Genomic DNA, 109197 nt, shown 5'->3' with positions numbered 1-109197 from the left:
CTCAACGGCGAAATCAAGCGACGCACCGAGGTCGTCGGCATCTTTCCGAACGACGAAGCCATCGTCCGTCTCGTCGGCGCACTGCTGCTCGAACAGAATGACGAATGGGCCGTTCAACGCGCCAAGTATATGACGCTTGAGACCATGGCCCAAATGAGATGAGCCCCAAATCAGCCTGCCCCGCTGTGGCACGCTGATATCCCCTTCCGACCCATGTCGGGAAAGCACGGCCATCAGCCGCGACCTACACCACCTCCCGGGACACGATCGTATCACCTTGTATTCCGGACTAAACTTATGCCGACAGCGTTGCGATAGAGGGCATTCGGAACCAGCATGCGGCTATTCCGGAAGGTCGGCACTCGCATGACGTCATCTGACCGACATCGTGGGGTTATTCGACAAAAATTGCGAAATGTCCTTGATCCAGTTTCCGCTGTTAGATCTAGTTGTCGCCGGCAGTCCTTCTCCTTCTCTATCATATTTGCTGGAGCGTGCCGCAAGTCCGACAAGAGCTGCGCCTAGGCCAACAGCTCTGTGCTGTCATTGACGGGTTAGGAACACGTCAATGATCAACGAGGCTGGAGCCTTATACCCGGTGTTCCTGCCTCAAATGTAAGGGCATGACGAGTGCCGCCCTTTCCTTCACTTGACCAGGTGGTTTCCGATCGAGGAGCCGCCATCGACCGTCAGAATGCTACCGGTCGCGAACCTCGAACGATCGGACGCAAGAAAAAGCATTGCTTCAGCAATCTCTTCAGCTGTCCCCATCCGATCCATGACGGCACGGGCGTTGAAATCGCTGCGAAGCTTCGCGGGGTCCTTCGCTTCGGCGAAGATTTTCGTGAAGTAAGGAGAGTCGATTGTCCCTGGAGCGACCGCGTTGACACGAATTCCCTCTTTCGCATGATCCATGGCCATCGCGCGCGTCAGCGAAGATATTGCTCCTTTCGATGCTACGTAGGCAGTCCTGTCCGCGATTGCTGAGGTTGCGGTGTAGGAAGTCGTATTGATGATCGAACCTCCGCCGTTCCGTCGCATAACAGGAATGACGTACTTTGAGCAAAGGAAGATCCCTTTGACGTTTACGGACATAATCCGGTCCCAAGTTTCTTCAGGAATGGTCACCACATTCCCCGTCGTTCCGAACCCGGCATTATTGACGAGCACGTCGACCCGGCCCCACTTTGCGGTCGTCTTCTCAACCATGCTTTCCGCGTCCTTGGCGGACGAGACGTCGACGCGAACACCGAAAGCCTTCGAGCCGATCTCGTTCGCCACACGAACCGCGGCGTCTTCATTGACATCAGCAACAACCACATAGGCGCCGTTCTTTGCGAAAAGCTCGGCTGTCGCACGACCAATGCCGCTGCCGCCCCCTGTGACGATACAAACTCTTTGATTCAAATCCATCGACCATCTCCTCATTTTTGGGTGCCTTAGAAGACATTTTAGCAGACAATCTGTCAATTGTGAAAATCCAGTTGACAGATTGTCTGCTGATCTGTTTATCTAGGCTCGATCGAATTTGGCCGTGGGAGGACAATATGGCCGATACCAGCACTGAGGCGCAGTTGACTTTTAAGGCAGCTATGCGTCGGTTCACATCAACCATCTGCTTGATCACGACCGAACTCAACGGGGTCCGTCATGGCATGGCCGCCACCGCGGTCCAGTCGGTTACCGCGGACCCACCAACTGTTCTTGTCTGCATCAACCAATCGGCTTCGGTGAATCAGCCTTTGAAGATCTCCGGGAAGTTCGCCGTGAACATGCTGCATCTTTCACATGCCGATCTTGTGCCGCTGTTCAGTGGGCAATTGAAGGGTGAAGAGCGCTTTCATTACGGCGAGTGGCTGTCTCTCGACGGCATGCCGGTCCTGTCCGATGCGCAGGCGGCGTTTGTCTGCAAGCTAAAAGATGTCGTTCACGTTGGAACGCATGATGTTGTGCTCGGAGAAGTGCTCGAAGCACGGTTCATCGAGTCAATCGCGCCGCTTCTCTACGAAAACGGTCAACTCGTCAGGTCGTCGTCCATCAGTGGATCGGCCGCATAGTAGGTGGCTTTAACCACCAATCACATCACTCATCGAAAGCCCAAGGGCGGCAAGGAGAAAAGCGTGAGCAATATGGCACCCGCAAGAGAAATTCATGGACGTGAAGTCACAGAGCGCTTTGAGCGCGGACTAAAGACCCGGCGCGAAGTCTTGGGGGGGGGCTATGTTGATGCGTCGGTCAGCAAAGCCACCGACTTCAATTGGCCGATGCAAACCCTCGTCACAGAATACTGCTGGGACGCGATTTGGAATCGGCCGGGCCTGGAGCGCAAGCAGCGCAGCATCCTCAATCTCGGGATGATTTCGGCCCTCAATCGTCCGCATGAGCTGAAACTGCATGTTCGCGGAGCAATCAACAACGGTCTTACCAAAGAGGAAATTCGGGAGGTTTTCCTCCAGGTTTCGATTTACTGCGGTGTTCCTGCGGCCATCGACAGCTTCCGCGTGGCAGCGGAAGTTTTCGACGAGATGGGCATCTAGTTATTCAACGCATTTGAGTGGGCTGAGCATCATCCGTTGCCAGCCCGAGGAGGGACTACAGTGACCGCACAAGACGATTTCCGCGCTGCCGGAAACCCAATGTTCAATGATAACAAGCTCAAGCTCGGCGTATTTGGCACGAATTGCTCGAATGCATGCGCGATTACGCTCGCTGAGACAACGTTCGAACCTACCTTCGACCACAACGTCGAGATTGCAAAGAAGCTTGAGGCAGCCGGTTGGGAATGCATGGTGCCGATTGCACGCTGGCGTGGTTTTGGCGGTCCTTCAAACTTCAATGGCGTGAACATGGATACGTTCACCTGGGCGGCCGCTCTCGCGGCGGTCACCACGAAGCTCCAGTTCTTCTCAACGACTCACATTCCGACGCTAAACCCGATTGTTGCAACCAAGATGGCGACAACAATCGATCACATCTCGAAGGGTCGATACGGCCTCAATCTCGTTACCGGCTGGTTCACTCCCGAAATGGAAATGTTCGGAGTTCCTATGATGGAGCACGACACCCGCTATGAATACGCCACTGAATGGATGGATATCGTCGAGACGCTCTGGAAACGCAATGGCGTTACCTTCGAAGGCGAGTTCCTCAAAGTCAAAGACGCCTTCAGTGAACCCAAACCCTACAACAAGGCGGGTCGCCCGCTCCTGATCTGCGCCGGCGCCTCGGGCAAGGGACTGCATTTCACCGCCAAGTTCTGCGACTTCAACTTCGGCTTCATGCAAGACATGGAATCCGGCGCTGCCTGGGTCAAAAAGGTGAAGGACCTGGCGCGTACTGAATATAACCGTGATCTTGGCACATTCACAGCTTGCCCCGTTATCGTTCGCGAAACGGAGAAGGAAGCAAAGGAATACTACGACTACTACGTCAACCAGAAGGGTGACTGGGAGGCATGCGAGAACATCTGTGAAGTTCTGCAGGTGCAATCTCAAAACCATTCTGCCGAAATGTATCAAAAATTCAAGGAACGCTTCGTCGCTGGCTGGGGTGGATACCCGATCGTCGGCAATCCAGAACAAGTCGCCGACAAGCTCGTGGATCTCAGCAATACAGGCGTCAACGGCGCCTTGCTGACAATGGTCGATTACAACGAGGAACTTCCCTTCTTTAACGACCGTGTCATGCCGCTGCTCAAGCAAGCCGGTCTGCGCAACTGAACCAGTCCTCGGGACGGCGATTGCCGTCCCGACACGAACTCTGCCAGATTCTGGCAGGATTTTCGCGGCTGGCGGCCAAAGGGGCCGGCGGTTGAGCGGAACCACAAGGGGAGGAGGCCCTGAATGCTGAAGAAAATCGTTGCAGCGCTTTTTACGCTGTCGAGCCTTTATCACATGAACGGCGTGGCGAAGGCTGACGGCCTCGATTCGTTGCCGCCGGACCAAAAGGCGCTTTACGAGAATATCGATCCCGCCATTCCGCTCGGGGGGACGGTGTACAAAGATTTTGTTCCAAAACGTCCACCGCCGTGGAAAATTGGTTATGCATCCACATATGCCGGTAATACCTGGCGCGCGAACATCCTGGACGAATTCACCAACGTATTGCTTCCGAGATATAAGGAAGCAGGCCTAGTCTCCGATCTAATCGTCACGCAGTCTGACCTCAAAGACGCTGTCCAAATCCAGCAGATGCGGCAGATGGTTGACGACGGTGTTGATGCGATCGTCATTTGCTGCTCGAACATTACCGCACTTAACAAGACCATAGAGTATGCTCATTCGAAAGGCGTGCCAGTCTTCTCAGTCTCGGGCTATGTCACATCACCCTACGCAATCAATGCCACAGAGAATAACACCGACGGTGGCTACAAGGCTGCTGAATGGCTTGCCAAGGAAATCGGTGAAAAAGGCAACGTCCTGATGGTATCGGGCATCCCCGGTTTCGCATCATCGGACAGCTTCGACATCGGCGCGAAGAACGCGTTCGATAAATTCCCCGGTATCAAAATTGTAGGCACGATAGCTGGCAAATGGACCGACCAGGTCGCCCAGGTTGAGGTTCAGAAGTTTCTTGCCACCAATCTTGCTGAGGTTAATGGCATTCTCGTTCAGTCCGCTTCAGAAAACGGTGTCGTGAACGCAGTACAGCAATCCGGCCGCGACATGATGCCTATCGTGCTCGGGGGTGAGGCTTCGGCAGCCTGCTACTGGCGTAAGAACCCTGATTTCATAAGCAAGAGCTTCCATTTCTGGCCGCCGCGGTCTGATGCCCGCCTTGTGTGGGACGTCATGATGCGAACGCTCGAAGGCCAGGGACCAAAGATCCAGTCGATTCTTCGTCCTGCGCTTCCTTACACCATTGATGACGTGAAGGAAGTGCTGAAGGAAGATTGCGATCCCAATTCCACGGATTGGATCGAGCCGAAGAACAACGGCTGGTGGCCTGCAGACGTCGCTGCAAACTACTTCGAACGTCCTGAAGATCCGTTAGCTTGGCGGCCGAAGAAGTAATGAATGTTCTCCGGAAGGAGACCTCCCAGCCTCCCGCGTCGGTTTCTATAATCGGCGCGGGAGGTATCTGCGATTTGATTGGAAATAGTGTGCTGGACTTTCACAGAATTCAACGTTTGCCGCCTTATGTTTTCGAACAGGTCAACCGTTTGAAAGCAAGCGCGCGAGCGGGCGGCGCCGATATCATTGATCTCGGCATGGGAAACCCCGACCTTCCCACTCCTCAGTCGATCGTCGACAAGCTGTGCGAGGTCGTGCAGGATCCGCGCACCCACCGCTATTCCTCCTCCAAGGGCATTCCGGGGCTGCGCCGTGCCCAGGCCGCCTATTATGCCCGCCGTTTCGGTGTCAAGCTCAACCCGGATACCCAGGTGGTCGCCACCTTGGGCTCCAAGGAAGGCTTCGCCAACATGGCGCAGGCGATCACCGCGCCCGGCGACGTGATCCTCTGCCCGAACCCGACCTATCCGATCCACGCCTTCGGTTTCCTGATGGCGGGCGGCGTGATCCGCTCGATGTCGGTTGAGCCGGATGAGAGCTTTTTCCCGCCGCTGGAGCGGGCGGTCCGGCATTCGATCCCGAAGCCGTTGGCGCTGATCCTCAACTATCCGTCGAACCCGACGGCCCTCGTCGCGACGCTCGATTTCTATAAGGACGTCGTCGCCTTCGCCAAGAAGCATGACATCATCGTGCTTTCCGACCTTGCCTATTCCGAGATCTACTTCGACGGCGCTCCGCCGCCATCGGTTCTCGAAGTGCCGGGTGCAATGGATGTGACCGTCGAATTCACCTCGATGTCGAAGACCTTTTCCATGCCCGGCTGGCGCATGGGCTTTGCCGTCGGCAACGAGCGGCTGATCGCGGCGCTCACCCGCGTCAAGTCCTATCTCGACTACGGCGCCTTCACGCCGATCCAGGTGGCCGCGACCCATGCGCTGAACGGCGACGGTTCCGACATTGCGGAGGTTCGCAACGTCTACAAGCGTCGCCGCGACGTCATGGTCGAAAGCTTCGGGAAGGCCGGCTTCGACGTGCCGCCGCCGGCTGCCACCATGTTCGCCTGGGCAAAGATCCCGGAAAAGTTCCGTCATCTCGGTTCGCTGGAGTTTTCCAAGCTGCTGGTCGAGAAGGCCGACGTCGCCGTTGCACCGGGTATCGGCTTCGGCGAAATGGGCGACGACTACGTCCGTCTGGCGCTCGTCGAGAACGAACACCGCATCCGCCAGGCTGCGCGCAACATCAAACGCTGGCTTAGCGGCGACGAGAAATTTGAAATCAACGTAATGAATCAGTGAAAGGATACCCGATGCCAATCTTCGGATCATGCCAATGCAAAGCGGTAACGTACCAGGTTCAGGAAATTGATGGACCCATGTGGAATTGCTTCTGTCAAACATGCCGGAAGTCACACGCCGCTGATCACAATACCGCTGCGAAGGTGAAAAGCGAGCACTTCAAGATCCTTACAGGCCAAGATACGCTTCATAGCTTCGAATCGACGCCTGGAAAGCTGCGGTGGTTTTGTTCGGTATGTGGCTCGCACGTTTATGCGGAGCGGCCGGCCAGCCCGGAGCTCAAAGTCGTTAGAGCCGGCACGTTCGATACCGATCCTGGAAGTGTGCCGATGTCAAACGTGTGGGTATCGCATGCGGAACCTTGGCTCGCCCATGATCCATCGAAGGCAAGCTCACCAGAGTTCCCGTAAGTGACCGGGATACTACCTGTCGTAACTGAGGTGGAGCCACGGCGACCGTATATCAAGCGGCAACGCCTCATTCCGTGTCCAGGAGGTTCTAACGCAAACGTGCTGGGTCGGTAAAAGCGGCAGGGATTGCAGACAGTAGGTGCGCTTGCACGGCGAGCCCACCCATTGAGAGAATAAAGTCGTACGAGACAGAAGACTTCTGCGAAGCAATCCAGCCTTCGAGGTTGGGAAATTACGGGTTGTGAGGGCTCAGGACACCGCAGGACTATTTTTGCCCCCACGGGTCCTCAACGACCTCCATTGCGGTGTGAGTGAAAATTGTAAGATTGTCTTATGCGAGAATGTTGGGAGTCCTGTGACATGAAAGTTGTTGTAATAACGGGGAATTTATCGCGCCCCTCGAAAACCCGGGCCGTAGCAGACTTCATGGTGGATCGGGTGCGCGCGTCCGGCAACGAAGCAAGCTGCTGGGACCTTGTCGACCTTCATCCGCACCTTGGGGCAACAGTGTTGCCCTCCAGCGCCGCTGAGATTGTTAAAGCGGCACTCAACGATATTTTGGCTAGTGACGTGCTAGTTGTTGGTAGTCCGGTCTACAAAGCATCTTACACTGGGTTGCTGAAGCATTTATTCGACCTTGTCGACATGAAAGCGCTTAAGGGCCGCTATGTGATCCCTTTTGCAACCGGTAAAGCATCGAGTCACAAGCCGCTCGTCGAAGCCTCGATGGAAGCCTTATTCGACTTTTTCGAAGCGCAAATACATAGCCGTTTCATTTTCGCTCTCGATGAAGATTTTCAGAACGATGCTCTTTCTGAGAACCTGCGCGCGCTTGTCGACAGAGAGCTCGATGCCGCGCGTCGCGCCGTCAGCCCATAATAAGGAGGAGGATTCCATGTCTTTTTCGAGCATAGATGAGGCGATCGAGGCGATCGAAGCGGGCGAGATGGTTATCGTGGTCGACGACGAAAACCGGGAGAATGAAGGCGACCTAGTCGTTGCTGCCGAAAAAATAACAGCTGAGCACATCGCTTTCATGATGAAATATGCGAGAGGCCTTATCTGCGTGCCACTTCCAGCCGAACGTCTCGACAAACTCGAGATCCCCCTGATGGTCACACGTAATTCGGACTCACTGCAGACGGCATTTACCGTTTCCGTCGATTGCAAACACGGCACAACGACAGGGATTTCAGCCGAAGATCGAGCAGCAACCGTCAAGTCGCTCATCGATCCGCAGACGCGGCCGGAAGACCTATCGCGACCGGGTCACATTTTTCCTTTGCGTGCAAATCGTCTCGGTGTCCTGGGCCGTCCTGGCCACACCGAAGCTGCCGTGGATCTTGCACGACTTGCCGGCCTGGCGCCGGCTGGCGTAATCTGCGAGATCGCCAATGACGACGGAACCATGTCTCGACTGCCAGATCTCGAGAAGTTCGCAATCGAACATGGCCTGCACATAGTAACGATCGACGCTTTGATTGAGTACTGCAGGAGTCGTGATACGAGGGTAAAGCGTTACGCGCAGTCCTTTATGCCAACGCGGTTTGGGGATTTCAAGGCAATTGCTTATCGCGATAGTTTGACGGGAACGGAACACTTAGCTTTGACACTTGGCGAGTTGTGCGAGAAGGAAGACGTTCTGGTACGGGTGCATTCTGAATGTCTGACAGGTGAGGCGTTCCGGTCCATGCGATGCGACTGCGGTCAACAGCTCGAAATGGCTCTTCGGGCGGTCCAGTTAGCGGGCGCTGGTTGCGTGATCTACATGCGTGGGCAAGAGGGGCGTGGCATTGGCTTAGGAAACAAAATTGCGGCTTACAGCCTGCAGGATCATGGTCGTGATACTCTTGAGGCAAATTGGGAACTCGGCTTCGCATCTGATTCCCGCGAATATAACGCAGCGGCGGATATCATCCGCGACCTCGGTATCGGCAGCGTTCGGCTTCTGACCAACAATCCTACAAAAATAGAGGCGCTGCGAACGTCAGGCGTCATCGTGTCGTCTCGCCAGAGTCTGATCGCCGCATCTAGCGCGTCCAACATCACTTATTTTAAGACAAAGCGCGATCGGTTTGGCCACCTGTTGGACCAGGACACGTCAGCTGAACACGTCGGCCGGAGCAACGTCTTTTCAGTGTTTGGCGCGCAGGTGTTCTCTGGACCCCTTGGATAACGGAGCCGCCCTCGCCACTTACCTGCCGGTGATTGTAGGGGGCCGCCTTTGACCGGCAGAGTCCTAGAGCTTTTGCGTGGGCCCTGCCAGCACATCATTCGTGCAGGCCTATCGGAGTGATGTGGCCCGCGATTGCATCGAAAGCAGCGTTCGACCATATCTCGTCTTGAGCACGGCTGTTCCGACGGATCGCATTTAATCGCGGTCCGTCTTGTCTTTCGAAAAGTCTCGCAAAACTAATGCTTCATGCGAAGGATCGGCTTAATGACTTTGCCGCTCTCGGAATCAGCCATCGCCTCGTTGATCTGGTCGAGGTCATAGAACTGAACCAGTTTGTCGAACGGGAAAAGTCCCTGCTGCCAATACTCGATCAACTGCGGGACGAACTCGGACGGAACGCTTTGTCCTTCGACAACGCCGATCAATGTGCGGCCGAAAAGGAAGTTCCCGATATCGATCGTGCCTTCAGTGCCGAGAGCGGACGAGCCAACGAGACCGCATGTTCCCGGCGTACCAAGGCAGTCGACTGCCTGACGGAAAACTCGCGGCGAACTCGTGCATTCCAAGCTGAAATCAACGCCTGCGGGGACGATCTTCCTGATCGCGGCAACGCTGTCCAATTTGCGGGCATTTATCGTGTGCGTCGCCCCGAGTTCGCGCGAAAGTTCCAGCCGTTCATCGTTCAAGTCGATCACGATGATGGTCGCGCATCCGGCGATTTTCGCGGCCATCGTAGCCGCCATGCCAACCGCACCAGCACCGAACACTGCTATTGACGAGCCGGGCTTCGGCTTGAGGCAATTCAGTACCGCGCCAGCACCGGTCTGAAGCCCGCACCCGAGCGGTCCGATCAACTCGAGTGGAACATCCTTTGCAACCTTCACGGCGTTTCGTTCGCTGGCGATGGCGTAGGTTGCAAATGACGACTGCTCGAAGAAGCAGCCACTAATCTGTTTCCCGTGAGAATCATGGATCGGGCAGGTGCCATCCGGACGAGTGCCGCGGAAATTGCGACCGAAGAAGTCCTCGCAGTAGAAAGGTGTACCGGAAAGGCACTTTTCGCACTTGCCGCAATAGGCGTAGCTCAAAGCAACGTGATCACCGGGCACAAGATCTTTAACTGCGCTCCCGACGGCCTCGACGACGCCAGAGCCTTCGTGTCCCAACACAACAGGTTGAGGTACGTCATATCCCTGGTCCCTGACCACCAGGTCGGTATGACATACCCCCGATGCGACGATGCGGACCAAAATCTCGTCTGCACGAGGTTCCTCAATCCCTATGCACTCCAAGATCAAGGGCTTCGCCTTTTCGCGCGAGACCGCCGCATATGCCTGCTTCATGTAACTGTTCCTCCAAGGCTCACAACGCAATTCGCGCGAACGTACTCATCGTCAGACAATCAGTCAATAATTACTCTATTAAATTAGATCAGTTCAACCGGAGCAGGGCTGCATTTTTGCAAAGTCACGAGTGAACGCTGATTTGAAGTGATCAAAGGGTTCCGATGCATGTTCGAAAGGGAGCATGCGTCTTGTCCCGCTTTGGGCTGAAAGATCGGCAGACGAAAATTTAGTAGCAACGTGTGAGGCGAGCCGGATGGCGTCGCTTGCCGACGTCGAGCCGGTTCTGAAGGCTATCGACAGCTTCGAGACACCGGTATTGCCAAGTTCAACCGACTACAAACGATGCTACTGCCAGCCAGGCTTAACAGACAGTACCAACCAGGACGTTAGTCTTCTCGATGATCGAGAGGTCCGACGCAATCCGGTATACAGTTGGCGCGGCGGTCGGTGACTCAATAGCGAGCGTATCCTGGATCGTGAGGCGTTCGATGCCCTGCTTTAGTGACCTGATCGTATTCCCGTGGGCCACCACAAGAACCGATTTCCCTCTCAACAAGGGGGGGAACGCTTCGCTTATCAAAAAGGGCAGAACCCTCGCGCTTATGTCCCGTATGCTTTCTCCCCCAGGTGGTGGAGTGCTGTACGAGCGGCGCCAAACCTGGACAACATCCTGGCCCCACCGCTCACGTGCCACGTTCTTGTTGATGCCGGTGAGCTGTCCGTAGTCGCGTTCGTTCAACTCGGTTCTCCTGATTGGCTCCAGCAGATCGCCGTTGGTTTCGTTCAAAATCGCTCTGCAAGTGTCGACTGTGCGCAAGAGGGCAGAGCTAAACGCAATATCGAACGAGATGCCGAGGTTCGCGAGCAGTGAGCCGGCTCGCCTGCTCTCAGACCAGCCCTCCTGTGTGAGCGGCACGTCGCTCGTACCCGTGAACTCCCCGCGCGCGTTCCCTTCGCTTTGGCCATGCCGGACAATCACCAGAGTGGACATTCATAACCCTCCCATCGATTTAGCGAACACGAATATTGTCGCACTATCGGACAATCCGTCAAGTGCGACTATGTGCAAGTGAAAACAAAACGATGTCGAAAAAACAAACGTCGAAGTTTATATTTATTGACAGATTGTCTGATAGCTCATACCAATGCACTCCGCCGTATTGAGGAGAGTCCGGCACGGCTTGGGAAGGCAAGGCTCTCGCCTTAACAGACAATGCCGCCCAGAGCGGCCGGAGGAGGAATTTTCATGAAGAGACGTACATTTCTACAAGCGAGCGGGGCAATTGCTGTAGCCGGCACGTTCGGAATGCCGGGGATTCTTCGCGCCGACGACGCGATCAGTCTCCTACCTGACACTTGGCCCTCCGAAGGCGCCAACCCAATTGTCGACGCGGGTAAGTTCAAGAAGTCAGGCCCGTGGAAGATCGGACACAGCCACTACGGCCTCGCTGGTTCAACGCATACCTACCAGACGGCGTTTGAAGCCGAATATGAAATAAAAAAGAACAAGGATCGGATCGCTGATTACCAGTTCCGGAGCGCTGATCTCAATGCCTCCAAACAAGTTGCCGATATCGAGGATCTGATCGCCCAGAAGGTCGATGCGATCATCATCGCACCGCTAACCACCGGTTCCGCCGTCGAGGGCATCAAGAAGGCAAAGGCTGCTGGCATTCCAACCGTAGTCTATCTCGGACGCGTCGACACCGAGGAGTTTACGGTTCAGGTCCAGGGCGACGACTTCTATTTCGGGCGCGTGATGGCTCAGTTCCTCGTCGACAAGCTTGGCAACAAGGGCAAGGTATGGGTTCTGCGTGGCGTCGCCGGGCATCCCATCGATGCAGATCGTTATGCAGGCGCCATGGAAGTCTTCAGCAAGTCTGGACTTCAGATCACGTCGACCCAGCACGGAAGCTGGTCTTATGAGGACTCAAAGAAGATCGCCGAAAGCTTGTATCTCTCCGACCCAGATGTCGCGGGCATCTGGACCGATGGAGCCAACATGTCTCTTGGCGTTTTGGATGCCTTGCAGGAGGCTGGCGCCTCAACGATCCCGCCAATCACGGGCGAAGCACTTAACGGCTGGATGCGTCGTTGGAATGACGAAAAACTTTCCTCGATCGGTCCGATTTGCCCACCCGCTCTGTCTACTGCCGCGCTACGGGCCGCCTTCGCCTTGCTGGATGGGAAGCCGATTCAGCGTAACTGGACGAACCGCCCCAAGCCGATCACCGACGAGACGCTCTCCCAGTTCTATCGCGCAGATCTCACTGATGCGTACTGGGCGCCGACCGAAATGCCGAACGAAAAGCTCCTTGATTATTTCAAGGCTTGATGAACTACGGGCACGATCACTCGTGCCCGTATCCCTGTCGAAGATGGAAATTCCCATGAGCACGCTTGTCGAGATGGTCGGCATCAACAAATCGTTTGGTTTCACGAAAGTCCTTTCGGACGTTCGCTTTTCCCTGGAACGTGGCTCCGTGCACGCTCTGATGGGGGAAAACGGCGCGGGGAAGTCCACCCTGATGCGTATTCTGGCGGGGGTATATCAGCCGGGCGCAGGAAGTGTTCGGCTCCGCGGGGAGGAAGTCAATTTCCGTTCCCCTAAGGAGGCACGGTTGGCGGGAGTGTCGACGGTGTTTCAGGAGTTTACCCTGATCCCCAATCTCACCGTTGCTGAGAACATGTTCCTGGGCCACGAACCTCGTCGCATTGACGGTTCGATCGATAGCGTCGAGGTAGTGAAACGCGCTCGCGCTTTGCTGGCTGACGTATTTCCACAGCTCGACGCAACCGCGATCGTCGAGACACTGACTGTCGCGCAGCAGCAGGCAGTAGAGATCGCGAAGGGACTTACGTCGAACGCGGACGTATTCATCTTCGACGAGCCAACGGCGGCGTTGAACTCGACCGATGTCGCGCATCTTTTCAAGGTTATCCGCGACCTTAAGGCTCAACATAAGGCTGTCGTCTACATCTCTCATCGCATGAATGAAGTCTTCGAACTATGCGACACCATCACCGTCATGAAAGATGGCGCTTGGGTAAGGACTGCAAGAGCGCAGGACTTCAACTTGCAAACGCTGGTAGCGACAATGGTTGGTCGCGAACTTCAGAACTTCTTTCCGCCGCGCTCGCAGGCCACCGGAGCGGCAATGCTGGAGGTTTCGGACTTGCGCCTCGACGACAGCAGCTCGACAGTCACTTTCGTTGTCAGAAAAGGTGAAATCATCGGGCTGGCAGGGCTCGAAGGACAGGGCCAGCGAGAGATAATGCGTGCCATTGTGGGCGTTGAATCGCCAAAGGCCATCGCCGTGTGGCGTGCCGGCCCCGACAACAGCATGCACGTGGTGAATGTAGGGTCAGGGTTCGCTCGCGCGGTCGCATCAGGAATCGGTTTTATCCCTGAGGACAGGAAGCAGGAAGGGCTGTTCCTGCGCCTGCCTATCTACGACAACATCGCGCTGGGAAAACAGCTCAATCGGAATATGGCAAGCGTTGCGTGGCGATCGGCGTCGAGGGTCCGCGAGGTGATCAAGTCGTTACGAGTTGCGGCCGCCGATCCCAATGCGCCCGTAGGTAAACTCTCGGGCGGGAATCAGCAGAAGGTGCTGCTGGGCCGCTGGTTGCTCTCCGGAGTGGACATCCTCGTTATTGAGGAGCCCACGCGCGGCGTCGACGTCGGTGCAAAGGCAGAGATTTACAGATTGCTGCGGGACTTCAGTGATCGTGGCGGTGCGGTCGTGGTTTCGTCGCGCGAGCACGCTGAGCTTATAGGGCTCTGCGACAGCATTTTGGTCGTTCATGACAGGAAGATCGTCGGGCAGATGTCCGCAGAGGGGGCGACCGAGGAAAGAATCCTCGAGACTGCGCTGGGGGCGAGTGCGTCACCGGATCCCCGTGCTGCGGTGCATTGAGGAGGATAACTTATGAATTCATTTGCCAGTCGCCTGAAGCTCCCTTATCGCGCGGGAGCGATCGGGCTTTCCATTGGAACGCTCCTGGTGATGGTTGTCGCCTCGGTAATATTATTGCCGGACTTCATGGATCCGGAGAATTTGTCTAATCTCCTGGCGCAATCGACGGTGCTCGTCATCTCGGCTCTCGGTCAGACGTTCGTCATTCTCACTGGCGGCCTCGACGTGTCGGTTGGGTCCGTCATCAGTCTAACGACGACGATCATGACGCTTGATCTTCCTGAGATAACCCGCGTGCTTATCTGCATCGCGGTGGCGATGGGGTTCGGAGTAGCGAACGGTTACGGTGTCGCGCGCCTCAATGTACATCCAATCATCATGACGCTGACAACAATGGGCATCGGCCAAGGTATCGCGTTGATCATTTTGCCAATCCCAGGCGGGCGCGTGCCGGAGTGGCTTTCCGGCTCGGTAGCCGGATCCATCGGCCCCGTACCTAACTCATTGTTTTGGTTGATCACGGCATCGCTCTTCGCATCCTGGATTCTCTATCGTCGTCCCTTCGGCCTCTACCTCTTCGCTTCCGGCGGCAATGACTTCAACGCACGGATGAACGGTGTTCCCGTCGAGCGCACCATCATCAAAGCGTATGTTCTTTCCGCTCTATTCGCATGCGCTGCGGGGATGTTTCTTGCAGGTCGCCTTGCATCGGGTGATCCTAAGGGCGGCGCTTCATTCGGGATTGAGTCTGTAACGGCTGCAGCATTGGGTGGGGTCCACCTCGCCGGGGGCATCGGAAGCATTGTGGGAACCGTCGTTGGCGCGGCGATCCTCGGGACAGTGAATAATGTGATGAATCTGGCCAACGTCTCTGCATTTCTTCAGTCGGTCGTCAAGGGTGTGTTGCTTCTCGTACTCGTCGTTTCGCAGCGACGCAAAACAATCGGACTTTGAAAGAAATGGACTTCTCGATGACCACATCAGACTCGAAAACTGAAGCACCATCTCGCTCATTGAGGGGTAAGAGCGCCATTTCGTGGATACTCGGGCTACCGCCCGCATACTATGTGCTCGCAATCCTGGTTGCGGTTGCTCCAGCAGTGAGCGCCACGCTCATAAATCCCAACTACTGGTTTGTAATCCTCAAGCAGTCAGCGCCGCTCGGGATCGCGGTGCTCGCCCAGTCGCTTGTCATGCGGGTGCGATCCATCGATCTCTCTGTCAGCGGTATTTTCGCGTTCGCGATTTATCTGGCCAGCTCGGGCCAGCTCAACAACTATCCACCGCTAATGACCGTCCTCATGCCTGTTGTGATTGGGCTAGCTGTGGGGGGTGTAAACGGAATACTCGTAGCATACGTGCGCGCTTCTGCCGTTATCTCCACACTAAGTGTTTCGGCCATTCTGATTGGGATCGTCCAATACATGAGCGCCGGCCGCGCGCCCGGTTCAACGCCAAGCTGGCTTCGAATACTTACGAGCGGCAATATCCACGGCCTTTCCTATTCCGTGGTCCTGTGGATCGTCATCGCCGCCCTGATTTCTATCGCATTTCGCTTTCTCATCGTCGGGCGTTACTTCAGGGCCGTCGGCGACAATCCGAGGGCGGCGGAAACTACAGGAATTCCGTTGGCACGTACGATTTTTGTCTCGCACACGCTCGCGGGCGCCCTGACAGGCATCGCGGCCCTGGTCCAGGTATCCGCGTTGGCGGTCGGCACCATCAAGCCAGGCTTCGACACCTTCATGAATGCTCTCGCCGCCACGATCCTCGGCGGTGTGACGTTCGGCGTCGACCGGGGCGGCGTCGCCGGGCCGTTCGTTGCCGTCGTTGCCTTCAGCTTCCTGTTCGCGATGCTGACCGTCTTCGGCATCCAGGAGCCGGGCAAGCTTATCGTCCAGGGCGTGATCATTGCATTTGCCGCAATCATCTACGGTGCGCGCGCGGGTCGCGTCTAGTCCGTCGGGCCGATCAAGTCATTCCCGTAGCAATTGCGGGAGAACGCAGGAGAATATAATGGTGAAAATCACTGCGGCTGTCGCCGTGAAGCCAAAGAGCCCGCTGGAGTTCCGTGAACTCGAACTGGCTGACCCCGAAGGCAACGAGATCCTGGTTCGCACGGTTGCGAGCGGGATCTGCCACACGGACTTGCTGCTTCGCGACGGTATTTTTGGCCCGCCGGCACCGGTGATCCCGGGGCACGAAGGCGTCGGCGTCGTCGAGGCGGTCGGACCAGAAGTTCAGAGCCTCAAAGTGGGTGATCACGTCGCACTGAGCCAGAGCTCATGCGGATTCTGCGCCGACTGCCGCCGTTCTCACCCAATGAACTGCCAAAATTATACCCAGTACAATCTTACGGGGCTTCGTCCGAATGGTAAGAAGGCATTGCTCTGCGATGAAGTTGGCATTGGCAGCAATTTCGTGGGCCAGTCGTCCTTTGCGACGCATATCCTTGCGACTGAAAACAATGCAGCGCTTTTGCCGAAAACAGACCTCGACCTTACCGACGCTGCGCCACTCGGGTGCGGCATGGCAACGGGTGCAGGAACAGTGATAAACGCGATGAAGCCGGAAATAGGGTCGACGATAGCCGTTTTCGGCGCAGGTGCTGTCGGCATGGCCGCCGTGATGGCCGCCAAAGTTCGTCGGTGCAGCAAGATTATCATCATAGATCTGAATCAGCAGAGGCTAGACATGGCCATGGGGCTTGGTGCCACACATGCGATCAACGGCAAAGATCCCGACGTAGTCAACCAGATCCATGCGCTGACGGGCGGCGGTGCCGACTTCGCGATCGACGCAGTTGGCATCATTCCGGTTATTCTGAACTCGATCAAGTGCACCCGTGCCGGCGGGCACGTTGTCTTGCTCGGCCTCGACGCGCTCGGGAACGACATTCCCATCCCCCTCGATCTAATGGTGTTCAATCGCAAGATCCAGGGTGCGATCCTTGGTGATCAGATTCCACAGCTGTTCATTCCGCAGATGATGGATCTTAATCAGGCTGGGCTTTTCCCCTTCCAAAAATTGATCACCAAGTATCCCTTCGAGAAGATCAACGAAGCGATCGCGGACGCCGAAGCCGGGCGAGTGATCAAGCCGGTCGTCGTTTTCAATTAGGAGCCAGCGCAAATGACATCGAAGAAGTCAGAGGAACAGCACCTTGTCGTTGAATTCAAAACCACGTCCCAAAATCGAAATCGCGTAAAAGAACTCCTTCAGGAATTCATTGGACCCGCCCGCGAAGAGTCTGGTTGTCTCTACTACGACCTCTACCAGCGGTCGGACGATCCGAACACTTTCATCATCTTAGACGGCTGGCAGAATGAGGCGGCTGTCGTTGGCCATGGCGAACATCCTAATGTCAAGCGGGTGCTGGAGCCTCTTCTTCCACTGTTGGTGAGTCCACCGTCGATTAATGTAAATACCCGTATCAGCGACTGATCGGGCGCAATGGCCATTTCTACGAGGCGCGCGCCCCGAGCGCGCAGGTTTGGGGAGACGAAATGGATACGCATCGAGTTGTCGTAGTCGGCGGTGGCTTTGCCGGACTCCAGTTAGCGAAGGACCTCAAGTGTCCCGACACTTCCATAACGATCGTCGACAGGCGCAACCATCACCTCTTTCAACCGCTCCTCTACCAAGTTGCCACGACTGTATTGGCAACCTCGGAGATAGCCTGGCCCATCAGAGCATTGTTCAGAGGACGAAAGGATGTATCGACGCTGCTGGGCGAGGTTGTTGGCGTTGATACCGAGGCACGCGTAGTATCGCTCAAGGATGGGAATGCTATTCCCTATGACACGCTCGTTCTCGCGACAGGTGCAAGGCACGCCTATTTTGGCCGGGACGAGTGGGAGCCGTTTGCGCCCGGGCTAAAGGCACTCGAAGACGCGACGACCATCCGGCGGCGGCTTCTTCTCGCGTTTGAGAAGGCCGAATTGGAGGCTGATCCCGAACGGCGGAAGGCAATGCTCACGTTCAGCATAATCGGAGCAGGCCCGACAGGCGTGGAGATGGCTGGGATTATAGCGCAACTGGCCCAACGAACCCTTGTTGAGGAGTTCCGTAGCATCGACACCAGATCGGCGCGCATCCTTCTCATCGAGGCAGGTCCACGTGTCCTACCCGTGTTCCCGGAAGCACTTTCGAGATATGCCGAGCAGTCGCTAATCAAGATGGGCGTCGAAGTGAGAACAGGCATTCCCGTGACGGCATGCAACGAGAACGGCATCGCGATCGGAGATGAGTTCGTTTCAAGCCGGACCGTCATCTGGGCTGCGGGGGTGCAAGCGTCGAACGCCGCCGCCTGGGTCGGTGCTGAAAAGGACAGGGCGGGTAGGGCGGTCGTGCAGCCAGATCTGACTGTTGGCGGTAAGCCCGAGATTTTTATTATTGGAGATACTGCCTCCGTGAAGGCCGCTGATGGAACACCCGTCCCCGGAGTGGCTCCCGCCGCCAAACAGCAAGGCAAATATGTCGCTTCGGTAATTGAAGCACGACGTCTGGGTACACCCACTCCAAGTGCGTTCAGATATAGGCATCTGGGAAACCTGGCTACCATCGGGCCGAATTCGGCTGTTATCGACTTTGGGAAGATCCGGCTCAAGGGCGGAATTGCATGGTGGATTTGGGGGCTTGCCCATATCTACTTCCTGATAGGTACGAGGAGCAGATTGGCAGTGGGACTAAGCTGGCTATGGATCTTTGTTTCCGGCCATCACTCCGCACGTTTGATCACGCAAAAAGAAACCTTAAAGGATGAGGTTTAGTCGCTAGCGCGAGCACGCCCGAGTCTGCTGGGCCGTGAATGGAGACCATCAAAGGCCAGACATTTGGGAATCGGTTGCAAAGCGATGGTTGGCAGCAGGTAACAATTCTGTCGGAGTTCCATATATAACAATGATTGATCTTCGCACTATCAACTTAGGCGACTTCGACTGCGTCGAATTCACGGCGAGGACTGGCCGCGACAAGTCAATTGCCCTGTCCGCCTGTCGTTAGCGATAGGCGGGCCTCATGCTTGAATACCGTTTCGGGAAGGAAGTGATGATGTGGAGAGTTGAGAGTGTCCCCCTCTAAGATTGACCATTTCTCGCTCAAAGGTACCTGCAGCGAGGAACTCGCGGCAGCGCTTTCGAGGCTTTCCCCGCAATCTGAAGCGCATGTACATGGCGATAAGACGATCGCCTACGATGTACATGCGATTACCAATGGTCCGATTGCAGTTATTGCCGCGCACTACGAGGGCGACCTAACCGTCCAGCACCGGGGACCGGCGGAGGCAAACATCATCATGCTTCCACTACATGGGCGATCGGTCGTTACCGTTGACGGCAGACAAATCCCGTCAGAGGGAACGCGGGGCGTTTTCGTGAACAGTATGTCGGCGAGTACGACCCAATTCATTGGGCCCAGGAAACATTTGGGGCTTAGGATCGCCCATGATGAGCTGACGCGCCGTTTGGGATGTCGGCTCAATACGCCAATAAGAGGCAGCCTCGATTTTTCGCCAGAAATCGACCTATCGGTCGGGTTCGGCTCCCTTTTGGTTCAACTGGTACCAGTGCTGTATGCTGGATTACGAGACGGAACCCTCCTTCAATCACCGATAGCACTTCATCACCTCACTGAAACGACGATGGAGCTTTTGATCGAAGCTGCGCAGCATCGCTACTCATCTGAGTTATGCCGCGTTGCTGAATCACCCTTACCCAAGGCCGTTAAGCGGGCGGTCGACTATATGCGTGCCAATGTTACTCGGCCGCTATCTCTTGAGGAAATCGCAACGGCTTGTGGCGTAAGCCGACGCACTCTTCAAAGCGGTTTTCGCAACTTTCGGAATACGACCCCTCTGGCATTCCTGCAGCACCTACGGTTGGAATTAGTGCATCAGGAACTGATGACAGGCGAACCTGGCCTCTCGGTCACGCAGGTCGCTCTGAAATGGGGCTTCGTGCATAGAGGCAGATTTTCTGCGGACTATCGCAAGCGCTATGGGGTACTTCCCTCGGAAACATTGCGTATATCATAAGCAGATTGCGCCGACCGAGCTACGATCAGCCGGCACGCTCGACCGTCCTCAAGGCTTGCAGCAACAGCACTCTCCAGAAAAGCCGACTGCCTCGGCCCAAGATCTGTCTTGCAGATGATCCCCTGAACGCGACGATGTTCCGATCTGCGCAACGCAGTTCAAGACCACTACAGGAGTTAATCTTATAGTAATTATGCCGAGGTCATCTCACACATAGCGGTCAATGTCGCAATGTTCTGGACCGCGTCGCTAATGGAAGCCGGTGTAATTTATAGTCGTCTATGAGGAACATATGTCGAGACTGCCGCTATCTCTACTTTTAATGATTTTGGCAATTATCCCGTTGACGGCGTTCGTAATCATCGGAGTATCAACATCACTGGGATATTACCGAGAATACTCTACCTTCCGCAGCGCACAAACAACGCAGCGACTTGGGCGGGAAGGCGGATTCCTCGCCCAAGCTATAGCGGCGGAAGCGTTTGCAGGCGCCGACGTGCGTCGGGCAAAGCAAGCTGCATCGGACAGGGCTTTTACAGCGGTCTTTTCCGCTTACGACTCTTGGAAAAAGGCATTCGACGATCCGGCCATAGAACGGGCGGTACAGATCATTCGTGAAAGGCGGGACAATATCGATAGCTTCCGCCGGCGCGTCGATGACGGAACGGCTAGCGAGGCGGAGGGAGCTGTTGCTTTGCGCCCAGCTGCCCTTGCGGGCTTGGAGCTCGTCCGTCGCACTGGGGCGACTGTCAATGATTTGGATTTAGCACGCCAAATTACCGGTTTTCACGCGCTCATGCAGATCACGGAAGCTAGTTTGCTGGAGATCAGGCCCGGCCGAGCCTACGTCAAAAATTCAGCCATGTCCGTCGATCTATTTTCGTCCCTCTTACAGTCAAAAAATCTAAAGCAGCTTTATGTGCCTGCGATGCAGGAATTTCTCCCCGCCGATCTCGTCAAATCTTATGACGACTTCGAGGCCAGCGCCGCAGGCAAGTTCATCGCGGGCGTTCGCGATCAGATGTATGCAAACCAGCCGGGCGTTTCCTTCCCCCCCGAGACGTTGGATCGATGGAATGAAATCACCCAACAGCGGGCTGCTTTGTTGACCGCACTCATTATGCGCACCGGCGACGAGTTGGACGAGATGGCATTTCAGCGTTACGCCGATCTTCGCAATGCCTTTATCGGCTACTCCGGCGCCACGCTTCTGATCATGTCTACGGTACTCATTTTGTGCATTTCGGTCGTTCGGAGAATTTCAAGCTCCATTCGGACTCTGACAAGCCGAATGAAGGCACTCGCAGAAGGCGATACGTCGGCGCCGGTGCCCTTGACGATCCGACGCGACGAGATCGGGGACATGGCGCGTTGCCTTGAGTTTTTCCGCGGCGCGGCCATACAGAAAAGTAACCTGGAGACATCCGCGGAAGCTGAGCGCATTCGTTCTGACCAAGAGAAGCTGGATATTCAGGTAAGGGCGGAAAAAGAAGCAGAAGAGCGCCTCATCCGAGCGACGACGGCATTGGCAACCGGGTTGAAGCGGATGGCGGATGGAGACTTGATTTATGAAATTGAGGAGCCGTTAGCGCCACAGTTTGAAAGTTTGCGCAGGGATTTCAACGCTTCCATTCGTCAGCTCCGGGACGTGCTTGTTACCGTCGGCCATTCAGTCGAAACGGTCACGAATGGCAGCTCGGGCGTCTCGGCCGCATCTGAAAATCTTTCAAGACGCACGGAGCAGCAGGCGGCTTCGCTCGAGGAAACTGCAGCGGCGTTGGAGGAGATAACCGTCAACGTTGCATCGACCACGAAGAGGACGGCTGAGGCGCGCGGAGCCGTCCAACAGATGCGAGATCATGCGGAAATGTCCGGTCGGGTTGTACGCGATGCTATCGGCGCCATGAATCGCATTGAAAACTCCTCCAAGCAGATTTCCCAGATCATCAGCGTCATCGACGCGATCGCCTTCCAAACGAACCTCCTGGCGCTGAACGCCGGCGTCGAAGCAGCGCGTGCTGGCGACGCGGGAAAAGGCTTTGCGGTTGTTGCCCAGGAGGTCAGGGAGCTTGCACAGCGCTCAGCGACAGCGGCAAAAGAAATCAAGGATCTCATCGGCAATTCAGCTCTTGCCGTCGACGAAGGCGTAAGGCTCGTGAGTGAAACCGGATCGGGCCTGAGAACGATTGAAGAGCTTGTGCAGGATGTAAATCTTCATATGGACGCAATCGCAACGGCCTCCCAGGAACAATCGTCGGGCCTGCGCGAGATCAACGGCGCGGTTAACCATATGGACCATGCCACTCAAGAAAATGCGAGCATGGTCGCGGAGATGAATACTGCAGGATCGCACCTCGCTCAAGAGAGCCAAAGCCTAGCCGCACTGTTGAAACATTTCCACTTCAAAGACGAGAGCGGGAAGCCACAGAAGGTCACGGGCGAACTTGGGAAGAGCTTCCCGCCCGGTCAGACAATGGTTGACCGCGGAGACTATCCGATGCGCCGTGGTAACCTGGTGCTCGCGCCTTCGAATGATGATTGGCAAGCGTTCTAAATGATATGGGCGGCGTCGCCGACCACATGCAAATACACGTCTTTGATGATTCTGAATGAGAGCGATATCCCGGTGGGGTAGCGGCATGGTACTCCGCCAAATGACTTGTGCGGTCCTAACAAAATGCTGGCTTGACGCATGATTGCTCAGCCACGTGACAAAGCAGGACAGGCACATGAAACACGTACGTCAATCGGAACGCACATCCCGCCCCGAACAGCCTGTGGAAGTGCAGATGCCGACTGATGCTCAAATCGACCAGGGGCGTGGAGCCTTCCGCAACGCGGTCAATGCCAGCGCTCCGCTTGCCACGGGCACGGCCCCGCCATTTTCGGAAGCCTCCGTTGTCCGGCCATCGCACGGTCACGACGCAGATGTCGCAAGTCTGAAGCAACCGTTTGAGAAGGCTTTCCGGGCGAATCCCCGGCATCCTGCGACAAACATCGACTTGCCATTCAACGCCGAAGAGATGTCCAGTGCCGTCGTACTCGACGCGATCCCGTTACCCGTCTTCTTCAAAAACAGAGATGGGATACACCTTGGTTGCAACAGGGCCTTCGAAAGCTTCTCCGGCCGCTCAAAGGGAGATATTATCGGAAAAACCGTTTTCGATTTGGTGCCCGCACCCATAGCCGAGACGTATGCCGCGTTGGACGAGGCGCTTTTTGCAAATGGCGGTGTTCAGCAATATGAAGCAAAGGCCACCACCGAGAATGGTGGTGTCGTTGATCTTTTACTCAGCAAGACCGCAATCACTGATATCGCTGGTAACAGGATCGGCTTGGTTGGCGCGATGTTGGACATCACAGAGCGAAAACGTGCGGAGCATGATCTCAAAGAGGCTCTTGAATTCGCAGAGGGAATTATTGCCGCCATTCCTGACGTTCTGTTCGAGGTAAATGCCGACGGTCGCTACCTGCAGGTCTGGGCAAGGAATCAGGAGATCCTGGCGCAGCGAAAAGAAGTGCTGCTCGGCAAGCTTGTCCGCGATGTGCTCCCTCCAGATCAGGCCGACATCGCTATGCTGGCTCTTGAAGAAGCCGATGAAACCGGCGCCTCCTACGGTCGTTGTGTCCGTATAGCCCTACCAAACGGCGAATCCCGTTGGTTTGAACTGTCGGTCGCAAGGCGACCAAGCAGCAATCACTCAACCGTCACTTTTCTGGTGTTATCTCGCGATATTACCGAACGAAAGCACGCCGAGGGCACGACTATTGAAGCTCGGGCTCGCCTCCTAAGTGTCCTGCAGACCATTCCGGATATGGTATGGCTGAAAGACGTAACAGGCAAATATCTGTTGTGCAATCATGCCTTCGAAGAATTGGTCGGCAAGGCAGAAGCGGAAATCGTCGGGAAAACGGATTATGACCTGTTTACTCCCGAACTCGCCCAGTTTTTTCGTGACAAGGATGAGGAGGCCATGCAAGCCGGCCGTATTCTCATCAATGAGGAACGGTTTACCGCTCACGAGGACGGTCGATCAACGCTTTTGGAGACTCGTAAGGTTCCGGTATTCACGGGGGGAAAGCTGATGGGGATCCTCGGCGTCGCCCGCGATATCACCGAACTGGACACGTCCCGTAAGAAAATCCATCAGATGGCATTCTACGATTCTCTGACCGGCCTGCCTAACCGGACACTTTTCAATGAACGGCTACGCGAGATGATCGGGGACGCGGCTTCGGCGGGCCAGCGAGCCGGGGTGATGCTGATCGACATGGACCATTTCAAAGCGATCAATGACACTATGGGACATCCCGTCGGTGACGAGTTGCTGCGGCAGGTGGCGACACGCATGAAAAAAGGCGTCCGTGCCAGCGACACCGTGGCGAGACTCGGTGGAGATGAATTTGCAGTCTTGCTGCCCAATGTTCAGGACAATGACGATTTGGCTCAAATTGCCAGCAGAATGCTTGCCGCATTCGGCGAACGCTTCATGCTTTCCGACAGGGAGATCTTTGTATCCTGCAGCATCGGGATATCGGTATTTCCAAATGACGGCGACGCTCCCGACGATTTGGTGAAATATGCGGATTCTGCGATGTATTTGGCGAAGCGCTCGGGGCGTAGCAACTTCCGCTTCTACTCAAAGGATCTCACGATTGGGGCTGAAAAGCGCCTAGCGCTAGAATCAGACCTACGCCTAGCTTTGAAACATGAGCAACTTGAACTCCATTATCAGCCAAAGGTCCTATTGGACAACGGAAAGGTGATCGGTTCAGAAGCACTGCTACGATGGCATCATCCGAAGATGGGAATGATCCCTCCGGGAGAATTCATAGGTGTCGCCGAGGAAACGGGATTGATCATCGATCTTGGACGATGGGTGCTGCATGAGGCGTGTTGCACGGCTGCCGTCATGAATGCAGATGGACTGCCCCCGCACAAGATTGCGATAAATTTGTCTCCTAAGCAGTTTCAATGCCCGCGTTTGTCGCAAACGGTGGCGGACGTATTGCAGGAAACCGGTTGTCGTGCGGAGTGGATCGAGGTTGAAATAACTGAGAGTCTCCTGCTCCATAACTGCGAGGGCGTTTCGACGACACTCTCTCAATTGCATGCGAGCGGAATTTCCATAGCGATCGATGATTTCGGCACCGGCTACTCATCTCTGAGCTATTTGGCTAACTTTCCCATTGATACCCTCAAAATTGACCGGTCATTCATCAATCGATCCGACAAGCGAAGTAGAGAACTGGTCAAGGCAATTCTCTCAATTGCGCGCTGCCTAGGGCAAAATGTAGTCGCTGAGGGCGTGGAGACGGTCGATCAAGAAAAATTCTTGGCTGAAAGCGGCTGCGCTGTGGCACAGGGGTTCTACTATAGCAAGCCCATCCCGAAGTCCGAACTTCTCGCTGCAAACGCAGTGCTCGAGTTCTCTCGCGGTGATTCCCATCTTACGCCGATGCCCGCAGAGGAAGGGGTGGCACTCATGCGCTTGCCTCCCGCATCTGTTGGGACCCGAACCGCGTGAAGCCTACGGCTAACAGCGCGCAGGATCCACGCCACCTGCGGCGCTGTTTATACCGCACTCATCCAACGGAAGCCCAAACTACTCTGGGCGATTGGATAAAACGCGGACCAATAGGAACTACTTAAAACTTCAGGTGCTTTGATGTTCCGAAATATGCAGGCCCTGTACCGAATTGCGCGACGAAACATACGTTGACGTGTTTTCGCTTTCGATTGCCATTGCAAAGACTTGCCCAGTACAATCTACTATTCTGCGTCAATATCGTCAAAAGCATAACCGTGCAAAAGCTCATCCCATTTCCCCATCCGAATAGAAGTTCTGCGGATTTGAAAAGTTCAACTGCGAATTCGAATGGCTCCGGACATTTCGACATCATCCAATCGCTGAAATCGGAACTTCACGATTTGGCTAGTGCCGTAAATCAGTTGGAGGCGCTATGTGAGTCATACCGATCCCAAGCTGATACGTGCTCGCAACCTGACTGAACGACTGAGCGTCCGCGCTTGTCATCGTATTCCCTATGACCCTCTCTGGGCGTGGCGGCCAGTGGTTCGTTGAATCTTGCCAAACGTTCCCGGATCCCACCACTTCCCGAACACGGGAGCTTCAATTCGATCAACTCGAAACTTTCGGCCATTTGAACGGGTGGCGGAAAAAAACGCCAGCGATTGCGCCGTGATTTCGTAATGGTTCTGCCTATTTGCTGAAGGCGGTCGGCCGATTGGAATGCTCCATCAGACCTCAACTTACCGGCAGCAAGGACTGCAGGTTCGATAGCTTCTTTTCGTGGATGAGGATATACGGATCCTCGAACTCTACCCGCATCTTGTCCTGGTTGGCGACGAAGTAGGGGCTGAGGTACGGGTCGAATGCATGCGCGCGAAGACTACGAGTTTGGTCTCGGCGGTCTTGGCTTCCTCGACGAAATGGCACTCTCGTTGCTAACCTTCTCCATTGCGTCGACGAGGAACGGCCGCGCAAGGTCGATGCCACGCTTCGGGTCCATCGATTCATCCCGGACGCTCCCGCCTTGCGTAATAGACTGGATTTTTCATTTCTGCCTGGGTTTCAAACCTGTCTCGCCGTGGTGTTGCTGCATCCCGTCCTGCCCCGGCTTTTGGTCCTGCCAGGCTCGCGCTGCCCGCAACGGCTTTGCCGTCCTTCACTTCGTTGCGGCCCTGCGGGTGCTGGCCGCACTTGCAGCCTGGCTTTTGGACCGCCGTAGCAGGTCGCGATGGCCGCGACCTCGAACGGAGGTTCAGAGATGAACAGGCAGCAATCCAATCAACGATCCGATATCTACAGCCGCATCACCACCAAGATCATCGCCGATCTCAAACAGGGCGTCCGTCCATGGACCAAGCCATGGACGACGGGAGGCTGGACAGCCGAGGTCAGCCGGCCACTGCGCCACAATGGCCAACCCTACACCGGCATCAATGCTCTGCTCCTCTGGTCTGAAGCCATCGCCCGCGGCTTTGCATCACCAAGGTGGATGACGTTTCGCCAGGCAATCGAGCTCGGCGGCGCCGTCCGCAGGGGCGAAACCGGCACGACCGTCGTCTTCGCCAGCTCTTTCATCCGCGCCGAGACGACGGAGACAGGCGCCGAAATCGAACGCGACATCCCCTTCCTCAAAACCTACACCGTGTTCAACACCGACCAGATCACCGGCCTTGATGGCCTTGCCCATTCCATCGCGCCTGACCAGGATTGGATGAGCCGCATCGGTGCTGCCGGCCGCTTCTTTGCCAATACCGGCGCCCTGATCCGCCATGGAGGATCGGCGGCCTATTATGCTGCTGCCCGTGACTACATCCAGATGCCGTGCTTCGACGCCTTCCGGGACGATGCATCCTATGTCGCCGTTCTCAGTCACGAGATGACGCACTGGACCGCTGCACCGCGAAGGCTCGATCGGGATCTCAGCCGCTATGCGAAAGACAGGAGCGAACGCGCCCGCGAAGAGCTCATTGCCGAACTCGGCAGCTGCTTTCTCTGCGCCGATCTTGGTATCGTCCCCGAGCTCGAACCACGCCCCGACCATGCAAGCTATCTCGATGACTGGCTCAAGGTTCTCGGCAGCGACAAGCGTGCCATCTTTTCAGCGGCAGCTCATGCCCAGCGCGCGGTCGACTATCTGCATGACTTGCAGCCGGACCTCAACGAGGAGGAGGCGGCGTGAGCCGTCTCCTTCTTAGCCACCCGGACGCCGCCCACTGCCGCGACCCGACGGCCGCAAGCTCCTATCCCGCGAACCGGCGTCTAAAATCGTCAGGCATTGACCTCGCGCAGCTAGTGGGGCGTGTTCACCGGCATATTGAAGTGACGCGCGAAGTATTCCGACGGCGTCGTCATGCGGCCCGTGGTGAGAACCAGCGCATCCCCTCGACCGTCGATGCTGAAAATCACGCGACTGTGCAGGCTTGCAACCTCCTCCGGCAGATCCTCCCTTAGCATCGCGATGGCGGAAGCCATCGTCCGCCGAGGGCGAACGAGAACGATGTCCCGCGCGAACGAGTCGTCGTGCGTAGCATCGAGAGAAGCGTTGATGACAGCGGGTCGTCGGATGATCTATTTGGAACTAGCAAAAAATATTGCTTTGATAAATTTGCGCTGACAGCTTTGGCCGCGGCCTCAACACGAGCGGGTGCCTGCAGCCGCTGGCGCGCATTGGAAAGATGGAGGCGGACGGTTTGAATGGATAAGTTTCAGTCTCCTATGGATAGCACCGTCACTATCGCCGTCGGATAAAAGCTGCAAACAACGTCTTTCCTGTTTCGTCAGATCCTGCCTGGGATTAGCGATCTCTCCGTCCAAACGCGTTGGACCCGTTCATGAAATCTGTTTTCGCTTGGCGCGTAATGCCGGATAGACACTGGAGAGCCAACCATCGGCGCCCTCACCGGTAGGTCATGTTCCAGCCGAGTTCGCCGGTGCGCAACGCGCTCCATATGCTGAGCGGCGACGGAGATAGGGAACGCACGGGCGGGGGCAGTCGGTCCCGCCTCCCTTGACGGCCGCTATGCTGAGGCTCCTGCGGCTGCCCTTGTTCCGCCCTTAGCGTGGCGAGAATTCCCGAAATCCGCCTCACGGCGCCGCTATGCTGATTTCTCCGATACTCTTCATTGTTTGATTGCAACCCGCCTGCGGACGGGTTGCCTGATCGTCCCTGATGACTACCGGCAGCCATGCGATCGGGCTGGCGGATGATTCGCATCTCACTCCATTAAAGCCGAAGATCAGTCAGTTTAACCCCGCCTCCTGGCTGGCGCGGAAAGAGCTCAGCTTGCTCAGGAGGTCCTGAGAGATCTCGAATTGCCGCGCCGTCCCCCGGCCCATGGCGTTCTTCCCCATCGTCTCCACCAGCATTCCCCGCTTTACCAAAAGGTCGACCGTCTCCTTCACACCGCTGCGTGTTAGCTCGGTAATCTCAATTATATTAGAGAGGGTTAGCTTCTGATGGGCCTGAGTCATCGTATAGAGGATCGTCATCATGCCGATCTGCTTCAGCCTCGCCTGCGGGGTCTCGTCCTCCAGCGGATGGTCGAGGATCTCATGGAGAATGAGTCCCGAGAAGGCAAGGTTGTGCCATTGCGTTTTAATCGCGCTTGTCATGTCATTTAACTATGTTATATACGACAGTATAAACGCGGGCAGGCAGATTGAGTCTCCCGAAACGCAATAGGGCGCCATCGTCTCGAAGGATCCTGTTCATGAAAAGCCTTCTCCTGAATTCACTGCTTACGGTCTGCTTCGTTGCGCCACCCTATCTTATTTTCGGCAGTAACGCGCGGGCCGAGGATTGGGGATGCCAGGTTATCCTATGCCTTTCCAATCCCGGCGGGCCGACGCAATATGCCGAATGCCGGCCGCCGATCCAGAAGCTGTGGCGGGAGCTTGCCGAGGGGCACTTATTCCCGACCTGTAGCGGCGTCGGTTTTCAGAGTTCGCGGCCGGGCTATGAACCCTATTATTGCGATGCGGGGTACAAGCTCACGACTGATAGCGGTCGCGGCGGTCGGCAAGCAACCTGCGTGTCGACATCGCCGCAGCCGGTGAGCAACAGCCTCTGCTGGGATGGGAACGACTATACTTCCCGCGACAATTCGGTCCTGTCGCCACATTGGCAGCGCGTGGACGGGCACCGCCAGTGCATGGGCTATCCGATAAGTCGTCCGAATGTGCGATCGCAGCCGCACTATGTCGATGTCACCATCGACGGCGCCGGTAAACAGCGCGTTTGGTACTGACCGATGGGTGCTGCATTCGTCGAAATCGCGCAAACCTGTGCGCCGATGGTTCAGGTCGAGACGCTGGCCGGCATTGTCAGCCTCGAGAGCCGGTTTCAGCCCTTCGCCATCCGCATCAACACGGGCCCGCCGCTGGCCGCTCAACCCGTATCGAAGGCGGAGGCGATCGAGGTTGCCACGTCCCTGATTGCCGATCGCCAGGATATCCAGATCGGCCTTGGCGGCCTTGGCATCGAGCACCTTCAGAAACTAAAGCTATCCGTCGCCGACGCCTTCGATCCCTGCCGGAACCTCAAGGCCACGGCCACGCTTCTCGACGGATACTACCGCGCCGCATTACGCGCGGGGGATCCGGCTCAGGCCGAAAGGGTGATGCTCCAGTCCTATTATGGCCGCGATGATCCATCCCTCGGCGCCATGGCCAAATATGACGAGCAGGTACGCCAGGAAGCAAAGCAGTTATCGCCAACGCTTGCCTCGCTCACCATTGGCGAACGCGCTGACCAGGACGGGTCGGGCGGGCAGCCACAGGATGAGGTGGTACCAGCACTTCCCGAACCGCCTTTACAACCCTCCCAAGCCGTCGAGGCCCCATCCTGGGACGTGTTCAGCTCAAGGCGGCAATCCTCGGTTCTCGTTTTCCAAAATGATCGATCGGAGCAAAGTGAATGATCTTCAAAGCCAGACTTCGCCCCCTTGCCGCATCCACGCTCATGGCGGCCGCCATTGTCATCTGCCTGGTCGAGCCAGCGTTCGCCCAGGCCGCCGGCATCGAAACCGTGCTGCAGAATATTGTCGACATGCTGACCGGCAATATCGCCCGTCTGCTGGCCGTTATCGCCGTCATCATCATCTGCATCGCCTGGATGTTTGGCTACATGGATTTGAGGCGGGCCGGCTTCTGGATCATCGGGATCGGCGGCATTTTCGGCGCCACCGAGCTGGTCAATACCATCGTGGGGAATTGAGCGCTATGGCGAGCATTCCGAGTCTCGAAGACGACACGTTGTTTCTCGCCTGCACGCGCCCGGCAATGATCGCTGGCGTGACGATGGAGGCGATGGGCGTCAACATCATGCTGACGACCATCCTTTACATCACTGCGGGATCAATCGCCTACGCGCTGGTCGGTATCGTTTTCCATGTCCTGTTTCGCGCGCTCGTCAAGCACGACCACAATATGTTTCGGATCCTCATTGCGTGGATCGAAACCCGTGGCCGCTCCCGCAATACCGCGTATTGGGGCGGCGCCACGCTCTCGCCTCTGAAGCTCACCCGGCGTTATGACGAAAGGGATCTCAGCTTTGTCTAACATTGCGACGCTCCGGTCGCGCGAGCTAGGGCCGGAAACCTTCATTCCCTATGTCAGGCATGTCGACGAGACGACCATTGCGCTCGAATCCCGAGCGTTGATGACAATGATCGCTCTCGACGGCGTTTCCTTCGAGACATCAGACGTCAGGAATCTCAACGGCCTGCACCGCAGCCTGAACACGCTCTATCGCAATATCGCCGACGAGCGACTGGCGCTCTGGACGCATATGGTGCGCCGCCGCGACAATGCCTATCCCGAGGGACGCTTCGCCAATCCCTTTTCCGACGGTCTGAACGCGCGATATCGGGAGCGGATGGTGAATGAAGACCTGTTTGGCAACGATCTCTACCTCACCCTTGTCTGGCATCCCGGGCGGGATCCCGCCGAAAAGGCCGCCAAGCTTCTCTCTCGACTCAGCAAGGCGCGCCGATCCGATGCCGAGCTCGACGGGCAGGCTCTGAAGCATCTGCGTGACCGGGTGGCGGATGTCGCCGCCGGCCTGCAGCGCTTTGGGCCGCGGCAGCTTACCCTCCACGAACATGACGGCATCCTTTTCTCCGAGCCGAGCGAAGTTCTCCACCAGATCGTCGGTGGACGGCGGGAGCCGATCGCATTGACGGAGGGACGAATTTCCTCGGCGATCTATTCCGACCGGGTGATTTTTGGGCGCGAAACCATTGAAATCCGTCACGAGGCCGACAGCCGCTATGCCGGCATGTTCGGCTTCAAGGAATATCCGGCGACGACGCGCAGCGGCATGCTCGACGCTATCCTGACCGCACCTTTCGAGCTCATCCTGACGCAGTCCTTCGCCTTCACCTCAAAGGCCGATGCCCGCACGATCATGGGTCGCAAGCAGAACCAGATGGTCAGTGCCGGCGACAAGGCAGCCTCGCAGATCGAGGAACTCGGTGAGGCGATGGACGATCTCGAATCCAATCGCTTCGTTCTCGGGGAACATCATCTTACGCTTGCCGTCTTCGCTCCCTCGGTCAAGGAACTGACCGATCACATGGCGAAGGCGCGCGCCTATCTCACCAGCGGCGGCGCGGTCGTCGCCCGCGAGGATCTTGGGCTCGAGGCTGCTTGGTGGGCACAACTGCCGGGCAATTTCCGCTATCGCGCGCGCTCGGGAGCGATCACGTCGCGCAACTTCGCAGCCCTTGCTCCCTATCATTCCTATCCGGCGGGCAAGAAGGACGGCAACGAGTGGGGACCGGCGGTCGCCATGCTCAAGACCGCGTCCGGCTCGCCCTTCTATTTCAACTTTCACCACGGCGACCTCGGCAACACGTTCGTCTGCGGCCCGTCGGGTGCGGGCAAGACGGTGCTGTTGAACTTCATGCTGTCGCAGCTCGAAAAGCACGATCCGCATATGGTCTTTTTCGACAAGGACCGCGGCGCGGATCTCTTCGTGCGGGCGGCCGGCGGCACCTATCTGCCGCTGAGAAATGGTGTCGCCACCGGCTGCGCGCCGTTGAAAGCACTGGAATTCACTGCGGAAAACAAAGTATTCCTCACCGGTTGGATCGCCAAGCTGGTCCGATCCGGACCTGGCGAATTATCGATTACCGAGTTGCGCGACATCACCTCGGCGGTCGACGGGGTGGCGGACCTGCCGGTGGAGCGTCGCTCCATCGGCGCCCTGCGCACCTTCCTCAACAATACCGATCCCGAGGGCATTGCCGCACGTCTGCGACGGTGGGAGAGGGGCGGGCCGCTTGGCTGGGTCTTCGACAACGAGGCTGACGATATCGGTATCGGCCCCAGGTTCATCGGCTACGACATGACCGATTTCCTCGACAATGAGGAGATCCGCACGCCGTTGATGGCCTACCTGTTCTATCGCATCGAGCAGCTGATCGACGGGCGTCGCATCATCATCGTCATCGACGAGTTCTGGAAGGCGCTGCAGGACGAAGGCTTTCGTGATCTCGCCCAGAACAAGCTCAAGACGATCCGCAAGCAGAACGGTCTCATGCTGTTTGCGACCCAGAGCCCGCGCGACGCCATCGTATCGCCGATCGCCCACACGATCATCGAGCAGTGCCCGACCCAGATCTTTCTTCCGAACCCGCGCGGCGACCGCGCCGACTATGTCGACGGTTTCAAGCTGACCGAACGTGAATTCGAGCTCATCTCGCGCGAGCTCTCCGTCGAGAGCCGCCGGTTCATCGTCAAGCAGGGGCACAACAGCGTTGTCGCCGAGCTGAACCTCAACGGCTTCGACGACGAACTTGCCATCCTCTCCGGCCGGACGGCCAATGTCGAGCTTGCCGATGCTATCCGTTTGGAGATCGGCGAGGGACGGGAGGATTGGCTTGCCGTGTTTCATCAGAGGAGGAAGACAGCATGATCCGAACAGGAACGATGCGGCCATTATTTGTATCGGCCGCTCTTTTAGCGTCGGCGATGCTGGCGTCGGCCCAGGGCATCCCGGTCATCGATCAGACATCGATCGCCAAGCAGATTGAGAGCATCACGCAGCTGAAGTCCCAGCTCGACGCCTTGAACCAGCAGCTCCAGCAAGCCCAGCAGCTCTACGGCTCGCTGAACAAGATCACCAACATGGCCGACGTCGCCAACCTGCTGAACGATCCGTCGATCCGCAAGGCGCTTCCGCAGGACTTCAACGCAATCGAGGGCCTGTTCCAAGGTTCCGGCAGCGGCGTCTTCGGCAGTTCCGCTTCGAAATTCCTTCAGGATAACTCCAGCTATCGCACCGATGCCGACGATTTCTATGCGCAGGAACTGTCGCGCATCCAGAACCAGAACGCCGGGCAGATGAGCCTCGGCCGGCAGATCTACGATGCGGCGACCAAGCGCATCGGCGGCATCGATGAGCTTCGCCAGAAAATCTCCGGTGCTGCCGACGCCAAGGACATCGCCGATCTGCAGGCCCGCCTCCAGGCCGAAACCGCCTTCTTGCAAACCGACGTCTTGCGCATGCAGGGCCTGCAGATGGTCCAGCAGGCCCAGGTGCAGGTCGATGACCAACGCAAGGCCGAGGACTGGCGCAAGCGCATGGACACGATGGGAGCGGCGCTCAAATGAAGTGGCTTCTTTTTAGCGCGGCAATGCTTTTTCTGGCGGCCTGCTCCCCGCAGGCGGAGAAGATTTACACGGTCGATGAGTTCATGGCGGACGATGCTCTGCTCGCGAAAATCATCGGCGAATGCCGTAACAATCCCGGAGAACTCCGTGATACGCCCAATTGCCGCAACGCCGAGGCGGCCGACGGCAAGCTGCGGCTGGAGCGGATGGGCAAATCGTTGGGAGGCTGACGATGTATCAGGTCTTCAGCTTCGTCGACGGGCAGTTCAAGGCACCGCTCGAGAACTTCATTTCGTCGGGCACCTCCAATATCGCCAGCTGGGTCAGCGGCCCGCTGACGGCCGCACTTACACTTTATGTCGTGCTCTACGGTTATCTCGTTCTGCGCGGCTCCGTGCAGGAACCGATCCTCGAATTCGCTTTCCGAGCGATGAAGCTCGCCATCATCGTCATGCTGGTGAGGAATGCCGGCGAGTATCAAACCTACGTCACCAATATCTTTTTCGATGCGCTGCCGCACGAAATCTCGCAGGCGCTGAACTCCGGCGCGGCGCCGAGCGCCTCCACATTCGACAGCCTGCTGGATAAGGGCCAGAGGTGCGCCAAAGAGATATGGTCGCGGGGTTCGTGGCCTATCGATATCGTCACCGGCGTGGGCGGCCTGCTGGTTATCGGCGCAAGTTTTCTTGTCGCGGCGATCGGTTATATAGTTTCGCTCTATGCCCGGCTGGCGCTTGCCATCGTGCTGGCAATAGGTCCGATCTTCATCGCGCTCGCCATGTTCCAGTCGACCCGCCGATTCACGGAATCCTGGATCGGCCAACTCGCCAACTTCGTCATCCTGCAGGTGCTGGTGGTGGCGATCGGCTCGCTGCTGATCACCTGCATCGACACGACGTTTACGGCGATCGAAAGCTATAGTGACGTGCTTATGCGGCCGATCGCGCTCTGCGCCATTTGCGTTGCCGCACTCTACGTCTTCTACCAACTGCCCGGCATCGCTTCAGCTCTCGCGGCGGGCGGGGCGTCGCTCACCTACGGCTACGGCGCCGCCCGCGATGCGCATGAAAGCACGCTCGCCTGGGCGACATCCCACACAGTCAGAGCGGTCGGCCGAGGCGCGCGTTCCGTTGGCCGCCGCCTGACTCCAGGCCGGACCGAATGACGGCCACCAACGCTTCAGACAATTGAACAGGTTTTTTTGGGATGCTCCGTATCGTTTTATCGTTTTTGCTGACCGCCGGTCTCGTAGGCTGCGGTTCGATTTCCCACCCGTTGCCCAAATGTGATGGTTATTCCCGCCGGCCGCTGAACCGCGCCATGTGGCAATGGCAGGACAGTGGAGGCGAGCAGCCGGCGACCCGGGCCGTTCCCGCTGAGCCGACCAGTCACGCCGCCGCCTATGTGCCGGAACCATCTTCAGCCACACCGGCCGCTTTCGCGCATTTCGATGTCGCGGGCTCCTACCGTCCATGCGAGGGCGAATGACATGGTGACCACGAATAACCTCAAAAGTTACTTCGACAAAGCCCGCCGGTTCGATCAGGACCGGATGATCCAGGTCGAGCGTTCCGCCCGCATCGCTTGGTTCGTCGCTGCTTGCGCCGGCACGCTTGCTGCCGTTTCCGTCTTTGCCGTTGCCGGCCTCACTCCTTTGAAAACCGTCGAGCCTTTCGTCGTGCGGGTCGATAATTCCACAGGCATCGTTGACGTAGTCTCGGCGCTGACGTCGGCCGCCGGCACCTACGACGAGGCCGTCACCAAATATTTCGCGGCCAAATATGTCCGCGCCCGCGAGGGCTACGTCTGGAGCGAGGGCGAGGAGAATTTCCGCACCGTCGCCTTGCTGTCGACGCAGCCGGAACAGACTCGATTTGCCGCAGTCTACCGCGGCAGCAATCCCGATTCCCCGCAGAACATTTATGGCCGCAGCGCCACGTCGCGGATCAACATTGTTTCCATCTCGCTGATCAACGCCAATGTGGCATCCGTCCGCTATATGAGGACCGTGACCCGCGGTGACGAGGTGCGCACCACGCACTGGGTTACGACCCTGACCTTCTCCTATGCCAACGCTCCGATGTCCTCGACCGACCGGCTGACCAATCCGCTCGGCTTCGTCGTCAGCGAATATCGCGCCGATCCGGAGGCCATCAATTGAGACTGCACTTTCTCCTTCCGCTCATTCTGACCACCGGGTTTTCGTCTGCAGCGCTCGCCCTCGAGACGCCGCGCGGCGCCGCGCAGGACAACCGCATCCGTTTCGTCGACTACCAGCCCTATAACATCACCAAAGTCGTCGGCACGCTGCGGTCTTCGGTGCAAATCGAATTCGCCGCCGACGAGGAAATCGCTCATGTGGCGCTTGGCAACAGCGTTGCTTGGGAAGTGGCGCCGGCCGGCAACATCCTGTTCCTGAAGCCCAGGGAAAATCAGCCGGTGACGAATATCTCGGTCGTGACGACACGACGGGACGGCTCGACCCGCAGCTACCAGATGGAACTCACTGTCCGCGACGGAAGCGTTGAAGCCGGTCAGAACACCTTTTTCTATGTGAAATATCGCTATCCCGCTGATGAAGCGGAGCGGCACCGCCAGGAAGCAGCTGCGCGCGCGCAGGCGGCGCAGGCCGGTGAGGCCGATCGCGTGCTTGCCCTTCACGAAGCCTATGGACCGCGCAACTGGCGTTATTCGGCGCAAGGATCCCAAGCGCTCGAACCGCAAGCGGTCTATGACAACGGCAAGGTCACGACCTTCGCCTTCGCCGGCAACCAGGAAATGCCGGCGATCTATATGGAAAATTCCGACGGCAGCGAAAGCCTGGTCTCGAAGTCGGTCGACGGCAATCTCGTCCTTGTTCACGCGATCAGCCGCAAGTTCATCCTGCGCCGGGGCGGCGACGTGCTTTGCGTCTTCAACGAAGCCTACGATCGCGTCGGCATCAATTCCGAGACCAACACGACGTCACCGTCGGTCGAGCGCGTCGTCAAAGTGCCGCCCGGCGCGGCGCAATAGGAGGTGACATGGCCGAGGAAGAGATTGCCCAGATTCCGGGCGAGCGGGCCGAGACGGCGGCCGGTGGCCGGCTCGACAATAACCCCACCCTCAAACGCGGCACTGTCGCGTTGGCGATCGTCGTCTTTGTCGCCTTCGCTCTCTGGTCGATGCGAGGGCAGGACAAACCGTCAGACGGTGCCCAGCCGGAGCGCGTTGTCATCCGGCAGACATCGGATTTCGAACCGGCGAAGGAGCCACAGCCGGTGGCGACACCGCCGCAATTTCAGCTCCCGACGCCTGTCGCCGCCGAGCAGGCGCCGACCGAGGATGACAAGCTGCTCGACGCTGCCCGCCGTGCGCCGGTCATCGCCTATGGCGGCGAGAAATCGCCGGCCACGCGGCGGCAGGATCAGGGCGAGGCGTCGGATCAGGCCTCGAATTACGTGCCGCTCGGCGCCAATCCCGGCGGCTTCGCCTCGCAGGGTGAAAACGAAGACCAGCGCTTCAACCGCTTGCTGACGCCGACGCAGTTGCAGGGATCGCGCGCCGGCACGTTGGGCAACCGCGATTTCATTGTCGCAATGGGGACATCCATTCCTTGCGTTCTCGAGACCGCGCTCTCCTCCGATCAGCCAGGGTTCACGAGCTGCGTCATCAACCGGGACGTTCTCTCAGATAATGGCCGTGTGGTGCTGATGGAAAAAGGCACGCAGATCGTCGGAGAATATCGCGGCGGTCTTCGCCGTGGCCAAAAGCGCCTGTTCGTTCTCTGGAACCGGGCGAAGACGCCGAAAGGCGTGATCATCACTTTGGCTTCGCCGGCGACCGATGCGCTTGGCCGGGCCGGCATCGATGGTTATGTGGACACCCATTGGTGGGAGCGGTTCGGCAGCGCAATGCTCCTGTCGATCGTCGGTGATGCCAGTTCCTATGCCAGCAGCCGGCTGCAGGACAGCGACGTCGAAGCGCAAAATACCACCAGCGCCGGTCAGCAGGCCGCGGCGATCGCCGTCGAGCAGTCGATCAACATTCCGCCGACGCTCATGAAACATCAGGGCGAGTTGGTTTCGATCTTCGTCGCACGCGACCTCGACTTCTCAAGCGTTTATCGGCTTCGCGTGACCGAGCCCCGCAATCGCGTCTACGACCGTGCTGTCCTTGGGGATTTCAGCCCCTCCTCGAAGCTCGTGACAAAATAGGTTCGGCAATGACTGAAGCTGCCGACTCCGGCGTCGTGCGCGAACTGCTTTCGCCACTATCACGCTTCCTACGCGACAAGACGCTCTATGAGGTCGTCGTCAACCTGCCGGGACAGGTCGTCACGGAGGGTAGGGACGGATGGCAGACCTATGAGATGCCCGAACTTTCGTTCGACCGGCTGATGCGTCTCGCTCGCGCCGTCGCGAGCTTCTCCGATCAATCGATCGACGAGACGCGGCCGATCCTGTCGGCGACCCTGCCGGATGATGAGCGGATCCAGATCGTCATCCCGCCGGCAACGACGAAGGGAACCGTCAGCATCACCATCCGCAAGCCGTCCTCCGTGTCGCTGACCCTTGAGGATCTCGATCATGGAGGATTGTTCGCCGACGTTTTGCGGGTCGACGGCGACGCGAGCCAATCGGACCAAAGGCTGTTGGAATACTATCGCATTGGCGCCTACAAAGCGTTTCTCCGGGAGGCGGTGTTTGCAAGAAAGAACATCATCATCTCCGGCGCCACCGGGTCGGGAAAAACAACTCTATCGAAAGCGCTGATCCGCCACATTCCGCAAAGCGAGCGGATTATTTCGATCGAAGACACTCCCGAGCTGGTGGTCCCGCAGCCCAACCATGTTCGGCTCCTTTACTCCAAAGGCGGGCAGGGGCTCGCCAAGGTCGGCGCGAAGGACCTGCTCGAATCCTGCCTGCGCATGCGGCCCGACCGCATTTTGCTGCAGGAGCTGCGGGACGGGACGGCATTCTACTACATCCGCAATGTCAACTCCGGCCATCCTGGCTCCATCACCACGGTCCATGCCGACTCGGCCCGCCTCGCCTTTGAGCAGCTGACTTTGCTGGTCAAGGAGTCGGAGGGTGGTGGGGACCTCGAACGGCACGACATCCGCGAGATGTTGACGATCGCGGTCGACATCATCATCCAATGCAAGCGGATCGACGGCCGGTTTCGGGTGAGCGAGATCTACTATCGAGACGCCGCGACTGACCTCGGCCGCTCTTCGTCGGATCGAGCTTAACGGGTTGCGTCCGGGCCTCAAACAATTCTGTCGGTCTCGACCGTCAGTCCAATTGTGCGGCCTTCTCACGCAGGACCACTGAAAACGCGCGGAGCCCCTGATGGTCCAGTGCATCAATGAATTCGTGAACCGCCGGCACCGTCTTCCGTAAATTCAACCGGCCGCGCCTGATGCTGTCGATCAATGCGCTCGAAAACGTGGAATGGAGGCCCACGAGGAAATTGTCTGGCGACACGCAGGCCACCCCATGAGGCCGAAGGTCCGCGGCTGGGAAATCCTTGAGATTCCACGTGACAATCAGAGAAGCCTTTCCGGCGATGGCTGCAGCTAAAACATGACGATCATCCGGATCCGGTAGCGAGAGGTCGGGGATGAGAATTCGGTGGTTGCCGACATCGGCATCGGGCAAAACTTCCTTGATCCGATCACGGGTCGCTTTCAGACGGGCGAAGGGTATATCGGGTGAGCCGATGGCCAGATTGCGAATCCACTCGGCGTGGATGTCGTCGGTCCAGCGTGCGTCGACGAGACCGTCGAAAGCACACTGGACCAAGACATTACGCAAATGGAAAGGGTAGAGGACGCAGGCATCATAGACCGCGACAGGCGGCTTAGAGGCCATGATTGACGATCAGATCCTCTGTGTCCTCGGCCAGCGCGTCGAGGCTTTTCTGGCGAGCATCGAGCTTGTCCTTGAGCGCGAGAACATCCTTCAACTTGGCTCGGCGGTGCTTGCCGACATAGCGGAAGGGCAGATCGCCGCGATCCATGCGCAGCACCACGAGAGGACGTGAGATGCCGAGGATGGTGGAGGCGTCGGTCGGGCTCAATTCCTGATCTTCCGTGAGCACGGCAACACGCTTGCCGCGCAACAGATGATCGAGGAGTGCTTCGACAGGTGCGAGAGCCGAGGCTGGGAGAGAAAGGGTTTGAAGTTGTCCACCTTCACGGCGAATCCGTAGTTCCAGTTGGTCGCCCTCCGCCAGATTTGGCATAGGCGCGACGGCCTTGCGGTCGCGATCCGACAATTTGGTAAATTGAAGAACATGGCTGGTCATGGCGAACACCTCTGACCATGTATATAGGGCAAGTCGCTTATAACTGCAATAACTGAAATATGCTCCGCTTTCCATCTCCGATTTCTGGGTGCCATAGGAGCGCGCGGCGAACAAGCTCGACCCGCCAACTTGAAGCGTGGGTTACCCGCCAACCGCAAGCGCTCCGCTTTCGATGTGGTCATGCAATGCAAAGGGGGCCGCCTCACCAACTATGCAGAAAAATAGGGCCGCTGGAAAACCAGGGCCCTTTAAGGTGTGAAGGTCAATAACCTCCAGAGGGGAACAGCTGATACGATGGCACTGGGAGGAAAACCATCGATTGCATCAACTGGAGGCAATATGCTCATATTTTGACCGCTTGGTAAACATTTTTTGTGCAGTGCAGCTATGCAGAAATGGCAGAGAGTTCTCTGGGCCGATTTGACCGGGATATAGCTTCACGCAGTCGAGATCGCCCGCTCGATGGCTTCCTTTTAGGGCGTCTACGTCGCTGACCAAGGAGGCTGGTGTGGATTATGGCAGCCGCGGCATTTCGCCGTCGGCTACACGCCAGATCCACGGCGTCATCTCGGCTCTCGCGGCGATCATCTCATTCAATGCAACGTCGTAGTCTTCGTCGGCCTTCGTCGGAACGATGAACATGGCGATCGGCGCTGGCCTTGCCTCCGGTAAGGTCACGGAGGCAATCGGCTGGTCGCGCGAAAGATCGAACCGGAGTCCTTTCACGCTCCTTCGCTTCAGGCTGGAGAGCCGCTCCAGGAGACGCTGTTCATGGATGGTTTCGAACGGGATCCAGTTCTCGTTGACCACCATCAGCGCCACTTCCTCGACCGAAGCTATCCCCGCTCCCGAAATGCCGAACGTGGCGATGACGATGAGATGAAACCCCTCGTTGGATCGCCACAGTTCCAGTTCGGTTTCATATCGGGCATTCAACCGTTTCCACGCCCCCTCATCGAGCATGAAGGGGAAAGGCAGGTGGCGCACCAGCATCTTCTGGCCATCGCGCGCTGAGGAAAATTCCTTTACCTCTCCGACGGTCATCATCAGTTTCCGCGGACCGGGACCGGTTAACTGGGCGCCGGCCAACATAGCCGCACGCCGCGCTGAAATCCCCTCTTTGTCGTCCTGATGAAACACTTCCGGGACAAACAAGATATCGCTGAGAGGGCCGCCGCGGACGATCATCTGCTTTGCCGCGTTCACCAGACTGCTGCGCACGCGCCCCCAGCCGCGTTTCCCGGCCCATAGCGAGGTCCATTCCGTCAGCTCCCCCATGTCCCAGAGATAATGGAGCATCGCCCTGAGCGAGAGCTTCTTGGGCTCGCTTCGCACAGTCTCCGACGGCTCCGAAGGCGATGTCGACGTCGATCGGCCCCCTCGTTTCGACAGCGAAAAATTGAGTTTCAGCGTTGCCGCACCGGTCGCCGCGTCGATTTGGATGGCGTTGCCGATCAACGGCCCGAGGCCGGATAGCTCATACGGCGGGTCGTAAGACGAGCAGCCGGGATCATGCTGCCGGCCTGAGAGCGGCATGCGTTTGATCAGGAATTGGCCATCCATCCGGGCAATGTACATCGGCACCGGCGGTTGCCGACACGGGCAAAGTGGCCTGAGCTTCTGTTCGTAAGCGCGTTCGAGCTGCGGCAGAAACTCTGGAGAACTGTCGTCGAACGCCTGGTTGCCGATCAAAAACTGTCGCACGTCGTTCCTCCCTTGCCTGGCCAAAGGCTGATCGAGCCGTAAAAGGAAGGCGTAGCATGAGCTTCGCGGACTTTACTAGCGCAAAATAGTTAGTATGTAAATGTTACGGCCGCTGGGGCCGATTTCAACGCCAAGGCAGGAAAGAAGATACGTGCATTCCAGCCTCCAAAAATTAAAATTAACGATCATGATAATTAGAAGTCAACGGTGCGTTGATTAGAAGTCAGCCGGTCAAAATGTAGAGGCTGCGCCAGCATGAAGTGAGTTCTAATCGCGTGCTACCCAGCCCTTCGAGCCGGCCGGCACTGAACCGCCGATCACCTTGCCGCCTTCCGACTGCCCGATGGCTGCCGGCGTCTCTACATCGCAGCTGACGCCGATGCGGCCGGCCGGCACGTATCGAGGGATTGAGCTACCGCGCCCAGGCGCTGGGGATCCTGCCGCTAGTGCTTGCCCCGGAGTTCGGCGACTTCAACGAGGATCTGCGCCGGCTCAGTCCGGAACGGCTCATCGCTAATCTCAGGGCGCAGCTCGTTCTGAAACGCTCTGGCCTTTCTGCCCGCATGATCGAGCCGGACGGGGAAGGTGAGGGCGTGAGGGCCTACAGGATGGCAGGTCTCTGCCGGTCGCCGCACGGGTAGGCGCCCGCCCGCGGGCCTGCCGAGAGGCGACCCTTACCATGCGGCGGGCGGGCCTTCAGCGGGTCGCTCAGGTTTCTTCCCCTGGCTTGGGCCGCGTGCGGCCCGCCATTCCTGGCACAGCAAGAAACCTCCCTTCCGCCGCCCGGCGCTTCGCCGCGGCGTCAGGCGCCGCGGTTCCGGCCCGTCTGCCGCGTGGACAGGGATCGCCGTCAGGCCGCGAGAGGCGCGGCCCAAATCCGACGGAGACCATCTGAACCTAAGTCTTCCCATCGACGACGCCTTCGAGCCCCGCCCCGCCTCGTCCCCAACCGACCGTTTCATCTACGAGATGCAGATCTACGGCCATCGCCCCTTCCAGGATGAACCGGACCCGCGTCCGCTGCCGGAGGAGCCGGTCGTCCAGTCGGCGCTGACCGCCATGTTCGATGCTCTATTCGAAATGCTCGGCGATACCCGCCTGGAGCCCGATCTCGAAGACCTCCTGTGGTCGACGGTCAATCTCTTCCACCGCGCCGGCGAGCGCATCCAGCGGGAGCTTCAGCGTAATGAGGATAGCCAACGCAACGGTCAGCGCGAGCAGGACGGCTCGGAGGTCAAGAGTGTCGAGTTGGAGCGCCTCGTTGCCGAAGGCATCACGCTGCTTGAGCGCCGCAATGCCTTCGAGTTCATGCGCGCCTATGCGGGCGACCACTTCGAAGCCAATGCGGCTCGGCATGGCGGCCGCGGACGGGCTCCAAGGTCAGCCACGCCAACATGACCGCGGCGATGATCGACTCCAGAGACTTTCCATCCGCCCGCCGGCGCGCCGAGACCGAAGTGCTGATCCCGGCAGGCACCAAGATCGCCTTCGGCGGCGGCATCGACTACAATGATCACGAACGAATCTGGGCGAAACTCGATCAAGCCCTCGCCAAATATCCCGACATGGTGCTGCTGCACGGCGGCTCGCCGAAGGGCGCCGAACGTATCGCTGCCTGCTGGGCAGAAGCGCGCAAGGTGATACAGATCGCCTTCAAACCGAATGGACGAAGCACGCCAAGGCCGCACCGTTCCGCCGCAATGACGACATGCTCTCGGTCATGCCGGCTGGCGTCGTCATCTTCCCCGGCTCCGGCATTACCGGCAATCTTGCCGACAAGGCCCGCCGACTTGGCATCTCCGTTTTGGCAAGCGGCGGGAGATGGCGCGTAAGCGCCATCTGTCCATACGGCTGAAGGAGATGCTTGCATTTCGCAAAAATTGTGTACACATTTGCCGCTGAAACGGAGCTTCGCCATGACCCAATCTCGGCAGCAGATACCATCTCCCCGCCGTGTCGGCGTGCGGGAATTTCGCGGCAACCTGACGTCTTTCCTCAAGCAGGTCGAAGACGGCCAGCGGTTCGTCCTGACGTCGCATCACAAGGTTGTCGCCGAAATCGGCCCGCCGTCAGCCGGCGTCGTCATGCGGAAACCAGGCGCGTTGCGCGGAAAGATCAAAGTTGCCGATGACTTCGATGGTCTGCCGGCGGATGTTCTGAAGTCCATGGAAGACGGGACGTGAGGCTGCTGCTCGATACACATGCCTTGCTGTGGTGGCTGAACGACGACGAGAAGCTAGGGAACCATGCGCGTCGCCTTATTGGCGATCCCGAGAATGATGTCCTCGTCAGTGCTGTCTCCCTTTGGGAAATCACTGTGAAGCTGCGCATCGGCAAACTTGATGCCGATATCGAAGAGATTGTTGCGATTTTGCCGGATCAAGGTTTCGACCGGCTGGATATCTCGGACGCGCATCTTATCGCTCTCGCTGCTCTTCCACTTCATCACCGCGATCCTTTCGATCATCTGCTCATGGCGCAAGCCGTGGCGGAGGGAGCGTATTTGGTTTCGGACGATCAAAATGTCGCGCTTTATGGCATTCCGTTTGTGACTTGCTCCGATCCTGTTGCCTTGTGATCTCACCGAGCTTGGCTCCGCGGATGAAGCCGGCTCAGATCGTTCCGGTTGCGTGTTTGCCAATGGCGATGTACCTGGCGACCCATCGGCGGCTCAGGTGCTTGGGAGCGGGCACGTTTGGGGAAGATCACTCATTCGACGCCCGCGTGAACAGCTTCACCCGGGATTGGAGCACGGTGTGCAGACGGCAATGCGGTGCCGCGGCGACCTCGCCGATCAGCAGAAATGTTATCGAGGTGCTCACAGCCTGCCGCAGCCGGGAGCGGGCGAGGGTATTGTGTTGATCGACATGCGGGCGAAGCGTCCGTGGAGTGTGCGGCCAATATCCCCCAGTGCTTGGACCGGGAGGCCATGGTTTGTTGTCTCCTTCGATTGCCCCGAACCATTCCCGTTTTATATCGCTCGTATAGACGACCGCCTGCTTTGGCGGCCAACCCCTGAAGGGGTAAGACTCGCCCGAAATTTTTGCAAAATTCGATTTCGGTTCGTTTATCCTGGTGGAAAATAGAATTTTGCAAAATTTTCAGGCGAGCTGACCGCAGCAGGTCGGCCGTCTCTTCGTGCGCCATCGGGAATGGTCCCGAGCAACCGAAGGAGACAACAACCATGGCCACCACGATCGCAACGCTCACGCAGAAGACCGACGGCATCCTCGAAGGCGTCTTCGCCACGATCCGGGTCAACGCCCCGATCGCCATCGTCCCAAATGCCAGCAAGGCAAGCGAAGAAGCGCCCGACTACCGCGTCATTCACCGCAAGACGGGCTTCGAGATCGGCGCCGCCTGGAACCGCATCGCGCGGCAGACCGGCGAGGAATACCTCTCAGTGAAGCTTGAGGCTCCCGAGATCGGTGTGATCTTCGGCAATCTCGCACCGGCACCCGGCGGCGATCCTAGCAAGAAGGTGATCCTCTGGAACAGCCCGAACTGAAGAACAAAGCGAGCGGCCCCGAGCAATCGGGGCCGGCTTCGCCGTATCTCAGGTTTTGCGCGCAATAGCGGGATTGAAAGCGGGCATCGAGCCCGCCTTCAATCCTCCTGTCGTGCCACACGAGACCAAGGACCCTGTCTGCTCAGATACTTGAAGTCTGCCGTGAGGCTCGTGCCGCCTCAAGGACTTCGCGGCCCCTCCTATTTTCAGCCGGCGCCCTGAAGGGCACCGTCAGAAAATCGGTTCCTCCGCTCGCCGGCTCCGCCGGTCGCTGACGCGATCCTTGACCCGGCCCGATCCTCACGACCCCGGGCGTCATCTTTCACATTTCAGGAGACGACGATGACGATTGCACTCGAAATTCAGGTTGAGGAACTGCGGGCCGAGCTCAGAAACGCCGATCCGGCTGAGCGCCGCCAGATCGAAGCGGAGCTGGAGATCGCTCGGGCCGAACTGAGGGTAGCGATCGCCGAGCAGGAGGGCGCCATCGACGCCGCGCCACCCTTCTGAGGCGGCGTTTGCCTCCTCGCCTGGGCCGGCACGCCGGATCGACCGGCGCGTCGACCCGAAGCTGCGCTTCACGCCGATAATTACCGGCAAGGACCAGGAAGACTTCCGCGGACAGCCCGGACCATGGGTTCCCGTCCGACATTTGTGTTCGGCCTATAGCCGCGCGCCCGTTTTGATCGGAGAAGTTCGAGGAACATACGGACTGCATCCTCCTCTCTGTCGAAGTGATGCACCATGGCTTGTCCGATCGTTCCGATGCGTCCCCATCGCCGCGTCAGGCATGGTGTGCCGAACAACGTCGGTTCGATTGCGAGCGCGTAGAAGCGCGCCATGTTTTTCGTCGCGTCCCTGCGTTCGATGTAGAGCTGATAGGGTTGAGTGAGCATGACGGAGAGTCGCCTCTTCCAGCTTTTGCGTCTAACGACACTTATGAATCGGTCGGCCCACACCGATTCATTTTTGTGATGATCGTTGAAGCCGAAGATCATGGATTTGGGCGAGCCGGCCAATCGGCGGCCGGGTGCTATTCGCTCCGCTCACGGAGCCCGAACACCGTCTCCGCCTCCGGTCACGCCCCCTCTCGCGGAATGACGTGAGCGAATTGCCCAGCCGCAGGGCGGCGGTTCTATCCTCGACACCTCCTGCCGGCTCACGCCGGAAACGGTCGCGTCCCCTTCGGGTCCGCGGGTCTCTTCTCTCTCTGACGTCCAATTTTACTCCAGCAAATCCGGCGTCAAGGACGGCGCGTCTCCCCCAATTTTTCCGCTGCTGCGTTTCACTGCGCTCTGGAAAAATCGGTTCCCCCGCTTGCGAGCCGCGTCCCGCGGTCCTTGACCCCTCTTTGCAAGAGAGTGGCCGATCTCCGTCATCAACGAAGGAGATCACATTATGACAACCGATCAGAACCTCATACTCTACACCAAGTTTGCCGGCTTCCGGCTCGTCGTCCTGGCAAACCGCTTCGGCTGCGACAGCGATTTTTCGCGAGAGCTTCACGATCGCCTGGTTGAGGGGCTCGACGCGGCAATCGATCGGATCAGCGTCATCATGGAATTGGAACGAAGTGTTCTCATCGGGGAGGATGAATTCGCCGAATATCAGCTGGAGGGCGAGATCGAGATTTTCGGGCGCTTCACTATCAATCTGCTGGACGAACTCGAAATTGATTACGACACGCATGAATTCCGCGTCAACGGCGGCGATTGGATGAGCGCTTGGGCTGCCGACGACACTGGCGTCGATATCAACTATCCTGAGCTCGTTGCGCTGATTGCGGACGAACTCGGCTCGCTGGCGCCGATCATCAAGGATATCACGTTGGCAACTCGCATCCCGGTCTATGCGGGGCGCGTCGTTTGGTCATGGTGGTAGCAGCACCATCTCACATACTGAGAGGCGACAGACGAGGTTGCCTCTCAGTTGCCGATGGCCCTCAAGTGAGCCGAGGAAGGACGGCTGCGAAGTTTCACAACAATCGCAGTAATGTTGTAAATGCTGTAAATTCCAGCGATAGCAAGGAAGCCCAATGCCGAAGCCAAGCGGGACGTATTCAACCAGTGACCTCTCACGTAAATCCGGCGACATCATCGCCGAGGCGCTGCGTCATCCGGTGACGATCACCCAGCGGAACAAACCCCGGCTGGTTCTCCTCAATATCGAAGATTATCAGCAACTGATCAGGCAGGCAGACCGACGCACCGTCGGCACTATCGAAACGATGCCCGATGAGCTTTTTGCCGAACTCGAAAACGCCGTCGACGCCTATGCCGGCGAGGACGAGGTGGGCCGCTCATAAAACCACGATCATAGCACCGGTTTGACGAAACGATTGACCTTCGCTGCCTGATCCATCTCCTTTCGCCGGAAGTAGATCGCCCGGCCGCAGCGGATCGGACTATGCCCCTGGACGATGATGATCTGCTCGTCCTTCCTCATCGACTGGGTGATCTCGTGCGGCATGATCAGCGGCCGGCGCTGGAAGTTGACGTTCTCGGATCTCCTGGATGCATTGTTCTTCGTGTCCCAGCCGATGTTGCGGGAACTGCCCTTCACCTCCACCGTCATCTCGCCACATTGCGCAGAGAGGTTGCGCGCCGTGTCGAGCGCCTTGATCGCTGCGTAAGAGGCGAAAGCGCAGCCATCGATCCATGACGTCGCGCCATCCTTCCCGAAATGCCGCTCCAACTGCCCGACCGACTGGTACATCAACATCATCGAGATGCCGTACTTGCGGCCGCGGTCGCGCGCCTCCTCGAGCACCCTCATGTAGCCGAGCAGATCGACCTCATCGAGCATGAACAGCGCCCGGCGCTGGAAGGCGCCGTCGGCCTGCACCATGGCGTTGATGAGCGAGCCGATGATCACACGAGCGATGCCCGGATAGGAGCGCAAGATCGATGCGGAGATGTTGAGGAAGACGTCCTTCTTGCCCGAAACGATATCGCTCGGTTTGAAGGCATTGCCGCAGACAAGCGCGGCATAACTGTCGAGCGACAGCCACTGCGTATCCTTCGATGCGGTGGAATAGACGCCGCTGAAGGTCTGCTCGGTCATGTTGGTGAAGACACCCAGAGTTTCGCGGATGAAGTCCGATTGCGAGTTCTCCTGAATGTCGCGCAGCATGGCGAGCACCGAGGGCTCCGGCTCCGAGACGATCTCCCTCAAGCTTCGCAGATTCCGCCGGCCGGCATATTCCGGCGACAGCATCACATGAGCAAGCAGCCCCGTCAGCAGATTGTGCGCCTGACTCTGGAAATAGGAGCCCGTCGAGCTTTCGAAGCGCACGCTCTCCGATAGCAGCATATGCGCGATGCCGACAATATCCTCTTCCTTTTGGCGCGACGTCTCTATCCCGTCAAGCACGTTGAAGCCCATGATCGGGTTTGTGGGGTCGAGCACCATCACCTCGCGCCCGAGCGCATGGGTGCGGTGCTCGACGACCATGGGCGCCACCTCGGTGGAGGGATCGAGGCAAATCAGGGGCCCGGTATATCTGAGCGCCGTCGGCACAACGTTGCTGGTCGTCTTGTATCCGCCCGATCCCGCGAAAAACAGCATGTGGGTGGAATCGAAGTCCTGCTTGTATGTCAGCAGCGGCGCCTTGCCGCCCTGTCCCCATGTGCCGCGATCGTTTGCATCGAAGGGGAGCTGATGAACAATTTCCTTGTCGACCCGATAGCGCTCGCCGACGACGATCTCCCCATCGGGCGGAAACAGTTTTGCGGCCGCTGCCATGGACAGCCAGTCGGCGTCCCCGAACGTTCCGCGCCGGGCGCGGTTGATCTCATCCGGCACGACGACGGAGATGCGGGCCGATACCGCCACTGCCAGGAATCCCGCGACAGCGCCGAGGACTGCGACCATATCAAGATAGGATAGCGCTCGATCCCATGTGATGACCCCGGTTTGCACCGAAGGTCCAAGCCGCGCGAATTCGCGCATGGCATAGGAGGCGGAGACGCCCAGATAACACAGAAGGCTTGTCATCGCGACCGGCCTTCGCCGATGCAGCGGCAAGGCCCAGACGGTCAGTAGCCCGGCGAGCGGCCCGAACAGCAGCGCCGGCACAGGTGCGGCTCGCAGGAACCAGTATTCCATCCTTCCCGGCATGCCGGCGGCGAGCCCAGGCCAACGCCAGCCTGCAATGTAGACTGCAATTGCCGTGACCACGACAGGCGCGAAAACGAACAGCAGGCTCGGATGCGGCTTCCCTCTCGCTATCATTCAGCCACCTCCTCGATACGCGACGGAATGCCGTTCAACGAAGTGATTTTGAAAGCGTCTTCGCCGATATGGCTGAGGCGCCGATGCTCGGGCGAGCCCGGCATCAGTCGCGCCAGTTCGATGAGTCCGCCAAGCAGGAACGCCCGATCCGCCTTCGACAGTCCGGCTTTGATGACGATCCCGCCGAGCAGGATTTTCTCGCGTGTGTCGCGTTTGCGTTCAGCCGTCATGTGGAACCTGGCCCTGCGCTCCAGCGCTGCTATCTGCCGGTCGGCGCGTTTGAGGAGCGGGGCCAGCACCCCCTTTCTTTTCCCCTTTGCGAAATCGCGCGGCGATCTCCTCGATGATCCGGTCGACCTCCTCATCGGCGATCTCCATCTCTGCCAAGCCGGATTTCGTCGCGGCGCGGGCAAAACGCTCGGCCGATTTAACTATCAACAGACGTTTGCGTTCGCGCAGCTTCTCGATTTGCGCATCGAGATCGGAAATCGATGATTTGATCGCCATTCCTGGTTCCTTTCCGGTTCAGATAATCGAACACGAAGCGATTATACTAACTAGAAGACGATAGTAAAGTGAGGTACGTTGCAACGGGAAAGACGGCATCGGCCTTGTCAGGCCGATCTGTTTGAGGGCGCAATATACGTCGCTGTCGCGACGTGCTTGGGCCAGTCTGGAGACGCCAGTGGCGATCATGTTCGTCAGAGCGCAGGTGATCAGTAGGGGATCGGGACGCAGCATCGTCTCGGCTGCCGCCTATCGCCACCGCGCCCGGATGATGGACGAGCAGGCGGGAACGTCGTTCAGCTATCGCGGTGGGGCGGGCGAACTGATGTATGAGGAACTGGCGCTGCCGGATGAGATCCCGGATTGGCTGCGGTCGGCGATATCAGGTCAGTCCGTCAGCAAGGCCAGCGAAGTGTTTTGGAATGCCGTTGACGCCTTCGAGACGCGGGCAGATGCGCAGCTCGCCCGCGAACTGATCATCGCGCTGCCGGAGGAGCTGACGCGGGCCGAGAATATCACGCTGGTGCGCGAATTCGTCCGCGACAATCTCACCTCGAAAGGAATGATCGCCGACTGGGTCTATCACGACAAGGACGGCAACCCGCACATCCACCTGATGACGACGCTCCGGCCGCTGACGGAGGAGGGGTTCGGGGCAAAGAAGGTTCCAGTGCTTGGTGAGGATGGTAAGCCGCTGCGCGTCGTCACGCCGGACCGCCCGAACGGCAAGATCGTCTACAAAGTCTGGGCGGGCGACAAGGAAACGATGAAGGCGTGGAAGATCGCCTGGGCGGAAACGGCCAACCGGCATCTGGCGCTGGCCGGACATGACATCCGCCTCGACGGTCGCTCCTATGCCGAACAGGGCCTCGACGGCATCGCGCAAAAACATCTCGGGCCGGAGAAGGCGGCGCTGGCGAGGAAGGGCAGGGAGCTCCACTTCGCGCCGGCCGATCTCGCCCGCCGCCAGGAGATGGCCGATCGGCTGCTTTCAGAGCCGGAGCTTTTGCTGAAGCAGCTCGGCAATGAACGCTCTACCTTCGACGAGAGGGAAATCGCTAAGGCGCTGCACCGTTATGTCGACGATCCCACCGATTTTGCCAACATCCGCGCCAGGCTGATGGCGTCGGACCAATTGGTCATACTGAAGCCGCAGGAGATCGAGGCAGAGACAGGAAAGGTGTCGGAGCCCGCGATGTTTACCACGCGGGAGATGCTGCGCATCGAATACGACATGGCGCAGTCGGCGCGGGTTTTGTCGGAGCGTCGCGGCTTCGGCGTTTCCGAGCGGAATGTGACGGTGGCGATCGAACGCGTGGAGAGCATCGAGAGCGGCGATCCCAAAACTCCGTTCCGGCTCGATGCAGAGCAGGTCGATGCTGTCCGTCATGTCACCGGTGATGGTGGCATTGCCGCTATTGTAGGCCTTGCCGGCGCCGGCAAATCGACGCTGCTTGCTGCCGCACGTCTTGCCTGGGAGGGCGAGGGACGCCGGGTGATCGGTGCAGCCCTTGCCGGCAAGGCGGCGGAAGGGCTGCAAGACAGTTCCGGCATCAAGTCGCGGACACTTGCCTCCTGGGAACTGGCCTGGGCCAATGGCCGCGATACGCTCCATCGCGGTGATGTGCTGGTGATCGACGAGGCCGGCATGGTGGCCTCGCAGCAGATGGCCCGTGTGCTGAAGATTGCCGAGGAGGCTGAGGTAAAGGTCGTGCTGGTCGGCGACGCGATGCAGCTGCAGCCGATCCAGGCCGGTGCTGCCTTCCGGGCAATTACCGAACGCATCGGCTTTGCTGAGCTTGCCGGCGTGCGCCGCCAGCGTGAGGCCTGGGCGCGCGATGCCTCGCGTCTGTTTGCCCGCGGCGAAGTCGAGAAGGGCCTAGACGCCTATGCCCGCCATGGCCATCTGGTCGAGGCAGGGTCACGCGAGGAAACGATCGATCGCATCGTCTCCGACTGGGCTGCTGCGCGCAGAGAGGCAATCGAGCGATCAACGTCTGAGGGCAGGGATGGCCGTCTTCGCGGTGATGAACTGCTGGTGCTCGCCCACACCAACGACGATGTCCGCAAGCTCAACGAGGCGCTGCGTGAGGTGATGGCCGGCGATAATGCCCTCGGCGAAAGCCGCAGCTTCCGGACCGAGCGCGGGGCGCGAAAATTTGCCGCCGGCGACCGCATCATCTTCCTGGAGAACGCCCGCTTCCTCGAGCCGCGGGCCAAGCACTCCGGGCCGCAATATGTCAAGAACGGCATGCTCGGCACGGTCACCGCGACCGGCGACAAACGCGGCGATCCGCTGCTGTCGGTTCTGCTCGACAATGGCAATAAAGTCGTCTTCGGCGAGGACAGTTATGACAATGTCGACCACGGCTATGCCGCAACGATCCACAAATCTCAAGGGTCGACCGTCGACCGCACCTTCGTGCTCGCCACCGGCATGATGGACCGGCATCTGACCTATGTGTCGATGACCCGGCATCGCGACCGCGTCGATCTTTATGCGGCGAAAGAGGATTTTGAGCCGAGACCGGAATGGGGACGCAAACCGCGTGTCGATCATGCCGCCGGTGTCACCGGCGAGCTTGTCGAAACCGGCGAAGCCAAATTCCGGCCCGAGGACGAGGATGCCGACGACAGCCCCTATGCCGATGTCAGGACGGACGACGGAACCGCCCATCGGCTCTGGGGCGTCAGCCTGCCGAAGGCACTCGAGGAGGCCGGCATCCAGGAAGGCGACACCGTGACGCTGCGCAAGGATGGTGTCGAGCGGGTCAAGGTCCAGATTGCCGTTGTCGACGAGGAGACAGGTCACAAGCATTACGAGGAGAGAGAGGTCGATCGCAACGTCTGGACGGCCAGCCAGGTCGAGACCGCTAGCGCACGACAGGAGCGCATCGAGCGGGAAAGTCATCGGCCGGAACTCTTCAATCCGCTCGTCGAACGCTTGTCGCGCTCCGGTGCCAAGACGACGACGCTCGATTTTGAGAGCGAGGCCAGTTACCGCGCACACGCGAACGACTTCGCCCGGCGCCGCGGGCTCGATCATCTCTCGCTTGCCGCAGCCGAGATGGAGGAAAGCCTTACCCGGCGCTGGGCCTGGATTGCCGAGAAGAGGGAGCAGGTGGCCAAGCTCTGGGAGAGGGCAAGCGTGGCGCTCGGCTTTGCCATCGAGCGGGAACGGCGGGTCGCCTACAATGAAGAACGGAGCCAGACGATGGTCGAAGCGACATCCAGTGACGCGCGAACTGCATCCCACTCCGTCTCGGGCGCAAGTGCTGCTGAAACACGCTATCTGATCCCGCCGGCCACGTCCTTTGTCAGCAGCGTCGAGGAGGATGCGCGGTTGGCGCAGCTTGCGTCGCCGGCCTGGACAGAGCGGGAGGTGATCCTGCGGCCGCTGCTGGAGAAGATCTACCGGGATCCGGATGCAGCGCTCGTCTCGCTGAATGCACTGGCGTCGGATATCGGAGTCGCACCCAGCAGGCTCGCCGACGACCTTGCGGCAGCCCCTGGTCGGCTTGGCCGGCTGCGTGGCTCCGAGCTGATCGTCGACGGACGCGTGGCGCGTGAAGAGCGCAATCTCGCTGTCGCGGCCGTGAAGGAACTGCTTCCGATGGCCCGTGCCCATGCGACCGAGTTCCGCAGGAACGCCGTACGGTTCGAACTGCGCGAGCAGACGCGCCGCGCGCATATGTCATTGTCGATCCCGACGCTCTCCGAACGCGCCATGGCGCGTCTTGTGGAAATCGAGGCGGTGCGCAGCCAGGGCGGGGACGATGCCTACAAGACGGCCTTTGCGCTTACCGCCAAAGATCGATCGGTGGTGCAGGAGATCAAGGCGGTGAGCGAAGCTTTGACGGCCCGCTTTGGCTGGAGCGCATTTAGCGCGAAGGCGGATGTGATCGCTGAACGCAACATAGTCGAGCGCGTGCCGGAGGATCTCACGGATGAACGGCGCGGAAAGCTGATGCGGCTGTTCGAAGCCGTGCGGCGCTTTGCCGACGAGCAGCACCTCGCCGAACGTCGGGATCGCTCAAAGATCGTTGCCGGCGCCAGTGTCGATCTGAGGACAGAGACGGAGAAGGGGGTGGGGAAGGAGAACCTTCCCATTCCCCCGATGCTCGCCGCCGTCACCGAGTTCAAGATCCCCGTTGACGACGAGGCGCGATCTCGGGCTCTTGCTTCGCCTCTCTATCGTCAGCAGCGTGTGGCACTGGCGAACGCGGCAACGACAATCTGGCGCGATCCGGCTGAAGTCGTCGGCAAGATCGAGGAACTTCTCCAGAAAGGTTTTGCCGCCGAGCGCATTGGAGCCGCGGTGACCAACAATCCTGCCGCCTATGGTGCCTTGCGTGGTTCGGATCGCCTGATGGACCGGATGCTGGCCTCTGGCCGAGAGCGGAAAGAGGCGACGCGGACCGTGCCGGAAGCTGCAGCGCGTCTGCGCGCGCTCGGTGCGGCCTACACCAATGCGCTCAACTCAGAACGCCAGGCTATCACGGACGAACGGCGGCGCATGGCGGTTGCCATTCCAGCTCTTTCGAAAGCTGCGGAAGAGGCGCTGGTGCGCCTGACGGCCGAGGCGAGGAAGGACAGCAGAAGGCTCGGCGTCTCCGCCGCGTTCCTCGATCCGGGCATTGGCCGGGAGTTTGCGGCCGTCAGCCGGGCGCTCGACGAGCGCTTTGGTCGCAATGCCCTCGTCCGAGGTGACAAGGATCTTGTCAACCGCGTGCCGCCACCGCAGCGCCGAGCTTTCGCGGCGATGCAGGAGCGGTTGAAGGTCCTGCAGCAGACTGTCCGTCTGCAGAGCAGTGAGCAGATCATAGCGGAGCGGCGCCAAAGGGCTGCTAGCCGCGCTCGCGGCATCAACCTCTGAGACTCGAAGAAAAGCGGGGTGACGAAATGGTTGGTAGATTGGAAAAGCACTACGACCTGATTGTCCCGAGATCGATTTTCCTTTGGGTGGCGAAGTTGGACGAAGCTATTGTTCGTCGCTTCCGCAGCGGTCGTTGTGGAGGCGATTGCAGGTCTCACCAGATCGCGTGTCGTCTGCGTGACGCCACTCTATAGCCCCCTCGGACACGGACGTGGCCAGAAACAAGCCTGCTTCCAGCAGCGCGCGGATGCCACAGAAGGTGACGTGGTCTCGCGCTGAGACCCTGAAGAACAAGCTTTCACTTGTCGGCCTTATGATCGCGCCTCCACCTTCGAAAGCTAGAAACCTGTCAGGTCCCACGGAGACGAGGGATTGGTAGAAGTCCTCGATTTGCGTGCAGATCTTGTCGGCAACGTGCTGCGTGCGCGAGATAGCGACACACGCTTCGGCGACGTGTACGCACTTTGGAACATCTTCCTCATCCGCGAATGATGGCGCTCGTGGCAGGACCAGATGCGCGTTGCCCGGCGGACTCAGCTCAACGAAGTGATGGACTTCGCCAATCGATTTCTTCATGCTGTTCCTGCCTGTTTGGAGAAAAAGGGCTTTTCGAGATGGCAAAGCGCTGAGGGCTGCTCAACGTGATGGAGCGCTTTCTGCTGACGCGAACGTTGTTCCAGTTGAGGCTCGTGAAGACGTGACGCAGTTGCGCTCACGCGACGGTGAAGATGAGGAGCCGCTAAAGGGTCCAGGATCGCCCCGATAGCCGCCTTGCTTCGGATTCCGGGTAAAGGCGGTAAGGAAGGTCCGCATAGACATATTCTGCCGGAATCGCGGGTGGGGACAGCTTCGATAGGAACAGGTCGAGATTCTGCTGACTGTTGCTGGAGACAAGCGTGTAGAAATTGCCGCTGTTCCAGGTGACGAATGAGTGTCCAAAGAACCGGCGTAGTGTTTCGCTCATCTCCGAAAGGGTGACTTCGTTTCGATCCATTCGCGTCAGCACCGTCTCTTCCTTCGCGCGAATATCTGACGCGCTGAAGAAGCGAGCTTTGAAGCTATGGTCCTTCTGGCGTTCCCGCCGGCGATATTCCTCGTCGTCTTCATGCCTGAACTTCTCGACGAACATGAAGAGCCCGTTGGTCTTGAGATGCTGCGAGACGAAACGGATCTGATCGAAGCGATTTGGCGAATACATCTGGAAAGTCGTGTCCTCGAGGATGATATCGAAACCGCTGCCAAACTTTCGGAGCTCCACGTCTTCTTGGACCCTTTGCGATGTCAGATGATGAAATGGTCCGTGAAAAAACATGGCATGAGGAGGAACGCCATAGGCATAGAAGCTTCTAAGGTTCTCGACGTTGGGACTGCATGACAGTGTTTCTATCCTGCCCTTGCCAAGTTCGCCGATCACACGAGCCATCGTCCCCTCGGCTGTACCTAGCGTGTAGAGTTGCAGTTGACCCTTTCTGGCCCGCGCGTATTTGAGGATCGCGCCGCCTATGCGGCACTCCTCTTCGAGGCGGTAGGGTATGCTGCTCAAGTAGTGCTTATCGAATGGACCTTGGCGCAGCGGATGAAGGGCTGAAAAGCGCCTGAACGTCATGTCCACTGGGAACAAGCGGCGATCGAGCTCAGGCGGACGGATAGGCATTCCGGCCTCACCGGATGCGGTGGTCGAAAAAAACTCAGAAAGCTCGTTAAGGCGCGGGGCGCAGTCGCACTCCTCAATGAAGTCGGCAAATTCACGCATGCGAAAGCCTGCCTTTCTCTCGCACCATCGCGTTGTTGGGATTCAGGAGGGAAATCGCGCATCCCGAAAAGATTGTGCCGTCAGCGATGATGTCGGCAGAAGATGATCGCGAACGTCATGTTTTCGCATCCACGATTTTGATTGGTTTTCATGAAATTGACATGAAATTCGACCTGAGGTTAAAGCCTGGCTTGTTGACAACTTGGGGTGAGGTAGGGTCGCTAACACACCGGTTTTTCAAGGGAGCAGCTGTCGAGTGGGGATCATTCCATCAATTCACCCCGAGAGGATGAAGAAGTCACAAGGGGAGATCATCCTTCACCAGCAAGGCCATTGGAGCCATGCCCGCGCAGATGTCGTTCGCCGGCGCAGTCTCGGGCGACAGGTTATCGACGTTGTCGCGGATGACCACCTGATCTTCCTCAACATAAGGGGTACGGCGGCATCCGGCGAAAACTTTCTGGACGGACGAAGAGTCGAGTTCAGTCCGCGTCCAGACGGCTCGCTTGTTTACATTCCGCCCGGTTGCCACTGGAGCGGTTGGGATGAAGGGGATGCTGAGGGTTGTTATCTTATGATAACCGTGACGCAGGATTTTTTTTCAAACCTCACGACTAAGCTGCCGCGCGTCGGCACCTTGCGTCCGGAGCTTGGATTTAGAGATCTGCCGATCCAATGCTTGGCGCGGCAGATTGCCGGAGAACTTTCACACGACGATTCCATGGGGAGTGTGATCGTGGAAGGGCATCTCGCGGCTATCTTCGGACTTCTGCAGCGCCGCTCCGGCACATCTGGCAGATTGTCTCGAGGAGGATTGTCGCCTACCGTTCTCAAGCGCGTGATAGGGCGGATTGAAGCTCACATCGATCGACCTCCAAGCGTGCGCGCTCTGGCTGAAGAGGCGGGATTGACCTACGAGCATTTTTCCCGCGCTTTCAAGCAGTCGCAAGGCTCGACGCCCTATGGCTTCTATAACCAACGCCGTCTTGAACGCGTGACCGACCTTCTCCGCACGACTGCGATCAGCGTGACCGAGATCGCCATCGCCTGTGGCTACTCCAGCGGGAGCCACCTCTCGACCAGATTTCGCCGAGAGACGGGATTTTCCCCTGCCGAGTACCGGGCGCTCTGGAAGGAGTAGCCTGGTTCTGAACTAGAGATAATATCAAATTCGTGAAAGCCGCCAGCTCTTCAGAAGAATAGCATGTCCCCATGAACCTGCCAGTAGGGAGTGTGGATGAAGTGGGCGCAACAAAAAGCAGCGGCATAGGGTGTTATGCCTCTCGCGGCATCTATCTCTTCTGTGTTCTGGCGTCGGCCACTGGCCGGAATGTCTACTTCGTGCTGGCGGCATGGGTTGCGACAGATGTCAGCAAGAGCGCGAGCGCTCTCGCCATCCTTTTGGCGCTCGGCAGTGCCGCCGAGTTGCTCACCAGCAACGTTGGCGGCGTTCTAGTTGATCGATTTGATCGTCGCTTCGTCTGTATCGCTTGCGATTTATCAAGGTTGATCCTCATATTTTCAACGGGTATTGGTCTCATGTTCGGTGACCCACTTAGTGTTCTTTGCCTATCGTGGACCATCTTCGCGTTCATCGACAGAACCTATTCGACTGCGCTGCAGGCCATCATTCCAGACATCGTGCGTCCTAAGAACCTCACTTCATTCAATTCGGCGTCTTATATTGCGATGCAGGCGGGCAATCTCATCGCCGCTATCGTCACCGGGTACAGCTTAACCGCCATCGGGATGAATCTGACGTCGATCTTGCCTGGCGCCTTTTTCGGCCTATCACTGTTGGGGCTGCTGGCACTGCTCGGCCGACAGCCGCCTTCTCGTTCTCGATCGGATTTGCAGGCAAAGAGCATTCGTCGGATGGATCTGTTGCCGACGACCTTCGTCGTTCACCCACTGAAGACCATCGCCGTCATGTATGCGTTGACCTATGCGATGGGCATGCTTGTGAGTGTATTGGGCGCCGCATATGTCACTCGCGAACTCAAGGGGTCGGCGCTAGAGTTCGGTTATCTCGAGGCAGGTTGGGCCCTCGGTTCGATTGCGGGCTGTTCAACCCTTCTTCTCAGAAGGGCGCGTTCGCGACGACAAAGCATCCTCTTCCAGGCGGCGCTTGCTGGCATTGTTCTGTTGGGCTTTCCTGTTTTCCAGAGCTTTTTGTCCGCGCTCGTTCAACTGGTGTTGCTTGGCTTCTGCTACAATGTCACGCGGATCCTGATCGATGTACGGGTTCAATCGACTGTTTCGATTGACATGTTGGGGCGGGCGCGAAGCCAGATCCACACGATCTGTGTTTCGATAGGGCTTCTTGCGTATGGCATCATCGGGACGATCGGAGACGCAATTCCACCTTCGGGGATTTTCGGCCTCTTCGGGGCGCTGATGGTGACCGTCGCGCTCTTCTTTCACTTTAACATGGATCGGGGAGCGCCGGTGGAAAGCCGGTGCGTCTGAGGATGGAGACGTCGCCCAATAGCGACCTGGTTTCAAAAGGTGAGGTGTTGACCCTCATTTTTGAATTATTCCCTTGGTTGCGTCAGTTTGAGCAGGCATCGCTGAACGACTACGCAAAGGCGGCTTTCTCGGTTGGATCGGATCAATCGGGCTGCGTCGCGCGAAGCCAGGCAATGTCTCTATTGCGGTCACGCGTGGCGGCCGTCGCGCAACGTCAGGGTTATTCAGCAGGGGCCGTGACGCGCTTTCAAACCGAAATCGAAGTCGCTCCGGTGCTGCAGTGTGGCCCCCACCTCCACCTGTTGATCGAGCCTGACGCCTTTTACACCCATCTGTTCTCCCTGATGGGACTTCGCGCGCATGGCAGGACATCCTATATCTCCTACGCTTGCTCGACAGTGAAGTTCGTGGAACGCGGTCGCAAGGGTCCGGCCTGGCTCCACGTCGATGGCGATGCAGTCAATGTCTTCGGCCTGTCGCGCAGCAAAATGATCCCCTACAGCATTCTTGGCAGAAACGGCTGCTACAGATTCCATCTTCAAAACGTCGACAGGCCCGGTCATGACTCGGAGGCAATTTCCTGCTTGCGAGACCTTTTGCCTCTTGGCGAATTCCAGTCGGCGGCAGAGGCGATCAAAGCGGCAAATCTTTGCCTCTGGAAGCGGTATTCTGACAGCCAGGTGGACTTTCTTCAGCTTGACGATAGCGACGTTGCCGATCTGGTCGCGGACCACCTTTCCGATGGCCGGTCCTGGCTGCGAGCCTCGTTGATCGAGGACCGAGCATTCGCGATGCGCCTCATCCATTGCATCGATCAACTCGCTGACACGGCTTGGCGAGGCTGGCTGAAAAACTCGACGCATTTTTTCTGGGGCTGCATTGAAGGGCGGCTTTTTCCACTTTGGCTGGATGGCAGGGTCCTCCGGTCGAAGGAGACAGATGATGTCTGTGTTGAATTCTCGCCGCCAAGTCTTGTGGAGGCCCTGAGAACTGGCCGGATCGTTCCGAACCTTCTGCTGATGTTCATCGTAACGTCGATCCTGCCTGGCGTGCGTGTCCTGGGTGGAAGTCGGCATACGATCTATTATCCGTTGATGCGCTGGGCATTCTGCGAGGCGTTGAGGAACAACCATCGTGACACACAGCTTCTCAACGCACTGTCAAAGGACGAACGGCCGGGGGTTTGGGGCCATCGCATCATCTCCTCGCCGTGCGAGCCGTTTTCGCTGCTGAATGCAGTTAGCCGCGGGGGTATTGCAACGCTTCTCGAGCAGTTCGGCAAGATGAGCATTATCGACGCTTGCGGGCCCTTTTCCAGCTTCACCCAGGACCCCCTATGGGCGGAGCTTGCGGTGGCATACTCCTCCCGGAGGGTGGGCAGACACTCCTCGCAATGGGCGTTCCGCTGATCGCACCTCCTTTGGTTTTCTGTCCACTTTACCGCCCGAAGCGTGACCTCTCGCTTTTGAGACAAGTGTCCGCGCGTAAAGCGAAGCTATTGAATCTTGTAAAGAATTCGGTTGCGCGGCGGGCGGATTTCAACTAGGTTTCGCAGCGAGGCAGTACGCGCTGCCTTGGGGATTAGAACCCCCTGTTAGCGGTTGGTGTCGGCCGATTCGGCACCACACTCCTTGACCTTCGGTCGAGGAGCCTGTGGCGTATGTCCAGGTTCCTCGGAACTAAAGGCCACAGGGCCGTCTAGCACGGTGTTCTAACTCCCCGATCAGTGGGTTGAGCGAGTTTTCAGCGGGGGCGCACCGCGTGAAACTCTCCATCGGGGTGACCACCATGAAGCGCTATGTAGCAGCCCAGGTTCGGACTTCGAGACCTGCGCAAGCCAAACAGTCGGATGTTGCACGCGAGTCGGTACATCCAGTCGATCGGCATGTCGGACAGCAAATCCGTATCCGCCGAATGCAGTCGAATGTCTCCCTAGGGGATCTCGGCGCCGGCATCGGGGTGAGTTTGCAGCAGGTACAAAAATATGAAAGCGGTAAGAACCGCGTCAGCGCTTCGATGCTCTACGAGCTTGCCAATTGCCTCAAGATCCCGGTTTCGAGGTTTTTCGAAGGCCTTCCAGATCCCGAAACCACTCAGGGCCAGCAATTCATAACAGAGATCGATGGGAAGATTGCCTACATATCCACGGCGGAGGGACGGCGTCTGATAGACGACGTTTTGCTCCTTTCTCCGCGTGTGCGCAGCCGGGTCGTTGCCCTCGTCAGCTCGATTGTCGATGAAGAGATGGAAGAACACAAGGACGTTTCCCCATAAAAAGACCAACAAGAGCGCGGCCGCAAAAATTGGTCAGCGGTTCGTAGAGTTATCGCCGCATACTGCAGGTTCTAAAAAGCGATCTGGCCAACGTTCTTCTCTCGGTCAAGCACAGTGCCAAAACCGGCACTGCGGTCGGCAAGATCGTCAAGGATGTCTGCCGCCATTCTGCCATCGGCGAGCACAGGGAAGGGGAGGCGATCGCGTGCAGGATTCGATAATGCCTCGGTTCCACCGATCACAATCGGACGCAAGCGTACATTTTCCAGCTGTCCGCTAGATCCAAAATTGCAGGTCGCGATGACGCTCCTCCACACTTCCGGCGGGCTCCATTCCTGTTCGTCCTTTTCCGTATGGAAGAGGAAGTTGCCAAGGCCGTAGAAAATTGGCGTATTCCGATATATCTCAACCCCTTGAAGGACCGGAGCGCCATGGCTGACAAAGAGGCCTGCGCCCGCGTTAACGCAATCGTGCGCAAATTCGCGGACCCAGACGGGGACTTGCTGCCAGTTCGGCTCCCAATGGTGATGATGCAAATACACGATGACGAGCGTGTCGCGGCCCGCTTCTTCCGCGATCGCCGAAAGGTGAGCCCTGGCGCTGTGCCGGTCCATGACGATGCGGCGAGCGGTCTCATCTGATCTGCGAAACACGGTTCCATAGAAATCAATTTCGTCTTGGCCATGAAGATCAGGCGGATCCTCTGGCTGGGCATAATTCGCGCGCTCCAAGGGCGAACTTAGAAGACGCTCCTGAATGGAGCGAAGCAAGTTGAATGTTCCCGCTTCCAGGTCGAATACCCTGGAGACTTTCAGACTATTGATGCCGGGCCTTGCTATCCTGCCCTCAGTTGCGTCCTCGGCGTACATGAAAGACGGGCCTGGCCCGGCATCCATGGCAATCAGCGCGACATTTCGGGATCCGAACGTCATTTTCTGTGCCGTGGAAGCATGATGCTTGTTGTGGCCGATGCCGGCATGCAGGAAATTGTGTGCCGCAACCTCCTCCAGCGTCGAGAGGATCCCCGGCGGTCCAAGATCGAAAGCATGGTTGTTCGCCAGAGCCAGGCTATTGAAACCGAGCTCCTTCAACGCCGCCAAGACATCCGGCGCTGCAGCGCCGAAATAGCTGCCTTTGAGCGGCCATCCACCATGACGACCATAGATAGTCGTCTCGAGATTGGTGAAGGCAACATCGCTTGCTTTGAGGATCTCGGCGATCTCAGCGAGCCGTGGATCGCCGATCGTTCGAAGATCATGACGGATGAGCGACTGGCCGGTGACAGCAATGGAAAAGGGTGCGGACATATGGTCTACCTTCGATCTTTGGGACTGCCGACTGCTCACGCACTATGGCTTCGGGGGAAATGCGTGTCGGAAAGCCAGTGTCTAGTTCGATGTCTGCGGCGAAACATCGATCTTGAACCATTGCTCGCTCAGCCGCTTCAGGGTTCCGTCGCTCGTGGCGGCCTCGATGGCGCTATCGAATGCCGCAACCAGTTCGCCGTCATCTTGCCGGAGCCCGACGCCGACACCCGGGCCCCACAGGCCACCGGAGAGCCGCGGGCCGTAGAGCGTCGCAATCCCGCCATCCGTGCTGTCGAGGAAGGCTTTCCAGGTGAAATAGTCGGCAAGACCGCCATCGATGCGCTCAGCCACGAGATCGAGATGCATGTTGTCCTGGGAATCGTAGCTCCTGATCGTCGCGACCTTTCCGAACAGTTCATTGAGCACCGCTTCCGAATTCGATGATCGCAATACGCCCAAAGTTCTGCCGTTGAGAGCGGCTCGAAGCTCCTCGATCTTTGCCTGCTTTTCAGGGTCGATAGTTGTGAGGTCGAGCTCGGCCAACGTATCCGTGGGCGGAAGATTGAGATCTTTGCGTATGACAACTTGGTTGAAACCTCCGGCGTAGGGCTTGGAAAAAGCGATAGATTTCTTCCGCTTCTCAGTTATCGCCATCCCCGACATGATGGCATCGAACTTTCCAACGGTGAGCGCCGGTATGATTCCGTCCCAGTCCTGAGGCACGAAAGTGCACTCGAACTTCATCCTCCGGCAAAGATCGCGGCCGACGTCGATGTCAAAGCCGGCGAGCTCCCCTTGGGGGGTGATGGCATTCCAGGGCGGCGAAGCACCTTCAGAGGCGATTGTCAGTGTCTTCCTGTCCATTGCTCCCGCGTTGTTGGCGCAGACGACAAGAGACAGGGCAAGCAGAAGTGTTCGTTTCACGACGATGTTCCTTTCATTGCTGAGTTTGATTGTTGGCGTCCGGGATGTGGGCTGGCGTCAAGTTTCAGCCGAGGCGAGAGGCGGCTTTCCGTTCGCTCTTCGAGGTACAGGTTGCGCCGGCGGTGGACGGTTTGCCGTCGGCGTCCAACGCGTCTCCAGCATCTGGAAACCTTGCGTGATCAAGAGGGTAAGCAGCAGATAGAAAGCCCCCGCGGCAATGAAGACCTCGTATGGGGCGAATGTCTCCGACACCAGCTGTCGGGCGAGCCCGGTCACCTCAAGCAGCGTGATGGTGCTTGCAAGGGAGCTTGCCTTCAGCATTCCAACCACCTCATTTGCATAGGCGGGAAGAGCGATCCTGAGGGTCAAAGGGAACACGATAAGACGGGCAGTGTGGAAACGGGAAAGGCCCAAGGCTTTGGCCGCTTCAATCTGCCCACGCGGGACCGCCTGGATCCCGCCGCGCAGAACTTCTGTCGTATGGGCGGCGCTGTTCAGGGTGAAAGCAATGAAGGCGCACCAGAACGGCTCTCGCATCACGGCCCATAGAAAGCTTTGGCGGACGAGGGGAAGCTGGCCAATCCCGTAGTAAATCAGGAAAAGCTGAACCAGAAGTGGCGTGCCGCGGAACGCATAGGTATATGCCAGCACGGGCGCGGAAGCCCACGGATTTGATGATGCCCGTAGGAAGGCGAGCGGGACCGAGACGGCGAAGCCTGCGGCAAGCGATGCGAATGTCAGAACCAGAGTGAGAAGAAGGCCGCGGGGAAGGGTGAGAAACGCTTCAAGCGCGATGGTCATGCTCATTGCCTCAACCTTTCATCGCCGGGAGCGAATAGCGGCGCTCCAATAACCGGAACGAAAGAAGGGACAGGCTTGTGAGGGCGAGGTAGATTGCAGACGCTGCGAGATAGAAGGGGAGTGGAGCGCGCAGTGAGCCTGCGCCTATATAGGCGACGCGCATGACATCCGTCAGCCCGACGACGGAAATCAGCGATGTATCCTTTATCAAGGAGATGCAAAGGTTACAGAATGCCGGCAGAGCGATCGGGATCATCTGGGGAATGATGATCAGAAACCAAATCTGCGCGTTCGAAAGCCCGAGCGCCGCTGCAGCCTCTCGTTGGCCTGGTGCAACCGCGTTGATCGCACCACGGAATATTTCCGCGGCGTACCCGCTGAACACGACGGTCAGTGCCGCGACACCGGCCGCAAATGCATTAATCTCGATGTAGCCACCGGCAATCGCGCTCAAAAGGGCGGTTCCGCCGAAATACGTCAGGAGGATGATCAGAAGTTCCGGAACACCCCGGATGATGCCCGTGTAGGCCCGCATGCACGATGAAACCGACTTACGGGTCGAGTTGCGGAGAACGGCAATAAGCAAACCTAATAGGGTCCCGAAAGCGCAGCTCAAGGCAAACACTAAAAGTGTGTTCTTCAATCCAGATAAAAATTGATCTACAAATGCGTACAATGCAAGTCTCCAATATTCTTGCGAGCGCACCGAAATAGGAAAGGTATTCTCCCGACATATACAAAGGGCTTGCCGAGATTTAACCGAGGGTAGATTGGATTCATTAGCTTAACCGGCGCTCTAAGTTTGGCGTATGTCAAAAATATACTTTGACTTGCCGCCGTCAATTTATAAGATTCAGGAAGTTTTGATAAGCGCAGCTTATGAGGCGCGTCGCTCGACCACGATTGAGATTCCCGGCCATGGACGTCACCGACTCCGGAGTGAAGATCCGCCACCTTCAAATATTGCGGGAGGTTATGCGCGCCGGCTCGGAAAGGCTCGCAGCGCAGATGTTGCGAATAACCCAGCCGGCGGTCAGCCAAAACATCAAGCAGCTAGAGGAGACTGTCGGCTTCGCGCTCTTCCGCCGGGAAAACAACAGACTGGTGCCAACCGTCAAGGCATGGGAATTTCTACGCACAATCGACGCGGCGTTTGCCGGACTTGATCGGATCGGACCGTCAATCGACTTCCTGCGGAACAACGATACGCGAATGATCGGCATCGCGGCGCCAAGCGCTTTCTCCTTCGCGACCTTGCCGAAAGTGGTCAAAAGGATTCGGGAGAGAAGCCGCTCTTACGCCGTTCAGGTGAAATCAGGAACTTATGAGCAGATTGCAGATCATGTGTTAAACGGCCGCTCGGATCTTGGCATCTCCCGATTGCCTCTTGATGAGCGCATTCTTGATTGGGTGCCCGTCGGCTCGGCCACCAACGTATGTCTTTTTCCGGCCAACCATCGATTTGCGGCACAGCAGCTTGTCACTGCCGAAGATCTTGCTAGTGAGGCGATCATCGATATCGACCCGCAAATTGCCTCTCACCAAATGAGCGTCAATGCCCTTCGATATATGGGAACCGCTCCTGACATCGCCGTGGAATATGACGCCAATGGCCATGACATTGGCTATGTCATGGCAGGGATCGGCGTTTCGATTACGAACGAGATCATTGCGAGCGAATATGCTGAATTCGACGTTGCATTCCGCGAATTTCAGCCAGGGGCAACATATCACTACGTCGTCGTTTGGCAAAAAGATCGAAAGCTGAGTGATAGCCTAAGATTTGCATTGGAAGAGATAGTCGCGGCTTTGACAGATCGGGCTGCTTGACGATCGCATCGAGGTATGACCCTCGCACCGTAAAACAGATGTTGCGAGTTCATGCTGAACCGCGAGTTGTGCGCGTAAGCTTAGAGCGGGATGATTTTAGGTAGACCCGTGAGAAGGATTCCCTATGACGCAAATCAGATTCATCCTTCTGGCCGGTCAGGAGGCTGAGCTGGATGGCGAGACCTGTTTCGAATAACCGCGAGAAGTTGTAGAAGCGGTGATACAGGAGGGGTGTGGTGCCGGGCGGCGTCCAAGCGCTTCCGCATTGGCATCAGCATCGCGATCGATTGGGTGCGGCGCGTGACGCGACGGACAGCGCAGCCCGGCAGGATGAGTAGCCACAAGCCGCGAACGGCGGTGGCTTACCTAAGCCACCGAGCAGATAGTTGCGCCATATCGTAGAAGAACATCGCGACAATCGGAACTGCGTCGGTTGGCAGAAGCGGACCGGTTGTTTGTGCGATCATTGGTGCCATGTTCTCTTTAAGTGATTCTGCAGTTATCTTAAAATGGCGGATGACACTTCAATTGGACGCAATATCGACTAGAGCAAATCCTGTTCAATCCGGCTCATATCCAGCAGCCCTGAAGTAGTTTGCGCATTCTGTCGGCGTGAAGCGGAGCATCAATGCGCCTAGGACGTCCCATAGAGCATCGATCTTTCGTTCCGCGCCCTCCGTGGTTGACTGCGGCCCCTAAACCGGGACCGCGTGCCGGTGGCGACGGAAGCTATGAGATCACATGCTCAATGCGCTCGAGGTGGTGCTGAGGCACGATCTGAAGGGGTTCCTCGGCCGCTGCGATTTCCTCGACCGTAAGTCCGGTGGCGATGGCCAGGTCCTCAAGGCTGTAGCCCTTCGCAATCCTGGCTTCGCGGCGACGAGCGGCTGCGGAGGTGTTGTCGGCGGTAGCAAATTGATCCATTCCAAACTCCAAATCACGTTGATGTAGCGGCTGAGGGGGATCTGTCCCCGATGGGTTGGCTCCTTCGTGGTGCCGACTCGGTCAGAGGTTAGCCGCAACCTGCCGAGCCGCTTGGTTTCTCTTCGCAGACGACGCTCTTGCGTGGCTTCCGCCGCGATCTTGTTCTGCGTTCGGATGCCGAGCGCTCCTGCATTAGCGCTGTTGTTCTAGTCCTGCTTTCTATGACAATCAATCCATGGGTTTGCTCATAGGCACACGACGAGCCGTACCAACTGCCTGGGAAGAATTGTCCGCTACTGATTAACTGCGGTCGCAGATATGCCTTGCGCGATCTCATCGTCGAAGTGAACCATCTCGCCCGAGGCCATGTGCAGCGCGTCCGCGACATCGCCGAAGCGCGCCTCACCATAACGGAGGCCGGAACTTATTGAATCGGCGCCCGTTCGTAAGGACCGACATTAGGAGGATCTCAGTGGCAACCACATCCAAAGCCCGCAGCCAGGATCGTGCTCGCGTCGCAGGTGGTCAGGATCACGAGGTGAAGTACGAAGCCCGGAAGGAAGGCATTTCCAAGGAAGCGGTGAAGAAGACCGTGAAGAACGTAGGCAACAGTCGCAAGAAGGTCGAAGCCGAACTCGACCGGCACTAATCCGGGTTGGAGAGTTCAACCGTGAGGGTCCGCAGCCATAAAGTCAGCGGCGGAAACAGCCGCTGAAAGTCTGGCTCCGACGGATCATAACGCAGCGGCGGAAGGCGCCTGACTGCAGGAGTTGACGACCCCGCAGGAAGCGTTTCGGAGCAAGGCTATCGAAGCTGCGGGATACAGCGCCGTCGAGCAAAGCCAAAAGTATTGGGACGCCGGAGCGTTTCTTGCAAGGGGCGGAGCCGCATCGCATGAGGAAGGGGCTGGCGAGCGAACCCAACGAGCTCCAAAGTCGCGATACGCGACGGCGTCGGCTGACTTTACCTGCAGAACAGAATTCAGAGGCCCACAGACCGTGGGGCACCGCGTGCGGACGCCGGTCCCGACCGGTCCGTTCAATCGACTTCTAGAAGCTGCCATCCCGTTTTTGGGACCGGCCAGCATCGTCGATCTTCTCGTGCTCACTGCGCTGAATAGGAAGCGCGGTCGGTATTAAGCCATTCTCCCGTAACGCCAAAGGCGAGCGGCGGAGCGCCGATCAATCGCCCGAGTCGGGTCTCCAGTGTTTGAAACGATGCTCAGGGAAGCGGTCGACGTGAACCTCGCTTAAATCCTGCGGAGTATTCCATTGCCGACATGCCAGTCGATCAGATCCCGAAACAGGCTTAGCGAGTGCCACGTGCATCGTCGTCCCGATGTGGACTGTAGACTAGCTTCCTGCATAGGGCGATGCGATCCTGAGTTGCGTTCATGTGTCCTCTCCTTCGCGACGGAGAGACCCTAAGCTATGCCGACTAGGCGGCTGCTATGGTGCCGGAAACGTTGGCAAAGTCGGTTAATCGGCATAGTTTGCTGGTCAGTATAAACGTGCTTTTGCCGCGCGCGGCAAAATGCAGTTTGAAGCAGCGTCGCGATCGTCGCCCAAGTCCTGCCGCCGCCTTCCGAGCCGGGTTCATAATGCCGGATTTCCGACGTTTGAAGCAAGGGTCACCTATCCCTTCCATCCACTGGTTGACCAAACCGTCTTGGTAACCGGCAGCCATGAGCACGAAGGCGTTCACTATCTGCTCATTCTGGCACACGGTGGTTCATTTCAAATTCCGGCATGGATGTTTGATCCTGCGGCAAGTTCGATCGAGATCGTAGCTGCGCCGCGCCTTTCGGCAACCAAACTCGTTGAACTGCGCGCCAAGCTTTGTTGCCTGACTATTCCGTTGCGGTCGCTGCGGTCGCCGATTGCACATTCAATACTCCGGGAAAGGCGGCGCAGCGATATGTTTGTCGCGGCACGTTCGGCGCCATGGCGGTCGGCAACTGTATCGGGTTCGGCGGCATGCGGGTCGATCGGGCCGTGGCGCAGGAGGTGCTCGAGCGATTGCAACCTCCGGGAATCGAGGCGGCCTTGCGGGCAATGGAGGCGCACACGCAGCGTCATAGCGACAATCAACAGCAACTCGAGAACTTAATCAAGCAAGCACAATACGAGGCTGCCAGGGCGCGCCGCCAGTATGATGCTGTCGATCCGGGCAATCGGTTGGTCGCCGGCGAACTGGAGCGGCGCTGGAATGAGAAGCTGATCCTATTGCGTGATCTCGAGGTCCAGTTCGAGATGCTCTCGACCGACCGTAACACGCCTGCTTTATCGGCCGACGACCGTACAAGATTGATGATGCTCGGTAGCGATCTATAGTAAGGCATGGCACAGGTCCCGACGCGTCTATCGAGACACGCCAAAAGATCATTCGGCTGCTGATCAAAGAAATCATTGTCGATACCGTTGACGACACATTGGCGCTCGTCATTCATTGGCAGGGTGGCGATCACACCCGGATGACGGTGAAGAAAAACAAGATCGGCCAGACCCGCTGGGCAGTTAAGGCTGATGTTGTCGATCTCGTTCGCAACTTGGCGAGGCAGTTGCCCGATTTGTCGATCGCAGCGATCTTGAATCGATCCGGCAAGCGGACAGGGCATGGCGCCAGCTGGACGCGAAGCCACGTCTGCAGTCTTCGCAACATCCACGGCATCTCCGTCTATCGAGAAGGTGAACGGGCCGAACGCGGTGAGAGAACCCTCGACGAGGCCGCCGACATTCTAAAGGTGAGTCGAGCTACCGCCTACCGGATGGTCAGCAGCGGTGTCCTTCCCGCTCGCCAGTTATGCACCGGAGCGCCGTGGATCATCCAGCTTTCCGACCTTCAACACGAAACCGTGCGCCGCGAAGCCGATGCCAGGCGATCCCGGCGTCCGATATCTCAGGATCCGGTTCAAAATCCTCTTTTATAGACATCATCAGATGAGGAGTATGTCGCGCCCTCGTCACCTTCAGCAAACAGGCTATTTTTTCTTAACGCCTGGGGCTTGATTGCCCGCTCAACATGTGGAGTCCACTTCGACGCGGCCGTCTTTCAGGAAGCGCTCGAAGATATCGCGGCGCGATATGGAATAGCGGAGAGCTCCGCGAGTTTTGATTTTCCGGGTAACGCCCCTTAGCCACGAACAGGCACATGATCCTTGGCGCGATTTGAAGTCCACGTGAATTCCCTTGTCCCCAGCGCAACCGTCGACATTTCTCGCAAATGTCGGGCATCCGCCACTTTTGTCAGGTTTGTCGTGATTGGAACGTTTTGTTCGCCGGTCTCTCCGTCAAATACACATCAACCTGCCCTCAACCCGCCCATTGATAAAAGAAAATGATCTTCTTGGCGCGTCGGAGCAGTTGGCATGGTGTTTGCTGATCCCTGGTTACAAGCGGCAGAAAGCAGTCTGCATTATGCCGGTTCATGAAACGAACGGAACGGAGGCCACCTGACCGTTCGTCATCGGATCCGCGTTCTACCAAGCGGCCATGCATCCGCCGGCGGAAGGGTCAATCCCGATGTCACAGCTTGCAACCAACTCAAAGAGAAGGAAAATGCAATGACCAAGATTTCCGAAAGATCCTTTGAAACGATCGAAAACCCGGGGTCATCGTCGCTCAAGGTGCCAGATCAGTTCGGCGCATCTGTTGAAAAGGGGAACAAGAAGGTGACAGAGGCTTTTTTGAAATTTGCGTCCGGCGCTGAAGCGACACAGAAAATGCTGCCTCCGATCCTCGAAACGACAAGTCTATTCGGCAACGAATTGTGGTGGAAGACGATCGCTGCACTGCAGGCCGACGCCGAGGCCAGCTTCTCACATTTGCAAGCTTTGCTGGGCGCGAATTCGCCGTCGCAGATCCTCGAACAGCAGTCGACCTTTTTCCGCAAGCGGGTTGAGACAAGTTTGCAGCACGCCAAGGAAGTCCGGGTGCTCTCAAGCAGGGCGGTGGAGGAAATCTCAAAGCCGGTCAAGGATGCTTTTGACAAGGTGCTGACGGACCTCAAGGCGACGTAAAAGCGGACTCGCACTTAAATCGCCTGGACTGATCGGGGGCGGCCTACCTTATTCATGGACGGAAAAGATGGTGACGGGGACCATCAGGTCGGGAGAGAGCTGGAAAGTGTGTCCTGCGATCTCGATAGCTCCAGCTAACAAGCTCCTGAAAACGGATCGCGGGCGGCCGGCGTGACATATTGGACGGTTTGAACTGGCGAAGAACCCACCATCTTGGTATCTAACCGCGTAGGCGGCAGGGGGCAGGGGGCAGGGAAGTGGTAATGGATTCACGCAGGGACATAGCCGAGCGGGTCATCGCGCGTTGGAAGGCGCGAGGAATCCGGATCGATGAAGACCCGGGTTTCATGGAACTGGTCGCTCTTTGGACGGCAGGGTCGATTGCGTCCGGTGAAATGCGCCGCCGGTATTCGGCGCTCCAGCGCGAGCGGTCGCTGTCCAGGTCAAATCCACTTGATGTGTATCCCTGCGACGAAGGGGCGGAGGTCGATCATCGATCGATTGCGATTCCAGACGACGAACCAGATGAACGGGGAGGTCTCGGACTGCCGGCGCAAGGGTGACTCTTACAAAGGGCTCATCACGCACCATTTCCTGGCGAGCGCGAACTTCACGAAACAGCGGGTCGACAAGCGCTGCGTCGCGTTGTGCATATTCTCGGGAAGAGTCCGAAAAATCCTTGCCACGAGCCGCAATGGCTGGCGGCTCAGCAAGGTAGAAGGTGAGGAGCGGCCGGCGGTACTGAGTCGACATCTTTATCAACTGTGGGCGTGTCGGCTCAGGGCATCTTCAAGCATGGCAAGGCGGTCGCTGCCCGCTATACAGGGTGCATCGCTAATGCCGAGCTTGTCGGCACATCTTCAACGCTGAGTCCCTCAGTCTCGTGCGCCCAGCGTCCGACAAGTTATTGTCTTCCATGGGAGTCCGGCTTGCGCAAATTGCCCCCGATGAAGGTTGGTCCGCCCGGGTCTTCCGCATGGAAAACGCGCGTTGCCTCAAAAACGCCGGTGCGCCATGCATAGGTCGTATCGTCGATCATCTGCGGCAAGACCTCCTGGTTTGTCGGACGGCCATACCATTTGGTGACGATGCGGGCGACTTTGGCGACGAGCGCGGTACTCATGCGAAGGTTCGAGTGTGCATCGAACATCTCCGGCGCCAATAGCATCGAGACCTCGTTTGGGCGAAAGGTTATTCCTTTGCTGCAAAGCCTAGCTCAACGCGGCTGACATCTAAGATCGCCCGAAGGACGTCGATGCCGAATTTGAGGCTTTCCACCTCGACATCCAGCGAGATGCCCTCGGTGACTGTGCCTTTTGCGTTAGCGATTACCACCTCCTCCAGGTCTTCGAACCACTGAGGACTGTTCCCTTTGTGAAGCTTCGATAGTTCCGCAATCGCGACACTAAATGCCGATTGGACCGCGATTAGAGCGGCGCCGAGCTTTCGTTCGTCTACACCCGAGATGCAAACAATGGGGCTGTTTTTCTCATCCATGGGCTGTTCCTCTGCTGGCTCGCCACGAAAACTCTATTTCAACTAATAGGCGACAGAGTCGTCGATCGCCGACGAATGCAAATAGGCCCGTAGGCTGGAGTCTCGGGTAGTTAGATCAACGAATACGCGATGCTGGGGGTGGACCATGTGGAAATGGTGGATGCGCTTGAGGCCTGTTGAAATCTGGGTCCAGCTTCCGAACGTTCCAACCGGCGGCAATGCCTCTAGGCCGTACGCGTCGCACCTCCTGGTACGCGATAGCGGGTAATCCTTTGTACGAACTGGCTCGCATGCAAGGTCGCCCGAAGGACACAAGTGCCGAGCCTGGGCTTTCCGGCCATAGTCTTCAGTGAGACGTCTGTTGCTTCCACAACTCAACATATTCCGGCGAGCGGCATAAACCTGCAAACTCATTGTTTTTGATCCGCACGCGTCATACCTGGCCTGCACCCCACCGCCATGGCTTCGGCAAAAGGCCTTTTACTCAAAACGCAGGGACCTAGTTTGGCCCGTTTGTCAGGCAGCATCACAAAAAGATCTGCGGAAGGCTCGTCCCGCTTTGCGCGCTCAGGTGCGCCCGCAGTCGATCTGGCAGCGGATTGTTATTCAGGTACACTTTGCAATGAGGCGGAAGCTGCGACAGAATGTACGGCAGTGCAGTTCGCCCGTCGCCAAGTCCTCTCAGGTTGTTTCCACGAACGCTAAGCTCCTCCAGCCCCCTCGGCAGGTTAGGGGGCAGGTGGGTCAGTTCATTACTGTCGGTGCTGAGCCACTTTAGGGTGGCCGGGAGGTCCTCGGGTAGGCTAGTCAGTTCATTGTGAGGGACTTCGAGCCTCGTGAGCTTTGCAGGAAGGCGCTCGGGCAGGCGAATTATATTATTGAGTTCGGCGCGGAGATCCGTCAATTCGAGGGGGAGATTCTCCGGCAGGTGCGCGATTTCGTTGCGGGTGACATGAAGCTCCCTGAGCTCAGGCGGCAGGTTATCGGGCAAACTGGTCAGCCGGTTGTGGTTGACGTAGAGATACTTTAGTCCGGAAGGAAGCTCGTTCGGCAATCTGGTCAGCCGGTTGCCGTCGACGTAGAGCGTCTCGAGCATGTCCGGAAGAACCTCAGGCAGCGTGGTCAGCTGGTTGTCGCAGGCAGAGAGCTTTCGCAGACCGGGCGGGAGGTTGTTGGGCAGCCTGCCCAACCGGTTGTCATTGGCGTTGAGCCGCTGGAGGCCGGCCGGTAAGGTGGGGGGCAGTGCCGTTAGGGACAGCGATGTTAAGTTCAGGGGGGCACGAAAATTGCGGGTTTCCGTCCAGGCCTCGATCCGTGCCATTGCCTCGTGCCGGTCCTCGTCCTGCTCCTGCTGCCCGTCTTCCGCCCAGGCCAGTAAAATTTCTTTCAGTGCCGCTTCGCCGGACGAGGAGCCAGTCAAGCCTTCAACCCAGTTAAAGGTGTCTTCACCGCCTTGTTCGGAACTATTGCCAACACCCCCCTGCCTTCTGCCGTACATTGCGTCGTTCCTTAGGTCATTGCGTCACTGCTGATGTTACTTCCGTCGCGACCTTTCCTTCCAATACCAAATTCGTATCCCGTTATGCTTCGGGGGCATGGCCAGCGTCCTCCCTCGAGCTGGACAGCGCATGATTTTTATCGCGACGTTGAACAATCCCACCATTGACATGCTGCGCAAACTCGGCCTGACAGGCATGGCCAGCGCCTATCAGGAACTCGAAACGCAAATAGGAGCGAGACACCTTCGAGCATGGTGAAAGGCTTCGACTGCTGCTCGAGGCGGCCACGCTCCGCCAGAAGCGCTTCGAGGCGAGAGCCCGCCCTGCAAAGCAGCGCTGTAACGCCCAGATCGAGAACGCTGATTTTTGCGCCGCCCGCGCCCTGATCGCAATTTCGTGACGCCGAGTGATAAAGGTATTTCATCCACCAGTTTCAGCTTGGTGGAGACCTAAACCAGACGCATTTGGAGCCGCTTGCGGCCGATTTCGCGTGGCAACTCCATCTAACTGAGGCGCAAGTTCCCGGAACAAACGCTCACGCGCGATAACCTTTCCTCATTTTCGGGCAATCTCGCAGTGTCACGTTGATTTGGTAGGTCAGCTTACGACGCCGAAGCCGTTACGCTTTTTCTCTACGCCTGCAGGGCCCTGCCGACTTAAAGGCAACGACTTCCGGACAGCCGAGGCCCAGAACCAGTTCACCTTGACATCGTGTCACTCGGGCGTAACAGGCGGCAGCCCGAGTGTCGCAATAAGCTTCATTATCGACGGCGTGGGTGGACCCGGTGTCGGCGGCGGCATGGAGACGATGGACCCGAGCCGCGGAGGCGTTGCCATAACGCCAATCATCGTGCCGATAATGGCGATCCCATCGCCGCTGATTTCGATGGCCTGCGGGCCGGTTCTGCCCGATACTACAAGGCGGATCTTGTCGGGTGTTACCTCGACGCGGCTACCTAAGGCCGCTGCGGCAGGGGAGTCGGGCGCGGCGCCGCCCGAGGTCAGGAGGAAGTGTCTCTTGACGTCGATGCTGTAGATATTCCCGACCTCGACGGTATGATTCTTCTGGGCCTTCAAATAGACCTCCTCACGGCCCTGCTTGTCCTCAAAGCGCAGTTCATTGTAGGCATTAGCGGCGCCGCCATCGGTATGCGTCCGGAAGGTCGACCGCGTTTTGTCGGTCGGCAGGGTTTCAGGCGGCAGATTTGAGCCATTGTATACGACGCCGGTCACCAGGGGCGTGTCGGGATTGCCGTGGATGAAATCAACCACGACCTCATGGCCGATCCGTGGGACGACCAGGTTGCCAAAACCCTTACCAGCGAAGTTCTGGGCCACCCGAATCCAGCAGGAGCTGTTCTCGTTCTTTCCGCCTTCTCGGTCCCAGAAGAACTGAACCTTCACACGGCCGTACTTATCCGTCGCGATCGACTCGCCCTCGGGGCCCACGACGACGGCCGTCTGCGGTCCGTGAATCAACCGCGCCGGTGTGCGGCGCCTCGGTCGGTACTGGGTGGTCGCGGGGATAATCTCTACGTTGCTGTGATAGAGGAACCGCTCGCCCTTCCCCCCCACGGTGTCCGCAGTGAGATCGTCCCCCACCTCACCGATGACAGTGAAGTCCTGTCCGACTGCCAGAAAGCGATCGGTGGGTTTCGGGCGGGAACCGACCTGGCCGTAGTAGAAGGGATTTGCCGCCTTGAATAATGACCCGGTCGTTATCTGGCGCGCAGTGCTTTCGATCCGCGCGCGATAAGCGTTGCAGGCGAGTTCCTCGGCACGGATGGTGGCGTAGAAATCGCCATCGCTTTTTTTTGTATACTGGCCTGGATACTCGAAGACCTCCCGCATTGCCGTGCAGCCGCTGCTTGCCGACGAGGTCTCGCCCGTTCTGACCGCCACGCTCTCCCGCGGTCGGGTGATGGCGCTTCCCGTGAGCTTGCATGGCGGAATGCCGCCTGTCCTCACGGGAGGAACACGCGCGACAGACGTCAGTTCTGCCATCGGCTTCTCATGGTCATAGTCCCTGAGAACGACCTTGTTCGGCTGTAGCGATACGACCTCGTCCCAATGCAGGATGACATCTTCTTGGTAAAGACTTCGGGCAGGCCTGAGATTGTGGTGGGTCTCTACGATCTCAGGCGTGCAGGCCATGTGACTCGCGGCGTTGTCGACCAGCACCAGGTCATGTTGGTCCTCAGCATGTTCAAAATAGTAGTAGATGCCGTCCTGCTCCATGAGGCGGCTGACGAAGGCCAGATCCGTTTCATCGTACTGGACGCAATATGGGCGCTGTGGGAACCGTCGGGCGGTCTGATTCTTGAAATTGCCTTTATGTTCTCGAAAAATCGTGGTGATGATCTCGATGCTCGTCTTGTTCTGAAAGACCCGACTGTTAGAGCGATGCTCGAGCAATGAAATCCACGGCCGCACCTGCGCCACGTAGTTGAGGTGCTCGGTATCGTCGAGGCCGAGATATTGGAAGCGCGTAACAACACCGTTGAAGAAGCGGGTTTGCGAGTCCTTGAGCTTAAGGCCGATTGTCAGGTTTTGACCGGGGATCGTAGCAAAGTTCTGAACTGGATTGCGGCTGGCGAGCTTCACCTCGTAGAGGAAAGGTTCCCCCAGCCGCTCGGTGCCACTGAGCCGCCGGAGAGAGATTTCATTCAACTCGGACGCGGCCGAAGTGACCGCAACAAAACGATTGTGCCTTAAGAGACTCTCGATTCTTGACTCGACCATGGTGGTGTGTGTTCCGCAGATTTGATGAGAAGGCGCGGTTGCGCCCGATGGCGTGAGTAGGATGCTGCCGAAGCCATCGGCGAAGATGCCGAAAAGCGTTTATTTCGTGCATCGAAATCGCCGACCGTTGCTCAGCCAAGATGTCTTGCTGGCCCGCATCGTCAGAGCCAAGCGGGGGAGGGCGGGGTGAAGAAAGCGTGTGGGTCTCTTGGAACTCACCCACGCTAAATCCCACCCAAATCTCGCCATGCGGCCTTGTAACATCGATGAGTTGGCGGATTCCGGCGGTGCTAGCGACGACGTGTCTCCTGGAAGATTCAACCAGGCCCAGGGCGCAGCGCCCGAGCGGACAACCACGGTGGTCGAGTTTCGCCGCGATCGTCGGCTCGATAGGCCTCTCCGCTGCTGAAGCCTCAAGGGCGTCAAAATGGCGATAACGTTCCAAAGAGGCGTCACGGCGAATTTTGCAAAGGGCCTTGGCGGTCCCATTGCAGTTTGCGTTGAGCTTACTGAAGAGAGTCGAGCTTCCGATGCTTGTCATAACGGGCCTTCCAAGCCGCCGCCCGCCGTGCCGCCGCACTTGGTATCGAGGTTACGTGGGCCATTCACCCGTTCCAGATCGATCTCGCCAAGGAGATCTTCTCCCCGCCCGAAAAGAAGGTCGAGCGGGCCCGCCGCATCATGGATGTCCGTTTCAGGAGAGTGCCATGCGGCAGCCGGTGGGCCCCGGTCAGTCGGGGTAGTTGTCAAGTCATCGGCGTGCTGGCGCGTTTTCCGCTTGCCCATCCAACTGGACCATCCGAGTCTGCCGCAGCGACCCAACTGCACTTCCGGGACCTGCTCCTGACGGAGAACGAGGTTAATCTCCCAGTCAAGTTCATCTCCAAGGTAGTTGCAGATGATCTCCGCTATCGACTTAAGGCCGGGAGCTGCGGGCAGAAGCGATTCGTAATGAGCCAGGCTGAGGGGACCCACAATGAGTCGGAACCGATGGTGCCACACTCTGACCCTCGCACCTGCAATAGCGTTGCTGTTCAGCGTGCCCGTGGCCGGGTCGCGGCCCAGGAGGCAGAGCGATATGCGGGGCAGATCCACCCACTTTGGGACAAATTCACGGATATCAACCGGCGCCTCGACGAAGCTGGCGAGGATGGCAGCGAGCCCCTCGGCGTTGCGGGTGTGTGAGGCGAGACGGCCGGTGAAGTGGAGTTTGGCCAGATCAGGCATAGCATCCCGCGCGCGCAGGGAGGTCATCCCGAAGCCGGCTAGCGCGCCGAGCTGAAGGGCAAATCGATCTTCTTGTGGCCTGTCATAGCTCACGGTCGGTTCGCCCTCCGCCCATGCGCGGAAGAAGAACGAGGCCATTCGATGATGAAAGGTATCAGCAAATCGGATCAGCGTCTCATCCGCGGCGTTGTGCTGCCGGAGAAGGGCGTACTCCGTCAGATGCAATGGGAGGGGACCGTGGGGTCCAAACAAGCCGAAGGCGTAGGTGGAGATTACGGGGTCGTTCTCCTCGTGCGCAGTCACGCCCGCGATCGATCGAGTCGGAAATGCAAGGGAGGGCTGCTGGGCGATCCGCACGCGATCCAGGCTGGGACCGCTCGATTCTCCCAGCCGAGGCCGATCTGAGCAGATTGCATCGATCCGCCGCAGAGCCTGGAAGAAGTCGCAGGCATGCGGTTCGGCCCTGAGCGAGCTTAGGAAGTCGCCGAGTGCCCCCGAAATCAAAGGATCGCCCGGCGGCCGGCCATCGTCGGCCATCGCATTACCTCCCCGCGCTGTAGCGTCGAGACGACCATCTCGGTGAAGCTGTTGATGGATACGTATTTCGCGAAGAACTGGTTGAGCACGGAGGCGAGCGGAAAGATGCCAACGCCTTCGAAGGCCGCTTCGTCCAGGATGATACCAACCTCAATCCCACGTGCTACGGCGGCTTGTCCACCGCTGGACAATCGCCTGACCGCAGGCCTGGACCGAATCTCCCGGATCCCGTCGATCTGCCGTGAGGCGAAGGCATTGACTGGATCGACGTAGAGGCGGAGGAGTTCACGTAGCGCTTCTGCGCCCCGGTGGTCGTTCCTATCGGAATTGCTGATCGAGAGGTAGTTCAGTGAAAGATGGCTAATTAATCGCCAAGTGATATCGCCATTGGCGAAGGAGTGGCGCGGTCGGCTCGGGGGCGATACGCACCGGGTGGCGGTAACTGGAGCGCCGATTTCCAGGGTGAAGTCTGTCTCGTCCCGGCCGATCGGCAGCAGCAGCGCCAGATCCCGGTTCGAGCACAGGCAGTTTACAGACAAATGCCGGAGTTCCGCCGAATAGGGAGCCGCTTGGCGATCAACTAGAGAAACGAACGTTTCGCTGCCGATGTAGCCAGTCCGCGCGCCATTTAGACGCTGGTGCTCCGACATGAGGCGCTGCTCCCGGCGGATCGCGTAGTATCTGGAATGCTGCTCCTCCTGACCGTGCGCGCTGATGCTATAGAACGGGTAGAACCTCACGGGAGCCGCTTCGTTTTTCGCCCCGTCTCCGCTCATCTCGAGGATCGAGTGGACCTCAAAGTCGAGCGGCCTCATCCTGTCAACAATCACATGATGCTCGGTGTTCTTGTCGCTCACGTGGACGAGATCTGCCTGGCGTTCGAAGAGATTAATCGCGGGCGTTGCGAAGAGAACGATATTTTGGGGTCCGAGCTGTCGTTCCAGCCGTGGCTCGACACGTCTGAGTGCGAAGACGATCTCAAGGGTCTCGGCAGTTGACAGGGCTACTGCGTCTGCCAGCCCGCTAACCTCGACGAACAACGTCCGCTCCGCGAGGGCGAAATACTCCTGTAGGAGACGGTACCCGTCGAAAGAGCGTGGCACCTCGGGCAGGAGAGCACAGCTCGGCTCCAAACCGCGTTGCTGCAGCGCATGAACCGGAATCTTTTCCTGCCAAGGGATAGGCCGGCCGACCGGACGGGCTATGATATTGCATGCGTCACCGAGAAGCTGTTCGGCGAGTGCGGCGCCGATGCCACCGGGGCCTGTTAGGTGCAGTGTGAGAGCCTCTAGTCCGAGTTTATTGAACGGCATGCCATTGGTGGTGCGAAGGCGTAGTCGCAAAGCAGCCTTCGCATCTTGCCGGGCCGGAAGATCCAGTGCGGCGATCTGCCCCGGCGTCGAAAAATAATCGGCAGCGCTCACCACAATTGGCCAGAGATGCACATCATGGGCCGTGCGGAACTCGCAATGTGTGACGGCGCCCGGAGCAAGACGGCCCAAAAGCTTGGTTCCCCGCGGCACGAGGTATCCATTTTCAAGTCGTCCGGCATCCTGGTCGGGCTCGAAACGGACGATCGTCATCGAGGGGAGCGGCGGTAGAAAATGCGGATAGACCATCTCCAGGAGGTGCTGGGTGAATTCCGGAAAGCGAGACTGAAGCTTCAATTGCACCCGCGCCGCCATGAAAGCGAAGCCTTCCAGAAGCCGCTCGACGTAGGGGTCGGCGACCTCCGCTGATTCCATCCCGAGCCGGGCGGCGACCTTCGGGAATGCGCGGGCGAACTCGGCCCCCATCTCGCGCATATAAGCAAGTTCGTCGTTGTACAGTCGCAGGAGCCGGGGATCCATCAGCTTATCTCTGTACCGAGATGAACGCGGGCGGATTCGAGCTCGGAATCTACCTCCGTACGCATCACCATTCGCACCGGCAACGGCTGCGCCCACAGATCGGCTTCGATCCTAAAGCGAAAAGTGCCGCAACCCTGACCATCGTCCAGGACCGTGACCTTCAGGGTGTCCGGTAAGAGACGCGGCTCAAAGCGCTGAAGGCTCTCGATTATCGCTTCGCGCAATGCGCTCTTATCCATCCCTTCGCGAATTTGTCCGCTGAGAGGCCAGGCACCATAATTAAGTGCACTGGCCGCTACGTGAGGGTACGCTTGTAGATCTACGGTTGCACCCAATTGATTGGTGTTCAACAACCAGGAAACATCGCGTAGAATCACCTCTTCCAGTTGGCGAACAGAGAAGCTGCGCTTGTCCTGCGCTTCACACGAGCTGCGCGGCTCATCGTCCGTAAGCCGGTCCAGGAGGGATGGTTGCACGAGATCCCGCTTAACATCTCTGCCCATGTTACAATCTCCAGGTGCAATAGCGACGAGTCGATCCGTCGTTTTCGCGCGCAGCCCCGAATATTCCCGGGTTGCCGATGGCCCCATCAGCCGACGAGCCTATTGAAGTCGGTGCTGTTCGCGATTTGGTTCCAGATGCCCTCGCCGGCTTTGGTAAGAGCGCCTTTTTCATCCTGCCTGTAATAAATGACCTTGCAGGCGCCGAACCGGAATGTGATCGTCTCCTCGGGGGCCTCTTCCGCATAGGACCACTCGACCTTCTCGACTACCAGCATGTTGAAACTCCAGTGCAAGAACAGGTTCGATTCTGATGTAGCTTGTCCGCTCCCCGTCGCTTTGAAAAGTTTCAGTTCGACGCTATTGAAGTGGGCGCCGCGACCACAGGCAACGTACAGAGAGGGCGATGACGTATCCACCTGCTTCTTGATAGTGAAGACCTCGAATTCGGCCTTGCCCGCGCCCGCCCCGGCGGTATGAGGCCCAATGTTCAGCTTGTTTTCGAGTGAAAAGCTCCATTCGTCCGCTAGGGTGATACCGTCCTTTAGAATGATAGATTCGCCCTTGGGCAAAATGCCGTCCTTGGACGCTTGCGTGAATTTTATAACCGCGTCGAACGCCATGATGGACTTTCCTTTTCTCGTTGATCTGATTGGGCCTGGATTGCATCGGCCAGCCCGGGGCAGCTATTCCGGAGTTTTGGCGCCGAGAACGGAGCACAATCATCTGCGGGTTTTCTCAGTCCTTGCGGGCGGATGGCAGGCGCGAGACAAGTCTCAAAGAGATGGTTAGGCCTTCGAGCTGGTAGTGTGGCCGCATGTAAAATCTCGCAACGTAATATCCGGGATTATCTTCGACCTCTTCCACCTTGACCTCGGCTGAGGAGAGCGGCTGCTGTGCCTTACTCTCTTCGCTCCCAAGCTCGGGCGAGGGGTGGACATAGCCCTGAATCCATTGGTTGAGCCACTCCTCGACCTCGTGGCGCTCCTTGAACGTGCCAATCTTGTCCCGGACCATACACTTCAAATAATGTGCGAAGCGGCAGGTTGCGAAGATGTAGGGTAGCCGTGCACTGAGTTCGGCGTTCGCTGACGCGTCGGGGTCTTCGTATTTGACCGGCTTGTTAATAGTTTGAGCGCCAATAAATACGCCGAGGTCCGTGTTTTTGCGGTGCAACAGCGGTAGAAGACCGTTTTTGGACAGTTCGGCCTCACGGCGGTCGCTGATCGCGATCTCAGTGGGGCATTTTAGGTCGACGCCACCGTCGTCGCTGCGGAAGGTATGTACCGGCAGACCCTCGACCAGGCCGCCGGATTCGACGCCACGAATTCTGGAGAGCCAGCCATAGAGCTTGAACGAGCGCGTGATATTTACGCCCATGGCGTAGGCTGCGTTCGTCCAAAGGTATTTCTCGCTGTCGCCGCCGTCTGTGTCCTCCTCGAAGGCGAATTCATCGACCGGGTTGGTTTTGGCCCCGTAGGGCAGCCGGCCAAGGGTGCGTGGTAAGGTCAGGGCCACGTACCGAGAGTTCTCGCTCTCGCGGAACGCCCGCCAAGGGGCATGTTCGGGCGTGAGGAAGATTTTTGTGATGTCACGCGGGTTCGCAAGCTCACGCCAAGAATCCATCTGCAGCAGATGTGGTGAGACGGCAGATATAAGCGGTGAGTGGCTCGCCGCCGCGATCTGCGCCAGTCCCGAAAGCAACTCTACGTCCGGTGGGGTATGGTCGAAATAGTAGTCGGCAATCAGGCAGCCATAGGGTTCACCGCCGATTTGGCCGTATTCGTCTTCGTAAATTTTTTTGAATAGCGGACTCTGATCCCAGGTGACACCCTTATATTTCCGCAGAGTTCGGGACATCTCCACCTTTGAAACTGGGAGAACGCGAATCTTCAACGTTTCATCGGTTTCGGTGTTGATGGCAAGGTGATGCAAGCCCCGCCAAGCTGATTCCACGCGCTGGAAATTTTCGTGATGGAGGATCTCGTTGAGTTGTGCAGAAAGCTTCTGGTCGATCGAAGCAATCATTGCTTGGATAGTCGTGACGACATCGTCGCTGATTAGCGACGTGTTTTGAAGTGCCTGCTCGGCCAGTGTTCGGACGGCACTCTCCACCAAGTCACGGGAGTGGTCCGAGCGGATCTTGAACTCGAATCGAAGCATGCGGGTGAAATCGCCGAGATCAACGGTGGCGACCTGTACATCTGTGGCATCTGCAGGCATCATGATCAGTTCTCCTCTGTGTCTGGGGATGGCAATGGCGGAGCGGCAACCAATGCATCAGGCTTCTCAGTCTCGATGCCATTGCCGAGGGCGCTTAGCAGTGCCGAATCCGCGAGGAAGTGGGTGAGCAACTCTTCGGCACCGTTCTTACCGTCCATATAGGCCAGCAGATTGGAGAGCTCCGTTCGCGCCTCGAGCAGCCTGCTAAGGCTGTCGACCTTGCGCGCCACGGCCGCCGGCGAGAAATCTTCGAGCCGCTCGAACGTCAAGTCGACAGCGAGTTGGCCTTCTCCGGTCAATAGGTTCGGCACCCGCATCACCACCCTGGGCCTCAGCGATCTGAGCCGATCATCGAAATTGTCGATATCGATCTCCATCATCTTGCGCTCCGCGACAGGGGCAAGCGGCTCGGCAGCATTGCCGGCGAGGTCGGACATCACGCCGACCACGAAGGGAAGCTGAACCTTCTTCTGAGAGCCATAGGTCTCGACGTCGTATTCGATCTGTACGCGAGGCGGACGAACCCGCGCGATGAACTTTTGACTACTCGCCTTTGTCATGTGTTCCACTCTCCTGATAGGGAAGATTGCGCACGTCACGTGCCCTCGCCGACCGCCAGACCGGCAATCGAACGGTATTGGGCAACCCCTTCTGGCGCCAACTCTTTGATAAGAGCCATGAAGTCCTTCGAGACAAGTCGCTGCGCGCGCTCCAGGAGGGCTGGCAGCGGGCTCGCGGGCTCATTCACCTGGTACCAGTGGCAAATGCGGCCAAGAATTTCGACAACGTCATCGCGGTTGCGGATCACTTCGGGGTAAGAGGCCTTGCTAGAGTCTGGCAATGGAGATGCCGGGGCTGCAGGCTGGGCCCTTTTCCGATGGGCGTCGACCAGATCCTTGGCCTGGGTGAGTAGCACTATCAGAGGGTCGAATCGAACGGCCTCGTCACTCGCGACGTGCTGCCGAACACTCGCGTCTAGATGGGTGGCGGCTGCCAGGCTGGCGTGGAGACCAGTGCTGATCTGCTCGAGCTGCAGTGGATCGGTGTCGATGAAGGCGTGCTCGATGGTCGAACGATCAATTTCCGTAGATTGGGACCGTAGCGCACCAGCCCAATCGCGGAGCGTGAAAGTCCCGAATTGCCTGGAGGAGGTGAGTGGGACTTGGCGTATTTCTGCCAAGAGCCCGGAGAGATCGCAGAGGCTCGCTAGAGCGTTGAGGCGAACGGTCTGATCTTCGTCATCTTCTGGATCCGGTCGCGGATGTAGCTCTGACCAGTAGAGCTCGACATAGGCCGCGAGCAGCTCAAGCCCCCGACTTAGACCAGAGAAGCCGAACTGACTGAGGGCGGATCGTGTGAGCAAGATTCCGACTCTTAGATCCTTAGTGCGGGCAGAAAGGTCGAGGCCAAGCCGCCACACCTCTGTCCAATCGGGAGCCTCCTCGGTGGCGATGGAGTCGCCTATCTGCTGGTGCGGCTTGCCATGCGACGCTATCTCCAGCTCCAGGAAGCTCAAATCGTAATCGAGAGCATCCCCGCATGCGTTGCCGTCGCTGATCGGTTTTAATAGATGATCTGCATCGAGCATGACCCAAATCCCAGTTTTCCCGACATAAAAGATCGTCGCGCCTCTGTTTCTCAATGTTTAGCAATGAGCAGACGCGATTGCTCATGCACAATCGACATTCGTATATGTCGTGAATGCTTGGGGCGTGAATGCCGCCGCTTCGGATCTTGACGCAGCTATGTGCTGCTCAGGCGCGAGGGACACCTTGTGAACAACAAGAAGCTCTTCCGGGTCCATCGGGAGGAGAAGCTCACGATGCGCAAGCGCCGTGGCCGGAAACGAGCGAAAGGCAAGCGTTGGTGTTGATCCCGCTGGCTGCCAATGATCGTTGGCGCGGGTTCAGGCTTCTGATGGTCGTGAGGAAAGCCGGACTCTCGTCGCCGATACTTCGCTCTCCGGCCTGCGGTCGCCTGTGGACTGGATCGGGTTATCGAGGAGCGTGGCAAGCCAAGCACTCTGGCCTCGGCTAACTAACCCTGCAGAGTTCGCCCAGATCGGCAACCCGCGACGTGATGCAGTGCTGCGCAGCCGGAATGGTCTCCGCACCTAAACCCGCCGATGCCGCCGCAGATGCGCAACCCACCGCTGGAGCGAACCCCAAACTGGATAAACTTGACGGTACAAGCTCAGCCAGATTGAATTAACATCGTCGGGCAGTCGTTGCAAAGGGCAACCTGCGGAGTACCGTTGCAAACGTGAGCCTGAAGGCCTCCAACTACGAAGTCTTCGCGCGGCCGCCTCCGCGCCAGTTGCTGCATAAGGTGGATGGCGTCCTCGGCGATCGCTCTTGGGGGTGTCGGCGCCATCGCGCGTGCAGCGACCCGGCGTCAGTGGTAGAACGGCTCGAGCACTTCAACGGCATTATATCTCCTGCGCTCCGCCGGACCGCCGCACGAGGCATATAGGGCGACAATCTGGATGAGATCCGTATTGACCGCATGTAACGATGCTCCCCGAGATTCGCACGTTGCCTCATTCATTTTGCTCCCAGTTGGAGCGAAGGAGTGGGGTGCGGAGATGGCGGGGTTTCGCAGCGGCCGGCCTCCTTCGTGAGCGCCATTGCCGTTTTCGACGGAAGTCGAAGGTTAATAACCATCGTCGCGGTATTTACTTTTGACAATGGGTGTGATGCGGCTTTGCGTGATCTTCTAAAAAGAATCGAGTCCCGCCGCCAATCCCCCGTTCTATCGCGCACCTACCGCATCCCAACGTGACTGTCGACCCTGCTTCCATTAGTCGTGCAGGGCAACCACGCGGTCTCTCGTGCAGATCCCTGCGATTTCGAATTGACGGACACCGACCCCGTTTGACGGTCGTGGAGTGCACGCACTTAGTCACCCTAGCCGCCCGCGCACTGCAACCCCGCTGTAGCGATCCTTCTACCTCTATGCTAAAGAAAGTTTTGGAAAAACTTGCCTCGTCGCCATCGTTCGACGGCGGCCTTGGCGCCAATCTTGCGAGGAGCGGGCTGATGGTCGCAGCGGCATGCGAGCCGACATTCTGCGCTCCCGACCGTCGAAGACGAGGTCGCTCTCGGCGTGTTAGTCAGCCGGAATGCGCCGGCCGTCGTGCCCCTAAATATCGATCTCGAGCCAGGTATTGGCCTCCAGACTGAAGAAAAATTCGGCGCTCTCACATGCTCATGCAATCCCGTGGTGGACAACCAACGCACATGATGGTGCAGTTCCTAGGGAATGTGGTGATGAGTCATGAGCCGTCCTATATCACCTTGAACGCTGCCCTCCTGGCTATCCGTTTCTTCGAGGCACCCACGATTATGGCGGCATCGGCGGCGCTGAGATCGGGATGGGCCGCCTTCAGTGCGTCTGCCCACGCCCCCTTGCTCTGCCCCGGCAGCTGCGGTGTCTGCCTAGCGATTTCGTCCAGCCTCGCCTGGTCCTGGGCCGACACCGTCTGGAACGCCGTCCTCACGGCGATATCGCGCCTTACGGCACCCACGACTATGGCGGCATCGGCGGCGCTGAGATCGGGATGGGCCGCCTTCAGCGCGTCCGCCCACGCCCCCTTGCTCTGCCCCGGCAGCTGCGGTGTCGCCGCCTTGATCTCGTCCAGCCTCGCCTGATCCTGGGCCGACACCGTCCGGAACGCCGCCCTCCTGGCGATATCGTCCCTAAAGGTGCCCAGGATGGTGGCGGCATCGGCGGCGCTGAGATCGGGATGGGCCGCCTTCAGCGCATCGGCCCAGGCCGCATTGCTCCCCCCCTGCCGCGGTGTTGCCGCCGCGATTTCGTCCAGCCTCGCCTGGTCCTGGGCCGACACCGTCCGGAACGCCGCCCTTTTAGCAATATCCTGCTTTATGGCACCCACGATTACGGCGGCATCGGCGGCGCTGAGATCGGGATGGGCCGCCTTCAGCGCGTCCGCCCAGGCCGCATTGCTCTGCCCCGGCAGCTGCGGTGTCTGCCTAGCGAGTTCGTCCAGCCTCGCCTGGTCCTGGGCCGACACCGTCCGGAACGCCGCCCTCCTGGCGATTTCGTCCTTTGCGGCGCCCACGATGGTGGCGGCATCGGCGGCGCTGAGATCGGGATGGGCCGCCTTCAGCGCGTCCGCCCAGGCCGCATTGCTCCGCCCCTGCCGCGGTGTCACCGCCGCGATTTCGTCCAGCCTCGCCTGGTCCTGGGCCGACACCGTCCGGAACGCTGCCCTCACGGCGATATCGTCCTTTAAGGCGCCCACGATTGTGGCGGCATCGGCGGCGCTGAGATCGGGATGGGCCGCCTTCAGCGCGTCCGCCCACGCCCCCTTGCTCTGCCTCGACTGTCGCGGTGTTTGCCTGGCGATTTCGTCCAGCCTCGCCTGGTCCTGAGCCGACACCGTCCGGAACGCCGCCCTTTTTACAATATTATGCTTTACGGAACCCACAATTATGGCGGCATCGGCGGCGCTGAGATCGGGATGGGCCGCCTTCAGCGCGTCCGCCCACGCCCCCTTGCTCTGCCCCGGCAGCCGCGGTGTCTGCCTAGCGATTTCGTCCAGCCTCGCCTGATCCTGGGCCGACACCGTCTGAAAAGCCGCCCTCCTGGCGATAACCCGCTTTACGGCGCCCACGATGGCGGCGGCATCGGCGGCGCTGAGATCGGGATGGGCCGCCTTCAGTGCGTCCGCCCACGCCCCCTTGCTCTGCCCCTGTAGCTGCGGTGTCTGCCTGGCGATTTCGTCCAGCCTCGCGTGGTCCTGGGCCGACACCGTCTGGAACGCTGTCCTTTTAGCAATATCCTGCTTTACGGCATTCACGATTATGGCGGCATCGGCGGCGCTGAGATCGGGATGGGCCGCCTTCAGCGCGTCCGCCCACGCCCCCTTGCTCTGCCCCGGCAGCTGCGGTGTCGCCGCCTTGATCTCGTCAAGCCTCGCCCGGTCCTGGGCCGACACCGTTCGATACGCCGCCCTCCTGGCGATAACCCGCTTTACGACGCCCACGATTACGGCGGCATCGGCGGCGCTGAGATTGGGATGGGCCGCCTTCAGCGCGTCCGCCCACGCCCCCTTGCTCTGCCTCGACTGCCGCGGTGTCTGCCTGGCGATTTCGTCCAGCCTCGCCTGGTCCTGGGCCGACACCGTCCGGAACGCCGCTCGATTGACGAGATCGCCCGTTGAGGCCCCCACGATTATGCCGGCATTCGCGGCGCTGAGATCAGGCGCCAACGCCAGCGGCCTTTGAGCATATAACGTCTGCCTGCGGCTGGGCCTGGGATCTGCGTCCTTCTCAGTAGTCCGCCTCTTGCGCCCGCCACCGGTCGGATCGCTGGGCTCCGCGGGCACCTCGGACATGGCCGAATGCTCCTCTCTTCCACCCGGCACCTCGGTGGGCCCGGCAACCGCTGAGGCTTCTAAATTCCCAAGGCCATGCAGCCCCCCGCGCTGAGGGCCAGTCTCCAGCGGCTGGCCCTCGACGAGGTGAATAGTGCGATCGGCATTATTGTATTCATCTGTTGTCCTCGTGAGGTTGAACGCGGTCTCTGCCGGGACGACCGGAACTCTCGTCAGTTCCGTCATGTCAGCCATCATTTGCGGGGTTTGTTCTTCAGGGCTTTGAAGCTCGGTCGGCGGGCTTGGCTGGTCGACGCTTAGCCTTTCCACGTAACGCAATACCGAATTCTCTTGCCAGATGTCGTCCGAATTGAAGTTGTCGGCCACTTGATCGACACGCGCCACTGAAGACTGCGCTCTTTGATCCGCTGGGTGCCGGCCCTCATCCGGCCGCGAAGAGCCCTGCCCCTTAGTCCGAGGGTCCCTGTCAACCATGCTCACCCCCCTGGGATATGGCCTTCAGGAAACAAGGGGTCAGCTGTCGGGCACCGACTGCTGACGGAAGGTCAGAATTTATCAGGGGCTCAAGCGACTTAACCAGAGTGCAAGGGGCGCGACTGCGACCATCGACCGCTCCAGCTTGCCGAGCCTCGTTCGGACGCCGCTCAATCACCGTGGGTCCCGTTTTTTGCTGTTGTGGCATGGGGCGGCTCTGCGGAATCGAGCTCAGGTGACGGGAGGCCGGCAGATCCCGAAGACATGGCCAGGCCGTTGATAACTGGTAGCGTAAACGCATCATTGCAGCAGAACCTCAAAAACCACGGAGAAGAGCCCGCGATTCAAACTAGCGCAGTCCCGGTATTGGATTGCATGCACAGGTGATATGCTCGCATCCGGTTAGTGAGCGGCTATGGCGCAGCTCCTGCGTGAACCCATAACGACAGCGGCGATCCTTCGAGAGATGCAGCGACGACCCGTTCTCCAGACCGGAGGTCCGTGCTTGATGTGGCGATCGGCTCGGATTGCTATCAACGCTGACGGCCGCCGGTGCCGCGCAAGCCGGTTACGACGAAACATCGACATGATCTCTTCTATGGTGGGATTGGCCCAACGATACCAGGGTAGTGGCAACTGTCGCCAATTGCGGCGCCAGTGAGGTCGGCCTTCGTCTTCGAACTCCTTGCTGGCTTCCGCTAAACAACGCGGCCTTATCACAAAAGGCTGGGAGATCTAACGATGATCCCGGCATCCGGACTTCTGCGCATTGCCGGCCGGTAATAGCGCGAAAGACTTGCAGCAATCGCAGCGCCGGCGGCACCCGTGACTAGTATCCGCACTGCCTGGCCCGTAACAATGCGCTGTGACCAGCGGAAGCCGATCTCGTGGAAAGACAAGGCATGCTGCGGGCTGATATGATGAAAGACGCCGGCAATGGTGCGGCGGACCCGGGACCTGAAACCTCCCACCGAGTGGACGGCGACTTGGACGAATTCGCGGCTCGAATGCTTTACGTTCTCATGCGTAGCAAAGCTCTTGCCAATCGCCATGAACGCCTCACCGCCCATCAGGCAGGTTGCGGTTCGATCCCTTTCGCCGTCGCGCGCCCTGCATGTATCGAAAGGCCTTTTCGGCCCCGTCCAGGCGGTAGACCGTCCGGATCCATTCTCGGTCGCTCACCGAGATGAAAACGGTCGATCTCCACCGTGCCATCTTGCATGTGCTCGCGCGCCAACATGAGGCGCAGCGCATATCCCATTCGCTAGCTATTGGGCATCACCAAATGTGGAAATGCCTATCTTCGCCGCATGAATGATCCATGCCGCCAGGCTGCTATCCCGCACCTGGCGCGAACCGGGACTGCAACCGGTTCGTGGATCGTGTCCAGGAGGTGGTTGTCTAATCGCTAAACTGGTCGTCAAGGTGCTTTAGGGGCGGCGGCGCGTGAAGACGATGTTGGCGGCGGCACTGCCTCAGCGTATTCAGGAACATTTTCGACGAGGCAATGCGCATCACGTGTCACCTTGCCTGTTGCGCTGCTCTTTTGGCCCCGTACTTGCGGCGCCGGGTCTCAAGGCTTCCGGGCGGTCATTTGCGAGATTCATCCCGTACGAGTGACAGGACAGGCGAATTGGCGCGTTGTAGGTCAGTGTGAACATGAACGACCAATAAGGCTCTGAGGGCAACGGGCTACTGAGCGACAGTCTAGATGAGACCCCTTGCTTGTCGCGCTGCAAGGGGGCTCATGACCAATCCTGATGAGCTTCGGCGCTTGCATATCTGAGCTGTCCCGACACGCGATGCCCTTCTACCAGCGCATTGTTGGATATCAGATGTGCATGCAAGGGGGCAGTGAAGCTCTGCTACTTTTACGGAGAAAGCCGTTCTGTCAGGTGGACGCGAGGCGAGTCTTGAATGTCGTGGAATAATAGGGTCGTCTGGTCGGAGGGCTTGTTCCTCCGCCCGCAGCATTTTCAGCAGGCCGATCGTCACGTCGAACAGCTGGTGCGCAGCAGGACGGCGGTTTTGCATGGGTACGGGTGGGGTATCAGCGAGCTGCGGCTCAATCGAGAGCTGCTTGGTCTCGGTAAGATCGCCATCGAAGCGGCTCGCGGCGTCTTGGAGGACGGGATGCCCTTCAGTATTCCTGACGAAGCCAACCAGCCAACTCCCTACGACGTTCCGCCGGATTTTCGAGATTCGCTTATTCACTTGGCGGTACCGTTTTATCAACCCGGCGCTCTTGAAACCGACGCGCAAGCGGGAATTGACGTACCTATCCGCTTCGCAGTCTCCACTGAGGATGTTGTCGACACCAACGCTGGCGAGCGAGGCAGCGCCTCCATCGACGTAGCGAGGCTGGATTTTCGACTGCTGCCGGACGCGGCAGACCGGTCTGGCTACACTTGCATCCCAATCGCCCGTATCATAGAGGTCCGGGCCGACCGACAGATCATTCTGGACGAAACGCACGTGCCGCCAACCCCCGACTGCGCCAGCTCCCGGGTCCTCTCGAACTACATCACTGAGATCACCGGCCTGCTTCACCATCGTGGTGAAGCTCTGGCCACTCGGGTCTCCCAGTCGGGAACGAACCGGGTTGCAGAGCTCGCGGACTTCCTTCTGCTGCAGGCGATCAATCGGTACGAGCCGTACTTCTGCCACCTGTCCAAGGCCGCCGTTGTAAATCCGGAATCGCTGTATGTTCTCATGCTCCAGTTGGCGGGTGAACTAGCCACGTTCGCCCGCGTCGATAAACGTGCCCCGACCCTTGGTGTTTACAAGCACGACTCTCTCGCGGAGGCGTTTTTGCCAGTGATACAGTCGATCCGGGCTTCGCTGGGTGCAGTGATTGAGCAGACTGCGGTCCCCGTACCGCTGCAGCGGCAAAAATACGGTGTCCATGTGGCTGAGGTGGCCGACCGCTCTCTCTTTACGACCTCGAGCTTCGTGCTGGCTGCTCGGGCTGATATTGAGGTCGAGCGCCTCCGGCGCGAGTTCCCGTCTCAGATTAAGATCGGCCCGGCGGAGAAAATCACGGAACTCGTCAATGTCGCACTGCCCGGCATTATCATCAATCCCCTACCGGTCGCGCCGCGTCAGATCCCCTTCCATGTTGGATTCAGCTATTTCGAGATCGATCAAAATAGCCGCTTCTGGAAGGATATGCCCCAATCCGCCGGCTTGGCGCTGCACGTTGCTGGCGACTTCCCAAATCTCGAAATGGCTCTCTGGGCCATCCGAGCCGGACAGAACCCACATTTGAGTTAGCCCACCAATGCCCCTCACGCTACGTGTACACAGCAATAGATGTAGTTTTCCGGAATATCTCGTGCCGGGCGACGCGGCTGGTGGACTGACTACCAGCCGAGCAGGCAACAGCCTGGTTCTGCCGGATGATCAGCAGATGGTCTCGAAATCCCACTGCTCAATCGAGTGCATGGCACGGCGATACGTACTGATCGACCGAGGCCGCGACGACACATGTCAAAATGACGAGGCGGTGCCGCTTCCGTCAGAGGCGCCGGTCGCCCGGAAAACCAGCGATGTTATTCAGATCGGCGCCTATATGACCGATGTCGTCGCGGTGTCGCCTTCGATATCCATTGCGGAGAGTGCCGCCGAACCGGAGGGACAACTTGCAGCGACAAGTGAGGAGTTGAGTCTTCTTGGCCCCCTCGAAACGGCCTCGTCGCTCCTGGCGGGCAATTGCACCCGGGGTGAAGAAGCGCTGCTGGACCTGAGGGACGGCGAGTTCCTACCATTGCCGTTCTTAGGCACTCGTTTAGACGCGCTGGCGGGCATGATGAGAAGTCCGTGGGATATCTACGCAGACAGTGTGCCAGATCGGGCCCCCATCTTGACGCAACCCAAGGTGGAGCAATCATCTCGCCAAGAATCATCGAGCGGCGGTCACGGCTTTCCTTGCCGCCTGCGGCTTATCATTGGCAGATGTCCGGAATGCCGGCATCGTAAGCGTGCTGGATCGTGCAGGGAAAATGCTTCTGTATTCCGCCGCGCTGCACAGCATACTCTCCGAGCGAGAGCTGGCGAACAATTATTCAGAAATAAGAGTTCCGACGAAAAAACCCTGAGTCTCGTTCCCGATGTCGGCGAGGCGTTGCGCGCAGTTCTGTGCAATGACTCCAGCGGGTCCCTCCGCGGAGACCTGGCCGTTGAGCAAGCCTTCACCGACCGTGGGACGCATGACGTGTCATTCGCGGCTGTGCAGAAGGCTCTGTCCAGCGTCCGTGCACGCTTGTCCCTAGCAGGGATCGAGAAGGCGATGGGGCGGCCCCGTTCCCTTTTGCACCGCAACCATAAGGCGCGAAACCGGAGTGCGTACGTGCGCGTCTTCAATGACGTCGTATCGAGCATCGAAACCGATTTGCTCCGGAGCTTCGGCGCCGACTTCGCGCGCCCAGTGCGAGAGCGTAGTCGACCCGCCCGCCGATCCCACGATGAGAGCGTCCGCTCCGAAGGGAAGTGGGCGGGTTGATGATGGTGATTGAGGAAACGATGCCAAAATCCCAGCCACTCGTCCTCCTTCACGCCGAGGAGCAGTTGGCTGTCCCTTCGCCGTCATCGCCAGTGGCGGACGAACTTACCTGGGAGATGCTTGCGCTCGACCGACTTAATCCACTGGTCGCGGCCGCGGCGGCGCTGCTGGGTCTCAGCGCTCAGCTCAAGAGCAGTGCTAGCCATATCGACGTTGAAGCACTGCGCCTTAGGGTGCTGCGGGAGATCGATGCTTTTGAGCGTCGGATCACGCCGCTCGGATTGCCCTCGCGAGCGATCAAGGTCTGCAAATACGCCCTCTGCGCGACCATCGATGACATCGTTCTGAACACAGCCTGGGGCAGCAACAGCGTCTGGACGACGCGCAGCTTGGTGGGATCGCTGTTCAGCGATACCTGGGGCGGCGAGCGCTTCTTCGATCTGCTGACGCAATTGAAAAATGAACCGGCCATCAATATAGAACTGCTGGAGCTGCTCTACTACTGCATGAGGTTGGGCTTCGAAGGCCGCTACCGCGTCACTGCGGGAGGAGCCGCAGAGCTCAGTGTGCTGTGCGAAGACGTCTACCGCCTGATCCGAGCAGCCCGTGGTGACTTCGAGCGCGAACTATCCCCGCACTGGCGGAGGAACTCAAATAATCCGAAGCCACGCCGCACAATCGTTCCAATCTGGGCCGTCGTAGCGTTTGGGGCAGGATTACTCCTCTCGATCTATACCGGACTCCTGCATGCATTAAATGCCCGCGCCGACGCTGTCTTCAACGATATCGCGACATTGCCGCCGAACGGCGTTGTCAGATCGGCGAGAATCGCATTGCCACCAAAGGTTGTTATGAGCAGCGACCGACTGCGTAACTTCCTCGAGCCCGAAATCCGCGAAGGGCTTGTCACTGTGTCCGAGGACCCACAGCAGATCGTCGTTATCATTCGCGCCTCCGGGATGTTCGATTCTGCTAGTCCGGAAGTGAAGAAAATGTTCCTGCCGCTTCTTTTACGAATTGGTCGTTCTCTGAACGGTGAGTCGGGATCGGTCCTCCTGACCGGGCACACCGACGCCATTCCGGTGCAATCACTCGCCTTCCCTTCAAACGATTCCCTTTCGCTCGCGCGTGCGAGCGCAGCTGCCGAGATTATCAAATCCATGATGGATGACCCAGGCCGCGTGCGAGAAGAGGGCAGAGGGAGCGGAGAACCGGTCGCTTCGAACCACACGCCCGAGGGCCGCGCGCGGAACCGTCGGATTCAAATCATCATCACAAAGACACAATGAAGACAAGCCATGCAGTCAATCAAGAAAGCGCTTAGGTGGCAATGGCTCCGTGTCGGCGGGGCGGCGATCGTATGTGCCTTAATCTTCACGCTCGGACCGCATATCTCGGTCGGAGGATTTGCGCCGCTTGACAGCCTTCGCAGCCAGATCGCGGCATCGATGCTGATTCCGGTCGGATACACCGTGATCTACTTGATCCAGTCCCAGCTTTACAAGGTTCAGGCCTATTTTGAAGACCTCGTCCAATCACGAGTGTCGGGAGCGCTGGACGCGGGTGGGGCCGAGCAGAAGAAGAGAGACCCAAGGCCTTCCGACCGAAGTGTGGGGCAAGCCAGCACGCTTGCTGAAAGAGAGCTGGAGGCGATTCGTCATCGTTTCCGCGAGACCCTTACCACACTCAAGGGGCGCCGCTACGCAGGAGGTATCAGCAGGCGGTGGCTCTATCAGCGGCCCTGGTATGTGATGATCGGTCCGCCCAACTCGGGGAAGACCACAGCAATAGTCAATTCCGGGCTCAGCTTTCCGATGGCGGCGAGGTCCGGTCTGAGAGCCGCCGGTGGGTTAGCGGGTACGGAAAACTGCGACTGGTGGATCACCGATGACGCGGTGTTCGTCGACACTGCTGGGCGCTACACGGTACAGGAGGGTGATGCAGACCGGGACAAAGCGGTTTGGCGTGGCTTGCTTCGTATGCTCAGACGCTCCCGGCCACGGCAGCCGCTGAACGGTGTCTTAGTCACGATCGCAATCAGCGAGCTGAATTCTACATCCGAGGAAGTGCTCGCCGATCGCGCGCGCTGTATCCGTGAGCGGCTCCTCGAAGTGTACAGGGAGCTTCGCCTGCAACTGCCGATTTATGTGCTTTTCACTAAGAGCGATCTGCTGGCGGGATTTGTTGAATTCTTCGACGATCTGGGTCGCGAGGGGCGGGAGGCGGTGTGGGGGTTCACCTTTGCGCAAGAGGCGTCGGAGGACGAAGGCGATCCGATGGCGTTTGCCGCAGCATACGATGCGCTTGTTGGCCGCCTAAACGAAAGGCTGCTTGAACGAATGCAGCACGAAAGCAACCTCCAGCGTCGTGCGCTCATGTTCGGCTTCCCACAGCAGGTCGCTAGCCTCAAGCACCTGACGCAACAGTTCTTGAAGGAAGCCTTTGGCGGGAATTCGTTCCAGGAACCGCTTATGCTCCGCGGCGTCTACTTCTTAAGCGGCACGCAAATTGGCATGCCCTTCGATCGAGTTGCGAACGCCAGATCTCAGACCTTCGAGATCGCTCAGCCGCCCTGTACAGCGCTTCGTGGCCCGGGCCGTAATTATTTCATCAGCCGGCTGCTGCGCGAAGTCGTTTTCGCCGAAGCTGGGCTCGTCGATGCCAATCACCGCTTCGATCGGCGCCAGCGGCGGATCCGGTATGGCGCCTACACGATGATAGCGGCGGTCATTGTTACCGCCAGCGTCTTATGGACGTTCAGCTATATTCGGAATGTTCAGCTGATCGAGAGCGTTCGCCTAATGGCTGGCAGCTATGCCAGAGGGGCTGAAAAGCTGAAGCTCGACCGGGTTGAGAGTGGCGATCTTCGACCCATCCTGCCACTGCTTCAGCGGCTGCGTGATGCCAACGGCGACAGCGCGGGCGGCCGCCTATCAAGTTCGGGTCTCGACCAGAGTAAGAAAATCAAGGTTCAGACGCTCGCGGCGTACCGCCGCGCCGTGAACACCATCCTGCTGCCGCGGCTGATGTTCCGGTTGGAAACCTTATTGGTCGAGCGGCACGACGATGATCAGTTCGTCTACCAGGCGTTAAAGGTTTACCTGATGCTGGGTCAGCAGGGTCCGCTCCAGCGCGCGGTCGTCAAAAACTGGATGGCTGCCGACTGGCGAGTGATGTTTCCGGCCGAAGCCGATGCCGGCCTGCGCAGCGCGCTCGCTGATCACCTGGATGCACTCATGGAAGGGCCGCTGCCCCATAGTGAGCTTAATGGCGAACTGATCGAGAGGAGCCGCGCGAAGCTCCAGACCGTCTCGATGGCGCGCCGCGTCCTCGACATCATCGCGACCAGTCCCGAAGCCTCGCGGGCGCCAACCTGGCGTCTGGCCGACCATGCCGGGCCGCTGGCGCAGGGCGTCCTGGCTCGCAAATCGGGACAGCCGCTCAGCGAGGGGGTTCCTGGCATCTACACGAGGGCGGGGTTTTACGGAACCTTCCTGCGATTGCTGCCGCAAGTGGCTGACGCTGTCGCTGCAGAAGGCTGGGTTCTCGACTCACAGGTAGTCGCGCCGATTGCAGCCGGTGATGTGAGCCAGAAGCTGCGGCGTTCGGCGGCGGATCTCTACGCTCAGGAGTTCGCGTTGCGCTGGGACCAGCTCATTGGCGATATGTCCATCCGCCCGTCTGGGGGTATCGATGACGCGCTGCGCACCTTGAACACGCTGTCCGCGCCGACGTCACCAATGCGCCTGTTCCTTTTCGCGGCGGCGCAGGAGCTAAAGCTCAAGCAACCACCGGCTCCCGAGGACGGCTTGACGAAAGGTGACAGTGTCCCCCAGGGCGAGGTGTTGCCAAGCGAGCTCGAGGCACTGTTCCGGTCTCAACCGGCCGCGGACACGCCTGAAGCTCACGTCCAGCTCTATATGGGCGATCATTTCCGGTGGCTGCACCAGCTGGTCGAAGTGCCGTCGAACAGCCAAGCGGGCGCGCAGGCGCCGATCGACAGTGCTCTCCGGGATCTCGGCGAACTGTATCGCTCCCTCAGCCAGGCGCAGGGGCTGGCGGGTTCGAACATCTTGGAACACAACGGGCAGGCGGGCGTCGCCATCCAACAGATCGAGGCGGGGGCGGCCGATCTGCCCGAACCCATCCGGCAATGGATCCTCGGCCTCAGCCGCCACAGCTCGGACCTAACCGTCAGCGGCATGAGGCGCGGGTTGGCGAGCGGTTGGGCGGGCGGCCCCGGCGATTTGTGCCGACGGGCTACCGAAGGACGGTATCCCTTCGCGAGCGGATCCCGCCGGGATATCCCTTTGAGCGATTTCGCCCGGCTGTTCGGCCGCAAGGCGGAGATCGACACTTTCTTCGCCGAGAACCTTTCCCCATTCGTCGACAAATCCAAAGGTTCGTGGCAGTTTCGGCCAACGAGCGGTGTCGATTTCCCTATCGGCCGCAATACCTTGGCCCAGTTCCAACGGGCAGCCACGATCCGCGACACCATGTTCGATGATGCCGGCCAGGTGTCAGTTGGATTCCTGCTCACCGTCGCCGAGACCGATCCGTTGACAGACCAGGTGGTGGTAGACATCGACGGCCAGCGCCTCGAACATCGACGAGGAACGGCCGCGGCGGCCATGCATTTCCATTGGCCTACGGCCGGCGGCGTCGGCGGCGCTTCCGTCGCTTTCATCGGTTTTCAAGGCGCCACCCTCTCCAAGAGCGGCCATTGGGCGCTGTTTCGCCTCTTAAATGAGGCGGATAAGCAGCCATTGGGAGGAGGGGACCTTATTCAGGTACGACTGGTGTCCGGTCGCCATTGGGCAGTTTTTAACCTCCAGCCTGACAGCGTGATGAGCCCGTTGTCCCGCAATCTGCTGTCAGAATTCCGATGTCCAGATTTCTTATGAACGCCGGGATAGCATCCGACTGGCGCTGGGAAAGCCCTATGGGGTCACGAGACGCCCACGCAGGTCTGCGGCGGGAGAGGTCGGCATGTCGGTTGCCGGCCGGATCGGAGGCGGTCACGGCTGCGACTGGCGGCGATCGTCGCTTGATCTCGGCGCGCCGCTTTCCCGCTCGACTAGACCGCTGGAGAGCGCGGTCACCTCCATCAGGCAGATCTTCGGGAAGTTGGGTGATCAGATCCTGTCCCACCCTATCAACCGACGTACACTGATCTAGAACAGGAAACTGGAGAGATATAATGGCCGGAATGAAGCACAATAGGACAAGAGCGAAGAAATTTCTGCAGTTGATCGACCAGACGAAGAACAGAGCGGATTTGGAGTTCTGCTTTGCGGTCGGCACGGTTGGCGATCTGCGGAAGCCTGCTGTCCTGGTGAGTAAGAAAAAGCTCAATGGATTGGCACAAACTTTGAAAAACATGCCTTTTGAAGATGATGAGGATAGTAGTAAGGAGAACTTTTCGCTTCTGCGGAGAGGCACGGGCAGGATGAACGAAAACGGCGTTATCCTCGTCAAGTTGGCTGATGGTGGAAAGGCCGGGTTCCCGCAGGTCCAAAAGGTGATGAAGAAGTATTTCGTGAACTTCCGCATGAGGTTGCCTGACATGCAGGAAGCAGGAATCTTAACTGAAGAAGACATTCAGCAGTTTGAGATGAACGCCGAGGAGAACTCCCAATTTCTTCCACCCGACGACTCTGAAGAATTCAATCGGCCGATGACGGCGCTCGATAGCGCGGAAGGGAACTCTGCAGGGAGTGTTGAAGAAACTGAAGAGAGAAGCAAGCGTGAAGGCGGGGCTGAGCTCCTGGAGCAGCTTCTCCCGGAAGTGAAGGAGGGCATTGCCGCCGCGGCCGCGACCATTTCCAATCACGCAGTAAGTCTCAGCGCGCAAATTGGCGCGGGACAGACCGCAGAGTTGTCCCATCTGACCACGAAGATCGCGGATTGGCTGCAACGTGTGCTGGCTGCGACGCCTCCGGAAGAGCAGGAGGCAACGCTGCACAACTTCGCCGGCCGACTTCTGTTGATGCTGGCCTATCCTGAGAATCTGCGAAATCTTCAATATGTGGATGACATGCCCGATGGGGCGGGGCAGGGCGAGACAAACGGCGACCGCCGCGAAGAGGTCGTGGTGAATGGGATCGATCTGAACAGAGTTCCAACGGGCGCTCTCGATCAAGACGAGGTAGTAGAGTCCTTGTTCCGTCTGATCAAGGCAAAGGCTCAGGAGCGACAGCTTTCTTATCCGCTAGAGAACGCGAATTCTGAGAGGATTGCGAAGATAGTGTCGTCGCAATGGCCGAAGGAACTAGGCGATGCAGCCCGTAGGCGCGCGGTTGTGGAGCGTCTGATCGCAGCGGTGGTCCCGCGGCTCGGTAACGATGATCAACTTCTGGTCCTTCTTGGCATCGCAGACCAGCCCGAAAGGACCAAATCCATCGAGAACTCGGTCGAAAGTATCATAGCTATATGGCAGGCTCATCTCGACACTGCCTTGACGCTGCGGGATGAGGTAAAGAGCAAGATCAACCAGATGGTCGATGTGGAAGCCCGCGGCGGAACGTGGAGGTATGTCGACGACATCTTCCTGCAGTTCGGAGGAGAGCTTTCAGATCAGCTCTCCGCCATCACCGAACGCAACGGTGAGGCACTGTCGAGCGCGACCGAGCGTGTCCGAACCACAGTCCAGAAGAAGCTCGATTATCTCAACGGCAGCGACATTGTAGCCATGCTTGACAATCCTCCAATCGACATCGGTCCGGGCACTATAGGGCAGACGCTGCGGGAAGGGCTCGCGGCCATCACCGATGGACTGAAGCGCATCGAAACCTCGCGCGCCGCGCCCGCCGCGTAATAATCGCCTGTCTCGATGCCGGCCGACCCACCGGAAGGCCGGGCGAGCAGGCCATCAACGGCCTCATCAGCGACGGAAGGAGTTCCGCCGCTCAGGTGGGTCAGCGAAGCGGTGAAGGAGCGGCGCACCAACAGAGGCTCTTCTTCATCGGCTGCCGCTTCAACGACCAGATGCTGCGCACCTACGCCCGACGGATCATGACGCGATCCAACGCACCACGTTTTGCGGTGCTGGATGCGGCAGCGCCGACCAACAACCAACGCCGTTTCCTTGCAGCAAGCCCGATCACGCTTATCGACGTGCCGACTGGCGAAGCTGCGGCTAGGTTTATCGGCTGAAAACCAGAGTAGAGAAGGAGTGTTGCGGGTACGACGATACACGAGGATTTCGGAGGTCGGTCGTCGGCACCGACGTCGGAGGCGGATTTGCCGTAAACGTTGATCATCACGGCCGCTGTTTGAAAGTGCCGCTCGCCTTGCTATGAATCCACCCATTCCTTTTTGCACGCATTCCATCCACAAAAACGATTTTACTGCTCAAAACGATTGCCCTTAGAAAACGCTGAAGAGCGCTGTGTAGATTATGTGGAGTTCTAAAAAAATGGGTCCTCAGGTGCGGAGACGATGCTGGAAATTCGACCTGGAGCCCTCTGTCAGTTGCCTGGCCTCGATTGTTATCTTACGCTGGTCGTGATCGGGCAGAATCTTCACCGTTGCTTCTCCCGTTTCAGTGCTGATAGGGCTCTCACAAGAAGCACTGTTCCCTGGTCGACTAACCTGTGAGTGCATCTCCCACAATCACTAGAAGCCAGAGCAGGCGCGCTCGCAGCCGCGAGGACTTGGTCTGCGCCTTTTGCAGGGCCACCAAACCTCGTGATGTTTTCTTGCGGCTGTCGGGCCGAAATATGAAGGATTGAGTGATGTGGATAGGTTAGGCAGTTCTGCTGCAAGCGCTTCGGCCCGGGTTTCTGTGCGGCGTCGCAACAATGATCAAGAAGGTTGCGCAGGATCGGTTGTCGGCAATGTCGCCGCGCCGGTCACTAATGGTATCGGCTTCGACCCCGTGAGCTCTAGCTGCACTGTCAAGCGCCACCCTATGAAACTACGAAGGCCGGTGGCCAGGCCAGAGCGACCTACCTTCCGAAACGAACTGGAGAGCAACATGCTGTGTCTAGGGCTCAGTGGCGGTCTAAGCAAAGATTACGAAAATTCGTCCGATCTACCGAGCACCTTTATGCACGATGGGGCTGCGGTTCCCGTTCGCGACGGGCGAGTGATAGCGGCGGTCGAGGAGGAGCGCCTTAACCGGATCAAGCACTCCAACAAGTTACCAATGCGTTCGATTCAATATTGCCTCGCATCTGCAGGTGTTCACCTGAGCGACATCGACCGCATCGCGTATTATGCGACCGAGGCCTATTGCAACGCTGTGCTCGAGCGCGTGCGCCTCTTTCACCCAAGCACCCCAGCATCGGATCCGAGACTGTTGCAACGGGCTCGGGGAAGTCGACACGGGCGCTATATTCCTGTGGGACACCCCGATGTTCCATGTGATCGCCATCGTCACACAGATCTGGCCGCCCCTTGGACGCGTGATGGCACAATGCCATGAGGTTGTCACCCGCGCTCCACCGCCGAGATGAACTCGAAAACGTTGGACCCGGAATTGATTGTTGAGGAATGAACGTCATGAAACGCTATGTAGAAAAAGAGGTGACGGATCAACTCGCTTATAGGCGAAAGATGTTGCAAGATTGGAGAGGAGAGCGCCTCACTGGACACCAGATAAACTTGGCATCAATAGACCTCAACCTCCTGGTCGCGCTCGAGGCTCTGCTCGAATACCGGAACGTGACGCACGCGGGCCAGCACATCGGGCGGAGTCAACCGGCGATGAGCCGGGCACTGGGAAGGCTGCGCGGCATGTTCAATGATGACCTGCTGGTGCGGTCTTCAACGGGTTTGATCCCAACGCCGCAAGGCGAACACTTGGCTCAAAGGCTGCCGTCGGCACTGCGTACGATCCGAGAGATGGTGACAAGCCGCAGCGTAATCTCAAAAGAATGGGGGAGGGGGGCAACGCTGGCGATCCCCGATCATCAAGCTTTGGCTGTACTACCGCGCCTCCTGCCGTGGTTACGCGAGCGTGCCCCTCATCTCGACACACTCGCCTGTTTGCCGTTTGATCGTGCCGTGCGGGGGCTTGAGCAAGGTGATATTGATTTGGCCGTTGGGCATATTGACGTGCAACTGCCTGGCTATTTTCGGCGCAGTCTCTATACAGACCGCTTCGCGTGTTTGTTGCGCCACGACCATCCCGCGCTGGCGCAGGAATGGACGATCGACAACTTCGCGACCTTGCGTCACGCTGCCATCAGTACGGACTCCCCCGACCATTTCGGCCCGATCTACGACCACTTGCCCAACCTGCGAGAGGATCGTAGTCCCATACTTTTTTCCAGCGTTCTCACGGCAGCGGTGGTGGCTTCGGGGACGGATTTGGTATTGCTCGTCCCGCGCCGCGTTGCGACCCAAGTTTCTGCGATGCTGCCGCTTAGGGTTGTTGATCCACCCCTCGAGCCGGCACCGTACAAGGTCATGCTCATCTGGCACGAGCGGTGCCATCACGACCCGCAGCATAAATGGCTGCGCAAGGAGGTCGCCGCAGCGTTGGAGACGGGAGCAGACTGACACAGAAGCGGTGATCGGGATGCTCCCGAAGCATCAAAGAGAGCAAACGGGGATTTTGCGCGGGGAAATGACCAAGAGCTCAGCGCTGCTGCGCCCGAGAGTGCCAGGCATGTTGGACGAATATCGAGACTTGGATGCCTATGTGCTCGCGGGGTCTGCTTGTATCCGGGCTTCTGCTGAGCTGCGGCTCGGCCCTGCAGTGGCGCGGATATCTTCGCGCCGGCTCTCGGATCGACCATTTTGATGGTGATCGTCAAGTGATCAACATTTATGTCAGCAGGCTCGCCGACACGGTCTGGCACTGCCGGACCGTTGGTTGAAAGACACAGCTTGATATCGGGGACCTCTGTGGCTCCGCGTGCAAATGTCGCCTTTGTCTTCTTCCGGTCATAACAGGCATCGCTTGGTCCGGCGATAAAGAGCACGGAAAGCTGAGGGACTTCATTGGCGACCGCAACGACCTTTCGCAGCGCCTGGTCAGGCGTAGGCCGGCTTTCGTTGGCGCAGTATTTACTATTGCAGTAGTTGCACTGGATATTGCAAGCTGGTGCGGCTACGACGTGCATGCGCGCGAAATAGTAGTGCGCTTTTTCTAAATAGCAGGAAAGGTCCGTGATTTTCTCCCAGACAGCCGGCTCGACGTGGTGCGGCTTTGCGGACGAACCGCACAATGACGCGGCGCAAGCAGTGGACTTCGCTGTGGCCAGCAGTTGGTTCATAGTTGTCGTGCTGGTCAGGTTCTTGAGCGAAATCATTGGTGGGGGCATTAAAGGCTCCGTTGCTGCTTAACGTCGCGGTTCAAGAAGCAAGGGCCATGTCAATGAAAATTGCGTTAGTTTTCAATTGGTTAGAGTTTTTTGTCCGGTTCCCTCCATTTGCGACCCGACATAGGGTTGTCAGGCATTCGACAATAGACCTACACCGGTAAAATGGCGGCTCGCCTCGAGTGCTTGAGTTGAGGAGGGCAGGTCGGGCCGCTCGACCACACCAGGCTTAGAACTTTCTTTCACCCCGATTTGATGCCCGCGGATGGCATAACCAGCCTAACGTGGGGTGACGCCGAGAGGCGAGCCGCCTGGCCCCAGATTTCTCCCTCGCGTCGATCAGCCGCTCCCGCTCGGTCAGACGAGCCCGATTGGGAGCCAGGCAGGATCGTTCGGATACAGGCTTTGGAGGAGACTTCGCCGAGACAGGCACCGGCAGCCCCGGCGGCCGCAAACGGGGATCCAGTCGACATTGGGCTCTTTCTGGCGAACTCGTCGATCGCATTGTCGCCGAATGGACCGTTAGCTACCTTCCACACAAGCGCAGAGAGGCCCTGGCTGTTCTTGCAGACAAAATCCAACGCACCAATGGTCCTTGATTGCGCGGGAGTTGCTGTCCTACGCACGCTGTTTGAGTTCACAGACGTTCCCTGGGAAGTGGCATTGCGAGGCCAAGTCAAGCGCCGACGGCGCGAATGTCCGTTCGCAGATGCATAGAACGCCATTTTCAACTCAAGACCAGACTTGCGACGGGCCATGGACCACGAAAATGGGTCGAATTGCATGATCGCGAAACGATCCGCGACTGTCCTATCGGTATTGCCGCGGGATAGACGGGCGGACGAGGCGGGGCTGCGCAGCTCCTTCTGGCCTGATGCGCAGGACGTTCACGGAGCGTACACGGGCTCCGCCGAGGGATTCATTGAGTTCACGCTTGGTGTCTTCAAGACCGAACCGCGCAACATCCACCAGATCACCAACGTTCTGATTGAGTTTATCAGCCCGGCTGAAGCACCTGTCGAGAGCTACTTCACTGCGCTCCAACGAGGGCCGGACTGCGGCCGGATCAAACGTTGCCAGGTTTCTCCTATGTGGTCGATATTGCGACCATTTTCTGAAAAGGGAAGGGGGAGTGGAGAATTGCCGACCGCACAGTGGTCTATGATTGGCTCGAGGAGCAGACACAGCAGGCGGCGTCGCCAGAGTTTGAGCGGTTCGGTTTCAGGCAGCCGATCGGAACATCGCATTCTAACGACCCGGTCTATACGCTCGGAAGCGGCAAAGAGCATGAAAAGCCGAGGCGGAATAGCGGCGCGTTCAGCTGGTGCCGAACTCTTCTTTTCCGGGACGTGGTGCTAACTTGCTGTCATCTGGCTCCTTTAGCGTTAGATCGCATACGCCGGAGCAGGAGAAGCTAATCCATGAAGCAAGCAGACACCCGCCGTCATTACACGCGCTGCAGGCGGGATTGGCCGCGCTCTGGTCGATGCCTTTGCGACAAACGGCGACATTGTCGTTGCCGTGGATCTTCCTGGAAGCGGAACGGTGCGGTGCGGCGTTGCCGCGCGGCCCTGCGATCTTCAATGTGGCCTCGCTGGGCGGGTTGCTGGGCGCCCCAGACGCAACGGCTACGCTGCCTGGAAGGGGCCTGATCTTGATCACGAAAAGTTTGGCATGCGAGTTGGCGTCGCGTCGAGTGGGCCTGACGGCCATAAGAGCTCGGCTATGTGCGCACGCCGATGGTCGAGAACTGGAACGCGCCGACGAGACGGATCTCGCCGCTATTCGCCAACGCGTGCCGATGGGGCCCATGGGCGCGTCCCGATGATGTCGACCGGACCTTGCGGTTTCCGGTCAGCTCGCACGTCGATCATTCATCGACATCGTGTCGGACGGTCGCCTTGGGCTTGGCGACGGGTCCGGATACGAGCGATTCGAGTTCAAGCGCTTCGGTGTCGTTATTCATGAGGCGCCTGGGGAGTACCTGGGTGATCTTTTAGGGGCTCAACCAGAAGGTTTTCGAACCCGACGGCCATTATCAGAAGATACCCCCAACGGCGATATCGTTGCGGACCACCCAGAAGCCAGCCCCGCCAATCTGCATCGCGGCAGGATCGGAGTGCAGCATGAGGCGGGCCGTCGCAGAGAGTCGCAGCAATTATTGCAGTCTCTAATCTTCGCCTGCGTCCTCCCGTAATACAAGGGCGTATCAACTCAGCCGGCGGCGCAAAAAGTCCTCACGATGAGGCAAGCTTTTAGCCGCGGTTCAAATTGAGGTGTTCGAAGTACCAAGACGGGTCATCATCGGATGAATCTGTCTCGACACTGGCGTCACTCGAATGCTCCTCGACACCTGCTTCATCGTCGCTAAGATACTCCACGGTTTTAGAGAGATAACTCCAAGGTTTGTCGGCGCGCTGCCATCCACCCTTGCTATTCTTTGTCCACTTGTCGGGATGTTGCGTAGGGTCGAGCACCCAGCGATTTTCACCCACATTAACGAAACCCATCTGCTCTAGACGGGTTCCCATCTCCGGCGTAGCGGGACGTGACATGATCAACGGCTGTTCGCCGTCGAGTTGAAGTTGATGTTCGAGCAGAATATCGCCTGCGTTCTCGACAAGCGGATGAGTAACGCGAAGGTCTACAATCGACGTGATTCTTCTTCGACCGGGAAATAGTTCCCGCCACGGCTCGTTTTCGATGCTAAATCCATCCTCTGTTCTTAAAAGCCCAACGCTTCGTTCTCCCAGATCATAGCTGAAATATCGCGCGCTGGGCGTATCATTGTCGGTGCCGCCGTAGAGTCGAGCGATGGTAGCCGTACGCAGGGCTTTAGAGGACACGAAGGGCGAGTACTCTTGTGGATTGACGGAAATGTGCTTGATTTCATCACCGTAAAATTCCCTTACTTTTCTGGCAAATGTCGATCTGTCGAGCACCTTAATTGGAGGTTCGGAAGAGAGCGAGTATGGTCGCGTTGGCGACGAAGGCGAAAGAGCATGGGGATCTGGCGTTGATCGGGACGGCATGCCCGTAAGCGTTTGTGCCCCGGTCATATTCTCGATCCACCCCGCCATGGCCCGGGTGCGATCATCTTCCTCGGAAATGTTGTAGCGCAGCGATCGTTCTGAGTTATCCATGGCGGTCTCTCCTGAGAGTGAAAGGTGTGATGAAGCGCATTCTTTTCAGTCGCTTCACATGGGAACGGTGCGCTCACATGTCCGGCCTATAAAGCGGATACGTGACTGCTAGACTCGATGAAGCGGGCGGTGCGCGTTGCATGCGCCGCTCCTGATCCCTTTACCTCAGCCCAAGCCTCGAGGATCCGCGAAAGCGTGGCTCCCTTCGCCAGACCATCGTCGAATCGGCTGACAGTCCGTCGGAGGTGTCTGCGCCGCGGCAGGGCTAAGATTAGCTTGAATGTTAGAGGCGTCTCGGAAAATTTACCGCCCCGCGGGCCTGTTCTGTTTTCACCGTTGTTGGTCTCCAATTGCAGATTACGCATATGCTAGTGCAACCGGACTGGTCGCCATCATGCAAAATCGATATTCTAAAATGCTTTGGAAAAGCGGAGCCACGTGACCCCTTAGGTGGTGAAGGTGACCTGCCACTGCGAATTTCCTCCAGAATTGATTAGAGTCCGGCCCATCAAAGGACGGACGAATGAAGAAGCAGAGGTTTACCGAAGAGCAGATAATTGCGGTACTGAAGGAGCAGGAGGCAGGCGCGAAGGCGGCCGACCTCTGCCGTAAGCACGGGATTTCGGAAGCGACGTTTTACAACTGGAAAGCCAAATACGGTGGTATGGAAGTGTCCGAGGCCAAGCGGCTGAAGGCGCTTGAGGACGAGAACGCCAGGCTGAAAAAGCTGCTGGCCGAACAGATGCTGGATGCGGCCGCGCTCCGCGAGCTTCTTGCAAAAAAAATGGTAGGGCCTGCCGCCAAGCGTGAAGCCGTCACGCATCTGAAGGCCGTGATGGGTCTTTCGGAGCGGCGGGCCTGCCAGATCATATCCGCCGACCGCAAGACGGTGCGTTATCGGTCCTGCCGACCGCCGGAGGTGGCGCTGCGGGCAAAGCTGCGTGACCTTGCAAACGAGCGTCGGCGTTTCGGCTATCGGCGACTGTTCGTCCTGCTTCGACGGGAAGGAGAGCCGTCCGGCGTCAATAGGATCGAGGTTCCAAATTTGATTTCCGGAGGACCGGCATCGATGTACCCAAGACGGAACCAGCCGCGCGATGACGATTCTCGCGAAGTAAGTGAGTGGATCGAAGGCGTGACCGGAGCTTTCGATACGGACGCCTGGATCCGGGAGTACAATTCACAGAGACGAGATGTGGAACAGGATCTGAGCGACTTGCGCCTCGGTTCGCACGACAGTGACGCCGGCGACCGTGTGCCGCGTCGCAGATCCGTGGGCGGTTCGATGCGAGTGACGCCGCAGTCGTTGGCGCCGGAGAACTCGTTGAGCGGCGCCCGCCACAGCATAGACGTCTCTCGGGCGGGCTCCAGCAGCTTGCGATTCGGCGGCTCGGGGAGCAAGACATCGAGCAATATGGCGGAGGCGGGCGAAGTCGCCGCGGCGCCGCAGGGCAAACGCCGCGGATTTACGTCGCGCATGGCGTCAGGGTTCAAGAAGGCGTTCGGATTGAGCAGCGGCAAGACGTCGTCGCGGAGTTCGGGGCAGCAAGACGTCGATGCCGCAACGGAGACTCACGTGGTCTCAACCAAGGCTCGCGTCGGCGCCAAGCGT

The 109197-nt window shown here is 58.4% G+C and carries 87 protein-coding genes and 15 pseudogenes; 65 read left to right on the top strand and 37 right to left on the bottom strand.

All coding sequences use genetic code 11. The features are described 5' to 3' along the window. Positions 1–181: pseudogene (locus CO666_RS25155) on the top strand (transposase); the annotation flags it as partial. Positions 182–645: 464 nt separating this feature from the next. Here CO666_RS25155 and CO666_RS25150 read toward each other — a convergent pair. After that, on the bottom strand, positions 646–1413 hold the full coding sequence (locus CO666_RS25150) for an SDR family oxidoreductase (protein WP_004671535.1): 768 nt from the start codon (positions 1411–1413) through the stop codon (positions 646–648). Between the two features lie 134 nt (positions 1414–1547). Here CO666_RS25150 and CO666_RS25145 point away from each other — a divergent pair, with 134 nt between their 5' ends. From CO666_RS25145 to CO666_RS25110, 8 genes are all read left to right on the top strand, one after another. Further along, complete coding sequence (locus CO666_RS25145; protein ID WP_004671533.1) at positions 1548–2057, top strand: flavin reductase family protein; 510 nt, start codon at positions 1548–1550, stop codon at positions 2055–2057. Positions 2058–2129: 72 nt separating this feature from the next. Further along, positions 2130–2537, top strand: coding sequence for a carboxymuconolactone decarboxylase family protein (locus CO666_RS25140; protein WP_004671531.1), 408 nt, complete (start codon positions 2130–2132; stop codon positions 2535–2537). A gap of 60 nt (positions 2538–2597) precedes the next feature. Then, positions 2598–3719 (top strand): LLM class flavin-dependent oxidoreductase, encoded by a 1122-nt coding sequence (locus tag CO666_RS25135; RefSeq protein ID WP_011053356.1) that lies wholly within the window; start codon positions 2598–2600, stop codon positions 3717–3719. 123 nt (positions 3720–3842) lie between these two features. After that, complete coding sequence (locus tag CO666_RS25130) at positions 3843–5012, top strand: ABC transporter substrate-binding protein (RefSeq protein WP_004671529.1); 1170 nt, start codon at positions 3843–3845, stop codon at positions 5010–5012. Continuing rightward, positions 5012–6307 (top strand): LL-diaminopimelate aminotransferase, encoded by a 1296-nt coding sequence (locus CO666_RS25125; protein WP_011053357.1) that lies wholly within the window; start codon positions 5012–5014, stop codon positions 6305–6307. Before CO666_RS25130 ends, CO666_RS25125 begins: the two co-directional genes overlap by 1 nt. 11 nt (positions 6308–6318) lie before the next feature. After that, the gene (locus tag CO666_RS25120; RefSeq protein ID WP_010029274.1) at positions 6319–6717 is read left to right on the top strand and encodes a GFA family protein; all 399 of its coding nucleotides are present in this window, start codon (positions 6319–6321) and stop codon (positions 6715–6717) included. A gap of 360 nt (positions 6718–7077) precedes the next feature. Then, positions 7078–7596, top strand: coding sequence for an NAD(P)H-dependent oxidoreductase (locus tag CO666_RS25115; protein WP_004671524.1), 519 nt, complete (start codon positions 7078–7080; stop codon positions 7594–7596). Between the two features lie 16 nt (positions 7597–7612). Beyond that, a complete protein-coding gene (locus CO666_RS25110) occupies positions 7613–8893 on the top strand; it encodes a bifunctional 3,4-dihydroxy-2-butanone-4-phosphate synthase/GTP cyclohydrolase II (protein ID WP_170967834.1) in 1281 nt (426 codons plus the stop codon). A gap of 236 nt (positions 8894–9129) precedes the next feature. Here the strand turns inward: CO666_RS25110 and CO666_RS25105 are convergent, their stop codons facing one another. Both CO666_RS25105 and CO666_RS25100 read right to left on the bottom strand, forming a co-directional pair. Continuing rightward, on the bottom strand, positions 9130–10236 hold the full coding sequence (locus tag CO666_RS25105) for an NAD(P)-dependent alcohol dehydrogenase (protein ID WP_004671520.1): 1107 nt from the start codon (positions 10234–10236) through the stop codon (positions 9130–9132). Positions 10237–10600: 364 nt separating this feature from the next. Continuing rightward, positions 10601–11230 carry a 2,3-bisphosphoglycerate-dependent phosphoglycerate mutase gene (locus CO666_RS25100; protein ID WP_004671516.1) on the bottom strand — a complete coding sequence of 210 codons (630 nt, stop codon included), beginning with the start codon at positions 11228–11230 and terminating at the stop codon, positions 10601–10603. Positions 11231–11485: 255 nt separating this feature from the next. On the opposite strand from CO666_RS25100, the gene CO666_RS25095 reads away from it, so the two are divergent. From CO666_RS25095 to CO666_RS25050, 10 genes are all read left to right on the top strand, one after another. Next, positions 11486–12574 carry a substrate-binding domain-containing protein gene (locus CO666_RS25095; protein WP_004671515.1) on the top strand — a complete coding sequence of 363 codons (1089 nt, stop codon included), beginning with the start codon at positions 11486–11488 and terminating at the stop codon, positions 12572–12574. Between the two features lie 55 nt (positions 12575–12629). Continuing rightward, positions 12630–14159, top strand: a complete 1530-nt coding sequence (locus CO666_RS25090) for a sugar ABC transporter ATP-binding protein (RefSeq protein ID WP_170967833.1) — start codon at positions 12630–12632, stop codon at positions 14157–14159. A 12-nt stretch (positions 14160–14171) separates the two neighbouring features. Beyond that, the gene (locus CO666_RS25085) at positions 14172–15113 is read left to right on the top strand and encodes an ABC transporter permease (RefSeq protein WP_004671512.1); all 942 of its coding nucleotides are present in this window, start codon (positions 14172–14174) and stop codon (positions 15111–15113) included. Between the two features lie 5 nt (positions 15114–15118). Then, entirely contained in the window at positions 15119–16117 is a 999-nt protein-coding gene (locus tag CO666_RS25080) for an ABC transporter permease (protein WP_026188838.1), read from the top strand. Positions 16118–16175: 58 nt separating this feature from the next. After that, positions 16176–17279, top strand: a complete 1104-nt coding sequence (locus tag CO666_RS25075; RefSeq protein ID WP_004671507.1) for an NAD(P)-dependent alcohol dehydrogenase — start codon at positions 16176–16178, stop codon at positions 17277–17279. Between the two features lie 12 nt (positions 17280–17291). Next, on the top strand, positions 17292–17603 hold the full coding sequence (locus tag CO666_RS25070; RefSeq protein ID WP_004671505.1) for a putative quinol monooxygenase: 312 nt from the start codon (positions 17292–17294) through the stop codon (positions 17601–17603). Between the two features lie 62 nt (positions 17604–17665). Then, positions 17666–18931, top strand: coding sequence for an NAD(P)/FAD-dependent oxidoreductase (locus tag CO666_RS25065; RefSeq protein WP_004671504.1), 1266 nt, complete (start codon positions 17666–17668; stop codon positions 18929–18931). A gap of 296 nt (positions 18932–19227) precedes the next feature. After that, positions 19228–20193 carry a helix-turn-helix transcriptional regulator gene (locus CO666_RS25060; protein ID WP_097603313.1) on the top strand — a complete coding sequence of 322 codons (966 nt, stop codon included), beginning with the start codon at positions 19228–19230 and terminating at the stop codon, positions 20191–20193. Between the two features lie 292 nt (positions 20194–20485). Next, entirely contained in the window at positions 20486–22747 is a 2262-nt protein-coding gene (locus CO666_RS25055; RefSeq protein WP_008534399.1) for a methyl-accepting chemotaxis protein, read from the top strand. 175 nt (positions 22748–22922) lie between these two features. Continuing rightward, on the top strand, positions 22923–25721 hold the full coding sequence (locus CO666_RS25050; RefSeq protein WP_097603312.1) for a sensor domain-containing protein: 2799 nt from the start codon (positions 22923–22925) through the stop codon (positions 25719–25721). Positions 25722–26468: 747 nt separating this feature from the next. On the opposite strand, the pseudogene groEL reads toward CO666_RS25050, so the two are convergent. Continuing rightward, positions 26469–26691 (bottom strand): annotated as a pseudogene (groEL, locus tag CO666_RS34665) (chaperonin GroEL); the annotation flags it as partial. Positions 26692–26985: 294 nt separating this feature from the next. Between groEL and CO666_RS25040 the strand changes: the two are divergent. Continuing rightward, positions 26986–27906: an ArdC family protein gene (locus CO666_RS25040; protein WP_004673402.1), complete on the top strand. Its 921-nt coding sequence runs from the start codon at positions 26986–26988 to the stop codon at positions 27904–27906. 110 nt (positions 27907–28016) lie between these two features. On the opposite strand, the gene CO666_RS25035 is transcribed toward CO666_RS25040, so the two are convergent. Next, positions 28017–28199 (bottom strand): hypothetical protein, encoded by a 183-nt coding sequence (locus CO666_RS25035; protein ID WP_016737443.1) that lies wholly within the window; start codon positions 28197–28199, stop codon positions 28017–28019. Positions 28200–28967: 768 nt separating this feature from the next. Next, positions 28968–29339, bottom strand: coding sequence for a hypothetical protein (locus CO666_RS25030; protein ID WP_004673403.1), 372 nt, complete (start codon positions 29337–29339; stop codon positions 28968–28970). 98 nt (positions 29340–29437) lie between these two features. On the opposite strand from CO666_RS25030, the gene CO666_RS25025 reads away from it, so the two are divergent. The 13 genes from CO666_RS25025 to virB11 are packed head-to-tail and all read left to right on the top strand — an operon-like array spanning position 29438 to position 39576. Next, complete coding sequence (locus tag CO666_RS25025) at positions 29438–29974, top strand: hypothetical protein (protein ID WP_040111786.1); 537 nt, start codon at positions 29438–29440, stop codon at positions 29972–29974. A 3-nt stretch (positions 29975–29977) separates the two neighbouring features. Then, complete coding sequence (locus tag CO666_RS25020) at positions 29978–30646, top strand: lytic transglycosylase domain-containing protein (protein WP_097603311.1); 669 nt, start codon at positions 29978–29980, stop codon at positions 30644–30646. Next, on the top strand, positions 30643–30942 hold the full coding sequence (locus tag CO666_RS25015; protein ID WP_040111788.1) for a TrbC/VirB2 family protein: 300 nt from the start codon (positions 30643–30645) through the stop codon (positions 30940–30942). Before CO666_RS25020 ends, CO666_RS25015 begins: the two co-directional genes overlap by 4 nt. Positions 30943–30947: 5 nt before the next feature. Beyond that, a complete protein-coding gene (locus CO666_RS25010; RefSeq protein ID WP_040111789.1) occupies positions 30948–31286 on the top strand; it encodes a VirB3 family type IV secretion system protein in 339 nt (112 codons plus the stop codon). Then, positions 31279–33645 carry a VirB4 family type IV secretion/conjugal transfer ATPase gene (locus tag CO666_RS25005; RefSeq protein WP_097603310.1) on the top strand — a complete coding sequence of 789 codons (2367 nt, stop codon included), beginning with the start codon at positions 31279–31281 and terminating at the stop codon, positions 33643–33645. The genes CO666_RS25010 and CO666_RS25005 overlap by 8 nt, the downstream gene beginning before the upstream one ends. Further along, positions 33642–34343: a P-type DNA transfer protein VirB5 gene (virB5, locus tag CO666_RS25000; RefSeq protein WP_097603309.1), complete on the top strand. Its 702-nt coding sequence runs from the start codon at positions 33642–33644 to the stop codon at positions 34341–34343. The genes CO666_RS25005 and virB5 overlap by 4 nt, the downstream gene beginning before the upstream one ends. Beyond that, on the top strand, positions 34340–34573 hold the full coding sequence (locus CO666_RS24995; RefSeq protein WP_008537008.1) for an EexN family lipoprotein: 234 nt from the start codon (positions 34340–34342) through the stop codon (positions 34571–34573). The genes virB5 and CO666_RS24995 overlap by 4 nt, the downstream gene beginning before the upstream one ends. Before the next feature lie 2 nt (positions 34574–34575). Continuing rightward, positions 34576–35508 carry a TrbL/VirB6 family protein gene (locus CO666_RS24990; protein WP_011053372.1) on the top strand — a complete coding sequence of 311 codons (933 nt, stop codon included), beginning with the start codon at positions 34576–34578 and terminating at the stop codon, positions 35506–35508. 41 nt (positions 35509–35549) lie between these two features. Further along, positions 35550–35831: a hypothetical protein gene (locus tag CO666_RS34660; protein WP_081278376.1), complete on the top strand. Its 282-nt coding sequence runs from the start codon at positions 35550–35552 to the stop codon at positions 35829–35831. Position 35832: 1 nt separating this feature from the next. Next, the gene (locus CO666_RS24980; protein WP_064820016.1) at positions 35833–36504 is read left to right on the top strand and encodes a VirB8 family type IV secretion system protein; all 672 of its coding nucleotides are present in this window, start codon (positions 35833–35835) and stop codon (positions 36502–36504) included. Further along, positions 36501–37358, top strand: coding sequence for a P-type conjugative transfer protein VirB9 (virB9, locus tag CO666_RS24975; protein WP_064820017.1), 858 nt, complete (start codon positions 36501–36503; stop codon positions 37356–37358). Before CO666_RS24980 ends, virB9 begins: the two co-directional genes overlap by 4 nt. A gap of 8 nt (positions 37359–37366) precedes the next feature. Then, positions 37367–38539 carry a type IV secretion system protein VirB10 gene (virB10, locus tag CO666_RS24970; RefSeq protein ID WP_064820018.1) on the top strand — a complete coding sequence of 391 codons (1173 nt, stop codon included), beginning with the start codon at positions 37367–37369 and terminating at the stop codon, positions 38537–38539. An 8-nt stretch (positions 38540–38547) separates the two neighbouring features. Continuing rightward, positions 38548–39576, top strand: coding sequence for a P-type DNA transfer ATPase VirB11 (gene virB11, locus CO666_RS24965; RefSeq protein ID WP_097603308.1), 1029 nt, complete (start codon positions 38548–38550; stop codon positions 39574–39576). Between the two features lie 43 nt (positions 39577–39619). Here the strand turns inward: virB11 and CO666_RS24960 are convergent, their stop codons facing one another. The 3 genes from CO666_RS24960 to CO666_RS24950 form a co-directional block, all read right to left on the bottom strand. Continuing rightward, on the bottom strand, positions 39620–40198 hold the full coding sequence (locus tag CO666_RS24960; RefSeq protein ID WP_097592260.1) for a PIN domain-containing protein: 579 nt from the start codon (positions 40196–40198) through the stop codon (positions 39620–39622). Further along, positions 40188–40709 carry a MerR family transcriptional regulator gene (locus tag CO666_RS24955; protein WP_064820043.1) on the bottom strand — a complete coding sequence of 174 codons (522 nt, stop codon included), beginning with the start codon at positions 40707–40709 and terminating at the stop codon, positions 40188–40190. The genes CO666_RS24960 and CO666_RS24955 overlap by 11 nt, the downstream gene beginning before the upstream one ends. Positions 40710–41147: 438 nt before the next feature. Next, the gene (locus CO666_RS24950; RefSeq protein ID WP_064820021.1) at positions 41148–42338 is read right to left on the bottom strand and encodes a DUF1173 domain-containing protein; all 1191 of its coding nucleotides are present in this window, start codon (positions 42336–42338) and stop codon (positions 41148–41150) included. Positions 42339–42647: 309 nt separating this feature from the next. Between CO666_RS24950 and CO666_RS34655 the strand changes: the two are divergent. From CO666_RS34655 to CO666_RS34260, 6 genes and pseudogenes are all read left to right on the top strand, one after another. Next, positions 42648–42905 (top strand): annotated as a pseudogene (locus tag CO666_RS34655) (toprim domain-containing protein); the annotation flags it as partial. Positions 42906–43229: 324 nt separating this feature from the next. Continuing rightward, positions 43230–44170, top strand: a pseudogene (locus CO666_RS24945) (DUF2493 domain-containing protein). A gap of 84 nt (positions 44171–44254) precedes the next feature. Further along, positions 44255–44521, top strand: a complete 267-nt coding sequence (locus CO666_RS24940; protein WP_004676093.1) for a type II toxin-antitoxin system Phd/YefM family antitoxin — start codon at positions 44255–44257, stop codon at positions 44519–44521. After that, the gene (locus CO666_RS24935) at positions 44518–44916 is read left to right on the top strand and encodes a type II toxin-antitoxin system VapC family toxin (RefSeq protein WP_008536014.1); all 399 of its coding nucleotides are present in this window, start codon (positions 44518–44520) and stop codon (positions 44914–44916) included. The genes CO666_RS24940 and CO666_RS24935 overlap by 4 nt, the downstream gene beginning before the upstream one ends. Before the next feature lie 606 nt (positions 44917–45522). Next, entirely contained in the window at positions 45523–45846 is a 324-nt protein-coding gene (locus CO666_RS24925) for a DUF736 domain-containing protein (RefSeq protein ID WP_004676095.1), read from the top strand. Between the two features lie 342 nt (positions 45847–46188). Then, positions 46189–46356 carry a hypothetical protein gene (locus tag CO666_RS34260; RefSeq protein WP_004676096.1) on the top strand — a complete coding sequence of 56 codons (168 nt, stop codon included), beginning with the start codon at positions 46189–46191 and terminating at the stop codon, positions 46354–46356. A gap of 80 nt (positions 46357–46436) precedes the next feature. On the opposite strand, the gene CO666_RS24920 is transcribed toward CO666_RS34260, so the two are convergent. Next, positions 46437–46742, bottom strand: coding sequence for a WGR domain-containing protein (locus CO666_RS24920; protein WP_004676097.1), 306 nt, complete (start codon positions 46740–46742; stop codon positions 46437–46439). A 502-nt stretch (positions 46743–47244) separates the two neighbouring features. Between CO666_RS24920 and CO666_RS24910 the strand changes: the two genes are divergently transcribed. Both CO666_RS24910 and CO666_RS24905 read left to right on the top strand, forming a co-directional pair. Further along, complete coding sequence (locus CO666_RS24910; protein WP_004676098.1) at positions 47245–47727, top strand: hypothetical protein; 483 nt, start codon at positions 47245–47247, stop codon at positions 47725–47727. 154 nt (positions 47728–47881) lie between these two features. Further along, a complete protein-coding gene (locus tag CO666_RS24905) occupies positions 47882–48151 on the top strand; it encodes a type II toxin-antitoxin system prevent-host-death family antitoxin (protein ID WP_008536018.1) in 270 nt (89 codons plus the stop codon). 8 nt (positions 48152–48159) lie between these two features. Here the strand turns inward: CO666_RS24905 and traG are convergent, their stop codons facing one another. Genes traG through CO666_RS24890 form a run of 3 tightly spaced genes read right to left on the bottom strand, consistent with a single transcriptional unit; the run spans position 48160 to position 50586 of the window. After that, a complete protein-coding gene (gene traG, locus CO666_RS24900) occupies positions 48160–50079 on the bottom strand; it encodes a Ti-type conjugative transfer system protein TraG (protein WP_097603307.1) in 1920 nt (639 codons plus the stop codon). Beyond that, positions 50076–50309: a conjugal transfer protein TraD gene (locus tag CO666_RS24895; RefSeq protein WP_012490309.1), complete on the bottom strand. Its 234-nt coding sequence runs from the start codon at positions 50307–50309 to the stop codon at positions 50076–50078. The genes traG and CO666_RS24895 overlap by 4 nt, the downstream gene beginning before the upstream one ends. Further along, positions 50299–50586, bottom strand: a complete 288-nt coding sequence (locus CO666_RS24890; RefSeq protein WP_012490308.1) for a TraC family protein — start codon at positions 50584–50586, stop codon at positions 50299–50301. Before CO666_RS24890 ends, CO666_RS24895 begins: the two co-directional genes overlap by 11 nt. A 178-nt stretch (positions 50587–50764) precedes the next feature. On the opposite strand from CO666_RS24890, the gene traA reads away from it, so the two are divergent. Continuing rightward, positions 50765–55462, top strand: a complete 4698-nt coding sequence (gene traA / locus CO666_RS24885) for a Ti-type conjugative transfer relaxase TraA (RefSeq protein WP_097603306.1) — start codon at positions 50765–50767, stop codon at positions 55460–55462. A 105-nt stretch (positions 55463–55567) separates the two neighbouring features. Here traA and rctB read toward each other — a convergent pair whose 3' ends face one another. Together rctB and CO666_RS24875 are read right to left on the bottom strand one after the other, a co-directional pair. Further along, complete coding sequence (gene rctB, locus CO666_RS24880; RefSeq protein WP_097592257.1) at positions 55568–56038, bottom strand: SMa0974 family conjugal transfer regulator; 471 nt, start codon at positions 56036–56038, stop codon at positions 55568–55570. A 163-nt stretch (positions 56039–56201) separates the two neighbouring features. Then, positions 56202–57215, bottom strand: a complete 1014-nt coding sequence (locus tag CO666_RS24875; protein WP_097603305.1) for a class I SAM-dependent methyltransferase — start codon at positions 57213–57215, stop codon at positions 56202–56204. 289 nt (positions 57216–57504) lie between these two features. Between CO666_RS24875 and CO666_RS24865 the strand changes: the two genes are divergently transcribed. The 4 genes from CO666_RS24865 to CO666_RS24850 all read left to right on the top strand — a co-directional run bounded on the left by CO666_RS24865 (position 57505) and on the right by CO666_RS24850 (position 61958). Beyond that, the gene (locus tag CO666_RS24865) at positions 57505–58356 is read left to right on the top strand and encodes a helix-turn-helix domain-containing protein (protein ID WP_210293994.1); all 852 of its coding nucleotides are present in this window, start codon (positions 57505–57507) and stop codon (positions 58354–58356) included. Between the two features lie 71 nt (positions 58357–58427). Next, positions 58428–59684, top strand: coding sequence for an MFS transporter (locus CO666_RS24860; RefSeq protein ID WP_097592254.1), 1257 nt, complete (start codon positions 58428–58430; stop codon positions 59682–59684). A 2-nt stretch (positions 59685–59686) separates the two neighbouring features. Further along, positions 59687–61093, top strand: coding sequence for a hypothetical protein (locus CO666_RS24855; protein ID WP_016737467.1), 1407 nt, complete (start codon positions 59687–59689; stop codon positions 61091–61093). Positions 61094–61472: 379 nt separating this feature from the next. Next, a complete protein-coding gene (locus CO666_RS24850) occupies positions 61473–61958 on the top strand; it encodes a helix-turn-helix domain-containing protein (RefSeq protein ID WP_018247165.1) in 486 nt (161 codons plus the stop codon). Between the two features lie 71 nt (positions 61959–62029). Here the strand turns inward: CO666_RS24850 and CO666_RS24845 are convergent, their stop codons facing one another. From CO666_RS24845 to CO666_RS24830, 4 genes are all read right to left on the bottom strand, one after another. Beyond that, the gene (locus tag CO666_RS24845) at positions 62030–63265 is read right to left on the bottom strand and encodes a CapA family protein (RefSeq protein WP_004668595.1); all 1236 of its coding nucleotides are present in this window, start codon (positions 63263–63265) and stop codon (positions 62030–62032) included. A gap of 81 nt (positions 63266–63346) precedes the next feature. Continuing rightward, entirely contained in the window at positions 63347–64189 is an 843-nt protein-coding gene (locus tag CO666_RS24840) for a transporter substrate-binding domain-containing protein (protein WP_011053397.1), read from the bottom strand. A 57-nt stretch (positions 64190–64246) separates the two neighbouring features. Further along, positions 64247–64996, bottom strand: coding sequence for an ABC transporter permease (locus CO666_RS24835; RefSeq protein ID WP_016737468.1), 750 nt, complete (start codon positions 64994–64996; stop codon positions 64247–64249). Between the two features lie 4 nt (positions 64997–65000). Next, entirely contained in the window at positions 65001–65666 is a 666-nt protein-coding gene (locus CO666_RS24830; RefSeq protein WP_016737469.1) for an ABC transporter permease subunit, read from the bottom strand. Between the two features lie 242 nt (positions 65667–65908). Between CO666_RS24830 and CO666_RS24825 the strand changes: the two genes are divergently transcribed. Both CO666_RS24825 and CO666_RS34650 read left to right on the top strand, forming a co-directional pair. Then, positions 65909–66820 (top strand): LysR family transcriptional regulator, encoded by a 912-nt coding sequence (locus tag CO666_RS24825; protein ID WP_042120104.1) that lies wholly within the window; start codon positions 65909–65911, stop codon positions 66818–66820. Between the two features lie 173 nt (positions 66821–66993). Then, positions 66994–67171, top strand: a pseudogene (locus tag CO666_RS34650) (IS630 family transposase); the annotation flags it as partial. Between the two features lie 209 nt (positions 67172–67380). On the opposite strand, the pseudogene CO666_RS24820 reads toward CO666_RS34650, so the two are convergent. After that, positions 67381–67491, bottom strand: a pseudogene (locus CO666_RS24820) (IS630 family transposase); the annotation flags it as partial. Positions 67492–67549: 58 nt separating this feature from the next. Next, positions 67550–67744: a hypothetical protein gene (locus tag CO666_RS24815; protein ID WP_010068053.1), complete on the bottom strand. Its 195-nt coding sequence runs from the start codon at positions 67742–67744 to the stop codon at positions 67550–67552. Between the two features lie 472 nt (positions 67745–68216). Here CO666_RS24815 and CO666_RS24810 point away from each other — a divergent pair, with 472 nt between their 5' ends. The 4 genes and pseudogenes from CO666_RS24810 (at position 68217) to CO666_RS24780 (ending at position 70673) form a co-directional block, all read left to right on the top strand. After that, positions 68217–68393, top strand: a complete 177-nt coding sequence (locus CO666_RS24810) for a DUF3606 domain-containing protein (RefSeq protein ID WP_004668584.1) — start codon at positions 68217–68219, stop codon at positions 68391–68393. Between the two features lie 884 nt (positions 68394–69277). After that, positions 69278–69487: pseudogene (locus tag CO666_RS34645) on the top strand (DUF5372 family protein); the annotation flags it as partial. Positions 69488–69585: 98 nt separating this feature from the next. Then, positions 69586–70077, top strand: a complete 492-nt coding sequence (locus CO666_RS24785) for an ATP-binding protein (protein WP_225882825.1) — start codon at positions 69586–69588, stop codon at positions 70075–70077. 98 nt (positions 70078–70175) lie between these two features. After that, positions 70176–70673, top strand: coding sequence for a helix-turn-helix domain-containing protein (locus CO666_RS24780; protein ID WP_010005427.1), 498 nt, complete (start codon positions 70176–70178; stop codon positions 70671–70673). Positions 70674–70699: 26 nt separating this feature from the next. Here the strand turns inward: CO666_RS24780 and CO666_RS33800 are convergent. Further along, positions 70700–70871, bottom strand: a pseudogene (locus CO666_RS33800) (IS66 family transposase); the annotation flags it as partial. 435 nt (positions 70872–71306) lie between these two features. Here CO666_RS33800 and CO666_RS24775 point away from each other — a divergent pair. Together CO666_RS24775 and CO666_RS24770 are read left to right on the top strand one after the other, a co-directional pair. Then, positions 71307–71762: a phasin gene (locus CO666_RS24775; protein ID WP_010024976.1), complete on the top strand. Its 456-nt coding sequence runs from the start codon at positions 71307–71309 to the stop codon at positions 71760–71762. A 263-nt stretch (positions 71763–72025) separates the two neighbouring features. Continuing rightward, positions 72026–72325: a hypothetical protein gene (locus CO666_RS24770; RefSeq protein ID WP_016737472.1), complete on the top strand. Its 300-nt coding sequence runs from the start codon at positions 72026–72028 to the stop codon at positions 72323–72325. Between the two features lie 341 nt (positions 72326–72666). On the opposite strand, the gene CO666_RS24760 is transcribed toward CO666_RS24770, so the two are convergent. The 4 genes from CO666_RS24760 to CO666_RS24745 form a co-directional block, all read right to left on the bottom strand. After that, entirely contained in the window at positions 72667–72885 is a 219-nt protein-coding gene (locus tag CO666_RS24760) for a lysozyme family protein (protein ID WP_037147006.1), read from the bottom strand. A 68-nt stretch (positions 72886–72953) separates the two neighbouring features. Beyond that, positions 72954–73259 (bottom strand): hypothetical protein, encoded by a 306-nt coding sequence (locus CO666_RS24755; RefSeq protein ID WP_004680432.1) that lies wholly within the window; start codon positions 73257–73259, stop codon positions 72954–72956. 526 nt (positions 73260–73785) lie between these two features. Next, a complete protein-coding gene (locus tag CO666_RS24750) occupies positions 73786–74757 on the bottom strand; it encodes a leucine-rich repeat domain-containing protein (RefSeq protein WP_004680431.1) in 972 nt (323 codons plus the stop codon). A gap of 715 nt (positions 74758–75472) precedes the next feature. Next, positions 75473–77500 carry a type VI secretion system Vgr family protein gene (locus tag CO666_RS24745; RefSeq protein WP_004680430.1) on the bottom strand — a complete coding sequence of 676 codons (2028 nt, stop codon included), beginning with the start codon at positions 77498–77500 and terminating at the stop codon, positions 75473–75475. A gap of 549 nt (positions 77501–78049) precedes the next feature. On the opposite strand from CO666_RS24745, the pseudogene CO666_RS35045 reads away from it, so the two are divergent. After that, a pseudogene (locus tag CO666_RS35045) lies at positions 78050–78187 on the top strand (CoA ester lyase); the annotation flags it as partial. 105 nt (positions 78188–78292) lie between these two features. Here the strand turns inward: CO666_RS35045 and tssG are convergent. The 7 genes and pseudogenes from tssG to tssA form a co-directional block, all read right to left on the bottom strand. Beyond that, a pseudogene (tssG, locus tag CO666_RS24740) lies at positions 78293–79264 on the bottom strand (type VI secretion system baseplate subunit TssG); the annotation flags it as partial. Continuing rightward, positions 79228–81114 carry a type VI secretion system baseplate subunit TssF gene (gene tssF / locus CO666_RS24735; RefSeq protein ID WP_008536039.1) on the bottom strand — a complete coding sequence of 629 codons (1887 nt, stop codon included), beginning with the start codon at positions 81112–81114 and terminating at the stop codon, positions 79228–79230. The pseudogene tssG and the gene tssF, both read right to left, overlap by 37 nt. Then, positions 81114–81617 carry a type VI secretion system baseplate subunit TssE gene (gene tssE / locus CO666_RS24730; protein ID WP_004680427.1) on the bottom strand — a complete coding sequence of 168 codons (504 nt, stop codon included), beginning with the start codon at positions 81615–81617 and terminating at the stop codon, positions 81114–81116. The genes tssF and tssE overlap by 1 nt, the downstream gene beginning before the upstream one ends. An 86-nt stretch (positions 81618–81703) precedes the next feature. After that, complete coding sequence (locus CO666_RS24725; RefSeq protein ID WP_004680426.1) at positions 81704–82237, bottom strand: Hcp family type VI secretion system effector; 534 nt, start codon at positions 82235–82237, stop codon at positions 81704–81706. 115 nt (positions 82238–82352) lie between these two features. Further along, complete coding sequence (gene tssC, locus CO666_RS24720) at positions 82353–83840, bottom strand: type VI secretion system contractile sheath large subunit (protein WP_004680425.1); 1488 nt, start codon at positions 83838–83840, stop codon at positions 82353–82355. A 2-nt stretch (positions 83841–83842) separates the two neighbouring features. Further along, positions 83843–84397 carry a type VI secretion system contractile sheath small subunit gene (gene tssB / locus CO666_RS24715; protein WP_016737476.1) on the bottom strand — a complete coding sequence of 185 codons (555 nt, stop codon included), beginning with the start codon at positions 84395–84397 and terminating at the stop codon, positions 83843–83845. Between the two features lie 35 nt (positions 84398–84432). Then, complete coding sequence (gene tssA / locus CO666_RS24710) at positions 84433–85425, bottom strand: type VI secretion system protein TssA (protein ID WP_004680423.1); 993 nt, start codon at positions 85423–85425, stop codon at positions 84433–84435. 93 nt (positions 85426–85518) lie between these two features. Here tssA and CO666_RS24705 point away from each other — a divergent pair. Continuing rightward, a pseudogene (locus CO666_RS24705) lies at positions 85519–85875 on the top strand (IS3 family transposase); the annotation flags it as partial. A 1248-nt stretch (positions 85876–87123) separates the two neighbouring features. Here CO666_RS24705 and CO666_RS24690 read toward each other — a convergent pair. Both CO666_RS24690 and CO666_RS24685 read right to left on the bottom strand, forming a co-directional pair. After that, positions 87124–89031, bottom strand: coding sequence for a hypothetical protein (locus CO666_RS24690; RefSeq protein WP_245436852.1), 1908 nt, complete (start codon positions 89029–89031; stop codon positions 87124–87126). A 1355-nt stretch (positions 89032–90386) separates the two neighbouring features. Next, positions 90387–90934, bottom strand: a pseudogene (locus CO666_RS24685) (transposase); the annotation flags it as partial. Positions 90935–91587: 653 nt separating this feature from the next. Between CO666_RS24685 and tssK the strand changes: the two are divergent. From tssK to CO666_RS24635, 8 genes and pseudogenes are all read left to right on the top strand, one after another. Next, on the top strand, positions 91588–92943 hold the full coding sequence (gene tssK / locus CO666_RS24675; RefSeq protein WP_016737477.1) for a type VI secretion system baseplate subunit TssK: 1356 nt from the start codon (positions 91588–91590) through the stop codon (positions 92941–92943). A gap of 7 nt (positions 92944–92950) precedes the next feature. Further along, positions 92951–94171: a type VI secretion system-associated FHA domain protein gene (locus CO666_RS24670; protein WP_210256236.1), complete on the top strand. Its 1221-nt coding sequence runs from the start codon at positions 92951–92953 to the stop codon at positions 94169–94171. Then, positions 94171–95460: a type IVB secretion system protein IcmH/DotU gene (gene icmH / locus CO666_RS24665; RefSeq protein ID WP_012489524.1), complete on the top strand. Its 1290-nt coding sequence runs from the start codon at positions 94171–94173 to the stop codon at positions 95458–95460. Before CO666_RS24670 ends, icmH begins: the two co-directional genes overlap by 1 nt. Positions 95461–95469: 9 nt before the next feature. Next, positions 95470–99075 (top strand): type VI secretion system membrane subunit TssM, encoded by a 3606-nt coding sequence (gene tssM / locus CO666_RS24660; protein ID WP_097593478.1) that lies wholly within the window; start codon positions 95470–95472, stop codon positions 99073–99075. Positions 99076–99371: 296 nt separating this feature from the next. Then, positions 99372–100988 (top strand): hypothetical protein, encoded by a 1617-nt coding sequence (locus CO666_RS24650; protein ID WP_012489526.1) that lies wholly within the window; start codon positions 99372–99374, stop codon positions 100986–100988. Positions 100989–101087: 99 nt separating this feature from the next. Further along, a pseudogene (locus CO666_RS24645) lies at positions 101088–101326 on the top strand (SIR2 family protein); the annotation flags it as partial. Positions 101327–102149: 823 nt separating this feature from the next. Continuing rightward, positions 102150–102476, top strand: a pseudogene (locus tag CO666_RS24640) (carbamoyltransferase N-terminal domain-containing protein); the annotation flags it as partial. Positions 102477–102667: 191 nt separating this feature from the next. Then, positions 102668–103678 (top strand): LysR family transcriptional regulator, encoded by a 1011-nt coding sequence (locus CO666_RS24635; protein WP_012489527.1) that lies wholly within the window; start codon positions 102668–102670, stop codon positions 103676–103678. A 209-nt stretch (positions 103679–103887) separates the two neighbouring features. On the opposite strand, the pseudogene CO666_RS24630 reads toward CO666_RS24635, so the two are convergent. Both CO666_RS24630 and CO666_RS24605 read right to left on the bottom strand, forming a co-directional pair. After that, a pseudogene (locus tag CO666_RS24630) lies at positions 103888–104445 on the bottom strand (radical SAM protein); the annotation flags it as partial. A gap of 2252 nt (positions 104446–106697) precedes the next feature. After that, positions 106698–107585, bottom strand: coding sequence for a hypothetical protein (locus CO666_RS24605; RefSeq protein WP_008536079.1), 888 nt, complete (start codon positions 107583–107585; stop codon positions 106698–106700). Positions 107586–108108: 523 nt separating this feature from the next. Here CO666_RS24605 and CO666_RS34630 point away from each other — a divergent pair. Further along, positions 108109–109197, top strand: a 1089-nt coding sequence (locus CO666_RS34630) for a transposase (protein ID WP_245436851.1), incomplete at its 3' end; no start/stop codon positions are given.

Origin of the sequence: Rhizobium chutanense (assembly GCF_002531935.1) — a bacterium.
GTDB lineage: Bacteria > Pseudomonadota > Alphaproteobacteria > Rhizobiales > Rhizobiaceae > Rhizobium > Rhizobium chutanense.
Note: the sequence above shows the minus strand (reverse complement) of the source record. Positions and strands in the feature narration are given on the sequence as shown.

What these genes read in the sequence shown, in the direction of transcription:
- CO666_RS25150 (WP_004671535.1), bottom strand. Translation starts at nt 1,413, where the DNA reads ATGGATTTGAATCAAAGAGTTTGTATCGTCACAGGGGGCGGCAGCGGC.
- CO666_RS25145 (WP_004671533.1), top strand. Translation starts at nt 1,548, where the DNA reads ATGGCCGATACCAGCACTGAGGCGCAGTTGACTTTTAAGGCAGCTATG.
- CO666_RS25140 (WP_004671531.1), top strand. Translation starts at nt 2,130, where the DNA reads ATGGCACCCGCAAGAGAAATTCATGGACGTGAAGTCACAGAGCGCTTT.
- CO666_RS25130 (WP_004671529.1), top strand. Translation starts at nt 3,843, where the DNA reads ATGCTGAAGAAAATCGTTGCAGCGCTTTTTACGCTGTCGAGCCTTTAT.
- CO666_RS25125 (WP_011053357.1), top strand. Translation starts at nt 5,012, where the DNA reads ATGAATGTTCTCCGGAAGGAGACCTCCCAGCCTCCCGCGTCGGTTTCT.
- CO666_RS25120 (WP_010029274.1), top strand. Translation starts at nt 6,319, where the DNA reads ATGCCAATCTTCGGATCATGCCAATGCAAAGCGGTAACGTACCAGGTT.
- CO666_RS25115 (WP_004671524.1), top strand. Translation starts at nt 7,078, where the DNA reads ATGAAAGTTGTTGTAATAACGGGGAATTTATCGCGCCCCTCGAAAACC.
- CO666_RS25110 (WP_170967834.1), top strand. Translation starts at nt 7,613, where the DNA reads ATGTCTTTTTCGAGCATAGATGAGGCGATCGAGGCGATCGAAGCGGGC.
- CO666_RS25105 (WP_004671520.1), bottom strand. Translation starts at nt 10,236, where the DNA reads ATGAAGCAGGCATATGCGGCGGTCTCGCGCGAAAAGGCGAAGCCCTTG.
- CO666_RS25100 (WP_004671516.1), bottom strand. Translation starts at nt 11,230, where the DNA reads ATGTCCACTCTGGTGATTGTCCGGCATGGCCAAAGCGAAGGGAACGCG.
- CO666_RS25095 (WP_004671515.1), top strand. Translation starts at nt 11,486, where the DNA reads ATGAAGAGACGTACATTTCTACAAGCGAGCGGGGCAATTGCTGTAGCC.
- CO666_RS25090 (WP_170967833.1), top strand. Translation starts at nt 12,630, where the DNA reads ATGAGCACGCTTGTCGAGATGGTCGGCATCAACAAATCGTTTGGTTTC.
- CO666_RS25085 (WP_004671512.1), top strand. Translation starts at nt 14,172, where the DNA reads ATGAATTCATTTGCCAGTCGCCTGAAGCTCCCTTATCGCGCGGGAGCG.
- CO666_RS25080 (WP_026188838.1), top strand. Translation starts at nt 15,119, where the DNA reads ATGGACTTCTCGATGACCACATCAGACTCGAAAACTGAAGCACCATCT.
- CO666_RS25075 (WP_004671507.1), top strand. Translation starts at nt 16,176, where the DNA reads ATGGTGAAAATCACTGCGGCTGTCGCCGTGAAGCCAAAGAGCCCGCTG.
- CO666_RS25070 (WP_004671505.1), top strand. Translation starts at nt 17,292, where the DNA reads ATGACATCGAAGAAGTCAGAGGAACAGCACCTTGTCGTTGAATTCAAA.
- CO666_RS25065 (WP_004671504.1), top strand. Translation starts at nt 17,666, where the DNA reads ATGGATACGCATCGAGTTGTCGTAGTCGGCGGTGGCTTTGCCGGACTC.
- CO666_RS25055 (WP_008534399.1), top strand. Translation starts at nt 20,486, where the DNA reads ATGTCGAGACTGCCGCTATCTCTACTTTTAATGATTTTGGCAATTATC.
- CO666_RS25050 (WP_097603312.1), top strand. Translation starts at nt 22,923, where the DNA reads ATGAAACACGTACGTCAATCGGAACGCACATCCCGCCCCGAACAGCCT.
- CO666_RS25040 (WP_004673402.1), top strand. Translation starts at nt 26,986, where the DNA reads ATGAACAGGCAGCAATCCAATCAACGATCCGATATCTACAGCCGCATC.
- CO666_RS25035 (WP_016737443.1), bottom strand. Translation starts at nt 28,199, where the DNA reads ATGGCTTCCGCCATCGCGATGCTAAGGGAGGATCTGCCGGAGGAGGTT.
- CO666_RS25030 (WP_004673403.1), bottom strand. Translation starts at nt 29,339, where the DNA reads ATGACAAGCGCGATTAAAACGCAATGGCACAACCTTGCCTTCTCGGGA.
- CO666_RS25025 (WP_040111786.1), top strand. Translation starts at nt 29,438, where the DNA reads ATGAAAAGCCTTCTCCTGAATTCACTGCTTACGGTCTGCTTCGTTGCG.
- CO666_RS25020 (WP_097603311.1), top strand. Translation starts at nt 29,978, where the DNA reads ATGGGTGCTGCATTCGTCGAAATCGCGCAAACCTGTGCGCCGATGGTT.
- CO666_RS25015 (WP_040111788.1), top strand. Translation starts at nt 30,643, where the DNA reads ATGATCTTCAAAGCCAGACTTCGCCCCCTTGCCGCATCCACGCTCATG.
- CO666_RS25010 (WP_040111789.1), top strand. Translation starts at nt 30,948, where the DNA reads ATGGCGAGCATTCCGAGTCTCGAAGACGACACGTTGTTTCTCGCCTGC.
- virB5 (WP_097603309.1), top strand. Translation starts at nt 33,642, where the DNA reads ATGATCCGAACAGGAACGATGCGGCCATTATTTGTATCGGCCGCTCTT.
- CO666_RS24995 (WP_008537008.1), top strand. Translation starts at nt 34,340, where the DNA reads ATGAAGTGGCTTCTTTTTAGCGCGGCAATGCTTTTTCTGGCGGCCTGC.
- CO666_RS24990 (WP_011053372.1), top strand. Translation starts at nt 34,576, where the DNA reads ATGTATCAGGTCTTCAGCTTCGTCGACGGGCAGTTCAAGGCACCGCTC.
- CO666_RS34660 (WP_081278376.1), top strand. Translation starts at nt 35,550, where the DNA reads ATGCTCCGTATCGTTTTATCGTTTTTGCTGACCGCCGGTCTCGTAGGC.
- CO666_RS24980 (WP_064820016.1), top strand. Translation starts at nt 35,833, where the DNA reads ATGGTGACCACGAATAACCTCAAAAGTTACTTCGACAAAGCCCGCCGG.
- virB10 (WP_064820018.1), top strand. Translation starts at nt 37,367, where the DNA reads ATGGCCGAGGAAGAGATTGCCCAGATTCCGGGCGAGCGGGCCGAGACG.
- virB11 (WP_097603308.1), top strand. Translation starts at nt 38,548, where the DNA reads ATGACTGAAGCTGCCGACTCCGGCGTCGTGCGCGAACTGCTTTCGCCA.
- CO666_RS24960 (WP_097592260.1), bottom strand. Translation starts at nt 40,198, where the DNA reads ATGGCCTCTAAGCCGCCTGTCGCGGTCTATGATGCCTGCGTCCTCTAC.
- CO666_RS24955 (WP_064820043.1), bottom strand. Translation starts at nt 40,709, where the DNA reads ATGGAAAGCGGAGCATATTTCAGTTATTGCAGTTATAAGCGACTTGCC.
- CO666_RS24940 (WP_004676093.1), top strand. Translation starts at nt 44,255, where the DNA reads ATGACCCAATCTCGGCAGCAGATACCATCTCCCCGCCGTGTCGGCGTG.
- CO666_RS24925 (WP_004676095.1), top strand. Translation starts at nt 45,523, where the DNA reads ATGGCCACCACGATCGCAACGCTCACGCAGAAGACCGACGGCATCCTC.
- CO666_RS34260 (WP_004676096.1), top strand. Translation starts at nt 46,189, where the DNA reads ATGACGATTGCACTCGAAATTCAGGTTGAGGAACTGCGGGCCGAGCTC.
- CO666_RS24920 (WP_004676097.1), bottom strand. Translation starts at nt 46,742, where the DNA reads ATGCTCACTCAACCCTATCAGCTCTACATCGAACGCAGGGACGCGACG.
- CO666_RS24910 (WP_004676098.1), top strand. Translation starts at nt 47,245, where the DNA reads ATGACAACCGATCAGAACCTCATACTCTACACCAAGTTTGCCGGCTTC.
- CO666_RS24905 (WP_008536018.1), top strand. Translation starts at nt 47,882, where the DNA reads ATGCCGAAGCCAAGCGGGACGTATTCAACCAGTGACCTCTCACGTAAA.
- traG (WP_097603307.1), bottom strand. Translation starts at nt 50,079, where the DNA reads ATGATAGCGAGAGGGAAGCCGCATCCGAGCCTGCTGTTCGTTTTCGCG.
- CO666_RS24895 (WP_012490309.1), bottom strand. Translation starts at nt 50,309, where the DNA reads ATGACGGCTGAACGCAAACGCGACACACGCGAGAAAATCCTGCTCGGC.
- CO666_RS24890 (WP_012490308.1), bottom strand. Translation starts at nt 50,586, where the DNA reads ATGGCGATCAAATCATCGATTTCCGATCTCGATGCGCAAATCGAGAAG.
- rctB (WP_097592257.1), bottom strand. Translation starts at nt 56,038, where the DNA reads ATGAAGAAATCGATTGGCGAAGTCCATCACTTCGTTGAGCTGAGTCCG.
- CO666_RS24875 (WP_097603305.1), bottom strand. Translation starts at nt 57,215, where the DNA reads ATGCGTGAATTTGCCGACTTCATTGAGGAGTGCGACTGCGCCCCGCGC.
- CO666_RS24865 (WP_210293994.1), top strand. Translation starts at nt 57,505, where the DNA reads ATGAAGAAGTCACAAGGGGAGATCATCCTTCACCAGCAAGGCCATTGG.
- CO666_RS24860 (WP_097592254.1), top strand. Translation starts at nt 58,428, where the DNA reads ATGAACCTGCCAGTAGGGAGTGTGGATGAAGTGGGCGCAACAAAAAGC.
- CO666_RS24855 (WP_016737467.1), top strand. Translation starts at nt 59,687, where the DNA reads ATGGAGACGTCGCCCAATAGCGACCTGGTTTCAAAAGGTGAGGTGTTG.
- CO666_RS24850 (WP_018247165.1), top strand. Translation starts at nt 61,473, where the DNA reads ATGAAGCGCTATGTAGCAGCCCAGGTTCGGACTTCGAGACCTGCGCAA.
- CO666_RS24845 (WP_004668595.1), bottom strand. Translation starts at nt 63,265, where the DNA reads ATGTCCGCACCCTTTTCCATTGCTGTCACCGGCCAGTCGCTCATCCGT.
- CO666_RS24835 (WP_016737468.1), bottom strand. Translation starts at nt 64,996, where the DNA reads ATGAGCATGACCATCGCGCTTGAAGCGTTTCTCACCCTTCCCCGCGGC.
- CO666_RS24825 (WP_042120104.1), top strand. Translation starts at nt 65,909, where the DNA reads ATGGACGTCACCGACTCCGGAGTGAAGATCCGCCACCTTCAAATATTG.
- CO666_RS24815 (WP_010068053.1), bottom strand. Translation starts at nt 67,744, where the DNA reads ATGGATCAATTTGCTACCGCCGACAACACCTCCGCAGCCGCTCGTCGC.
- CO666_RS24775 (WP_010024976.1), top strand. Translation starts at nt 71,307, where the DNA reads ATGACCAAGATTTCCGAAAGATCCTTTGAAACGATCGAAAACCCGGGG.
- CO666_RS24770 (WP_016737472.1), top strand. Translation starts at nt 72,026, where the DNA reads ATGGATTCACGCAGGGACATAGCCGAGCGGGTCATCGCGCGTTGGAAG.
- CO666_RS24760 (WP_037147006.1), bottom strand. Translation starts at nt 72,885, where the DNA reads ATGAGTACCGCGCTCGTCGCCAAAGTCGCCCGCATCGTCACCAAATGG.
- CO666_RS24755 (WP_004680432.1), bottom strand. Translation starts at nt 73,259, where the DNA reads ATGGATGAGAAAAACAGCCCCATTGTTTGCATCTCGGGTGTAGACGAA.
- CO666_RS24750 (WP_004680431.1), bottom strand. Translation starts at nt 74,757, where the DNA reads ATGTACGGCAGAAGGCAGGGGGGTGTTGGCAATAGTTCCGAACAAGGC.
- CO666_RS24745 (WP_004680430.1), bottom strand. Translation starts at nt 77,500, where the DNA reads ATGGTCGAGTCAAGAATCGAGAGTCTCTTAAGGCACAATCGTTTTGTT.
- tssF (WP_008536039.1), bottom strand. Translation starts at nt 81,114, where the DNA reads ATGGATCCCCGGCTCCTGCGACTGTACAACGACGAACTTGCTTATATG.
- tssE (WP_004680427.1), bottom strand. Translation starts at nt 81,617, where the DNA reads ATGGGCAGAGATGTTAAGCGGGATCTCGTGCAACCATCCCTCCTGGAC.
- CO666_RS24725 (WP_004680426.1), bottom strand. Translation starts at nt 82,237, where the DNA reads ATGGCGTTCGACGCGGTTATAAAATTCACGCAAGCGTCCAAGGACGGC.
- tssC (WP_004680425.1), bottom strand. Translation starts at nt 83,840, where the DNA reads ATGATGCCTGCAGATGCCACAGATGTACAGGTCGCCACCGTTGATCTC.
- tssB (WP_016737476.1), bottom strand. Translation starts at nt 84,397, where the DNA reads ATGACAAAGGCGAGTAGTCAAAAGTTCATCGCGCGGGTTCGTCCGCCT.
- tssA (WP_004680423.1), bottom strand. Translation starts at nt 85,425, where the DNA reads ATGCTCGATGCAGATCATCTATTAAAACCGATCAGCGACGGCAACGCA.
- tssK (WP_016737477.1), top strand. Translation starts at nt 91,588, where the DNA reads ATGTCGTGGAATAATAGGGTCGTCTGGTCGGAGGGCTTGTTCCTCCGC.
- CO666_RS24670 (WP_210256236.1), top strand. Translation starts at nt 92,951, where the DNA reads ATGCCCCTCACGCTACGTGTACACAGCAATAGATGTAGTTTTCCGGAA.
- icmH (WP_012489524.1), top strand. Translation starts at nt 94,171, where the DNA reads ATGATGGTGATTGAGGAAACGATGCCAAAATCCCAGCCACTCGTCCTC.
- tssM (WP_097593478.1), top strand. Translation starts at nt 95,470, where the DNA reads ATGCAGTCAATCAAGAAAGCGCTTAGGTGGCAATGGCTCCGTGTCGGC.
- CO666_RS24650 (WP_012489526.1), top strand. Translation starts at nt 99,372, where the DNA reads ATGGCCGGAATGAAGCACAATAGGACAAGAGCGAAGAAATTTCTGCAG.
- CO666_RS24635 (WP_012489527.1), top strand. Translation starts at nt 102,668, where the DNA reads ATGAACGTCATGAAACGCTATGTAGAAAAAGAGGTGACGGATCAACTC.
- CO666_RS24605 (WP_008536079.1), bottom strand. Translation starts at nt 107,585, where the DNA reads ATGGATAACTCAGAACGATCGCTGCGCTACAACATTTCCGAGGAAGAT.